Genomic DNA, 115,343 nt, shown 5'->3' with positions numbered 1-115,343 from the left:
AAGATAATACTGCAGATTATGACGTTGCCTATTTCTGGGTAAAAGATCATTTTGAAAAACCAGAAGGAAAAATTTTCTATGCCAGAATTACTGCCAAAGAAGGAAAATCATACAGCGATCTTGAAGTAGCAAGAAATCTTGATGAATTAATTAAAAGTGTTGATGGTGTAAAAGTATCTGAAATGAAAACTCCTTCAGATTCATCCCATACTATTCCAGACAATAACCGTGTAAAATACATGAATGGTTATGGATTTACAGGAAACGCTATTACTACAACTTATTTAATTCGTCGTTCGGATAGAAATATTTGGGTACAGCTTACTCCGGGTGATGATGCTGTTTCTGCAGGATGGATGGTTCTTGAAACAAAACCTTTTAAAATGACCGCTTCACTTATTAAAGCAGATGAAATAAAAAAAGAACTGGATGCAAAAGGGCATATCGCTTTATACATCAACTTTGATACAGATAAAGCAACAATCAAACCTGAATCCTCACCTATTATCGACGAAATACAAAAACTGTTGACCAGCAATACAGGCCTGAAAATTTCTATCGAAGGCCATACCGACAATGTTGGCGTTGCATCGCATAACAAAAAACTTTCTGAAGACAGAGCTAATGCTGTAAAAACTGCATTAACTGCCAAAGGAATAAGTGCTGCAAGATTACAAACAAAAGGTTTGGGCTCCGAAAAACCTATTGCTGATAATTCCAATGAAGATGGCAAAGCAAAAAATCGTCGGGTAGAAATAGTGAAAATATAATGATTGCTAAATTATTGCTCAAATGTTTCTAACCTTGAGCATTTATGTAAAAAAAGAGATCTTGATAAGATCTCTTTTTTTGAAGAAAACCAAAAGCCCACAATTTCATTTTGGAAATTGTGGGCTTTTATTTTACAGTCACTATTTAAGCTTGTCAAGGTTTATATTGCCTAATAATGATTTTATTTGCGTTATGGCAATAGCATTCAATTGTTCTAAACGCTGGCTTTGTGTAATTCCTTTATTTATTAACACGGCATTAATACTTTCAATATTGCTAAGTACAACCAGTTGCTCTATTGTAGCTTCATCTCTTATATTTCCTGTCGCATTTTGGTTCTCAATACGCCATTGTTTTGCTGTTTTTCCAAACAGGGCAACATTTAGTAAATCTGCTTCATCTGCATATATAAAATTTATTTTTTCTTTAGTAAGCAATTGAGGAATCAAATTCTCTTTTATAGCATCAGTATGTATCTTATAATTTACTTTTGCCAAAGTTCGCTGTAAATTCCATGTTAGGTTCAGTCTTTCATTTTCTTCTTCTTTAAGTCTTTGAAATTCTTTCACTAACAACAATTGAAACTTAGGACTAATCCACATTCCAAAATGAAAGGCTATGTCTTTATGTCCATAAGTCCCGCCATATCGTCCAGCGGTTGCAGTAAGTCCTATTGCACCCGTATTCTCAATCCACTGCTTTACTGAAAGCACAAAATTATTACTACCCGCTTCATTTTTAATTATACCGAATTCGGTATAATTAAAATCTGGATTGTACAATGCTTCCCATTCTCCAAGATATTCGATTGTACTTTTAAGACTCAGCCATTTTATAATTACAACTTCTTGCAATTGGCTGCGTGCCATATCGGTTAAGGAAATATATTCATCCTTGCCATCTTTTGATAAAATAGTAATTTGGTTTCCTTCAACATTTATACTTTTTCCTTTTGCCATTCTTTTTTAATAAATCATTCATACTCCTCTAAGCTTAATAATTATAACTTAATGGATTTAACAACTGTAATGTGCAAAATTTGCACATTGCTTTTTTCTTCTAATTTATATTCCTTAAAAACATTTGCAATATGTTTGGTAACATACTGTCTGTCTTTAGCAAAGCTCTGCATTTTAAAATACTGATCTGATAATTAGAGAAAGTTAATAAAAAAACCTCGAAATATACATTTCGAGGTTTGGTATTATTTAAGTTAAAAATTTGCAGAAAGGAAGGGATTCGAACCCTCGATACAGTTACCCATATACTAGCTTTCCAGGCTAGCTCCTTAAACCACTCGGACACCTTTCTATTATTGGTCTGCAAAGAACACAAAAAAAATCGAGTTTCAAAAGTAAAATCTAAGATTACTTTTAAATGCTTTTTTTAAATTCTTCCATGAATATTTTTACTGCTTTTTTTTGATAACCTCCAATTGTTAACATAAAAGATTCTCTTTTCGTTGCAACGCCGGTAATTTGTATCGCTTTGAGCTGATCCCATCCTTTTAAAGCCTTTTCAGCCACGATTGTCGCCCAATCACTGTTCTCTACCATTTGCAATAAAGCGTGTATAGAATGCAGTTCTATTGAGATTTTGGGCTTCATATTAAACTTCTGGAATAACTCTTCTACAAATTCCCTTGAATTTGACCCTTTTCCTGGTAATACTAACGGAATTTCTTCTATTTTCTTAAAAGCTATTTTATCCAAATCTGCTAAAGCGTGGTTTTTGGAAACCGCCAAAACCATGTAAGATGTAAACAAAGGTACTTTTTGAATTGGTAATTCAATTTCATGCGATGAAACAACCAAAACAACATCTAATTGATTATCAATAAGCTTTTGTTCTAAAGCTTCTGTAGTTCCGTATTCGACAACAATTTTCAGATTTTGATATTGCTTAGCAAACGTATTAACGATTGGAAGAATCAATAAACCAAAAACATACGTCACACCAATTCGCAATTCGCCGCCAATCATTTCGTTTAAATCTTCAATTGCCTGCTTTCCGTTTTCTACATTTTCAACCACTTTTTTGGCGTGAATTAAAAAAACAGAACCCGCTTCTGTAAGCTGTACTTTCTTCCCAATCCGCTTAAACAAAGGCAGGCCGAGTTCTTCTTCCAGTTTTTTTATTTGCTGTGAAAGCCCTGATTGCGTTACAAAACACAATTCTGCTGCTTTTGTAAAATGAAGAACCTCAGCTGTTTTAATAAAGTATTCGAGTTGGTAAATTTCCATATGATAAGTTTTAATACTTATTATCAGTAAAATTATTAATTTTTCTAATGAAATCATAATCCCGACCTTTGTATTAAATATTTAAGATCATGTTTAAAGCGTTAAAATCTAAAAACTTCAAGTTATTCTTCTATGGGCAATCCGTTTCAGTTGTTGGAACGTGGATGCAGAAAACTGCCATAAGCTGGATGGTTTACAGCATAACCGGATCTGTATTTTTATTAGGACTGGCTACTTTTTTAAGCATGATTCCGTCTTTGTTTCTCGCTCCATTAGCAGGAAGTATTATTGGGCGTTACGACAGACACAAAGCCATGCTTTTATTGCAGTCTATGGCAATGATGCAGGCTGGAGCTTTGGCGATTTTAATTTATTTTAAAATTTACAATATCAACTTTATTTTGGCTTTGAGCCTTATTCAGGGAATTATAAATGCTTTTGATATGACCTGCCGACAAACGATGATGATTGATATTGTTGATGACAAAGAAGATCTACCAAACGCCGTTGCCCTAAATTCAACTTTAAATAATTTTGCCCGAATTGCAGGTCCTGCACTAGCCGGAATTATTCTGCACAATTATGGTGAAGACATTTGTTTTATTGGAAATTTCCTTAGCTATATTCCGGTTTTAATTTCGCTTTTAATGATGAAAATTACGCCGCACATCAAAGCGTTGGATAAATTTAAAATGCTTGAAGATTTCATTGAAGGTTTTGATTACGTAAAAAAAGAAGCCGAAATGGCAAAAATGCTTTTAATGTTAATGTGCAGCAGTTTATTTGTAATTTCTTTTAATACACTGATGCCGGTTTTTGCCAAAGATATTTTTAGCGGAAATGCACAAACTTTCAGCTGGTTTGAAAGTGCTGCCGGAATTGGTTCGATTTTATCTGCTATTTATTTGGCAAATCTTAAAAAATCAGATCAAATGAGCAAAATAATGATCGCTGCGAGCTTATTATTAGGTTTTAGCATCATTATACTAGCGTATTCAAATAATTTGACTGTGGCGCTTATTTGCATGGCTCTGAGCGGTATAGGCATGATGGCGCAAACTTCATCAATAAACATTTATGTGCAGACACAAAGTGCTGTAAATATGCGATCAAGAAGTATTAGTTATTATTTAATGGCTTATCAGGGAATGATTCCTGTGGGAAGTTTAATTATCGGATATGTTTCGCACATTATCGGAACCAGACATACGGTTGCGATTCAGGGAATTATTTGTATTCTTTCTGTGATTGTTTATGTGTATTATAAAAATCGTACTTCTCAAGAAGATTTAGAGACTTGTCCGGTTCATTATAAAGATTCAGAATTTTAATAAATTCCAATAAAAAAATTCCAAATTCCAATTGTACGTAATCTTGTCATTTCGAGGAACGAGAAATCGCACTAGAAATTCGACAAAGATTGTCACCATTAAGAACGGAGTTACTTGCGAAGATTTCTCGTTCCTCGAAATGACAAACTATGCTTGTTATCCGTTTTGGAATTTGGAATTTAAAATATTGGGATTTTATTTATAAAGAGATTTCCCCGCGCAAAGCAGTTTCAAAAACGTCTTTAAACTGATTTTGTGGAATATTATGTCCTAGTAAATACATCAATTTTGTAATTGCCGCTTCTGTAGTAATATCTTTTCCTGAAATAACGCCAAGAGATTTTAAGGCTGTACTGGTTTCGTATTGTCCCATGTTTACACTTCCGCCGGAACATTGCGTTACGTTTACAATGTGCATTCCGGAATTGATTGCTTTTTCAATTAAATTCAAAAACCACTCTTCGGTTGGAGCATTTCCTGAGCCGTAAGTTTCTAAAACAATTCCGCGCAAATCTGGAGTTGAGAGGATCGAAGCTAAAACTACTTCGCTCATTCCCGGAAACATTTTTATAATCGCTACGTGATTGTCTAAGTTTTTGTGAACAATCAAATCTGCACCTTCTTTTATCGGAAGAAATAAATGTGAGTTTAATTTTAAATGCACACCAGATTCTACCAATTCAGGATAATTTGGTGCAGTAAAAGCTCTAAAATGCTCTGCATTTACTTTTGAAGTTCTGTTTCCTCTGTATAATTTATATTCAAAATATAAAGAAACTTCATTGATAACAGGTTTTCCATTTTCCTGCAATGAAGCGATTTGAATCGCTGTAATAAGATTTTCTTTGGCATCAGTACGCAAATCTCCAATTGGCAACTGCGATCCTGTAAACACGACTGGTTTAGCTAAATTCTCCAGCATAAAACTCAATGCCGAAGCCGAATATGACATCGTATCTGAGCCGTGCAGCACCACAAATCCATCATACAAAGCATAATTTTCCTCGATAATTGTGGCAATTTTTGTCCACATTTTCGGATTCATGTTTGATGAATCTATCGGATTTTCAAATGAAACCGATTCGATCTCACAATCCAATTGTTTAATCTCTGGAATCTTCTGTATTAGTTTACTAAAGTTGAATGCTTTAAGCGCGCCAGTTTCAAAGTCTTTGCTCATACCGATAGTTCCTCCGGTATAAATCAAAAGTATTTTTGCTTTAGATGACATCTTGGTATTTTAATTTATTGACAACCGGATTAGCATACATTGCCAGAAATCCTTGTCTTGTAACAGGATTATCGCTGCCGATACGCATTTCTAAACGACGCTCAAAAAGTGATTTTTCACTTTCTTTATACAAATGAGCGAATCTTGTTGTTTCGTTTAAAATATCGTAAGCAATAAAATTAGTCGGCCACAATTGATAATTTGTTAAGATCGTATCATCAATAACTTGTGCCAAAGCCTGAACTTGTTTGTTTACGTTGTCATTTTCTGCCACGATTTTATCAATTTCAGTATCTAAAACATCGCCAACAGAAATATGTATTCTTTTTTTAGTTCCCATAATACCACTTAAAATGGTCATGAAATCTTCGTTTTTATCTTTAACGTAAACTTCGTTTTTTGATTCTGCCATTAATTGCGGCATTTTCAAAACATCTGTAGGATCGTATTCGTAAGAAATAGAAACCGGAACGATTTTTAATTTCTTAAAATAATCCATTAAGTTTTCTTCGTCAGAACCCATTCCAATCATTTTTAAAACGCCTGGATTGGTTTCATCATTTCCGTCTTTTGTTCTTCCTTCTCTTTGTGCGATCCAAACCGAACGATTTTCGCGAAGCAATAATTGTCCCATATATTCGGCAAGCAATTTAGAACTTTGCAGCATTTCACGAGGCGTTAACCCTCTTAAAACCAAAAAGTTTCTATTTAATTTTGCTAAAGTTGCCAGGAAAGCTTTTTTAACCAAATTGTCTCCAATTGCAGACGCTGTCATCACCAAACCATGTTCGAATAAACAAACATTCAGTAAAGTTGTATCTAATAAAATATCTCTGTGATTGGAGATAAATAGATAAGATGTATTAGGTTCCAGTTTCTCAAATCCCGAAGTTGTTAAGCCTTCAGAACTTTTCTCTAAAACCTTTTGTATGGTATTATAAATAAAATTGCATTGAAAATCGCGAATCGAATGCGTTTTTGTTAATTGATCTTTCCAAACTTCATCTTCTACTTCCGGAAAAGTAAAGTTCATCATGGTTTTCATCATTGGGTGATTTACAACATCATGAAGTGCTTCATTTATTTCGGAATCATAAAACGGTCGAATGGCATCAAATTTCTGCATTATTTATATTGGTTTTAAGTGGGCAAAAGAACAAAAAAAAAATTAAAGTTTTGTAAGGCTTTGGTTAAATCCCAAAAACGTCTTTTGAATTTTGAGTGGTTATTGCTGCAATCTCTTCTTCAGACACATCATATAAGTCTGCCAGCTTCGAAATTACATTGACTAAATAACTGCTCTCGTTTCTTTTTCCTCTGTACGGAATCGGCGCTAAATAAGGCGAATCTGTCTCCAATACAATGTGTTTTAAATCGATTTGATTTAAAAACTGGTCAATTTTTCCGTTCTTAAAAGTTACCACGCCTCCAATTCCTAATTTCATATTGTAAGAAATCGCCTGCTGTGCTTGTACTAAAGTTCCGGAAAAACAATGAAAAATCCCAAATAAATCTTCAGATTTTTCTTCTTCTAAAATTTCAAAGATTTCATCAAAGGCTTCACGACAATGAATTACGATGGGTAATTTATATTGTTTTGCCAGCTGAATTTGTCTTTTAAAAGCTATTTGCTGCTCTTTTAAATGTGTTTTATCCCAATACAAATCGATTCCGATTTCGCCCACAGCATAGAATTTTCGTTTTGATAATTCGGTTTCAACATGTGCTAATTCTTCCTCGTAATTATCTTTTACGTAAGTGGGATGTAAACCCATCATCAGGAAAATATTATCCGGATAGTTTTTTTCTAAATCGTACATAGATTGTGTTGCGGCAGCATCGATGGCAGGAATAAAAAAGCGTGTAATTCCGGCATCAATGGCACGTTGAATCATTTCATCACGATCCTGATCAAATTCTTCAGAATATAAGTGCGTGTGTGTATCGGTAATAATAGGTGTTGAATTCAATGGTCTAATTTTAAAGTTGTCAAAATTACGACAATATTAAAAGAATAGCAATTGCTTGTTGGTACGCGGATTTTACGGATTCACTTCGTGAAAGCGTGGATGAAAAACGGATTTTTTTCTCATTTTTGTCAGACTGAGCGAAGTCTAAGGATGACATATATAACGTAAAAACCTTTGTCAAAGTTTAAAACTTTGACAAAGGTCTGGACTAATAAATTGTTTTATTTCCCTGTTTCTATAAATAATAAAGCTCTATCTAAAACTTCATCTTTTCCTTCCTGAATTCCTTTAATCGTTGGTTTTATTTCGATGTCTGGTACAATTCCTATTCTTTGGGTTTCTCTGCCGTCAGGATAATAAACCCCAATTCCTGTATATCTGGTATGAAACGAGGCAAAATCAAGCTCGATTACATTTCCATCCGCTCCTGCAGTCTGGCTTCCTATAATAGTTGTATTACCAGCTGTTTGAAAACACATTGCTGTCCATTCTGCCTGACTTAAGGATTTTTCGTTAAGCAGCACAATTACTTTTCCTTTATAATTGTCTTTGTTTTCAGATCCGCACATTGACCCTTCTGTCCATTTAAATTTTCCAGGATAACTAAAATCAGGATGCGTATAGATGGCGAATTTTTCTTCATGAGCGTTTAAAAAATTAGCGATATCATTATATGTCCCCTGCGGATAATTTCTCATATCAAAAATAATCGCTCTAGTTGGTCTTAATTTTTCAATCATATCCGGAACATTTGCACTTTTAATTCGCCCCATATCCACGTATCCGATATTATCATCTAAAAGCTTAAACTTTTCCTTTCTCTTTTTAGCTCCTTTTTTAAATTCATTTCTGTGAGAATCATGATAATCGTACCATGTCATTGCTTTTGTTGTATACTTGCCGTCTTTTAAAAACTCAACATCAATTTTTTCTGAATTAGCATTTAAAATTTTTTTAACGAGTTTACTTAAAAGAGTCGGCTCGTTTGAAGCTCCAAATAAATCTCTGTATTCTGAGACGTATGCTGCAATCGTTTTATTATTTACTTTCGTAATTACATCGCCTACTTTTATATCATCGGCTTGCGCCAAACTATCAGCAAGAATTTCAGTAACCACCATTTTATTATCAATTATTTTGCAGTCAGCAGGAAAAAACCTTTTGCTTTCTTCAAATTTAGAATTCTTATATAAAGCAAATTCAACATGGCTGTCATCTAGCTTAGAAGCTGTTTTGCGTACCGTTGTAAAAAAATCCTCTTCATTTTTCGCTTCAAGAACTAAAGGAAGCATCTGCTTAAAAGTTACATCCCATTTCTGATCCATTTTATATTTATAGGGAAAGAAATATTCAACTAAATTCCAATACATAAAATACCATAAGATTCTGGAGTTTTTCTCGTCAAACTTCAGATTAAAATAATTTCCGTTTTTAAGAGGATTGTAACCTGGTCCTATTTCTTCATCTGTTTGAAACCTGTTATCTTCAATAAATTTTAATTTCTTCGAAAGCTTTTTAGAGAATATCTTATCATTAAACCAGCTTAAATCAAAATTCTTATCAAAAACCTTTGTCTCTTTTGATATAATGATTGGCGCAATTTCTTTTATTGGCCCAAGATCATCGATCCAGTTTTCGATAATTAAAGAAAACTCTTCTTTGGTTTGTGCTTTTTCTATTTTAGGTAACTTTTCTAAAAGCTGATTATCCCAATTCACTTCTCCGCCCGCCACTTTTGGATGATAGTATTTTAAGAAACCCCAAACTTTGCATGCTGCGGTAAGTTTTTCAGTTTCGGTGATTTTGGCGGCGCTAAAAATGGTTTGAGAAAATACAATAAAAAGAAATAAAGTAATTTTTTTCATTAATGAAGTTGGTTAGATTTTAGGTTGTTTTTGGGCAGATTCTTATAAAAAGAAAAATCGAATTTAGAACTAAAATTCTAAATTCGATTGAGGTTTCCCGTAAAGGGATGAATATTTTTTTAAAGAAAATCTAATCCAGCTGATGCAATAGTTCTTCAACCTGATCGTAGCCTTCATAATCTTCAGAAATGGTTTCGAGGATTTTTTTACAGCCTTCGTAATCTTTTTGTTTTAATTTAGATAAAGCCAAATACCAGACTGCTTTTTCTTTATAGGCAGATTCTCCTGCTTTCAATTCATTAAAAATAGCTTCGGCTTTTATATAATGACTTTCTTCCAGAAGCGAAACCCCATAAAAGAATTGAATTTCTGCTGTTTTATTTTTTTGCAAAATTGTTTCAAAAAGCGGAATTGCTTTGTTGTATGTTTTATGATTAAATGCTTTTTCTGCCTCTTTTAAAGTTTCATCGGCAGTCGATCTTTCGGTAAAAGAAGCATGTTCTGGATTATTGTAATCTCCATAAACGGGATTTTGGTTGTAATTAAAAAAGAACAATCCGAATAAAACGGCAACCGAAGCCGCAACCGCTAAATACCAAGGTTTTAAGCCAATTACTTTTGGTTTATTATCGAAATGTCTCTCCGAAATTTGACTTAAATTTTCTTTAAAAATTTCTCTTTCCTGCTCAAATCCAAATTTATTGTCCAATTGAAATTGTATGTTTTTGAAAGTCTCAAATTCCGAAGCAAATTCGGGATCTGCAACTAATTGTTTTTCAAAATCATTTTTGGCCTCAATCGTTAATTCGCCTTGAAGATATTCATCAAATAATATGTAACGTTCTTCGTTCATGACTAATCGTTTTTTAAAGAATTAAAGTTTTTTGCTTCCTGAATCCATTGCGTTAACTGGCCAACACACAGCGACTTTTTTTTACGAACATAACCATATGTTACGTTTAGTTTTTCGGCTACTTCTTCCATCGATTTAATTTCAAAACTCAGCTTTAATAACTCTTTGCATTTGTCTCCTAATTTCTGAAACATGGTGTCAAAAAGCTGTTGTTTTTCATCAAATTCTTCGGTTTGTCCAATCAGCTCCAGTGCAGATTCATTAATAGATACTGCATCTTCAATAATTGTTACCCCTTTGTTGGAAGTTTTTTTCAGTTCGTTGAGCCATTTTCTTTTACACAAAAGAAAAAAGTACGCATCAAACGGACAGGTTAATTCCAACGAATTGGCTTTGGCCTGATTAAAAAGCAAAATCAATACTTCCTGAACAACGTCCTGAGCGTGATCTCTATCACCAGAATTGTTCATAATAAACATTACGACTTTAGGAACATACTTTTTATATATGGATTGAATGATCACCGAATCGTTTGCAGCAAGCCCGTCAATATACTTTTGGTCAGGATGCACTTTAGTTTTACTCATAAAAAAACTTTTAATCAGATAAAGTTAAAAAAGAATCTCAAAAAATTTCAAATAAAAGGGTAACAATTAACAATTACAGTTGATATAAGGAAACAAGAATCTTTTAAAAGAGTTAAAATTAAGAGAAAATGGAAACTTATCAATTTACCAACGACAAGACTTTAGATCAATTTTATAAAATGATCTCTGCCAAGACCCGTAATGGCTTTGTAATCGTAGAACATAACGAGAAACTACCCTATGTTGTTTTATGCCGGGAAAAAAAAGTTATCAAACATTTTCTGCACTTATTTCTTACCTGTCTCACTTTCGGACTTTGGTCAATTGTCTGGATCTATTTAATTGTTACGCTTTCGCGGAAGCAGAACATTCTTGTGGCTGTTGATGAAGACGGAAATCTCTTTGAAGACAAATGTCTTTCGGCATAAATCAAAAAAAAAATCAAAACAGGGGTAACAAATAAAACCACAAGTTGATATAAGCCTATAAGCACAATAAAAATATTTTTTGAAAAACAGGGGTAACAATATCAAACCTTAATTGATATAAGATTGTAATTAATAACCAGAATCTGAAAACCACTTGACGATCAAGTCAGATTTATAAAAACTAGAAATTATGAACACAAATTTTAAAACTATCGGACTTTTATTTCTATTATTAGTTTCTTTTGTAAGCTGCGACACCAGCGATGGTGATGACACGAGCAATGTTATTTTGCCTCCAACATCAGCAGCTTTTAAAAGCATCAGCGAAAAAGGAGTAAAAAGAAATACACAAAACTTTACAATTACGGCCGGAGATGGTATGGTAACGCTTACGTCTGCAAAAGGTGTAAAATTACATATCAACGGAAACTGCCTTACTAAAAACGGAAATGCTGTGACGGGAGAAGTTAATATCGAATATATCGAACTTTTTGATAAAGGAAATATGCTGGTTACTAACAAACCAACAATGGGAATTACACCAGACGGAAAGAAAAACCTTTTAATTTCGGGCGGGGAATTCTTTATTAAAGCAACTCAAGGCGGTGTTGAATTACAAACTTCTTGTTATTTAAGTTTGGTGGTTCCAACTGCGCTAACTGACGGTTATGACAATGCCATGACATTGTGGACTGGTGTAATTGAGGAAGACGGTGATTTGGCCTGGAAAGATGCCAGAGGTGCTGACGGAAAAGGCGGCGTTCAAGGTGAAGGAAACAGTTATTATGTAACTTTTGGAAACTTTGGATGGACAAATGTTGACCGTTTTTACAGCGATCCAAGACCTAAAACAACTATTCTGGTTGATGTTCCAGACGGATACAATAACACAAACAGTGCTGTATATCTTTCTTATGATGGTGAAGGTACAAATGCTCTTGCCAAACTGGATACGTATACTGCCGAAGGATTGTTTAGCGAACACTACGGACAAATTCCAATTGGTCTTGCTTGTCATATTATTTTCGCAACAGAAGATAATGGAAACTGGAGATATGCCATAAAAGGAGTGACAACAACTGCAAATGCTGTTTACACCTTTACACTAGCCGAAACAACAGTCGATACCGAAGCTCAACTTGTTGCTGCAATTAATGCCATTCAGTAACTTATAAATGCTTTTTTAAGAGAAAGTGATGATTTGCTCATCACTTTTTTTTACATTTAATCCTGTTTTAAAATTGATTCTGATGATTTTAAGACTAAAAACTGTCTAGTTATGAAACCACAACTGTCTATTTTCTTTATTCTATTTTCAATTTTTTCAATAGGACAAACCAAAGTAAAAGACACCATAACCCGAAGAGCAAATATTGGTTTTATCCAAAACGGAAATGCCGTTTCTTTTAAACCCGAAACGCCGCCGTTGATTCCAATTGCAGGTGCGCCAAAGCCAAGTTATTCTTATTTATGGGAACTCGGCGACGGACATTACAGTAAAGAAGCTGAGCCAAAACATGTTTATAAGAACAAAGGAACTTATACGACAAGACTTGCTGTAACCAACAATTACGACAACGGAAAACCTCCGGCAACGCGCCCGAAAAAAGTGGCCGTAAATGATATTACAGATACTAATTATAAAGACATTGCTTCGATTGCAGATCAAAATGGTTTTGCGATTTTAAAAAACTGCGATCCCATTCCGGAGCAGGAAATGGTAGTCGTAGTAAGTTATCAAAATCTGGAGAATTATGTTTCCAGCGGAAAGCTTTATTTATTTTATAATGAAAAGCAATTCAAACATAATAATTTCGAATTAAGTGATTTTAGAACGTATGCAAACGAACGTGAAGTAAAAGAAAACTTAGTTGCTTCTGTTGACGATCTTGACGATTCGAATAATTTTGTGGCTTCCGCCGAAAACAGTTTCAAACTTAAAAAATACCGAAATACAACTACTGAAGAAGATCTCGATGCTTCGCTTTTAGACGCTCATAAAACCTATCATAATGTTTCGGTTTTAGAATTTGATGATGCCAATCCGGGAGAAACACGCAATGTTTTTTATACGTTTAAAACCACTACCGAAATGATAAAAGATACGAGCGCAACGGTTACGATGCGCGGTATTTTTGTTCCAAATCGGAGTTATAAAAACCATAAGATTAAAAATCTGGAAATGGAAATCGTAACGTCGCACGATCCTAATAAAATGGGTTCTAACGGACGTTTTATGAATTACAGATTGGTGCGTTTTAAAAGGGTAAATTTTAAAACCCGTTTTCAAAATAACGGTGAAGGTCCGGCGAGAAAAATTCGTTTAGAAACTGATATTCCGGATATGTTTGACAAGAAAACTTTTCAAATCGAAAGTATGTATCCAGAATGTCCGATTTGCCCAAAAGGCGAAGAACCAACCGTGAGCTGTCTCGATACGATTATCAAACAAAAACAGATTATTTTTACGTTTAAGAATATTTATCTTCCGGGAACGGAACAAAAAAATGTTCACGAAAAAGACAGTACAAAAGGTTTTGTAAAATATTCGATGAAGTTTGGAGAAGACTTTCATAAGGTAAAAACCAAAAGCCGAACTTCGATTATTTTCGACAAAAACGAACCTATTATTACCAATTATGCCACTACTCGATTCCTTCCGGGGATTTCGATTGGCGTAAAAGCGGGTTACAATTTTTATCCTGATTTAGATAAATCAACAAGTTATTTTGTGGGTGCGACACTTTCGCCTTTTAAATCGTATCGTTTTTACTGGCAGGTTGAATGGGTAAATGCATTAAATCAATATAATAGTGCCGTTACTGTTGTTGATCAAATAAATACGAATGCAAACGGAGTAAGGCAATTGATACGCACGACTACAGCAACCGAAAATAAAAATATTAATTGGGAAGTTCCTGTTTTGATTCGGTACAACATTAATAATTATATCGGAATTGGCGCAGGAATTCAAGCGAATATAAATGTCTCGCAAGAACAAAATCAGAACTTAAAAATTGATACTTATGAAGGTGATAAAGAAAGTTTTTTAATTGATACAAAAACGGAAACCAACAATATGAAAACTTCTTTTACGGATATTAAAACAGGTCTTTTGTTTGATTTAACGGCTGGTTTCGCCAGAATTGGACCGAGCTTGGGCGCGCGTTATGTAATTAATTTTGAACAGAATTTTAATTACTTTCAAGTTTATGGAATATGGAAATTTTAAGGTTATTCCACAAAGACACACAAAGGATACACAGAGATATGCTAAGAGGTTTGCCACAAATTGCACTAATTTTCACGAATTAATGCTGAAATAATTAGTGGAAATTCGTGAAATTCGTGGCGGAAAAAAAATTGAAACACCAATGTCATCCTGAGCGAAGTCGAAGGCTTTATAACGAAAAAGGTCTTCGACTTCGCTCAGACTGACACTCGATGATACAATCAAAATTAATATGAACTTATATAACTTATATGGTTTAATCTTTCTTTTCCTAACTCTGAATGTTTTTGGGCAGAATCAGGAAGATAAAATATATAATGCCGTTGATAGTTTTGTTGCTCATCCTTCCGCGAAAGCGTTACAAAATTTAAACGCCGCAGAAGCTGATTTTTGGAGAAACTCTAAACCTAAAACCAAAGATGAATTCTTGGCAATCGTGGTTTTAAATTGTAATAAAGCGTATTATGAAAACCAATTTGGGCAGACACAAAATGCAATTTCGAGTTATGAAAAAGCCTGGCAAATCTATCAAAAACACAAACTCAGCGATTACGATATTATTGAATTCTGCTTAAAACCTTTAGGGAATTTATATACTGTTTTGGGCGATTATGACAGTGCCGAAAACACCATAAAACAATATTTTTTTATTGTCAATACTTCTAAAAATTATCCTGACGCGCAAAAGCAAAAGTTTGCTGCGATTTTGAATTTATCGAATGTGTATCAGAGTTCCGGGAAAATTTCTTTGGCCATTGAACTTTTAGAAAATACTCTAAAAACAGAGAAATTATCGAATTTGCAAAAGGGAATTTTATGGAATAATTTGGGGAATAATTATTTATTAGATTCTCAAAAGATAGTATGGATTGTGAAATCACCTCCAGATATCGAAAGTGCGTTTAAATCTTCTATTAAATATCTACAAAACGAAAAAAATCAATCGGAGAATTTATCTAATGCTTATCGAAATTTAGCTTCGATGAACAGACAATGGCAACAATATGAAACTGCTAATTCTTATTTAAAAAAAGCGGAGAAATTGTTTTTAGAAACACCGAATATTCAACCAAGAAAAATGGCAAAATTGTATTATGAAAAAGCTTTATTGCTTTTTGCTGAACATAAATATGACGAATGTTCTAAACAAATTAATTCGATTTTTGAAATTTTAATTCCGAATTACAAATCAAAAAGTAATTTACCAAATGAAAATGAATTGTACGCCGAAACGGTTTTAATTGATGCACTAGATTTACAAGCAGAAATTTTTATTCGACAAAATCAGTCAAAAAAAGCGCTTGAAGCTTTTTATCTTTCCTTTCACATTGAAGATATATTGATGAATGTTGTATTTTACGAAAACTCAAAAATCATTTCACAATTACGTTCTCGCAATCGTACCGAAAAATGCATTTCAATTTATGATCTATTATATCAAAAAGAAAACAATATTAAGTATCTGGAAAAAGCTTTTCAACTTGCCGAAAGATCCAAATCGGGGATTTTGCAACGTTATCGTTCAAATATTAAAAATGCTTCGAATGAAGAAAAACAGCTTTTGCAAGAGCTTCAAAACTTAAATAATGCTATTTTAAAGGAACAGCAAAAAGGAGATTCTGCAAACATTTTAGAGATAAATCGTCTTATAAAAAAACAAAACGAATTGATGATTTCTTTGAAGAAGATTCAAGGCAAAAATCCAGATTATATCCCTGAAAATTGTAATATAAAATCTCTTTTATCGCAATTAGAAAATGATAAAGCGGTAATGGTTTACTATTTTATGGGTTCTGAAATTCTATATTATTTCACCTTGAAGAATAAACAAATCCATCTAAACCACATTTATATAACTGATACTGCGATTCCGCAAATTGGAGCGTTTATTGATTATTTTAATAACTCCAATACTATTCTTAACAACATTTCCGGGTATAATAAAAATGGTTATGCTGTTTATAAAATGCTGAAATTACCTCTAAACAAGGTGTATAAAAATCTAATAATTGTTCCTGACGGAATTTTAAATTTTCTTCCTTTCGAGGCGTTAATTACACGAGAATCAAAAACAACTAATTTTGCCAAAATGCATTATTTGTTAAACGATTTCAAAATTGCTTATAATACCTCAGCTAATATTTATCTGAATTCAAAACCTGTTTCAAAATCAGAGAAAACGGTTTTGGGCGTTTTTCCCGTTTTCGAAAAAACGGCTTTTGAATTGAGTTACTCGAAGAAAGAATTAGAATCGATTCGGAGTAATTTTAAAGGGAAATATTTAGAAAATTCCAATGCCAGTTTTTCTAATTTTAAAAATAATGCTCCCAATTATTCTATTTTGCATTTGAGTACACACGCATCATCTGGCGATATTGAAATTCCGGCAAGCATTAAATTTTACGATCAGGAAATTCTGTATTCTGAATTGTATAATCTGCATATAAATCCTGATTTAGTGGTTTTAAGTGCCTGCGAAACGGGAATTGGAAAACTATATAAAGCCGAAGGAGCGATGAGCATTGCAAGAGGTTTTCAGTTTGCGGGAGCGCAGAATTTACTTTTTTCGCTTTGGAAAGTAAACGATTTTACGACTTCGGTTTTTATGTCTGACTTTTATAAAAATATCAAGAATGATGTTTCTTATTTTGAAGCCAATTCAAATGCCAAATTGGAATATTTAAACGATAAATCGATTCCGAATGCTAAGAAGTCGCCTTATTACTGGAGCTCGTTTGTGTATTATGGTTCGATTTCGAAAGAAGAAAAATCTGGAAATTATATCTATTATGTAATTAGCTTTTTGATTGTAATTGGTTTATTTTTGATATTCAATCCCTATCGAAAATGGAAAATCTTCACGAGGTTCTCAAAAAAGAGAAATATAAAAAAATAAAATTCAAGGTTACTAAAACACAGCATCTTTCTATAAAAGCAAAAATAAACGGCGTTTCGGGAAGTTTCATTTTAGATACGGGTGCATCAAACACCTGCATTGGTTTTGAAAGCATCGAACGTTTTGATTTATCTGCAAAAAAGTCCAAAACAAAAGCTTCAGGAGCCGGCGGAACCGGAATGGCAACGCAGATTTCTTCTCAAAATTCATTACAATTAGGAAACTGGAAAAACAAAGGTTTCACTATAGTAATTTTTGATCTTTCACATGTAAATGAGGCTTTACAATCGTACAAAGCAAAACCTGTTCACGGCATTATTGGTGCGGATGTTTTGCTTGAAGGCAAGGCGATTATTGATTATTATAATCATTATTTGTACCTTAAATAAGGAAAATTCAATTTTTTTAAATTCCAAATTCCAATTGGAATCTAAAATCTAAACTCCTAAATCTAAAATTAAAAAATCCCAAACTCCTTTCGGAATCTGGGATTTTTTCGTCTAAAATTAAATCAAAAATTAATGGGTATGTTTAGGGTTAAAACCGTCCTCGCTTAATTCTGTGTGCTCATAATCAGCAACCATTTCAGCTTCGTAATCGATTTTTTCTCCTTTAGATAATCTGCGTATAATACCTTCCATTATTTGGTAGATTACAGGAACTACAATCAAGGTTAGGAATAAAGAAGAAATTAATCCTCCTATAATTACCCAAGCCAGACCGTTTTTCCATTCAGCTCCTGCTCCAGATGCTAATGCAATTGGGAACATACCAAATACCATCGCAATTGTTGTCATCAAAATTGGACGTAAACGAGCGTGATTCGCCTGAATTAACGCATTTCTGATTGACTCTCCGGCTGCTCTTCTTTGGTTGGTGTAATCGACAAGCATGATCGCATTCTTACACACCAGACCAATCAACATGATGATACCTAAAATGGTAAAGATATTTAATGAGTTATTTGTTAAAGCTAATGCTAATAAAGCTCCAATAAATGATAACGGAATAGCAAACAGTACGACAAACGGGTGAACGAAACTGTCATATAAACTCACCATTACAAGGTACACCAAAATAATTGCGGCTAATAATGCGATTCCTAGAGTACCAAATCCTTCAGATTGATTCTCTTGGTCACCACCCCAAATGTAGTTTACTCCAGCTGGTTTGTTTAGTTTGTCTAATTTTGCCTGCCATTGTGTAACAATTGTTCCTGACGGAACTCCAACGTTTTGTCCTTTTACCGTTACAGATGCAGATTTATCTCTACGCTCTAACTGGCTAGGTCCAGAACCTTCTGTAATATCTGCAAACTGAGACAATTTAATTTGTTGTCCTGCTGCGTTTACAAAAATTAAGTTACTTACGTCAGTAATACTTTTTCTGTCAAAAGCATTATATCTAATGTTGATATCGTACTCATATTCTCCAGCTCTGTATTTACCGTCTGTATTTCCACTAAAAGCAGTTTGCATGGTTAAACCAACTGTTTGAAGTGTTAACCCTAAAGCAGCCATTTTATCACGGTCTACTTTTACGTTAATCTCCGGGTTTCCGTCTTCAACCGTTAATTTAATCTCTGTTGTTCCAGGAATTGTACGTAATTGAGCTTCGGCTTGTTTAGCAAAAGCCATTGCCGCTTCTGTTGAAGGACCTGTTACAATTAATCCTAATGTAGCATCTTCTGCTGTACCTAAGATACCAACCGGAACTGTTTTTACTTTTGCTCCAACTAATACTTTTTCAAGTTTACGTTTGATTTTTGCTGCATAAACATTCGCATCATCTGTACGATCTTTTTGTTCGATCATTTTTACGTCGATCTCTGCTTTGTAAGCTGTAGCTTGCGATGCTCCAAAACCTTCACTGGTTTGTCCTACCGTTGTAATTTGGCTGTGAACGTATTCTTGAGATTTTAAGAAAGCTTCTGCTTTTTGCGTCATGAAGTTCGTTTGTTCTAACGAAGCATCTTTTGGCATTTCGATTTGAACTAAGAACTCTCCACTATCAGAAGATGCGAAAAACTCTCCTCCAATAAAGCCTCCAAGTCCAAAAATTGATCCGAAAAATAATATCAATACAAGAATCACTGTTTTACCATAATTATCCAAACACCAGGTTAACAATACAGAAATCCAGTTGGTGAAACGTGTTAAATAATCTTCGAAACCAAGGATAACTCTTCCAAAGAAATTCTTTCCTTCAATATGCTCTAATTTTCCAAAACGAGATGATAACCAAGGAATAATGGTGAAAGAAGCTAAAAGCGATAACATCGTTGAAATAATTACCGTAACACAGAATTGCGTAATAATGTCAGATACTAAACCAGAACTCATCGCGATTGGTAAGAATACAACAACAATTACTAAAGTAATCGAAGTTACAGTTCCACCAATTTCAGCTGTTCCGTCATACGATGCACGAATTCGGCTTTTACCCATTTCCATGTGCCTGTAAATATTCTCCAGTACCACAATCGCATCATCGACCAGAATACCTACAACGAGGGATAATCCTAATAAACTCATCAAGTTTAAAGTATACCCCATTAAATAAATTCCGATGAAAGTTGCAATCAACGATGCTGGAATCGAAACCATTACAATCAATGAGTTTCTAATACTGTGAAGGAAGAACAACATTACAAGTGCCACCAAGATTACCGCAATCAATAAATCGTGAACTACAGAGTCTGCAGCTTCAAGAGTAAAGATTGTACTATCTTTTGCAACTTCAAGTTTTAACTGGTTTCCTTTATAATCTTTTTCAAGAGTTGCAATTGTTTTTAATAACTGCTCACTTACCGCAACGGCATTCGCATCAGATTGTTTTACGATTTGTAAAACAATTGCACTTTTTTGATCTACACGAGAAATTTTCTCAGCAATTTTTTGCGTATCCTGAACGTCGGCGATTTCACCTAAACGAATCTGGATTCCGTTTTGAGAAGAAACTACAAGGTTTCTTAATTCTTCAACACTTTTATATTTACCCGCTAAACGAATTAATATTTTTTGATTACGAGTCTGGATGTTTCCTGTTGGGAAATCTAAGTTGGAAGTCAAAATATTTTGTTGTACCTGAGGAACAGATAAATTGTAACCCTGCATTTTTACAGCATCAAGGTTTACCTGTATTTCACGCTCAGAACCACCGATAATGTTTACCTGAGCAACACCTTGTACACGAGATAAAATAGGCGCAATTTTTTTGTCAATTAAGTCATAAAACTGTGCTTCGTCCATTTTACCATTGGCACCAAGCGTCATAATTGGTAAATCACTCAGCGAGAATTTGGTTAATGCCGGTGTTTTAACATCTTCTGGCAAATCACTAATAATCGCATTGATTTTACGCTGTGCATCATTTAAAGAGAAATCGACTTTTGCATTTGATGTCAGTGTAATCGAAACAATAGATAAACTTTCGTATGATTTCGAATCGATTTTCTTGACATTTTCTAAAGATGCAATCGCATCTTCAATTTTCTTTGTCACTGTATTTTCTACCTCACTTGGAGAAGCTCCAGGATAAATAGTAGAAATTGTAATAACGTTCTGTTCAAATTTTGGGATCAGCTCATAACCTAACTGGCTGTAGCTGAACAATCCACCAAGTGTCAGAATTGTAAACAATACAATTACCAACGACGGACGTTTTATGGATATTTCGGCTAATTTCATATTTTTTTAATGCTATAGGCTTTAGGCTGTAGGCTTTAAGCTTTAAGGTTTAATTCATTATTTTATTTAAGGCTTTAGGCTGTAAGGTTTAGGCTTTTAAAAAAGCTTATTGCCTACAGCTTAAAGCTTAAAGCTTACTTAATAATTTCTACTGTGTTTCCGTCTTGTAAGTTAATCTGACCTGTAACAATTACTTTTTCACCATCAGATAATCCTTTGATAATTTCTACTTTATCACCCAAAATTCTTCCAGCAACTACTTTTCTTAATTTTGCAACACCGTTTTCAGCAACAAAGATTTCGTTACTGTTCACACTTCCTACGAAAGCATTTCTAGGTACAACCATCAGGTTTTGTTTTTGTTGGTTTGATGCAAAGTTTGCAGTTCCGTACATACCTGCTTTTAAGTCGTTGTTTGCATTGTTTGTGATTTCAATTTCAACCGGGAAATTTAAAGACTCATCTGCTTTTGCAGCAATGAAAGTAATTTTTCCAGAGAAATCTTTATCAGGATAAACACTAGCCGTTACATTAATATGGTTTCCTACTTTTAAGCTTGCAACCTGATTTTCGTTTACTGTAACTACTAATTTTAATTTAGAAACGTTTACGATATCAAATAAAGCTGTAGCTGGCATTCCTGTTAAAATAGATCCCGGCTCAATGTATTTTTTATTGATAAAACCGTTGATTGGCGCTTTTACTTTAGTATCTCCAACATTGATGTTAGCTTGTTTTAAATTAGACTCTGCATTTGTCAAAGCTAATTTTGCCTGATCTAATTGTTGTTTTGTAACACCGCCTGTTTTAAATGCATTTTCGTATCTGCTGTAATCTGATTTTGCATTTTGAAAAGCTGCCTGAGCTTGTTGTGCACTAACATTAATAACGTCTCCTCTTACAGTTAATAATGTCTGTCCTACTCTTACGTAGTCCCCTTCTTTAGCTAAAACGCTGATTACTTTTCCAGATTTTTCTGCAGAGAAAGTTAACTCCTGAATTGGCTGAAAGTTTCCGTTTGCAACGAAATCTAATGAAACTTCTTCTGTTTTTACCGGAGATATTTTTACTGAAACTGCTGCATTTTTCTCTGCTACGATATCAGTTTTTGCCTTGTTCTTTTTCTTATTATTATTTAAGACATATCCAATTACACCCAGGGCTGCAATTATGATTACGATTGTTGTAATAGTTTTCTTCATTGTAATTAGTTATTTAATAAGAGATTTTAGTTCGCCTTTTGATTTGATTAAAGATATTTCGGCAATTTTATAATTTAAAACTGCTCTTGTATAATTATTTTGTGCTTCAAGTGATGCATTTTCAGCATCTAACAAATCCGTTAAAGATGCTAACCCCTGAAGGTAATTGTTTTTTGTATTGCTTAAAATTTCAGTTGCCAAACGCATGTTTTCTTTTTGATTCTCTATCGTAACAAGATTGTTATCGATTTGAGCAATTGCATTTCTGTAATCTAAATCAAGAGAAAGTTTAGTGTCTTTGATATCTTCCTGAAGTGATCTGATTTGAACATCTGCCTGTCTAACTTTTGCACGAGTTCCAAAACCTGTAAAGATTGGCACGTGTAAGTTTAATCCAATTGCAGAGTAATCTGACCAATAAACTCCTTTTTCAGGTTTTGCAAACCAAGGAAATTCAGGTCCCTGACCAATATAATTGTAACCAGCCGTTAATGAAAGTGTAGGATAATATCCAGCTTCAACTGCTTTTTTGTTGTACACTAAAAGCTCTTCTTGTTTTTTCAAAAGCAGATATTCTGTTCTGTTTTCAACATTTGGCTGTTCTGTTAAGGCAGCAGGAACAACTTCAAATTCTTCTTTTGGCATATCAATTACAGTTTCAATAGGCATTCCCATATAAAACTTCAATGCATTTTCCTGTAAAGTAATTTGATTTTTAATCTGCTGACGTTCTGTATCGATATTTGACATTTTTACAACGATACGATCTAAGTCAATTTTTTTTGCTAAACCGTTATCAAACTGGCCTTTTACGATATCACGAACCTTTGTTGTGTTTACAAAATTGCTGTCTAATAAAGTCAGTCTTTCTTTTTGTACATAAACAGAATAGTAGTTATTTGCAACTCTTTCGATAACTTGTTCTTCTGTTAACTGATCGTTTATTTGATAAAACTCACGTGTTGATTTTGCAGCTCTTAAACCTGTAAAAACAGATTGATCAAAGATTGCCTGAGTTAATGAAAGACCTGCATTTGATGTCCATTTTTGACCAAATGCTGCCTGGATTGTTGTTCCCGGCGCACCAAATCCTGCTCCGTCGATAACTGTTGTCTGAATAACCGGATTGTATGTTATGTTTCCGTTTGCACTAATTTGAGGTAATGCTCTTGAACGCACTTCCTGAATTTTGTATTCGCTGTTTTCAACCTCCAGTTTTGACTTTTTAGCATCGGCTTTATTTTGAAGCGCGTAGTTTATGGCGTCTTTTAAGGTTAGGGTTGTTACTTGTGCGTTGACCGACAGGCCAATTGTGCACAAAAATATAAGAACTAATCGTTTCATATGCAGTTAAATATTTATTTAGAGATTGATGATTATGATTTAATTTTTTGAAGTTGTTTTTCTAATTCCGCTATACCTTTTGCCGTTGCCATTGCTCTGGTGTGATATTCTAATGCTTCTAATTCTATTTCCTGTGCTTCTCTTTCTGAAACCGTATTTTCATTGATGTGAAAAATTAAAGTGTAATAAAACCTCACATAGATATCGATATTTAAATCCGGACGGTATAATCCGTCTTTGATTCCTTTTAGGATATTTTCTTTAAAATATTGTGTACACTGATCGATTTCGTATGACAATATATTTTGATAGATTTCCGGATAATGTTTTTTTAACTGATAAATTGGGGACGTGTCTGTATTGTTTTTAAACATATCACGAAACATTTCTCTAATTTCAAAATTCTCATGGATCGAGTTGAAATTTTTAGCCACAATACCATCAATTATTTCGTGAACTTGTCTGTGAACTGTCGAAGTACTTTCTTCGATTAAAACTTCTTTATTGCAGAAATATTTGTAGATCGTTTTTTTCGAAATACACATCTCACCCGCAATATCATCCATCGTAACACTTTTAAAACCAAGCTTTAAAAAAAGTTCGCTTGCTTTTGATATTATTTTCTCTTTCATTTTGATTTTTCCAATTGTATCACAAATATAACCAGGAAACTAAAATCTAAAAAATAGTTTCCGCTATTTTTGTAATAATTTTACATTAATTTATTCAATATGTAAGATTTATATACTAAATTCCAGATTAGCGATTAGTTTTATATCTTTTCCAAGAGCTAAACCGCCGTTATGGTTATAAGAATTGTAATCCAAACCAAAATCCTGACGTTTAATATCTCCTTTAATTTCAAAAGCTACTTTTCTTTCTCCGTTATAGGTATTCACTCCAATAAATTCTGCATCAAGCTCTACAACTCTTGTAACATCTTTTATAGTTAAATCGCCTTTGAAAAAATTGATGTTATTATTTACTTTTTGAAATGAAGTTGATTTAAAGCTGATAATAGGATGCTCATCTACATCAAAAAAATCCTGAAGCTGTAAATACGTATCGATTTGCTGGAAACTTTCATTTTTGTTATTTATATCTAGTGAGAATTCAACCGACGCATCTTCAATTTCATTGTCATCAATATTCACATAACCGCCAAATTTATTTGTTGTTCCTCCTAAATAAGCGATTATCGAATGTCTCATTTTAATTAAAACATCTGATTGTGTTGAATCTAAGGTCCATGTTGTTTTCATAAGTATCTGATTTTATTGAGTTTATAAATTACTCAAATTGTTTGCGGAAACTTTTACAGTGTTTTGAGTTTCCATTTCACGGTGCAAATATATACAGGAAACTCTAAACACCAAAAAAGTTTCCACGTTTTTTTCAAAATAATTTTAACTTCTTGAGATTTAGTTGCTTTAATGGCAATTTTAAGTGGAAACTTTCTTTTAATTTTAAGAAAGAAATAATTCATTATGAATCGTATCTTTGGGGCTCATAAATCAGAATTTCATTTTATGCACGATATAAGTCAGTACCAGGATTTTTTTATTGAATATTTAGAAAAACAAGACATACATAAAGAACCTAAAAATCTTTACGAACCTATTGAATACATTTTAGGACTTGGCGGAAAACGCATGCGTCCGGTACTTACTTTAATGGCCGCAGAAGTCTTTAATACTGATTATAAAGTGGCGCTTCCGGCCGCAATGGCGGTTGAAGTTTTCCATAATTTTTCGCTTGTTCATGATGATATTATGGATGATGCGCCTTTGCGAAGAGGACAAGTTACGGTTCATGAAAAATGGAATTTAAATACGGGAATTCTTTCTGGAGACACAATGTTGATTTTGGCATATCAATATTTTGAACAATACGAGCCGGCAGTTTTTAGAGATTTAGCAAAGCTTTTTAGTAAAACAGCTCTTGAAGTTTGCGAAGGACAGCAATGGGACGTTGATTTTGAAACACGCAAAGATGTTACGATTCCTGAATATCTAAAAATGATCGAATATAAAACTGCTGTTTTGGTTGCGGCTGCCATGAAAATGGGTGCAATTGTGGCTAAAACTTCAGAAAAAGAAAGTGATGCCATTTATGATTTTGGATTAAATCTGGGATTGGCATTTCAGCTTCAGGATGATTATTTAGATGCTTTTGGTGACCCGGAAACTTTTGGAAAACAAGTCGGCGGCGATATTATCGAAAACAAAAAAACCTATTTATATTTAAAAGCTTTGGAATTTTCTTCTCCTGAAAAAGCTTCGGAATTACAAAAATTATTCAGCTTACAATTAGAAGATAATTCAGAAAAAATAGAAACTGCAAAAGCTATTTTTAATGAATCAGGAGCTTCAAAAGCAACTCAGGAAGCGATTGAAATGTATACTTTTAAGGCTTTTGATACTTTAGATAAAATGGACATTAACGCTGAGAAGAAAGATATTTTGAGAACTTTTGGCGAGAATTTAATGGGAAGAAAGGTTTAATTTTTTTATTTGCCACTCCCGATAGCTATCGGGATAAACGGATTATATAGATTTTTTTTCTTTGCCACGAATTACACTAATTTCCACGAATTATTCATCATAATTAAATTAGTGAAAATTCGTGTAATTCGTGGCGAAAAACTACATATAGTAAACCCGACAGGTTTTAAAAACCTGTCGGGTTTGTCTTTTTATTTTCGGTATCTAAAGGGCTTCGACTTCGCTCAGCCTGACAATTAGTTCTATAATAACATTTGTCATCCTGAGCGATCCCGAGGCTTCAGGAGAAGGCTTATGAAAACAAATCATCAGGATCAACCAAATCTGATAGTTTTTGTTTTAAATCATCTTCTAAAATGGTTAAACCAAATTGATACGAAGCGTTCATCCATCCAAAACCTTCTTCGGTTATGTAATTAAATTCAGTTCCTACGTTTCCGTATTCGGCGAAAATTTTATGGGAACTTATGGATAAATCAAACTTTTCCGGAATCGTTCCGTTATAATCAACCGCGTTTCTGGTAATCAGCCACAGCCAGCGATAAACCATTTCCTGTGCTTCTTCATTGAAATTATAATTTAATAAACCTTCCCACAAAAGCATTTGATGCGGTGCCCAGCCAAACGGATAATCCCATTGTCTTGTTGGCGAATTATCATCAAAACCTGCGATAGATTCCTTCGTACTTCCGGCAATTCCGCCTTTCATTTTAAACTTTGGAAGTGTTTTTTTAACCAAAATATCGGCTTGTTCTTGTGTGCTTATTTTTGCCCAAAGCGGATAAAAAGTGGTCGCGGCGTCAAAAACATGCTGTTTTTCGTTTACAAAATCATAATCGAAATAAATTCCGTTTTCAGGATTCCATAACAATTTGTTTATTTTTTCTCTTCTTTCAGATGCTTTTAAAATCCAATAATCGCTCGAAAAAGATTTATCTTCAAAATATTGAAATTCGTTTTTAAAATATTTTTGAATCAAAAAAGCAATATCAGTTTCGTATTTATAAAGCAAACTATTAATTGCAACCGTATTTAAATTAGCGCAGACTCCAACCAATCGATGTGTCGTATCGTGTCCGCTTTCGCGCATGCTTCTATCATGTGTAAAATATTTATCGAGTTCAGGATCGACGATTTCTCTTTCGAGATATTTCTTTTCGAATTCACGGGTTGATAGATTATATTTTGGCGCATATTGTTCCAGAATATCATCAAAATGCCCTTCTTCAACTTCAAATGGAAGTCCGATTCCTTCTGCTTTATAGCGGTTTAAACCATTTGCTGTAAGCCTTTTTCCTTCTTCCATCCAAACCGTTAAATATTCTTTTATGGCGGTTTTTAAATGTCTTTCAATCCAAAAAATATCAGGATTTGACTTTTCTAAAACATCCATAATAAGCGATGTATAAAGCGGCGGTTGTGTGCGGGTTAAATAATAACTGCGATTGGCGTTTAAAATTTTTCCGTAATGATCTATTTGATATTTGAAGTTTTCTGCAATGCCCAAAGCAAGATCAATTTTATCATCGATCAAAAGTCCTTTGGCAATAAAATAACTGTCCCAACCGTACATTTCGTTGAATCTTCCGCCGGGAACCACAAACGGAACGCCCGAAATTTCATTGTTTTTTATTTGAAGTGCCAAAGCCAGAATTCCCGGTTTTTTATTTAGCGATAAAACATATTCCGGAGTAATATTTTTAGGCAATTGCACCACTTTTAATTTTGGAGTTGTGGCTTCTAATTTCTTGAAATAATCAAAAACAATTTCGTCGCCAAATGGCACATATAAATAGGCAAATTCGTTTTCGATTTTATCGTCTTCCAGAATTTTCTTTACTCCAGTTGCGTCAATTGTTCTGGTAAGGCCTTTCCAGTACAAGTTTTTTATTTTTCTTGAAATACGTTTTACAGGATCTTCGGTAATTTCATTTAAATCGATTACTGCAAATTCAGTATTGTTTTTTTTAGCCAAAGCCAATTCCTGCAATAAATTCGAAAGCTGATAAGTTCCTTTAATATCTGCGGGATTTCCATCTAGATCGTACAGCAAAAATTTCTTTGGACCGTTATCATCAATCGTAATTTTTTTATCGCCATCAGTATCTTCCTGAGCCAATAATTTTTCGATGGTTTGGGTTATATGTAATTTAAATTTCATCTTTTGCAGTTATTTTTTTAAGAATAAAAAATGAGATCAGTAATAAAGTCATTGGGATTAATGTAAAATAAAAAGCTTTTTCCGGCCCTTCGTTTTTAAACAACCAGCCTGTTATTCTGGACCCTAAAGTGCCGCCTAGAGCAGAAAAAATCACGATTAATCCGGTCATGGAACTTTGTAAATTCTTTGGTAAAGCACTTAATACAATCGAATTTAATAACGGATAAATAGGTGCAATAAATAAACCTATTAAAGGAAATGCAAATCCAATTAATGGAATATCTGAAAGTGTATTTATATTTTTTACTTCTAGCCCAACTGTTTTTGGAAGTACAAAAACAACAATTAACATGGCTGAAATAATACAGACGCTTAAAACCCAAATCCAATTTACTTTTTTGGTCACGATTCCTGCAATCAATCTTCCTATTGCTAGTGAAATTGCCAGAATACTGGCCATCATAATACTAATATTTTCTGGCAGATGAAGCACTTTTGTATTGAATGTGGGCAGCCACGAAAGTATTCCCTGTTCAATCATTACAAATAAAAACACGCTGATCACAAAAATAACAGTCAGCAGTTTTGCCATTAATTTGAACATCTGCAAAAAATCATCTTTTAGGTTTACTCCTGCCGAAACTTCGGCTTCTTCAAATTTTATAAAAAGTAAAAACAGAAAGGAAACAAACGATAATCCCGCTAATAACCAATATACATTTAACCATGAATTAGGATCGTTTTCGTTATTAAACGCCGGAAATAAAAAATAAGCCAGCGCAATTCCTACCATAAAAAAACCTTCAATACTGCTCATTAAAGCGTTGTGTTCTTTTTTGGTTTCGGTTACGGTTCCTATTAACGAATAAACGGAAACTTTTATCAGCGCAAATGAAACTCCAACAGTTGCAAAAAGGATTTTAGCATTATCAAATGAGTTTCCAAAATACATAGAAATACAGGCTAAAGTCACCAAACCCAATCCTATTAACATCGCTTTTCTATAGCCTATTCGGGGCAAAAAAGAGGCTATAAAAAAGGATACAATAGCAATTGGCATGTCTTTAAAAGCCTCTAAAATACTCGCCTGAACTTCATCGACTCCGTAATTTTTCTGCGATTTTAAAATCACAATTCCTACACTGTTTAATAAAATAGCGAAGACAAAATAATTGAGGTAAAGTGAGATTTTAATTCCTATGTTTTTCATTTCCTGTTTTTTTTATGCTGTGTGGTTACTGTGCGGAGACGCACAGCTGTGCGCCTCTACAGTAACTGTACGTGTATTAAATTTAACACATAGAAACATAGCTTAGATTGAACTCAAAAGGCGTTTCACTTGCATTAATTCACATAGATAACTATGTGTGGAAACTAGTTTCTTTTTTGCTCTTTTTTTAGCAATAAAAATCTATGTTTCTATGTGTTTAATATTTTTTACAAACTACATTTATTCATTCGTTGTGGTTACTGTATGGAGACGCACTGCTGTGCGCCTCTACAGTAACTTTGCGTATATTAGATTTAGAAATTAACGGCTACAGAAAATCTGAAGGCGCGTCCTAAAATAGGTCTTGCCATGAACACATCGCTTGCTGCAGATGTTGTTTGTCTTGGATCTCCTTCTGTTAAACCAATTTCGTTGAATAAATTCGAAGCATCGACTGCAAAACGAAGATTCTTGTACGTGTAATTTAAACCTGCTCCAACTTCTTTATAAGCCGGTAAAACTTGTTTGTTATCCTGATTCGTGAATTTTTTATCGTAATACGAAAACTGAACGTAAGCCGTAAAATCTTTTGTAATATCAACTTCTGGTCTTAAGTTACAGAAAAATTTAGGAATTCTTCTTGCTGTATTTCCGTTAAAATCAAAAGTCGAACCGTCGGCATTTGTTCCTGTAAAGTTATCGTACTCTGGTTTTTGAACTGTGAATGTAAAGTTCAGTTTTACGAATTCATATCTTGCATTGGTTTCTACTTCAAGACCAATGTTGTTTACGTCGGCAAATTTATTTTCTGAAGATCCATCAGATAAAATATCCGTAAAAGCAACGTTTTTCAAATTCATGTGAAATAAATTCGCATTTACAGAGAAGAAAGAACTTGAATATTTATAACCCAATTCAAACTGATTTACTTCTGTATTTTCTAATTTACTTAAATCTGCTGCATTATCATAAAATGATTCTTCAATTGGAGATCTAAATCCGTGGCTGTAACGAACGTATGAAGCCATATTGTCGTTGAATTTGTAGTTTCCAGCGGCAGTATACGACCATTCGCTAACATCATATCTCCAATAGGTGTACGGATTTCCTTTTACAGTTGTTACTGCATCATCGGCCGTATTGTTGTCTAAAATTCCTAAGTCTTCAGAGAAAAATCTAGCATTGTCTCTGTATCCGGAATATTTGTCTTTGTTGTATCTTAAACCTGCATTGAAGGTCAAATTATCTGTAGCTTTAATTTCTGCGTCAGCATAAATATCATTCAAAAGTCCTTTTGTCTGCGCATCTCTTTCTAACCAAGTAATTCTTTCAACACCATTCCAGGTATGATCAACTCCGGTTGTATTATCTTTTACGTTTAATAATCTTGGATTGTCTGAAACGCCTACTAAATACGAATTCCAGTTCCAGTATTGATTTGATTTCCAATTAGAATAGTAGTAACCAGCCGTTAATTTCACAGGATCTAAATCAAAAGAAAAAGAGAAATTATTCGCAAAGTTGTTCATTTTCTTTTCAATATGCCAAAGGTCAGCTCTCATGATTAAAGCATTTGGATCAAGAGTAGCTCCGTTATCTACATAGCTATATGTCAAATTACTAGCCGTTGTATTTTGAACGCTTGTTGCATAAGCATCTTGTGTCCAAGGTCCGCCATTAGGGAAAATAGCATTGTAATTTAAATCGATGCTCGTTTGTTTGAATGCATTTTTAAAAGTAACCTTATCTGAAATTTTCTTTTTGAATTCAGCTCCAATTGAGTTGATTACAGGGTGGGAACCATCTTCTAAATCTGCGCTAAAAGTTCCGCCTCCATATTGAGGTACATTTAAATGACTGAAATTTACTGAAGTCAACGTTCCGTAATTTGGATTAAATCCGTCGATACCTTCAATTTTTCCGTTATTGCTTTTTAAAGGAATTGGTAAATAAAATGTGTTTCTGTCGTCAAGATGTTTGAAGTTAACTCTTAAATAATCGTTGTCATCAAATTTATAAGTAATATTTCCTTTGATTTGTCCTCCTTTATTAGCTGTAAAGCCAGTATTTCTTACTCCATTATCAGCTCTGTAAAATCCGCCGACATTAAAAAACAATTTATCCTGAATCAAAGCACCAGATAAATTAAGATCTGTTCTGAACATTCCGTAATCTGAAGTCGTGAATTTTGCTCTTCCCTGAAAATCATTTTGACCTGTTTTAGAAATAAAGTTGATGATTCCCCCAGGTGCATTGTTGGCAAAAATTGAGGCAGAACCTCCACGAACAGCTTCCATTTTGCTTACTGTTTCGTCCAATCTGTAAAAAGTATCGGCGTTTGCAAATTGTAACGCACCATCTTCAAAAACCGGTAAGCCATCTTCCTGAATCTGCACATATTCATAAGCTCCCGCAGAAGGAATACCTCTTGCAAAAAGGTTATTTCCAATTTCTCCTCCAGATGCTTCAACCACAAATCCCGGAATTGTCTGCAATAAAGCCGCCGTACTTGATGGCGCTCTGTCTTCGATTGCTTTGGCTCCCATTGTGGTAATGGCAACGCTTGATTCTAGTTTCGATCTTGGGGCAGATGAACCTGTTACTACTACTTCTTTTAAACTTTGAGATTCCGTTTCTAAAAGTAAATCTGCCACTACAGATTCTCCTTCTTTTACCGAAATTTCTTTACTGTATGTTTTGTAACCCACATTTGTTGCTTCTACAACATAATTTCCGGCAATAACATCAGTAAAAACATAACGTCCATTTTCATCTGTTATCGTATTTTTTCCCGTGTCTTTTAAAGATACATTTGCTCCCGGAATAGATTGTCCGGTTTCGTCTAATACTTTTCCAGACACCGTATTTTTTGCCTGAGCAAATAAATTATTTGGAACAGTAATTAAGCATATTATCAAAAATAATATACCTAAATAAGAGTGTTTCTGTTTCATGATTTTTTTGGTTTAGTTAGTAAATTTTTCATTTATACTGTAAACTTAAAACACTAATTAAACACAATTTAGCAATTCTAAATCGAAAACGTTTTCGAAATCACCTAAAACGTTTTCGGAAATATATTTTTTATCAATGAAGTTTATTTTTTAGTACATTTATTTCATGAATGATACAAAATTAATAGATATAGCCTCGGCCTTAGGAATATCAGTCACAACGGTTTCAAAGGCATTAAAAGGATATACAGACATTAGCAAATCGACGCGCGCCAAAGTTATCGAAATGGCCGAAACGATGAACTATATGCCTAATTCTGTAGCGGTTAATTTAAGAACCAACGAAACCAAAACCATTGGTGTCATTATTCCCGCAACGGTTCATCACTTTTTTTCGAGCGTTTTAAACGGCATTTTAGAAGAGGCTGAAAAAAGAGGTTATTTGGTTATCATTCTGCAATCAAACGAAAAATATGAAATGGAGAAAAAACAACTTGCTTTATTAATTCAAAAGCGGGTTGACGGCGTTTTAATGTCACTTTCAAACGAAACAGATGATTTCTCTCATATTAATGAAGCCATCCGAAAAAATACACCGGTTGTTTTATTTGATAAAATTGCCAAAAGAGTAGAATGTTCTAAAGTGGTTATTAATGATGCCAAAGCAGCTTATGATGCCGTTACGTATCTTATAAATAAAGGCTATAAAAAAATCGCTCATTTTAGAGGTTCTTATGTCCCTCAAAATTCTATTGATCGTTTTTTAGGTTATAAACGCGCGCTCGAAGCTCACGGAATTGAATACGATTCGAAATTGGTTTACGTTTGCGACAATAATACTGATTTTGAAGATGGTTACGAAAATGCCCAAAAAATCATGAACGAACATCCGGATATCGACGCTATTTTTGCGATTACAGATTTGGTCGCTATCGGAATCATAAAATATTTTAATGAAGCAGGAATAAAAACGCCAGATCAGGTAGCGGTTTTTGGCTTTAGTAATTGGTTTATGAGTACGGTAATTTCGCCTAAATTAACCACAATTGATCAGCCTGGATTTGAAATGGGACATACTGCGGTTTCGATTTTAATTGATGAAATTGCCGACATAAAAGAACACAAACCGGTAACGCATCAAATTATAGAACTTCCAACTAGAATCATTGAAAGAGAATCAACGGTTAAATGATTTTTTAGTTTTAACTTTGCCTCAATTCTTAAAGAGCATCAATGTTTCCAATTCCTGAAAATACCGATTTTTTATTGGCTGATGCCGAAAGAGAAAATTTATATTTAAGTCTGATTGAGCAGATTAATAAAGATTTTAATTTGGCGAATGAAGGAATTGATTTTCCGCTTAGTATTTCTCCCGAAGAATTAAAAATTCAGCTTCACGAAAAAATCTACCGAATGATTCAGTACAAATTTGCTGAATATCTGAATCTGCTTTATATTATCGATGTTTCTGAAATCGAAATCAAAAAACTCGATGGTTCTGATTTGGTAATTTTAGCTGAACAAGTTGCCTTTCTAATTTTAAAAAGAGAATGGCAGAAAGTGTGGTTTCGTAATCACTATAAATAGAGGTTCTAAGCTGCTGAGATACTAAGGTTCTGAGATTTTTTTTGATCACGAAAGCTTTTTTTTAAATAGAATTTATATTCCAGTTGTTGTTTATTGCCAACTCTTTAATTTTATTTCTTTCATTCTCATCTAACGATTTTAATTTAAGAACTACATCCGTTTTGGTAATTCCTTTTTCACCAAAATTAATTTTTACCATATCATTGTTAAAATTAATTCTGTCTGGCTTTTTAACATAAGCAAAAGGAAATTTATTTAGAAAATAATCAATATCACGAGTTAAAATTATCGGAAAAGAAAGTTGCTTAAAAAAGCTATCTTTCTTAAATCCCAATATTATAATTGCATTTTTTGTTACATATAAATCACAGTGATTAAATAAGAAATTAGTATTTCTTAATCCTATTGTAAAATTAAAAGTTCTAACCTGCTCACAATAGAAATCTACTTCACCTCTAATGTTTTCAATTAAAAATTCATATTGCTGTTCTCGAGTTTTGTTTAAAGATTTCGTGCCAAAAATTAGCAGAAATAGTAAACTTGAAATCATTATGATTGGAATAAACATATTTATTTTACTTAAAAAAAAACTTAGAATCTTAGCATCTTAGAACCTTAGCAACTTCTAAAAATACACTCTCACAAAAGGCATAAATCCAGATCCGTAAAGACTTTTATCTGGATCATATAACACGTCGTATCGTGCACCGATTGTCACATTTCCGGTTCTGTAACCAGCTCCAAGATATAAAGCGGTATTCCAATAACTATCAGAAAAAGCAGGTCTGTTGATGGTGGCTTCATATCTTGTATCCACTCTTACTTGCTCTAATTCGGCAGATAATTGAACTTCCGGAATTGGGTTTACAAGCGTAATTAAACTTCCGCCATAAACATACGATTCATAATAGTTTTTTGAAGATAAGTAACCAAATTGTAAACCAAGACCAAAGGAAACAATTTCGTTAACATTGTAAATGGCACTTGGCATTACAGAAATATCGGTATAACCGGAACCAATTCCTAAACCAAGTCCGCCTCCAAACTGCACTTTATCCCAGAAATGGTTTTTGTTATCAATAACATACGTTTGCTGCGCATTTGCGTAACATGAGAATAAGACTGTCAAAATCACAAAAAAAGATCTGCAATCGATTGAAAAATGTTTTTTCGTCATAGTTAACGTTTATTTTAACAAATTTTTACGTAAAAGTACGTAAAAAAAAGGTTTAAATAAAGTCGATTGTTGTACTTTTGCCTTTCTATTTAACAAAAAGTATATTCACTAATATTATGGATAGGTTTTCATTTTTAAATGCAGCGCATACCGAGTTCTTTGCACAATTATACGATCAATATTTAGTTAACCCAGACAGCGTTGAGCCTAGCTGGAGAAGTTTCTTTCAAGGTTTTGACTTTGGACAAACGACTTATAATGACGAAAATCCAGTGCAGACGATTGTTGAGTATGTGACTAGCCCAAACACAGATTACAGTCAGGTTTCAGACAAACTGCAAAAAGAATTTAATGTTTTAAAATTAATTGATGGATACCGTACGCGCGGACACTTGTTTACAAAAACAAACCCTGTTCGTGATCGTAGAACTTCTTCTCCTACTTTAGATATTGAGAATTTCGGATTATCAGCAGCTGACCTTTCAACTGTTTTTGATGCTGCACAAACAATCGGAATTCCACCTTCTTCATTAGAGGCTATCGTAAATCGTCTTAAAGCTATTTACTGCCAGCATATTGGTATTGAATATATGTACATCAGAAATCCTGGCGTTGTAAAATGGATTCAGGAAAAACTGGCGGTTAATGTAAACCAACCTAATTTCTCTACAGAAGAAAAGAAAACAATCTTAAATAAATTAAACGAAGCTGTTTCTTTCGAGAACTTCCTTCACACTAAATATGTTGGACAAAAACGTTTTTCACTAGAAGGTGGAGAATCTATTATTCCAGCTTTAGATGCTTTGATCGAGCAAGCTGCCGAAAAAGGTGTTGAACAATTCGTAATGGGAATGGCTCACCGTGGTCGTTTGAACGTTTTGGCAAACATCTTTAATAAATCTACTCAGGATATTTTTGGTGAGTTTGACGGTAAAGATTACGATCAGGAATATTTTGATGGTGACGTAAAATACCACTTAGGTCTTACTGCCGACAAAAAAACAAGATCTGGAAAAAGCATTAACATCAATTTAGCACCAAACCCTTCTCACTTAGAAACTGTTGGAGCTGTAATTGAAGGTATTACAAGAGCAAAACAAGATAAATATTTCCCAGAAGATTTCTCTAAAGTATTGCCAATCGCGGTACACGGAGATGCTGCAATTGCAGGTCAGGGTATTTTGTATGAAATCATTCAGATGGCGCAGCTTGACGGCTACAAAACTGGAGGAACAATTCATATCGTAATTAACAATCAGGTTGGTTTTACAACTAACTATTTAGATGCTCGTTCTTCTACTTATTGTACTGACGTTGCTAAAGTAACACTTTCACCAGTTTTACACGTTAATGCTGATGATGCTGAAGCTGTTGTACACGCAGTATCTTTTGCATTAGATTACAGAATGCAGTTTGGACGTGACGTATTTATCGACTTATTAGGATACAGAAAATACGGTCATAACGAAGGTGACGAACCTCGTTTCACACAGCCGGTTTTATATAAAATCATCGCAAAACATAAAAATCCAAGAGATATTTATGCTGAAAAATTATTGTCTGACGGCGTAATCGATGCATCTTATGTAAATGCTTTAGAAAAAGAATACAAATCTGCTTTAGAGGAAAATTTAGAAGCTTCCCGTAAAAAAGATTTAACAATCATAACTCCATTCATGAAAAACGAATGGGACGGATTTGTTCAGGTAACTGATACGCAAATGCTTCAAAAAGTAGATACTACTTTTGATAAAAAAGGATTGGATTCTATCATCAATACAATCTCAACTTTACCAGCTGATAAAAAATTCATCAGTAAAATAACTAAAATTGTTACAGATAGAAAAACAGGATACGACAATAACACTCTTGATTGGGGAACTGCAGAAGCTCTGGCTTACGGTTCGCTTTTAACAGAAGGATTTGACGTTCGTATTTCTGGTCAGGACGTAGAGCGTGGTACATTCTCTCACCGTCACGCGGTAGTTAAAGTAGAAGATTCTGAAGAAGAAGTAATTCTATTAGACGGAATCGAAAACAAAAAAGGAAAATTCGGCGTATTCAATTCACTTTTATCTGAATACGGAGTTCTTGGTTTTGATTATGGATATGCATTAGCAAATCCAAATGCATTGACAATTTGGGAAGCACAATTTGGAGATTTCTCAAATGGAGCTCAAATTATGATTGACCAATATATTTCATGTGGAGAAGATAAATGGAACAACCAAAACGGTATTGTTTTATTATTACCTCACGGATATGAAGGACAAGGTGCAGAACACTCTTCTGCAAGAATGGAGCGTTATTTACAACTTTGTGCAAGACAAAATATGTATGTTGCTGATTGTACAACGCCAGCCAACTTCTTCCACTTGTTAAGAAGACAGATGAAAACTAATTTCCGTAAACCTCTAGTGGTTTTCTCTCCAAAAAGTTTATTACGTGATCCAAGATGCGTATCAACAGTTGATGAGTTAGCAAACGGAAGTTTCCAGGAAACAATTGATGACAATACAGTAGATAAAAAGAAAGTAAAAACATTAGTTTTTGTTACTGGTAAATTCTACTATGACATCGTTGCAGAAAGAGAAAATAACGGAAGAAATGACGTTGCAGTTGTTCGTATCGAACAATTATTCCCTTTACCTGTTGAGCAGTTAAAAGCAATTATCGCACAATATCCAAACGCTGATGATTATGTTTGGGCTCAGGAAGAACCTAAAAACATGGGAGCTTACAGCTTTATGTTAATGAACTTTGATCTTGTAAAATGGAGATTAGCTTCATTAAAAGCATACGCAGCTCCTGCATCTGGAAGTTACACACGTGCAAAACGTCGTCACGCAGATGCAATTAGAATGGTATTCGATAAAAATTTATTCAGATAAAAAGAAAATGTTTCAAGTTTAAAGTTTCAGGTTTAACAACATGAAACTTTAAACCATAAAAACCTTAAACAAAAACAAAGATGATTTTAGAAATGAAAGTCCCATCACCAGGGGAATCAATAAAAGAAGTTGAAATTGCAACTTGGTTAGTAAAAGACGGAGATTATGTAGAAAAAGATCAGGCTATTGCTGAAGTTGATTCAGATAAAGCTACTCTTGAATTACCTGCTGAAATGAGCGGTGTTATTACACTTAAAGCTGAAGAAGGTGATACAGTAGCTGTAGGCGCTGTAGTTTGTTTAATTGATACTGATGCAGCAAAACCGGCAGGTGACGCAGCAGCTCCAGCGGCTGAGGCTCCTAAAGCGGAAGCACCGAAAGCTGAAGCTCCAAAGGCAGAAGTAAAAGCTGAGGCTCCAAAAGCAGCTCCGGCAGCTACAAGTTATGCAGCTGGAACTCCATCTCCTGCAGCAAGAAAAATATTAGACGAAAAAAATATTGCTCCAGCTACAGTTTCAGGAACTGGTAAAGGTGGAAGAATCACTAAAGATGATGCTGTAAATGCAGTACCATCAATGGGAACTCCAACTGGTGGAAGCCGTGGAACTGAGCGTACAAAATTATCTATGTTACGTCGTAAAGTAGCAGAAAGACTAGTTTCGGCTAAAAATGAAACAGCTATGCTTACTACTTTCAATGAAGTAAACATGACGCCAATTAACCAAATTCGTAATGAATACAAAGATGCTTTCAAAGCTAAACATGGTGGTTTAGGTTTAGGTTTCATGTCATTCTTTACAAAAGCAGTTACAAGAGCTTTACAATTGTATCCAGATGTGAACTCTATGATGGATGGTGATTACAAAATCGCTTACGATTTTGCTGATATCTCAATCGCAGTTTCTGGACCAAAAGGATTAATGGTTCCTGTTGTTCGTAATGCAGAATTATTAACTTTCCGTGGAATTGAAGCTGAAATCAAAAGATTAGCTTTAAGAGCTCGTGATGGTCAAATTACTGTTGATGATATGACAGGTGGAACTTTCACAATCACTAACGGTGGAGTTTTTGGAAGTATGTTAAGTACTCCAATCATCAACCCTCCTCAATCAGGAATTTTAGGAATGCACAACATTATTGAGCGTCCAATTGCTGTAAACGGAAAAGTTGAAATTCACCCAATGATGTACGTTGCACTTTCTTACGATCACAGAATTATCGACGGACGTGAGTCTGTTGGTTTCTTAGTTGCTGTGAAAGAAGCTTTAGAAAACCCATTAGAATTATTAATGAATGGCGATGCTAAACGTGCTTTAGAATTGTAATCAAAATAATTTTCAATTATATACAGAACCTGTTCATTAATTTGAACAGGTTTTTTTATTTATAGTACCGAATTAAATCACTTTATTATTAAAATTTAATTTAGAATAAATAAAAATAACTTGCATTGTTGGCATTCATGACTTAGATTTGCAGAATCAAAAACAATTTTAAAATTATCCTCTTATTAACTGGACGATAATTTAATTCAATCTGTAAAATCATGATAACAATAGCAAGCCTTATCGTTTTTTTAGCTTTTTATACACTTTACTACACTTCAAAAAGAGCCTCTTTATCGTATGATTTTGGTTTTGAAAAATGGATGCAGAAAAATCCAAAACAAACCAAAATCACTGGTTTAGCACTTCTTGTAACTGCTTATGCCATCTGGCTTTTTACACAGTCTTTAGGAAGCGGAACTTTAATGTTTTTTATTCAGCTAATGGCAATTGGGAGTTTAATTATCATTCTTAGACCATTAAAAAAAGTAAACAGTAAAGCACTTTTAACAATCCTGATTCTTGTTGCTTTATTAGAACTTTATTACAATTAAACTTTTTTTGACCAATGCCAGCAAATTCAAAATATTTAACTCCTGCCTTTTGTCCTCGTTTTGCCAAAATTACCGCAGCAATTTTAGGCGGTTACTTTGTTTCTGTCACTTTCCATTTAGCTTTAGCTTCCTGGTTCAATCGCCCAGAGGTTTTAATGACAATGGCTTTTAGCGGATTTATACTTTGGGTTGTTTTGATGGTCTTGGCATTCCTAGCCAAAAGCGGATTAAAAATTTGGGGAATTTACCTTCTTCTTACTTTAGTTTTTTCTGCTCTTATTTACCTTGGTCAAACTTATAATCCCGTTGCGTAATCCTTATGAATAACCGCCATTATAATATTTATTTTCATACACATACCGTTAGCGGAATTGTAATTAGTGTTGTACTTTTTGTGATCTTTTTTGCGGGATCTTTTTCTTTTTTTAGAGATGAAATCATCAACTGGGAAAGAAGTGAATCTACCGCCATTACAAAAGAAATTGAATTAGATTACAATAAAGCTTTAAAAAATCTTGATAAAGAATACGTTTTACACGGAAGAAATATAACCATATCTAAACCTTCTACAGAAAACAGAGTTGCCGTTTATATGGAAGGTACCAAAGATACTTTGGCTCCAGCCAAACAAAAAGAAGGAACTTTCTTTTATCTGGACAACAAAAAATTCAAATCCTACACTTACGAAGAATCTTATTCTCTAGGTGAGTTTTTATATCGTCTGCATTTCCTGGCGCAAATTCCTTACCCGGTTGGATATTATCTTTCGGGATTTACAGCTTTATTTTTCTTATTTGCTATTATAACTGGGCTTTTACTGCATTGGAAAAAGATTGTTTCTAATTTTTATGTTTTCCGTCCAAAGGAAAAATTAAAAACATTGTGGACAGATGCGCACACCGCATTAGGAATGATCGGACTTCCGTTTCAATTTGTTTATGCAGTAACCGGAGCATTTTTCATGATTAAACTTTTAATCGTCGCGCCCGCTGTAATGGCTTTATATAAAGGCGACGAGAACAAATTATATAAAGAATTAGAATACAACGATCCTGATTTTAAATTTGACAATAAAAAATTAGCAACTCCTTTTAACATCAATCAGCTTGTTTCTAAAGCAAAAAGCAATTGGTCTGATTTTGAAATTACCCGAGTTTTTATTCAAAATTATGGCGATGCCAACATGCACATTTTAGTTGAGGGTGAATTATTGAGCGATAAAAAATTTACGGGAATTGGAAAAGTAGTGTACCGCATTGCTGACGGAAAAGAAGTTGCCCGCAAAAATCCTGTTACTCAAAATGGTTATATTGATATTGTAAAGAATGTTTTATATAGAATTCATTTTGGTGATTACGGCGGATATGCACTAAAAATCGTCAGTTTCATTTTGGGAATTATAACCTGTTTTGTCATTATTTCTGGCGTTATGATTTGGTTAGTAGCGAGACAAAAGAATAATTTACCCGAAAAGAAAAGACGTTTCAACGCTGCTGTTGTTCGCATTTATCTGGCCATTTGTTTGAGTATGTACCCCATTACCGCTTTGGCATTTATTGGTTCAAAAATATTTTATCCGTTAAGTCAGTCTAGTTTATTCAGTTTATATTTTGGCGGATGGCTTATATTAACCGTATTTTTTATTATTAAAAAGAATGATGATTTTACGAATAAATTCTGTTTAATTTCAGGAAGTATTTTAGGATTTTTAATCCCAATAACAAATGGAATTGTTTCCGGAGATTGGTTTTGGACTTCGTTTATGGAACACAAAATTCAGATTTTCTTTATTGATGTTTTCTGGATTGCTTTAGCTTCAATATCACTTTATACGGCATATCACTTAAAGCCTAAAAAAGAAGTTGTTGCAGAAACAAAAGCTTAAATTTTTCCGCCACGAATTTCACGAATTTGCACGAATTAAATTTGTGGAAATTCGTGAAATTCGTGGCTGACTTTTTTTACTTTTTGAACAATCGCTTAAAATTAGCATAAATTATTTGCCCTCTATTGATTTTGCGTCTACTTTTACGCTTTTAATCAAAAAATGGGATTCAAAACGCAAATACGTTTTCTACATAAATGGCTCGGATTAATTTCCGGGCTTATTGTTTTTATAGTCTGTATTACGGGTTGTATATTCTGTTTTCATGACGAAATAAAAGACATTACCCGAAAAGAATGGCGTTTGGTTGAACCTCAAAACAAACCATTTTTAATGCCTTCCGTTTTACAGGAAAAAGCAAAAGAAATTCTTCCGAAGAATAAACAGTCGATGGTTTCTTATTATGGAAGAAATCGTTCGGCAATTGTTTTCACATATTCTGATACCGAAAATTTATATCTCTATTTTAATCCTTATACAGGAGAATATTTAAAAACTGAAAATCCAGAAACCGATTTTTTCATTATTGTCGAATATATTCATTTGTATTTGCTTTTGCCAGATTATATTGGAAAACATATTATTGGCGTTTCAACCCTAATTTTTATTCTTTTATTGATTTCGGGAATTATACAATGGTGTCCAAAACGAAAAAGTGACATTAAAAGAAGTTTCACTATAAAATGGTCCGCAAGATGGCGTCGTGTAAATTATGACTGGCACAATACTTCCGGATTTTATATCGCACTAATTGCGCTTATTCTTGCCATAACCGGATTAACATTTACCTACGAATGGGTTGGCGATGGAATTTACAAAACATTCAACTTTGGCGGAGATAAAGTTGCCGAAACAAAAGCGCCTGTAATCGACACAACAAAATTCGATTCGAATTCTATAACAGCTGTCGATCGTGCGTTTATTGAAACCATGAAATTACAGCCAAAAGCAGAAATGCTTTTTGTTATATATCCGCAGCAAAAAGGCGATATCATCAACACCGGAGCATATCCTCATGCCTTAAGATACGATCATCAAAGCAATTATTATTTTCATCCGCAAGACGGAAAATTAATTCAAAGTGATCCGTATCATTCCAAAAGTTTAGGCCTGCAGGTTGTCGAAATGAATTACGGGATCCATACCGGACAAATTTTAGATTTACCCGGAAAAATTATTGCTTTTACGGTAAGCTTAATGGCTTCTGCTTTACCAGTAACCGGTTTTATAATTTGGTTTGGAAGAAGAAAAAAATCTAAAAAACAGGCATAAAAAAACCGCCTATTAAAAGCGGTCTTTTTATAAATCGTCGAAACTTAATTAGTTTCTATTTGCTAAAGCATTTTTCTGTAAGTTTTTAACTGAGGCTACTTTATTGTCAACATAAGCAACTTCGCTTAAGTTGTTATTATCAGTAAAGTAAATCCATTTTCCAGTTTTAACTCCGTCTGTGTATTCTCCAATGGCTTTTTTATTTCCTCTTTCGTCATAAGATACCCAAACACCATCTAATTTACCATCCTTAAAGAAGCCTTCTTGCTGTATTCTGCCATTATCATAATAATAAGTAGCTTTTACTGAGTTTCCAACAGCTTCTAATTCAGGATTTGCTTCTTGTGCAGCTAATATTCCAGAGAACAACAACGCTGCTAAAATTACACTCTTTTTCATATCTTTAGGTATTAATGTTAAGAAATCATTACCAAATATAATCAAATGTTTACATTAAAAAAACTTTTACTTAACAATTTGGTAACACTGAATAAAAACTTAACATTGGAAATTTCCCAAAAACAAAAAAACCAACGCCGAGGCATTGGTTTTACTGGTGTTTTAGCAAAAAACCAAAACTACGATAACGTTATAAATTTAATGCATAAATTAGTTCAATAATGAGTCTAACTGCTTTTCAAGGTCTGGAGAAGAGGGTCTTGATGCATTTGCATCGACAACATTACCTTTTGGATCAATTAAAATGAATCTCGGAATTCCGGTTACATTATAACTTGTTACAAACTCTGATTTCCATTCATTATCAGAAAATAACTGAATACCTCCTAGTTGTTTATCGGTTACAAACTTTTGCCATTTATCATGATCTTTTGGCGTGTCTATCGAAATACTTACGAACTCAATATTTTTTCCATGATATTTTTCTTCCACTTTTTGCAAATATGGAATTTCTCCTCTACAAGGTCCGCACCAAGTTGCCCATAGATCAATATAAACATATTTTCCTTTTAAATCAGAAAGTTTGGTTTTACCGCCTTTATGGTTTTCATAATCAAAACCTGGAGAAGGTCTGTTGTTCATTTTTGCAATATCCTGAGCTTCCTTACGATATTGAGAGATTTCTGCAATTGCGTTAGCTCCATTTTCTGTTTCAATTTTTACAAATTCTGGATCTAGATTTTTATCTTTTAAACGAGCAGCATCGCCGGCTTTTTTTGCATCGACCAACTTATTAAAAGCAGCATCGTCTAGAGAAGCAACACTATTGTCATAAAGTTTTTCATCGGCTAAAATACGCTGCGCTAAAATGTTGTTTTCGGCACTTCCTTTACCAGTGTAAACAATAGATTCATCAAATTGTTTGGCATCCATTTTCAGTTTGATATCGTAACCGTTTTTTAGAAACAATTCTGTCGATTCTACACCATCATATAATCGGCTTCTGCCTCCATCAACGGCCAGAGTATCTTTAAAAATACCATTCTTATCGACATAGATGGTTTTGATTACTCTGCCTTCATTAATAATCTTTATAATGTCAGTATTTCTGTTGGCGATATTTGCTTCAAAAGTTACATACTTTTTAGATTGTGCACTGATATTCAAAGCACTGAAAAGCACTAAACCTGCAATAAGAAGTTTCTTCATAGTATTAAAGTTTGTTTTTAGTACATCAAATCTAAAGAAATTACAAGTTCAAAATTTCAGAATTAACAAAATATTTTAAATTAATAATCATCTAGTTGCACACTTTGTTATATTAATTTGAATTTTGTGTTTACTTTTGCAGTCTAAAATTGAGATTATGTATAGAAGTCATAATTGCGGCGAATTAAACGCTTCAAATATTAATACCGAAGTTACACTTGCGGGCTGGGTTCAAAAATCACGTGATAAAGGATTTATGAATTGGGTCGATTTACGCGACCGTTATGGAATTACACAGCTTATTTTCGACGAAAGTCGTACCGATAAAACCGTTTTTGAATTAGCCAAAACTCTTGGTCGTGAATTTGTAATTCAGGTAAAAGGAACTGTTATTGAGCGTGAAGCTAAAAACAAAAACATTCCGACTGGTGAAATCGAAATTTTAGTTTCTGAATTAACGATTTTAAATGCTGCTTTAACGCCTCCTTTCACAATTGAAGATGAAACTGACGGTGGTGAAGATATCAGAATGAAATACCGTTATTTAGATATTCGTAGAAATCCGGTAAAAAACAGCTTATTGTTCCGTCATAAAGTAGCAATGGAAGTTCGTAAATATCTATCTGATTTAGATTTCTGCGAAGTTGAAACACCTTATTTAATTAAATCAACTCCAGAAGGAGCTAGAGATTTCGTTGTACCTAGCCGTATGAACGAAGGTCAGTTTTATGCATTGCCACAATCTCCGCAGACTTTCAAACAACTTTTGATGGTGGGTGGAATGGATAAATATTTCCAAATTGTGAAATGTTTCCGTGATGAAGATTTACGTGCAGACCGTCAGCCGGAGTTTACACAAATTGACTGCGAAATGGCTTTTGTAGAACAAGAAGACATTTTGAATGTTTTTGAAGGTTTGACAAGACATTTATTAAAAGAAATTAAAGGTATAGAAGTAGATAAATTCCCAAGAATTACTTACGACTATGCTATGAAAACATACGGAAATGACAAACCGGACATTCGTTTCGGGATGAAATTTGGTGAGTTGAACGAATTTGCACAGCATAAAGAATTCCCAGTTTTCAATTCAGCTGAATTAGTGGTGGGGATTGCAGTTCCGGGAGCAGGAAATTATACCCGTAAAGAAATTGACGGATTAATTGACTGGGTAAAACGTCCGCAAGTTGGAGCGTCTGGAATGGTTTATGTAAAATGCAATGAAGATGGAACTTTCAAATCATCTGTAGATAAATTCTACGATAATGATGATTTAGCAAACTGGGCAAAAGCTACAGAAGCAAATTCTGGAGATATGATTTTTGTACTTTCTGGACCTGCAAACAAAACACGTGCGCAGCTTTCTGCACTTCGTATGGAATTGGCAACTCGTTTAGGATTGCGTAATCCTGAAGAATTTGCACCGTTATGGGTTGTAGATTTCCCATTATTGGAACTTGACGAAGAAAGCGGTCGTTATCACGCAATGCACCACCCGTTTACATCTCCAAAACCAGAAGATATGGCTTTATTGGAAACAGAACCGGGAAAAGTTCGTGCCAATGCTTACGATATGGTTTTAAACGGAAACGAAATTGGCGGTGGTTCTATTCGTATTCACGATAAAGCGACGCAGCAGTTAATGTTTAAATATTTAGGATTTACTGAAGAAGAGGCAAAAGCGCAGTTTGGTTTCTTAATGGATGCATTTCAATTTGGAGCGCCTCCTCACGGTGGTTTAGCTTTTGGTTTAGATAGATTGGTTGCCATTTTAGGCGGTCAGGAAACTATTAGAGATTTTATTGCTTTCCCAAAAAACAATTCAGGACGCGATGTTATGATTGATGCTCCATCAACAATTGATGAATCTCAATTGAAAGAATTACACATTAAAATTGATTCTATATAATTAATAGAAATTTAAATATTTAAAAACAGCTGAAAATTCAGCTGTTTTTTTATGCAGTAAAGTCACAAAAAATAATGGGCCGATTTACACTTATTCAAATATTAAATTCCTACAAGTTCATCTTTTTGATATTCTTACAATTAATGATTCTCAAATTATGGTATTTCATATATAATTTGATGCAATAAACTACGTAAAAACACTGGAAATCAATAATTTTTACAAAAAATTAACAGGTAGATGTCTTTTGTATGAATTTATATATTACATTTGCTTTATTATAAATTATTATTACAATTACAATGCGTACAGGTACAGTAAAATTTTTCAATGAATCTAAAGGTTATGGATTCATTACAGACGAAGAAACAGGAAAGGACATCTTCGTTCACGCTTCAGGAATTAACGCGGAAGAATTACGCGAAGGTGACCGTGTAAGCTATGAAGAAGAAGAAGGAAGAAAAGGGAAAGTTGCTGCTAAAGTAGCAGTAATCTAAGAAAAATATAGCAATTTATTTTTTTTGCCTCTGAATGGTTTTAAAAACGTCTCGATGTACATCGGGACGTTTTTTTTTGTCCATTTCTTAAAAAAATATTAAAAAAAGCACGTGTTATTTATAATCAATAAAAATTACATATAAACGCGCTTTCATGGGGTACTTATATCTCCCTTTAGTTTGTGATTTACATAGTTGAAAGTTATCTTTGTGGCTTATTCTTTAAGTAAAAAAGCTAAGCTTATGCAATCTGATCAATACAGTTACATTCCTATCTTAATGCAGTTCGTTCTGGCTGTTGGTTTTGTGGTAGGAACAATCATTATTTCTGGAAAATTAGGCCCAAAAAGAACCTCTGAAGTTAAAGATAAAAACTTCGAGTGCGGTATCGAATCTGTTGGTAATGCCCGTATTCCTTTTTCTGTAAAATATTTTCTGGTAGCGATTTTGTTCGTATTGTTTGACGTAGAGGTAATTTTCCTTTATCCGTGGGCAGTAAACTTTAAAGATCTTGGTATAGAAGGAATGCTCAAAATGGTCGTTTTTATGGCTTTACTTTTAGTTGGTTTTTTCTACATCATCAAAAAGAAAGCATTAGAGTGGGAATAAAAAAGATTTTAGATTTTAGATTTCTGATTTTAGATTATGTCTTGAATTAAAATTTAAAATTTAAACTCAATTGAAATTTAATACTGATTTAAAAAATTGATTTTACTTTTTACGATTTCAACAAATCTAAAATCTAAAATCAGAAATCTAAAATAAAAATGAGCGATTCAAATGTAAATATGGTTGCGCCACCGGAAGGAGTTGTAGGAGAAGGTTTCTTCGCTACAAAACTAAATGACGTTGTTGGTTTGGCACGCGCGAATTCTCTTTGGCCTTTACCTTTTGCAACATCTTGCTGCGGAATTGAGTTTATGGCAACAATGGCTTCACATTACGATTTAGCACGATTTGGTTCTGAACGTGTGAGTTTCTCTCCTCGTCAGGCAGATATGTTATTAGTAATGGGAACTATTTCAAAAAAAATGGCTCCAATTTTAAGACAAGTTTACGAACAAATGTCTGAGCCGCGCTGGGTAATTGCTGTTGGAGCTTGCGCTTCATCAGGAGGTATTTTCGATACTTACTCAGTTTTACAAGGAATTGATAAAGTAATCCCGGTTGACGTTTATGTTCCTGGATGCCCGCCAAGACCAGAGCAAATTGTTGACGGTGTAATGAGATTACAAGAATTGGTAAAAAGCGAATCTGTTAGACGCAGAAGTTCACCAGAATACCAAGAATTATTAGCTTCATATAATATCTCATAAGATGGCTTTAGAAAATACCCTGATTCAAGATAAACTTACAGAAACATTTAATAACGATGTTTTTAACTTTCAGCAAGAAAGAGATATTTTTTCTTTAGAAGCTTCAGCTGATAAAATTACAGCGTTGATTTTATTCCTTAAAAACGATTCTGAACTACGTTTTCACTTTTTAACAGATTTATGCGGGGTACATTACCCGGACAACGATTCAGAACGTCAGTTTGCTGTCGTATATCATTTGCACAACTGGTACGAAAACAAACGTCTTAGAATTAAAGTTTACCTAAATGGCGAAAAACCAGAAATCAAAACTGTTTCAAATATCTTCTTAAGTTCAAACTGGATGGAAAGAGAAACATACGATTTCTACGGAATCAATTTTATTGGCCACCCGCAATTGAAACGTATTTTGAATATGGATGAAATGGTGTCTTTCCCAATGAGAAAAGAATTCCCAATGGAAGACAGCGGAAGAACTGATAAAGACGACAGATTCTTTGGAAGAACAACAACAAATTGCTAAAAAATAAATAATTCAACATTATAAAATGTCAGAACTATTATTACCACCAGAGCATCGTTATGCTAAAATAATTAAGGAGAAACTAAACGAAGACGGAAGCGAGCTTTCAGTATTGAATTTAGGTCCTACCCACCCTGCGACTCACGGTATTTTTCAAAATATCCTATTAATGGATGGTGAAAGAATTCTGGAAGCTGAACCAACTATTGGTTACATCCACAGAGCTTTCGAAAAAATTGCCGAAAATCGTCCGTTTTACCAAATTACTCCTCTTACAGACCGTATGAACTATTGCTCCTCTCCTATTAATAATATGGGATGGTGGATGACATTAGAAAAACTATTAGGTGTTGAAGTTCCAAAAAGAGCACAATATTTAAGAGTTATTGTAATGGAGCTTGCTCGTATTACAGACCACTTAATCTGTAACTCGATTCTTGGAGTAGATACTGGTGCGTATACTGGTTTCTTATACGTTTTTCAATTTAGAGAAAAAGTTTACGAGATTTACGAAGAAATTTGTGGAGCTCGTTTAACAACAAATATGGGAAGAATTGGTGGTTTCGAAAGAGATTGGTCACCAGAAGCTTTCCGCAAACTAGATGTGTTTTTACAAGATTTTCCTGTCGCTTGGCAAGAATTTGTAAACTTATTCGAAAGAAATAGAATTTTCCTTGACAGAACTGTAAACGTAGGAGCAATTACTGCTGAACAAGCAATGGCTTACGGATTTACAGGTCCAAACTTACGTGCTGCCGGAGTTGATTACGACGTACGTGTTGCACAACCATACTCATCTTACGAAGATTTTGATTTTGTTGTTCCTGTTGGAAAATCAGGTGACACTTATGATCGTTTCTGTGTTCGTAACGCTGAAGTTTGGGAAAGTTTAAGCATTATTCGTCAGGCTTTGGAAAAAATGCCGGAAGGAAACGAATACCATGCTCAGGTTCCTGATTATTATCTTCCTCCAAAAGAAGACGTATATAATTCGATGGAATCTTTAATCTATCACTTTAAAATCGTAATGGGAGAAGTTCCTGTTCCGGTTGCCGAAATTTACCACCCTGTTGAAGGAGGAAATGGAGAGTTAGGTTTTTATTTAGTTACAGACGGAAGCAGAACTCCATATAGATTACATTTCAGAAGACCTTGCTTTATTTATTATCAAGCATATCCTGACATGATTAAAGGCGCGTTACTTTCTGATGCAATTGTTATCCTTTCAAGTTTAAACGTAATTGCAGGAGAATTAGACGCCTAAAAAGATTGCAGATTTTAGAATTTAGATTGCAGATTGGAAAGATCTAAAATTTAAAATCAGAAATCTAAAATTTAAAAAGAATGCCGATTATAGATCCCGATTGAAAAAATCTAAAATCTAAAATCTAAAATCCAAAATAAAAAATGGAACGTAAACATTACAAACAAGAAATAAATATGACTGAGGCATTGATCGCACGTATCAATGAATTGATTAGTCATTATCCGGAAGGCAAACAAAAATCGGCTTTACTGCCTGTTTTGCATGAAGTGCAGGACGCGCATAACAATTGGCTTAGCACTGAACTGCAGGACAAGGTTGCCGAAATTCTTCAGATAAAACCAATTGAGGTTTATGAAGTGGTTACTTTTTATACCATGTTCAACCAAAAGCCAATTGGAAAATACATGTTTGAATTTTGCCAGACATCTTGTTGTTGTTTAAACGGTGCCGAAAATTTAATGGATTATACTTCTGAAAAATTAGGCATTAAAATGGGTGAAACAACTCCAGACGGAATGTTTACCATTGCTGGTGTAGAATGTTTAGGTGCCTGCGGATACGCTCCAATGATGCAGTTAGGCGATTTCTACAAAGAAAAATTGACAGAAGAAAAAATCGATCAGTTAATCGCTGATTGTAAAGATGATAAAATAATATTACACGATAAATAAGATGTCACAAAAAATATTATTAGATAAAATCAATATTCCTGGAATTAAAACCTATGAAGTGTATCGCCAAAACGGTGGATACGCTTCTGTAGAAAAAGCTTTAAAAACACTTACACCAGATGAAGTTACAGAAGAAGTAAAAAAATCAGGTCTTCGTGGTCGTGGCGGTGCGGGTTTCCCTGCCGGAATGAAATGGAGCTTTATCGATAAAAAATCAGGAAAACCAAGACATTTAGTTTGTAACGCCGACGAATCGGAGCCGGGAACGTTCAAAGATCGTTATTTGATGGAATTTATTCCTCACTTATTGATTGAAGGAATGATTACTTCTAGTTACGCTTTAGGCGCCAACCTTTCGTATATCTACATTCGTGGAGAATATATGTGGGTCTACAAAATTTTAGAAAGAGCAATCGCCGAAGCAAAAGCTGCCGGATGGTTAGGAAAAAATATATTAGGTACAGGTTACGATTTAGAGTTACACGTTCACTGTGGAGCCGGAGCTTATATCTGTGGAGAAGAAACTGCACTTATTGAGTCTTTGGAAGGTAAAAGAGGAAATCCTCGTATTAAACCGCCATTCCCTGCAGTTTCAGGACTTTGGGCAAATCCAACAGTGGTAAACAATGTTGAAACTATTGCAACGGTGCCATGGATTGTAAACAATTCTGGTGACGATTACGCAAAAATCGGAATTGGGCGTTCTACAGGAACCAAATTAATCTCTGCTTCTGGGCACATCAAAAATCCAGGGGTTTATGAAATTGAATTAGGTTTAAGTGTAGATGAATTCATGAACTCTGATGAATATTTAGGAGGAATGTCTTCAAGTCGTCCATTAAAAGCATTTGTACCGGGAGGTTCATCTGTGCCGATTTTACCAGCTGAATTGATTTTCAAAACGGCAAACGGTGAAGATCGTTTAATGACTTACGAATCTTTAAGTGATGGTGGTTTTGCTACCGGATCGATGTTAGGTTCTGGAGGATTTATTGTTTACAACGATACTGCTTGTGTTGTTAGAAACACTTGGAACTTTGCTCGTTTTTATCACCACGAATCTTGCGGACAATGTACTCCTTGCCGTGAAGGAACAGGATGGTTAGAAAAAATCTTATGGAGAATTGAAAACGGTCAAGGCCGTGAAGAAGATATCGAATTATTGTGGAGTATTCAGAGTAAAATTGAAGGAAACACAATTTGTCCGCTTGGTGACGCCGCTTCTTGGCCAGTAGCAGCTGCGATTCGCCACTTTAGAGATGAATTTGAATATCACGTTCGTTTCCCTGAAAAAATTAAAAATAGAGATCACTTTGTTGCTGAACCTTTTTCGCAAGTAAAGCATTTAGTAGGCGGTAAAGTAATCGTATAAAAATAAAAAGCAGAAAGTTATAAAGTTCATAATATTAAAAAGGACAGCAATTCTTTAAAATATTCCGACTTTCAACAAAAAAGTTTAAAATAGTTTCAAGTTTCAAGTTTTTTTAGTTTTAGGTTAAAACCTAAAACGTGAAACCTGAAACTAAAAAAACAAAAGTAAGAGATGAAAGTAACCATAGACGGTCAAAGTATAGACGTAGAGCCAGGAACAACAATCCTGCAGGCTGCACGTATGATTGGTGGAGATTTGGTTCCGCCAGCCATGTGCTATTACTCAAAATTAAAAGGCAGCGGCGGTAAATGTCGTTGTTGTTTAGTTGAAGTTTCTAAAGGTAGTGAAGCCGATCCAAGACCAATGCCAAAATTGATGGCATCTTGTGTAACAGGATGTATGGACGGAATGGAAGTAAACAGTAAATCTTCTGCCAGAGTTACCGAAGCGCGTAAATCTGTAACAGAATTTTTATTGATCAACCACCCGTTAGACTGTCCTATTTGTGATCAGGCTGGTGAATGTGATCTTCAAAATTTAAGTTTTGAGCACGGAAACCCTAAATCACGTTTTATTGAAGAAAAAAGAACATTTGAACCAGAAGATATTGGTCCAAATATTCAACTGCATATGAACCGTTGTATTTTATGCCAAAGATGTGTACAAGTTGCAGATCAATTGACAGACAACAGAGTTCACGGAGTATTAGATCGTGGTGACCACGCTAATATTTCTACCGGAATTTCTAAAGCAATCGACAATGAGTTTTCTGGAAACATGATTGACGTTTGTCCGGTTGGAGCTTTAACTGACAAAACTTTCCGTTTTAAATCAAGAGTTTGGTTTAATAAACCTTATAACGCACACAGAGAATGTACTACTCCTGGATGCTGCGGTAAAACTACAGTTTGGATGTTTGGTGGAGAAATTCAACGTGTGACTGGTCGTAAAGATGAGTACCATGAAGTAGAAGAATTCATTTGCAACAGTTGTCGTTTTGATCACAAAGATGTAAATGACTGGGTTATTGAAGGACCAAGAGAATTTGAAAAAGATTCTGTTATCAACCAAAATAACTACACTCAGAAATTAGAGAAAGTAGAAATTGATACCGAAAAGAATATTCTATTAGGCCGCGATATCGACCGTAAAAAAATTAGTATGGCTGAAATTCCATTAAACACTAACAACAAAATTTCTTAACAATGGTTGATGGTGCATTTATTATAGAAAAAAGTGTTGTAATTGTTGTCGTTTTTGCGGTAACAATGATTATGGCAATGTATTCTACCTGGGCAGAACGTAAAGTTGCCGCTTTTCTTCAGGATCGTGTTGGGCCAAACCGTGCAGGTTGGGGAGGTTTATTACAACCGCTTGCCGATGGTATGAAATTATTCTCGAAAGAAGAATTTTTCCCAAACACACCAAATAGATTTTTATTCGTTGTAGGTCCGGCAATTGCCATGAGTACAGCTTTGATGACAAGTGCTGTAATTCCGTGGGGAGACAGACTTCATCTTTTTGGAAGAGATATTATTCTTCAGGCAACTGATGTAAATATTGCTTTATTATACATTTTTGGAGTCCTTTCTGTTGGAGTTTACGGCATCATGATTGGTGGATGGGCTTCTAACAATAAATTCTCATTAATGGGGGCTGTTCGTGCAGCTTCGCAAATGGTTTCTTATGAAGTTGCTATGGGATTATCGATGATTGCATTATTGATGATGACCGGAACAATGAGCTTAAAAGAAATTTCATTACAGCAGCAAGGAATGAACTGGAATGTTTTTTATCAGCCTTTATCCTTTTTAATTTTCTTAATTTGCTCATTTGCAGAAACTAACAGAACTCCTTTTGATTTGGCTGAATGTGAATCTGAATTAATTGGAGGTTACCATACTGAATATTCTTCTATGAAAATGGGATTCTATTTATTTGCTGAATACGCTAGTATGTTTACTTCTGCAACTATCATTTCTGTATTGTTCTTTGGAGGTTACAACTATCCGGGAATGCAGTGGATGGTAGAAAATGTTGGTGTAAATACGGCTAACTTATTAGGAATTGCTGTATTATTTGTAAAAATATGTTTCTTCATATTCTTTTACATGTGGGTACGCTGGACAATTCCAAGATTTAGATATGACCAATTAATGAACTTAGGCTGGAGAATTTTGATTCCGCTTTCGATTATTAATATTATGATTACGGGCGCTGTTATTTTAAGACACGATATCGCAGCAGCTTTAGGATTCTAAGAACCGTAATGCCCTAGCCCTGATAGAAGCGGCATCCTTTTATGGTGGGGTTCACCATAAAAGATACAGCGGATAGCAGGATTAAGCTTCAAATAAAAATAAAATAGATTTTGAATTTGATTGACCTCAAATTGTAAATCATAAATCATAGATTAAAAAATGTCAATAGAAACTATATCATTATCGGGTAGAAAAAAAGTGGTGTCAAATAAGGACATGACTTTTATTGAACGATTGTATCTTGTGGCGATTGTAAAAGGTTTGGCGATTACGCTTAAACACCTTTTTAGAAAAAAAGTTACGATTCATTATCCGGAGCAAGTTCGTGAGATGAGCCCGGTTTATCGCGGTCAGCACATGTTGAAACGTGATGAACAAGGTCGTGAAAATTGTACTGCCTGCGGATTATGTGCTTTATCATGCCCTGCAGAAGCGATTACAATGAAAGCTGCGGAGCGTAAGCCAGACGAGAAACATTTATACAGAGAAGAAAAATATGCTTCGATTTATGAAATAAATATGCTTCGTTGTATTTTCTGTGGTTTATGTGAGGAGGCTTGTCCAAAAGATGCTATTTATTTGACAACTTCTAAGGTTTTAGTTCCTGCAAGTTATGAAAGAGAAGATTTCATCTTTGGAAAAGACAAATTAGTGATGCCTTTAGAAATGGCTATTAAAAATTCACAACTTAATAACGCTAACTAATGATACATATTCCTGATTTCGCAAACGCAACTCCTGTATGTGTTATATTTTGTATTTTAGCGTTTATTACGGTAATAACTGCATTTTTAACCATTTTTAGCCGAAACCCAATTCACTCTGCTATTTATTTAGTGATTTGTTTTTTCTCTATTGCTGGTCATTATTTATTATTGAACTCTCAATTTTTAGCTGTTGTACATATAATAGTCTACTCTGGAGCGATTATGATTTTGTTCCTGTTTACGATTATGTTGATGAATCTTAATGAACAAAAAGATGTTCACCGACCAAGGATTACACGTTTGGGAGCTGTTGTTTCTTTCTGTTTAATTGTTATTGTTTTAATTGCAATTTTCATCAATTCTAAACCAATTGTTGGAGATTATGATTCGACTGGAGAAGATTTCCAATCTATTAAAGTATTGGGTAAAATATTGTTGAACGAATATATGGTGCCTTTTGAATTTGCTTCGATTTTACTTTTGGTTGCGATGATTGGAACTGTATTATTGTCTAAAAAAGAAAAATTAAATAAATAATGGGTAATATATTAAATCAAATAGGTATTGAAAATTACATCTTTTTAAGTGTTGTACTTTTTTGTATTGGTGTTTTTGGTGTATTGTACAGACGAAATTCAATTATCGTTTTCATGTCTATCGAGATCATGCTAAATGCAGTAAACCTTTTATTTGTGGCTTTTTCAACTTACCATCAGGATGCACAAGGACAAGTTTTTGTATTCTTTTCGATGGCGGTTGCTGCTGCTGAAGTTGCGGTAGGATTGGCGATTTTAGTTTCTATTTTCAGAAACATCGGTTCAATTAGTATCGATAATTTAAAAAATTTAAAAGGATAAAATAGAAATGGATACCAATTTAGCTTTAGTTTTAGTTTTAGCTCCTTTTTTAGGATTTTTAATCAATGTTTTCTTTGGAAAAAGCTTAGGAAAAACAGTTTCCGGAATTATCGGAACTGCTGCCGTGGCTGTTTCTTTTATAGTAACTCTTGTTCTTTTTAATCAAATAACTTCAACCGGAAAAGGAATTGAAGTTACTTTATTTGACTGGATTCAAATTAGTAATCTAAAAATCAATCTTGGATTTTTATTAGATCAATTATCTGTCCTGTGGTTATTATTCGTAACCGGAATTGGATCTTTGATTCACTTATACTCTATCAGTTACATGCACGACGATGAGAATATGCACAAGTTTTTCGCATATTTAAATCTGTTCGTATTCTTTATGATTACGCTTGTAATTGGAAGCAACTTATTAGTATTATTTATTGGTTGGGAAGGTGTTGGACTTTGCTCTTATTTACTAATCGGATTCTGGCATAAAAACCAGGATTATAACGATGCAGCAAAAAAGGCTTTCATTATGAACAGAATTGGAGATTTAGGTCTTTTAATTGGAATGTTCATTATTGGTTCAATGTTCTCAACATTAGATTATGCAACTTTAAAAACTGCAATCGCTGGAGCAACAAATTTAAATTTACCATTACTTTCTTTAGCAGCCTTATGCTTGTTTATTGGAGCTTGTGGTAAATCTGCTCAAATTCCGTTGTACACTTGGTTACCAGATGCGATGGCGGGACCAACTCCTGTTTCTGCATTAATTCACGCTGCTACGATGGTAACGGCTGGTATTTTTATGGTAACGAGACTTAACTTTGTTTTTGATCTTGCTACAGATGTACAAACGGTAATTGCAATTGTTGGAGCGATAACCTCGTTAGTTGCGGCTACAATTGGTTTAGTACAGACTGATATTAAAAAAGTATTAGCTTACTCTACAGTTTCTCAATTAGGATTAATGTTTTTGGCATTAGGATTTGGGGCTTATGAAGTAGCTGTTTTCCACGTAATCACACACGCTTTCTTTAAAGCTTGTTTATTCTTAGGATCTGGTTCCGTAATTCACGGTTTACACGGTGAGCAGGATATGCGCAAAATGGGTGGATTGCGTAAAGCAATGCCAATTACTTTCTGGACCATGTTGATTTCTTCATTGGCAATTTCAGGAGTTCCGTTTTTCTCAGGTTTCTTTTCAAAAGATGAAATTTTATTGACTGCTTTCCACCACAGTATTCCATTATATGTTGTTGGATCTGTAGCTTCAATCATGACAGCTTTCTATATGTTTAGATTGATGTTCTTAACTTTCTTTAAAGATTTTAGAGGAACTGAAGAGCAAAAACATCATTTACATGAAAGTGACGGTTTAATTACGTTCCCTTTAATGATTTTAGCTCTTTTAGCAACTTTTGGAGGATTAATTAGTTTACCTGGAAACAGCTGGTTAAATGAATATTTAGCGCCTCTTTTCACAAAAGTAGCTGGTGAAGAACATCATTTAGGCGCAACTGAATATACTTTAATGGGAGTTGCTGTTTTAGGCGGATTATTAGGAATTTTAATTGCTTACATCAAATACTTCAAACAAGATAATGTTCCTGAAGCAGACGAAAATATTACAGGCTTAACAAAAGTGTTGTATAACAAATATTATGTAGATGAAATTTACGATGCGATTTTTGTTCGTTCTATAAATGCATTATCAAGATTTTTTAGAGACTATATCGAAACCGGATTATCTGCAGTTGTTTTTGGATTAGGAAAAGCAGCAAACGAATTAGCGTTTCAGGGTAAAAAGCTTCAAACAGGAAGTATCGGATTATATCTTTTTGCTTTTGTTTTAGGTCTTTGCGCGATTGTTTCTTATATATTTTTAGCTCAATAATTTTATAACTATGAACGTTTCTCTTATATTAATTATTCTTTTAGTTGGTGCATTTATCACCTATTTTGCTGGTGACAAACTCGCTTCAAAAGTAGCTTTGTTCTTTAGTTTAGCAGCTTTAGGCTGTTCGGTTGTATTGTTAAACCATTTTAATGCTGGAGAAAATATCAGCCTTATCAATGCGTGGATCAATCAGCCTAAAATTTCATTTGCGCTAAATGCTGACGGTTTAGGTCTTGCCATGCTTTTATTGACAACGGCTTTAACTCCAATTATTATATTCTCATCTTTCGGGAATGAATATAAAAATGCTAAAGCTTTTTATGCTTTGATTTTATTTATGGCATTTGCAATGACAGGAACTTTCCTTGCTGCAGATGGTCTTTTATATTATATTTTCTGGGAGTTGGCTCTTATTCCTATTTACTTTATTGCTCTTATTTGGGGTAACGGTGATGCTGAAGAACGCAGAAAAGCAGTGGTTAAATTCTTTATTTACACACTTGCAGGTTCCTTATTTATGTTAACTGCTTTTATCTATTTATACCAAAAAGCAGGTTCTTTCTTAATTGAAGATTTATACAAAGTACAATTATCTGCTTGCGAACAGCTTTGGATTTTCCTTGCTTTCTTCTTAGCTTATGCAATTAAAATTCCTATTATTCCTTTCCATACATGGCAGGCAAATGTGTACCAAAAAGCACCAACTGTTGGAACAATGCTTTTATCTGGTATCATGTTGAAAATGGGATTATATAGTGTTATTCGCTGGCAATTGCCAATTGCACCTCTTGCTGCAAAAGAATACATGAATATTTTTATTGCTTTAGGAATTGCAGGTGTTATCTATGGTTCAATCGTAGCTTTGAGACAAAAAGATTTAAAGAAATTATTAGCTTATTCTTCTCTTGCTCACGTTGGATTAATTGCAGCAGGATCTTACACTTTAACTCTTGATGGTTTCCGCGGAGCAGTTTTACAAATGATCGCTCACGGTTTTGTGGTAGTTGGTTTATTCTATGCTGCAGAAATTATCTACAGAAGATTTGAAACTAGAAATATTAGCGAATTAGGCGGAATCCGTACACAATCTCCAAAATTCACATCTATGTTTTTAATTTTGGTATTGGCATCTGTTGCTTTACCAACTACGTTTAACTTTGTTGGAGAGTTTACTGTACTATACAGCCTTTCTCAAATAAACATTTGGTTTGCTGTTTTAGGCGGAACAACGATTATTTTAGGAGCTTACTATATGTTGAAAATGTTCCAAAACGTAATGTTGGGCGAAACAAATTCAAAAACTTTTGCAGATGTTTCTGTTAACGAAGGAATTTCTTTAGTTGCGATTATTGCTGTTTTAATTTTCTTTGGATTTTATCCAAAACCAATTACAGATTTGATCACTCCAAGTTTAGAAACGATTTTAAACGTTATCAATAAGAATTAATATTTTAAATAAAATAAATTAGGGCGTTTTAGATTTCCTAAATCAAAAAAACAAAAATGAATACATTAATAGCTATAACAGGATTGGGTATTTTCTGCCTATTGTTTGAAATTCTAAATTTTAGAAAAGGCATCGTTCCGTTTACCATTTTAGGTTTATTGGGAGTTTTGGCACTAAACTTTTACGAATTTGGAACAACAGCAAGTTATTACAATAACATGATTACAGTGAGTAAATTCTCGACTGCTTTTTCATCATTGTTTATTATTTTAACTATTTTCCTTGTAGCATTAAGCCATAATTTTTACGAAAATCATCAGACAAAAATCTCTGATTTCATTGCTATAAAAATATTTTTATTAGCCGGAGGTGTTGCCATGGTTTCTTTTGGAAACTTAGCCATGTTTTTCCTTGGAATCGAAATTTTATCTATTGCATTATATGTTCTTGCAGCGAGCGACCGTTTGAATATTAAAAGTAATGAAGCAGGTATGAAATATTTCTTGATGGGATCTTTCGCATCTGGAATTATCTTATTCGGAATTTGTTTGATTTATGGAGCTATGGGAACTTTTGATATTGCAGAAATTCACGAAAGTTCTTTATCTGCTGAGTTACCAATCTGGTTTCCTATCGGAATGATTTTAATGACTATTGGAATGTTCTTTAAAATTGCTGCTGTACCTTTTCACTTTTGGGCACCGGACGTTTACGAAGGTTCTCCAGCTTTAACAACTGCTTTAATGAGTACGTTAGCAAAAGTAATAGCGATTGCAACATTATTTAAATTAGTTTCAGGATTGAATTTAATTCCTTCTTTAGAAAATCAAGATCTTTTAGGAACATTTGAAAATATCATTCTTGTAATTTCAATTGCTTCTATGACCGTTGGAAATATTATGGCTTTGCGTCAGGTAAATGTAAAACGTATGCTGGCATTCTCTGGAATCTCTCACGCAGGTTTCATGTTAATTACATTCTTAACTATTGCAACTTCTGCAGGAGTTTTATTGTATTACACTGCTGCTTACGCTTTAGCCGGTATTGCTGCATTCAGCGTTATTTTATATGTATGTAAAAATCAGGATAACGAAGACATCACAAACTTTCACGGTTTAGGAAAAACAAATCCGTTATTGGCTGCAATCTTGACAGGTTCATTATTGTCTATGGCAGGTATTCCGATTTTCTCAGGATTCTTTGCAAAATTATTCTTGTTTGATCAGGCACTTCATGCTGGTTATGTAGCTATTGTAATTGTTGCAGTAATCAACTCTATTATAAGTGTTGGATATTATTTCAAATTAATCTTGGCAATGTATTCTAAAGAACCAAACGAAGAACGCACAGGAAAACCATTCCTTATTTATGCTGTTGCAATTATTTCTATCGGTTTAAATATTGCTTTAGGTTTATTCCCTTCATTAGTTTTAGATTTATTGAACTAAAAATTCAGATTAAAAAATATACAAATCCATCAAGAGTTTCTTTTGGTGGATTTTTTGTTTTACAGCAGTTTTCAAAAGAAAATTTCATGTTAAAAATTTAAAGTTAAATTACAGACTTCAAAAAAACTCCATATATTTGGGTTCACTAAAAGCATAAAAACTATGGCCTTCAATTCAAAAAATCCTTTTTTAAGTAACAAGCGTTTTTCATCAAATGCTGTTTCAAGAGCTGAAGAAGTACACGAAGCAAAGATTATTGATTACAATCAGGAAATGACTTTGTCTGGTACGATTAATAAAACAGCTATTTTATTTTTAATATTATGCGGCGCTGCTATGGTAACATGGTGGATGGCATTTAACGGGATTAACATTATGCTTCCTGCTATTGGAGGTGCAATTGTTGGATTTGTTCTTGTTTTAATTTCTGCATTCAAACCACAATTATCACCATATCTTGCTCCGGGTTATGCCTTATTTGAAGGGTTATTCATTGGAGGTATCTCGGCTATTTTTGAAGCTATGTATCCTGGAATCGTAATAAACGCAGTTGGAGCCACATTGGTTACCTTTTTAGTTTGTTTAGGTTTATATAAATTTAAAATCGTAAAAGTTACAGAACAATTCAAATCAGTTGTAATTGCTGCTACTTTGGCAATCGCTACTTATTATCTAATTTCATGGATTGCTTCTTTAATTTTTAATTTTACCCCTGTTCATTATGGAAATGGAATGATGAGCATAGGAATTAGCGTTTTTGTAATTATAGTTGCAGCCCTAAATTTATTTTTAGATTTCGATCTTATTGAAAAAGGTGTTCAGGAAAAAATGCCAAAATTTATGGAATGGTATGGAGCAATGGGATTAATGATTACATTAGTTTGGTTGTATATCGAATTTTTAAGATTATTATCTAAACTAGCAAGTAACAAATAAGAACTAAAAAATCTTCTTTGTCCACATAATTAAAAAGCCTTTTTGAAATTCAAAAAGGCTTTTTTTTATGCTTTATATTTTAATAATTAGTTTGCAAGTTCAAAATAGAAATAGACATAAAAGAAATCTTTTTCTTACTAAAAATAAATTTTAACAAAAATAGATTTAAAAGTTATAAAAAATAAATTTTAAAAACACGTCCGCTTTTCCTTCTCTAAAATATCAATAAAATCAGGCGCTAGCTTAAAATATTTTAACATGTAATAAATTACAATTAATGCAATAAATTACATTTTAACTAAAATATTATTGATTATTTGTTCATATATGTTTTTTTAAGACAAAATAAATAAGAATATCAAAATTTTGTATAATTTAGTGTAATCGATTACAATTTCGCTTGTAGTCGAGAATCACAAAAACCACAAAAAACTTTTATTAATGTCTAACTTAAACAATTATGAAAAAAAACCTACTTTTTTTAGCTATGTTTTTTATTGCTGCCCAAACTTGGTCACAGCAAATTAATGAAGCCAGCGGATGGCTTGAATCCGTTTTTGTAAAATGGCAGCCTGTAAGCAACGCCCAAACGTATAATGTATATTATACAGGCGAAGGAATTGTTGACAGAAAAATTGACAACCAGCTTATAAGAAGCTATGGAAGTTATTTTCGTGCCGATATTCCGGGTTTAAAAGCCGGATCTTATACTGTAAAAATCAAACCGGTTATTTCTGGTGTTGAAGGAACTGGTACTGCAACAAGTTCATTAACAGTTAAAGCACACGATCGATCTGGATTTGCTTTTGCTAATTCACGCGTTCCCGGTGCCTATAATGCAGACGGAACTCCAAAAAGTAATGCTGTAATTATTTACGTAACTGAGCAGACTAAAAATACCGTTTCGCTTGATGTAACTGGTGCGACAGCAAATCCTTGTGTTGGATTGCAAACTATTCTTGACGGTTACAAAAAAGGTAAAGAATTAAAACCTATAATTATTCGTATGATTGGTCAAATTACCGATTTATCTTATATGATGAGCGGTGACATTGTTATTGAAAACAGCAAAAATGCTTCGGCTTATCTTACTCTGGAAGGAATAGGAAATGATGCTGTTGCAGATGGCTGGGGAATAAGAGTTAAAAATGCATCAAACATAGAAATTCGAAATATTGGAACAATGAACTGCGACAGCGGCGAAGGCGACAATATAGGCTTACAGCAAGATAATGATTATGTTTGGGTACATAATTGTGATTTCTTTTATGGAAATGCCGGAAGCGATGCAGACCAGGTTAAAGGAGACGGAGCTTTAGACTGTAAAAAATCTACTTATATTACCTTTTCATACAATCACTTTTGGGATTCAGGAAAAAGTAATCTTTTAGGTTTAAGCGAAGGAACAACAGCTGGTTTATATATTACATATCACCACAACTGGTACGATCACTCTGATTCTCGTCATCCGCGTGTGCGTTATTATTCTGCTCACGTCTATAACAATTATTATGATGGAAATTCGAAATACGGTGTTGGATCAACTTTAGGTTCTTCTGTTTTTGTAGAAGCCAATTATTTTAGAAATTGTAAATATCCAATGCTGACTTCCATGCAGGGAACAGATGTTTACAATGGTGCAGAGGGAACTTTTTCGAGCGAAGACGGCGGAACTATTAAAGCTTTCAACAACACCATGAGCGGACAAAATCGTTTTGTAGGGTACAATGCATCAACTTATCCTGTTGAATTTGATGCTTATGTAGCATCAACCAGAAATGAAACCATCAGCAGTAGTATTACATCAAAAAAAGGCGCTAAAACGTATAATAATTTTGACACGAATTCAAGTGTAATGTATTCTTATACGCCTGACAGCCCGGAAACTGCAAGAACAAATGTTATGCAATATGCAGGTCGTGTGTCTGGCGGAGATTCACAATGGACCTTTAACAATGCCGTTGATGATACTGCCGATGCAGTAAATACAGGATTGAAATCGGCTTTGACAAATTATCAGACTAATTTAGTTTATGTTCAGGATGGAACAAATCCTCCGGCCGGAAATCAAACTTTAACTTCAACCTCTAATAACAATCAAACTGTTACTAGCGGAACTGCTATCGGCGCAATTGTTTTTACTTGGGGAGGAGACGCAACTGATGCTTCTGTGACTGGTTTACCAGCTTCTGGATTGACTTTTGTAAAAAATACTTCGGCTAAAACAATCACAATTTCTGGAACTCCAACTGCAACTGTAAATTATTCAATTGCTACAACAGGAACTGCAGGAACTCCTGCAACTGGTTCTGGAACTATTACTGTAAATGCGACAGGAACTCAAACCCTAACATCAACAAATAATAACAGCCAAACCGTAACCAGCGGAACTGCTATTAACTCAATCGTATTTACCTGGGGAGGAACTGCAACTGATGCCACTGTAACTGGTTTGCCGGCATCTGGATTAACTTTTGTAAAAAACACATCAACCAAAACAATAACTATTTCAGGAACTCCAACTGCAACAGTTTCGTATTCAATTGCAACTACCGGAACGGGAACTCCTGCAACAGGAACTGGAACAATTACTGTAAATACAGGTTCATCTGGAAGTGAAATTCACAATTTTACAACTTCAGGAAAAACAAGTACATTCTACGCAATTACAGGAAATCTTTCTACTACTAAAGGAACGGTTACTTATAATGGTTTGACATTAACGCAATGTTTAAAAATTGAATCTTCTACCAATATTTCATTTACTACAAGTCAGGCTAGTACTTTAACACTTGTTTTTGTAGAAGCATCGGCAACAATAAAAGTTGACAATGTTGACAAAGTAGCTTCAAACGGAATTGTAACAGTTTCATTGGCCGCAGGAAGTCATACAATAACTAAAAAAGATACCTCAAACTTATTTTATATGAGTACGGTTTACAACGGTGGAACGCTTCGTATGGTAAAAATAGAAACTTCTGCTGAAATAGAAAATGAGAAAATATTCGTGTATCCTAATCCTGTTTCAAACATTTTATACGTATCAGATCCAAATCAAAAAATAGAAAAAGTTTTGATCTATAATATTTCAGGTTTATTAGTAAAAACTGTCCAAAAAGGAGCTGAAACAATTGATATCAGTCAGCTTTCAACAGGAACTTATTTAGCAAAAATTTATACTGCCGAAGATTCATTTAATCAAACTATTATTAAAAAATAAACCCTGATAATAATTTATAAAACTAAAGGCTTCCATAATTTGGAAGCCTTTTTTTCTAATATTTAAAAGAGATTTAATTACAAATCAAATTTAATTCCTTGTGCCAAAGGAAGATTCGTTGTATAATTAATCGTATTTGTTTGACGTCTCATGTAGATTTTCCAGGCATCAGAACCAGATTCACGTCCGCCTCCAGTTTCTTTTTCACCACCAAAAGCACCGCCAATTTCAGCTCCCGAAGTTCCGATGTTTACATTCGCAATTCCGCAGTCAGAACCTGTTACAGATAAAAATCTTTCGGCTTCACGTAAATTGTTTGTCATAATTGCAGAAGATAATCCTTGTGCTACTCCATTTTGAAGTTCAATAGCATTATCAACATCACCAGAATATTTAATCAAATATAAGACCGGAGCAAAAGTTTCGTGCTGTACAATAGCAAAAGAGTTTTCAGCTTCAGCAATCGCAGGTTTTACGTAACAGCCGCTTTCGTAACCTTCGCCAGAAAGAACTCCGCCTTCAACCAGAATTTTTCCACCTTCGGCAACTACTTTATTTAAAGCTACAGCATATTGCTCAACAGCATGCGTATCGATAAGCGGTCCAACATGATTATTTTCGTCAAGCGGATTTCCGATACGTAATTGTTTATAAGCCGCTACAATAGCCTCTTTTACTTTATCATAAATACTTTCGTGAATAATCAATCTTCGAGTTGATGTACAACGCTGTCCTGCAGTTCCCACAGCTCCAAAAACAGCTCCAATCACGGTCATTTTAATATCAGCATCCGGAGTTACAATAATTGAATTATTTCCTCCTAATTCTAATAACGATTTTCCTAATCTTCCGGCAACTGTTTGTGCAACAATTTTTCCCATTCTGGTAGAACCTGTTGCAGAAATTAACGGAATACGAGTATCTTTTGTCAATAGTTCGCCTATTTTATAATCGCCGTTTATCAAACAAGAAATTCCTTCTGGAAGATTATTTTCTTTGATAACCTGAGCAATAATATTTTGACAGGCAATTCCGCAAAGAGGTGTTTTTTCAGAAGGTTTCCAAACGCAGACATCTCCTGAAATCCAAGCCAAAGCTGTGTTCCAAGACCAAACAGCAACCGGGAAGTTAAACGCAGAAATGATTCCAACAACTCCTAATGAATGATATTGCTCATACATTCTATGTCCTGGTCTTTCAGAATGCATTGTCAACCCGTGCAACTGACGAGATAAACCAACGGCAAAATCACAGATATCGATCATTTCCTGAACTTCTCCGTAACCTTCCTGCAATGATTTTCCCATTTCATAAGAAACCAATTTACCAAGAGCTTCTTTATTTTGACGTAATTTTTCTCCAAACTGACGCACGATTTCTCCACGCTGTGGCGCAGGAATTAATCTAAAAGTTTTGAATGCCTCAGTTGCTGAACGCATTACTTTTTCGTAATCTTCAAGAGTTGAAGTTTTTACAGATGCAATTAATTTTCCGTCTACAGGTGAAAAACTATCTAAAATTTCTCCTGATGAAAAGTTTTCTACTCCAGTTGAAGTTCCTTCGTTAACTAGTTTAATTCCTAGTTTTTCCAAAGCTTCATTCATGCCAAATTGTGATGCTATTGTTGTCATTGTAACTTTTTTAGTTAAAATTGTTATATTTTTATGTAAAGATATTATTTTAGAATTAATTTCAAATGATATTGAACTATTAAAGACAAAGTAAATTTAGCGTTATTTTACAAGTATTAACGCAAAGCGATCCTGATATATTCGGTAAATTTGATGAAATTTGCATTTCTAAAATTATAAATATGACCAGTTTCAGTCGGCTTTTGCTTTGTTTTGTTTTAATTTCATCTAATGCTTTTTCTCAAAAAGAACAAAAATCTTCTTTTCAAATTGTTCCTTTAGGAATAAAAGGCGGAATCGACGAGAAAAATCTTTCGGCTTATTTAATTGCACCAGCAAACACAAAAGATTTTGTTTGTCTGGATGCTGGAACGGTAAATGCCGGAATTGAAAAAGCAATTGAAAACAAAGTCTTCAAAGTTTCAACCAGCGAAGTTTTACGAAAATATATAAAAGGATATTTGATTTCGCATGCCCATTTAGATCACGTTTCTGGCTTAATTATAAATTCTCCTGCCGATTCTTCTAAAACAGTTTACGCAACTGAAAAATGTATGGAAATGATGGAAAACCATTATTTCAACGATCAAACCTGGGCAAATTTTGGAGATAAGGGAGTTGGTTTTCCGTTGAAAAAATATCACTTTCAAACTTTAAATATAAATAAAGAAACGCCGCTTTCGAATACAACAATGACAGTTAAAGCTTTTCCTTTAAGTCATGTTAATCCGTTTGAGAGTACTGCTTTTTTAATTAAAAATGAAGATAATTATGTTTTGTATTTAGGAGACACAGGCCCTGATTCTGTAGAAAAAAGCGATAAATTAAAAGCTTTGTGGACAGCGGTTGCACCTTTGGTTCAAAGCAAACAATTGAAAGGTATTTTAATTGAAGTTTCTTTCCCAAATGAACAGCCGGACAAATTTTTATTTGGACACTTAACTCCAAATCACTTAATGACTGAACTTCTTGTTTTGGAAGAATTAGCTGGAAAAGGTTCTTTGAATAATTTCAAAATCATTATTACGCATTTAAAACCGCCTGCTAAAAATATTGCTAAAATTAAAGAGCAGTTGAAAAGCCAAAATGATTTAGGATTGAAGATTATTTATCCTGAACAAGGGAAAAAAATTGAGTTGTAGTCTAAATAAGTTTTTTTCTTTTCAACTCTAATAACATCTCCTCATGAGTAATAAAATTACCGTTTCTAAGGTCTTCTTTTCCTTGTTCAATTTCTGCCTTTAAGTGTGACAAGAAATCCTCTTCTGAGTTAGTAATTATATTTGTATTTGAGTCCTCTAACTTTTTTGAATCCTTCATTTTAATATTTTAAATTATTTCTTACATTAATAATACCTAACAAATTTTCAGAAATTTATTAGGGGCTTAACTTACTTAATCTAAACCCGACAGGTTTTAAAAACCTGTCGGGTTTAATATTCGTTCCTCGAGATCAATAAATTACTTCTTAGCTGTAAATCTAGGATCAGTTTCCATTACGGTTCCGCATTTATCGCAAGTTCTTAATTCTTCTGAATTGTAGAAATGTTCGAAATGAGGAAGAAAATCTTTTTCGATATTATGCAGTTCAAAATACACTTCGTAAAGTTTGTGATTGCAATTATCACAATGCCAAAGTAAACCGTCAGTATATCCTTTTCCGGCACGTTTACGCTCAATTACTAATCCTATGGAACCTTCTGAACGAACTGGAGAATGCGGAATTTTAGCGGGATGTAAATACATGTCTCCGGCATTTAATTCCATTTCCTTGCGTTCTCCATCTTCCTCAATTACAACTTTTATACTTCCTTCTAATTGATAAAAAAGTTCTTCGGTTTCGTTATAATGATAATCTTTTCGTGCATTTGGTCCGGCAACAATCATTACAATATAATCGCCTGAGTCAACATATAGATTTTTATTTCCAACTGGTGGTTTTAGTAAGTGTCGGTTATCTTCAATCCATTTTGTTAGATTGAATGGTTTTGTTATAGCCATTTTTTTTCAGAATTTATGAAAAGCTAAGGTAATGAATTTGTAGAGACGCACCGCAGTGCGTCTTAACGGTTTTGACTATAGGAACGTAGACGCACTGCAGTGCGTCTCTACAATTTCTCTCGTATTAAATAAATATAAACCGGAAAATGATCGCTAAAACCAGCTTCGGTTAAAGTATTTCTTAACGGATATCCTTTGTATTTTCCGGAAGTTTGAATTAGATAAGGTCGATTAAAAATCCCTGCTTTCCAGAATTTAAAACTTGAAAAATCATGCTCAATAAAAGATTTCGTCATTATGATTTGGTCAAAAATATCCCAGGAATCTCTAAAGGCTAAAGTTCCCGTTCCTTTTTCTGCCATTTCTTCAAATGGATTATAAACCCCTAATTCTGGAACGTCTGCTTTTTTTGCTTTTGCACCTAATTCGGTTTTTATGCTTTTATTAAAAGGTCCGTCATTTAAATCTCCCATTGTAATAACTTTTGCCATTGGATTTATCTGCTGAAGGGAATCGATAATTTTTCGATTTAGTCTTCCTGCTGCTTCACGAAACGGACTACTGGCTTTTTCTCCGCCAGATCTCGATGGCCAGTGATTGACAATAATATGAATTTCTTCATTATCTAAAAAACCAGTCACTAAAAGCTGATCTCTGGTAAAAACTCGATTTTTAGTATCTATTTTGACTTCAACATCACCTAAATCTTCATTTTTATCTCCCTGAAGAATCGGTTTGTTTTTATAGATCAATAATGGAATATTAGCATAAGAAGTCGGCCTGAAATATTTCTTTTGATACAAAAGCGCCACATCAATTCCGCGCTGATCGGGAGAATCAAAATGGATAATTCCGTAATCGTAAGATGCTATTTTTTCTTGTTTGATTAAATCTTCCAAAACGCCGCGGTTTTCAACTTCAGAACAGCCAATTAAAGTAGGTGCATTAGAATTTTCAGGAGTTCCAATTTCAGAAATAACTTTGGAAAGATTTTTTAGTTTTTGTTCGTATTTTTCTTTTGTCCAATGCTGAGCCCCATCTGGTGTCCATTCATCATCATTTGTACTGGCATCATCATAAATATCAAAGAGATTTTCGAAATTGTAAAAGGCTGCGGTGTGAATTACATATCTTTTAGATTGTGCATTTGCAATAGAAATAAAAAAAAGAATCAAATAAAAATTAAAAATATGGCGCATAGCTTTAGTAAATTAAAAAATATCGAATTTATAAAATTTAATTAATTTGTAAGAAATTTCTAAATGTTTAATTTTGTTTTTACTTTTTTATATTCAATTTGTCATGTAACTTGCTGACTCAATTTATTGTCTTAAAAAATGAAAAAAAATCTTTTATTTCTAATTCTATTTGTACTTTCTAATTTTTGCTTTGCTCAAAAAAACAACAGGTTTATTGATAGTATTAGAGTAAAATATAGGATTCCAGAAGTAAGTTACGCAGTGGTTTCTTCTGATTCTATTTTAGAAATAGCTGCTTTGGGAAATAAAAGAATTAATACAAATCTTAAAGCTGATTTATCAGATAGATTTCGCTTAGGTTCGATTACAAAAACAGTAACGAGTTATATTGCAGCGATTTTAGTGAAAGAAGGAAAAATAAAATGGGATACTAAATTTTTCGATTTATATCCTGAATTAAAACCAAATAGTAATCCTCTAACCTATAATTTTACACTAAAAGACTTCCTGACATTTCGTGCCAATCTTGGTGTTTGGTCTTACGGAAACGAAACTCCAACTCAAAAAGAAATAAAAGGAAATGATCAGCAGCAGCGTTATGAATTTATTAAATGGTTTTTTAAACAAAATACTGTTTTAGAAAAGCAGGATATTTATTGGTCAAATCCAAGTTATGTGGCAGCAGGACTTATGTTGGAGAAAACATCTGGAAAAAGTTATGAAACCCTGGTTAAAGAATTAGGCAGTGATTTGAAAATTGATTTTGATTTTGGTCAGCCAAATTTAAAAGATCAAAATCAGCCTTGGGGACATGATGAAAATTTAAAACCAGAAAAACCTGCGTTGAATTATAAATTAAACTGGCTTTCATCTGCAGGAAATATAAATGTTAATTTGCCTGATTATTGTAAATTTACACAAATGCAGCTTCAGGGTTTATTAGGAAAATCAAAAGTATTAACTGCCGAAGATTTTAATTTAATGCATTATGGTTTACCTGAATTTTCTTTTGGATGGAACTCAGAAATAAATGAAAAAAGTCATTTACGATATTCATTTCACAACGGAAGTCCGGGAACTTTTTTAACCAAAGTGTATATTTGTGAATCTATAGACAAAGCATTTATTATTTTTTCGAATGTACAATCCGAAGAAACAGATAAAGGCTTAATGCTTATCTTAGATGAACTTCAAAGAAAATATGGAGGCTAAACTATTTAATAAAACATATAATTAAGCAAAAGAAATTATGAAACTACAACCATTACAATACATAAAGAAATACTTTACAATTTGTAAACTGGCATTTCTTATTTTTGCTTTACAATCATTTACCTGTCAATCCCAACAAATCATGATAACACCACCTTATTTACAAAAAGGAGATACCGTAGCACTTTTGGCAACAGCCAGAAAAAATATCGACGACAATTTAAAACCAACTATAGATTTACTTAAAAGCTGGGGTCTGGAAGCTGTTGTTGGAAGTTCAATTGGATTAGATTACCACCAATTAGCCGGAACTGATGAACAGCGTGCTGCCGATTTTCAAAAGCAATTAGATAATCCTAATATAAAAGCTATTTGGTGTGTGCGAGGCGGTTACGGAACTGTGAGAATGTTGGATTTGCTGGATTTTACAAAATTCAAACAACATCCAAAATGGGTGATTGGGTTTAGTGATGTTACGGTTTTGCACAATCATTTAAACACGATGGGTTATAAATCAATTCATGGTGTTATGCCGGTGACGATTCCGCGTGCTACTCCGGCAGCGATTAGTTCAATGAAATCGAGTTTGTTTGGTGAGCCTCTTTCCTATTCTATTGAACCAAGCAGCATGAACCGTTTTGGTAAAGCAACTGGTGAATTAGTTGGCGGAAACCTTTCTATATTATATAGTTTATTAGGTTCTCCTTCTGCAATTGACTGCAAAGATAAAATCTTGTTTATTGAAGATTTAGATGAATATCTGTATCATATTGATCGTATGATGATGAATTTAAGACGTAACGGCTGTATCGAAAATCTTAAAGGAATTATCATTGGCGGAATGACAAAAATGAAAGATAACGAAGTTCCGTGGGGGAAAAATGCATTAGAAATTATAGATGATGTAACTAAAAAATACAACATTCCGGTAATCTTTAATTTCCCGGCCGGACATATTCAGGATAATCGCGCTTTAGTTATGGGAAGTACAATTTCTATTGATGTTAATGCATCTGGAAGTACGGTTACTTTTCAGAAATAATATTATTTCTTAAGCCAAGAAAAAATACCACGCATAAAAAATCTCGCAAAGACGCGAAGTCGCAAAGTTTGAATTTACTTTGCGACTTCGCGTCTTTGCGTGCAAAAAACTTTATCATTAAAATTCAAACCTGAAACAAAAAAGCATGGCAGAACACAATGAACTTGGCAAAAAAGGAGAAGAACTAGCGGTAGAATATCTTGAGCAAAATGGTTATGAAATTTTAGACCGAAACTGGGTTTTTCAAAAAGCCGAAATAGATATTATTGCTCAACAAAATGATGTTTTGGCAATCGTCGAAGTGAAGACAAGATCGAGTTTAGATTTTGGTTCTCCGCAAGATTTTGTGAAGCCAAAAAAAATTCAACTTCTAATAAAAGCAGTAAATGCCTACATAAACTATAGGGAAAAGGATTTTAATGAAGATTTAAATATCCGTTTTGACATCGTTGCGATCCATAAAAACGGGGAATCATTTGCAATTGAACATCTTACTGATGCATTTTATCATTTTTAACATAATTTTTTCTTGTTATAATTGTAACAAATTGTTTTTTTATTTATATTTGCATAGATTTATAACATCAAATTAACTAAACCACACCAATTAAGTTACAAAAAAAAAGAAAAAAAAATTATGAAAACCGTTTCTTCCATCGTCGAAAATTACATCAAAACGAAACCATTTCTCTTAAACGCTTTATCTCTTGGGATTATTAACCTGACTTCTCTTTCTCGGAACATTATGACTGAGTTAGAAAATGAATTTGGCAAAGAAGTAAAACAAGGCGCCGTTGTAATGTCGCTGAAGCGATTGACTGAAGAATTAGATTTTAAATTAAACCATAAAATCAATAAGGTAATCAAGAATATTGGCGAAATCACAGTTAGATCTGAGTTGACAGATTACACTTTTGCAGCTTCTGAAACTGTGTTAAACAAACAAGCTGATTTAATTTCTGATATCAATGCTTTATCTGATATTTTCTATACCTCATCCCGTGGTGTAAACGAAACGAATATTGTAGTAAGCAGCAGTGTAAATCATTTAGTTGAGAAACACTTTATGAGAGAAAAACTAATTCAAAAATTAGATAACCTTGCTTCTATTACGGTAAAATTACCAAAAGAAAACATCGTTGTTCCTGGTATTTATTACTTCATTTTCCAGCGTTTGGCTTGGGAAGGAATTATCATAAATGAGGTAATTTCGACTTCAAATGAATTTACAATTCTTGTTGGAGAAGATCAGGTTGACGTTGCTTTTAAAGTAATTAAAGATTTGAAAAACTAATCGCACAAAATTTAATTTTACATCTTAGAATAAATTCAATTTTCAATAATCCTTTTGTCTTTCTCAAAAAAAGATAAAAGGATTTTTTTACAAATAAGTCTTTTCATTTTTTCAAGCACTTTTATTCCAAATAAGAATATTCTCAAAAAATACATCTCATTATAGTTAATTTTTAAAATTTTAGCCAAAAAGTTATCAACTTGATAAAAAGGGTTTTACTACCGTATTTACTGAGATTTCATTGAAAATAAATCACAAAAAACCGAATTAAGTTTATTTTACCATTATTTGCTGCGAATAATATTTTTATATATTTGCTAACCACTCAACGCATTAGAGTATCGATTTTGATAGTATCGTAATATAATTAGATTTAAATACAAACTAATTAATTTAATGTTGGAAGCCAAAGACTATAGCGACAAATTATTGGTAAGCGAATTAAAAAATGGCAGCGAAAAAGCTTTTCGTTCTCTTTTTGATTTGTATTACCAAGACATTTATGGCTACAGCATTAGCTTATTAAAATCAAAAGAAGCTGCCGAAGAAAATGTACAGGATGTTTTTATGAAAGTCTGGCAGCATCGGGAAAACCTAAACTTAGAACAATCTTTTAAAGCTTATATTTTTACCATTGCCAGAAATCAGGCTTTTAATACCTTGAATAAAGCAGCAAATGATTTGGTATTGAAAGAAGCTGTTTTTTATGAAAGTCAAAAATCGCATGAATACGGAGATTACTCTATTCGCGAGGAAGACTGCAAAAAACTGCGAAAACAGGCAATGAAACAATTACCGCCAAAGCGGAAACAAATTTTTAAAATGTCACGAAAGAAAGGCATGAGTTACGAAGAAATTAGTCAGGAACTCGGCATCTCTATAAATACTGTCCGGAATCAAATGAGTAAAGCATTAGAATCAATGCGAGTCTTTTTTCAGGTTCATGACGAGATTATCTAACCAAAACCAATTTTTAACCAACTAAATCACTCTTTTCGAGTGATTTTTTTTGTTTTAATGAAATTGCCCGCGGGTTTTACGGATGAAACGGGTTTGCGCAGGTTTTATTTATTTTTAGCGTTAGTCATCTTAATGAGGAAAAACTTCTCAAAAAACACGTAATCATTATCAAACATTGCCCGCGGTTTCAACCGCGGGGACGCAATATATAGACAATGTATAATCACGATACGTTTCCCGTGGTTGAAACCACGGGCTATATTTTAAATAAAAAACTCTGCGCAAACCCGTTTCATCCGTAAAATCTGTGGGCAAAAACCGCATTCCTTTTAATTTTTATAAAAAAACTTCTTTTTAAAATCACTTATAAATCAATACTTTACGGTAAATTTTATCTTTTTAAATGTTAAAATTTAAAAATTTACAACGTTTGAGTAGTACTGAAATCGTTTTCGGCTGTATTATATTCAGAACACCCTCTAAAAACAATTCGTAATGAATTCAAATTCTGAAATAAAAAGTCTTTTACAAAAGTTTGTTTTAAACCAATGCACGCCCGAAGAAATAAATGAGGTAGTTGCTTATTATAAAAAAAATCAACTTACTGACGATTTTCCAACGGTAAAAGACATTCAAAATCTTCTTGGCGAAATGCCGAAAATGGATAAACAAACTGCTGATGATATTTTCATGAATATTTTATCAGCTTCAAAAGAAGAAGAATCTGTAATTGAAATGCCAGAGAGAAGATCAAACTTCAGAAAATATATTTCGATTGCTGCTTCTGTAATTGTTTTACTTGGAATTGGTTTCTTCTATAAACAAAATCTTTCAGACAAACCTGCTGAACCAAAATTCGACTTTAAAAGTTCTGATATCGTACTACAATTAGAAAATGGCGAAACACAGATTTTGTCTGAACATAATTCGGCACAAATAAAAGATGCTAAAGGAAATATTGTTGGAAATCAAAGCGGAGATAAAATTGCATACGAAAACAGTTTAGATCCGGAAAAACTAGTTTACAACACGATTAAAATTCCATACGGAAAAAAATTCCGTCTTCAATTATCAGATGGAACTATGGTTCACTTAAATGCAGGAACTACTTTAAAATATCCTGTAAAATTTATCGCTGGTGAAAACAGACAAGTATTTCTGGATGGAGAAGCTTTTTTTGATGTTGCAAAGGATAAGAAACATCCATTCATAGTAAATGCTGACGAATTGAACGTTCGAGTTTTGGGAACGCATTTCAATGTTTCAAATTATCCTGAAGATGCTGCGACAGATGTTGTTTTGGTTGAAGGTTCAGTTGGAATGTATCAGTCAAACGAAGAATTTGATGCTTTAAAAAATACTATTCTAAAACCAGGATTTAAAGGAAGTTTCAACAAAGAAAATGCTAAAATTTCGACTAAAGCGGTTATTACAGATATCTATACTTCATGGATAAACGGCGGACTGACGTTTAGAAATATGACTTTCAAAAATATTATTACAAAATTGGAAAGACGCTACAATGTTACTATTGTAAATAAAAATGAAAAACTGGCCAACGAGAAATTCAATGCAAGTTTCAGCGATGAATCAATTGATAAAGTGATGAGTTATTTCAACGACATTCACGGTATTAATTACACCATAAAAAACGATCAAATACTAATTAAATAACCACTAAAACCAATGAAAATTTATGAAGAACTAAAATTACAGGAATAAAAAAATCGGAAAGAGCTGCGAACAATTTCCGATTAACTAAGTGATTGAATATAACGAATTAACTACAATCAATTAACAAAATTATGAAAAAAAAATCTAAGAATAATGGGTTCCTATACTCATTGTTCCAAAATGACCTAAAATTGAAACTAACTACACTACTTATTTTGGTCGCCATGTTTAATATTAGAGGGAATACTTATGCCCAAAAAACAAAAGTTACCCTTGAATTAAACAATTCAACAATCGAGAAGGTTATTGAGACCATTGAACAAAAAACAGATTTCAGATTTATTTATAAACTGAACGATATCGACTTAGATCGTACGGTTTCTATTTCTGTAAAAGATCAGTCGATATATGTGGTTTTAGATAGAATTTTTAAAGGAACTCCAACTGAATTTAAAATCAGAGATACGCAGATTATCCTTAAAAAACCAGAGCTTAGAACACAGGTAATCGAATTTCAAAAACAAACTGTTTCGGGTGTAATTACCGATGAAAATGGCCTGCCTTTACCCGGAGCTTCTGTTCTTGAAGAAGGTACAAAAAACGGAATGGTTACTGATTTTGATGGTAAATATAAAATTACTGTTGAAAGCACTCAATCTGTAATTATTGTATCATTTGTAGGATATAAAGAGAAAAAAGTAACAGCAAACCAAAATGTAATAAACATTCAGCTTTTTCCAGATGCTACTGACTTACAGGAAATTGTTGTAGTTGGATATGGAACTGCTATAAAAAAAGATGTAACCGGAGCAGTTTCTTCAATTGCTGCAAAAGACATGAATCAGGGAGCGATTGTTAATCCTTTACAATTAATTGCAGGAAAAGCTGCGGGTGTAAATATCACTCAAATTGGAAGTGAACCGGGTTCAGGCCCAAGTGTTCGTATCCGTGGAATTTCTTCTTTAATTGGAGGAAATGATCCTTTGGTTGTTGTGGATGGAATTCAGGGAAACATGGATTTATTAAACCAAGTTCCTCCAAGTGAAATTGAAAGTATCGATGTTTTAAAAGATGCTTCGGCTACGGCTGTTTATGGTTCTAGAGGAGCGCCTGGAGTTATCATTGTAACAACTAAGAAAAACAAAGCCGGAAAAACTACGATTGAATACATCGGGTCAACATCTGTTGATTTTATTCCGAAAAAATTAGACATGCTTGATGCTAACCAATGGTGGGAAACTGCTCAAAAGTATGGCGTTCCTGCATCTTCAAATCACGGATCAAATACAAATTGGTACGGTCTTTTGACAGAAACTGGAATTACACAGACTCATACATTATCATTTGGCGGCGGAACTGATAAATTCAATTACAGAGCTTCTATAACGGCTATTATGCAAGATGGAGTTGTAATTAATTCTAGCAACCAAAAATATATTGGACGCATTCAGGCAACACAATTGGCTCTTGATGACAAATTAAAATTGACTTTTAACTTAAACTCAGGAATAAATAATACAACAAGCAGTATTGGAAGTATTGGTACAGTTGCTTATACATCAAACTTAATCACAAATGCATTATTGGCAAGACCAACAGATCCTGTTTATAATACTGATGGAACTTATTTTACAGATGGAACTGTTTTTCATTATTTAAATCCTTATGCTGCTGCACAAACGGTTACAAATGAAAGACAAGATGATAATTTATTTGGAAGCTTAAAAGCAGATTTAGAATTAGGCAAAGGTTTTACCGCAAACTGGTTTGGAAGCTGGAGAAAAACCAATAGTTCAATAGGATATTACATGCCTGCAGAATCTACAGAAGCGTATGCAGTGGAGCAGCATGGTTTTGCTAATATTAAAAATGATAGACAAAACGAGAAATTAACGAATGTTAGTCTTAGCTATAAAAAGACATTAGGAATCCACACTTTTAATGCATTGGCTTTATACGAATGGCAAAGTCAGACTTATCAGGGTAATTATACTCAGGCAAGAGGTTTTATAAGTGATGAAGCTACTTACAATGCACTTCAGTTTGGTGATTTATCTAAAGTTAGAGCCGGAGACATCAGATCTTATAAAAATGACAGATCGTTAGTTTCTTATTTAGGAAGATTAAACTATTCTCTATTAGATCGTTATTTACTTACAGCAAGTATCAGACGTGATGGTTCATCTGTATTTGGTGCCAACAATAAATGGGGAAATTTCCCGTCAGCATCTGTTGCATGGCAAATTAACAAAGAGTCTTTCATGCAGAATCAAAACCTATTTAGCGAATTAAAATTACGCGTAGGTTATGGTGAAACTGGTAATCAGCAAGGTCTTTATCCGCAAACGTCATTACCATTAGTGGACAGCGCAGGAAATATTTATTTTGGAGGTTCTATCATTACCAATTTTGGTATAGCTCAAAATGCAAATGCTGACTTGAAATGGGAAACGAAAAGACAAACTAATATTGGACTTGATTTTGCTCTTTTAGACAATAGATTAAGAGGTAGTGTCGATGTTTACGATTCTACAACAGATAATCTTTTATTTGATTATACTGTACCTCAGCCTCCATATCCTTACAATAAAATTAAAGCAAACGTAGGAAGCATTTCTAACAAAGGTTTAGAAGCTGCACTTGCATATGATGTTATCAGAACTAATAACAGTACACTTACATTAGCAGGAAACGTTTCTTTTATGAAAAACGAAGTACTTAATTTAAGCGGCAGTATTAATGGTATTCCTTTAAATACAGACTTTGTAAATTGGGGAGCACCGAACTCTTTATTGGTAAAAGGAAAACCAATTGGTTCATTCTATATTTTAGAAAGTACCGGTACAAATTCAAATGGTGTCGAAACAGTAAAGGATCAAAATGGAGATGGTAAAATTGATCAGGGCGTTACAAGTCCGGATCGTTACTATGCAGGTTCAGCATTGCCAACTTACACTTTTGCATTTAATCCGTCTTACAGATACAAAAACTTTGACGCTTCTATGTTGTGGAGAGGTTCTGGAGGAAACAAAATTTACAACAATCTTAATCAAAGGCTAAGTATGCTGGAAAACACTGGTAGTTCAAATGTTTTGGAAAGCGCTCGAGATAAAGGAATTTTTTCTTCTCCATACGGATCTGATGCATGGTTAGAAGATGGTTCATTCGTTCGTTTAGAGAACGTTACTGCAGGATATACTTTCCGTTTTACAGATAAATATGTAGACTCTGTTCGACTTTCACTTACAGGAAGCAATTTACTGCTAATTACAGATTACACAGGTGTTGATCCCGAATTGAATGTAAGCGGAAGTGGTGACCCTAATGATAATTTTGGAGGTGATAAAGGAATTTATCCTCGTACCAGAAGTGTTGCATTTGGTTTGACTGTAAAATTTAAATAGTAAAAAGAGATGAAAATTAAAAATATAGTAGCAGCAAGCGTTTGTTTCTTAACACTTTTTAGCTGTACAGATATCAACGAAAATATATACGATAAATATCAACCGGACACCTTTTATGGAACTCCGGAAGGAGCTAATATTGCTCTTGCCAGCGTTTACGCAGAAATTCCGGGGGACTTTGAACGTAAAGGCGTACCCGGCGTAGGTTATGCAGGAGCTGATAACGGCTGGTACGACATGAACTGTATGTCATCAGATGAGCAGGTAATTCCGCATAGAACAGATGGTAACTGGCAGCAGGACTTTGCCCGTTTGCACAAACACGAATGGCTTCCTTCTGAATTCATTATCAACAATACTTGGAACTGGTTATACAAATCTATTTTTAATGCCAATTTAGCTGTTGAATTATTAGAAAAATCAGGCGCAGATCCTTCAAAAATTGCTGAAGCAAAAGTATTACGAGCTTTCTTTTATTATTTATTGATTGATGATTTTGGTGATGTTCCATTTTATACCAACAACAACATTACTGTTGATAAAATCCCGCAGTCAAGCCGTAAAGAAGTTTTTGATTTTATAGTAAAAGAACTAACCGAAAACGTAGAACTTCTTTCTGTAACTAAAGGCGGAAATTATTATGGAAGGTTCAACAAATGGGCTGGTTATACATTGCTTGCAAAAGTGTACTTAAACGCTGAAGTTTATACTGGAACTCCAAAATGGACAGAATGTTTAGCTGCTTGTAATAAAGTTTCTGAAGGCGGGTTTACACTTCATTCTGGCGCTGCAGATGTTGCGAATCCTTTAGGAAATAAATATTTTGAATTATTTGGAGACGTACTTCCTGATGATGAAACTATTTTGCCTATTTATGCAACTCTGGATGTTGTTTCCCGTAATGTTTATGCTGTTCGTAGTGTATACGGTCCGCAGGGCGTAAATTTATTTGGATTAAGCGGTTGGAACGGAACTATTGTTCCTAAAGATTTCTTCCTGAAATACGACGTAAATGATATTCGTAGAAAACAGTTTTTAGTAGGCGAACAGCCTGGCGGATTCAATTATACACTTGAAGTTGGATCTTTAGATAATCCGGGAGCGCTTCCTCAGGCTGGAGTTCGTAATGTGAAATTTTATCCTGCAGGAGTAAAATCAGGAGGAGGAGCTTCTAATGACTTTCCAATTTTCAGATATGCTGACGTAATTTTAATGATGGCAGAATGTAATGCTCGTTTAGGGAATGCAGCTGCAGCAAAACCTTTTGTAGATCAAATTAGACAACGTGCAGGCTTAGATGGTTTAGACCACAATCCAACTCTTGATGATATTTATAATGAAAGAGGTTTCGAATTAAGCTGGGAAGGTCACAGAAGACAAGACATGATTCGTTTTGATAAATTTTTATTAGCAAACGAATTTAGACCTGCATCACCTGCTTATAGAAAATTGTTCCCAATTCCAACATCTGCTTTAGATGCTAATCGCGGACTTAAACAAAACCCAGGTTACTAAAAACAAAACTATCATGAAAAAATATATCAATAAATTATTATTACTTGGAAGTTTGGTTTTTTTAGCCGCTTCCTGTGAAACTGAAGGAACAGTAACGACACTAAAATCAGTAAATTTTCCTTCTGCAATTGAGGTATCATCTAGTACAATAGTACTTAAAGAAGAGACTTCGGACCAAGCCGCTTTACTGGTTTCTTATCCAAAGGTAACTTTCCCAATTGCGGCGCCAGTGAGCTATGCCGTACAATTAGATTTGCCTACTGACATCAAAGGAAGCGAGGCATGGTCAAAAGCGAAACGCGTTGAAGCCGGAGAAGATGTTTTAAGTAAATCATTTACCGGATTAGAATTAAATAAAATTGCTTTGGATTTAGGGATGAAACCTAATGTTCCGGGAGAATTAGTAATTCGTGTAGAAGCTTCAATGGATCATAGAACGTATTCTAATCCTGTTACAATAACGGTAACACCTTATTTGAAAACGGTTGTTTTTGGAGAAATCTATATGCCGGGAAGCTATCAGGGATGGGATGTAGGAACAGCTGCTGCATTAACCGAAATTCAATTAGGAGTTTATCAGGGTTACATGACTGTAGCAGAAGGCGCAGGTCCTGGATTTAAATTAAATAAAGGAAGAAACTGGGCACAATTTTACGGTGCAGGAGCTTCAAATAATGATTTGAAAAACATGAGCGATACTGATTTTGTGCTTCCGGGTGCAGGTTCATATCAAATTAAAGTAAACACAAATACTTTAAAATGGTCTCAGACACCTTATGCTTGGGGAATTGTTGGGCCAGCATCTGCAACAGCAGAACAAACAGCCGGAGATCCAAATTACGGATGGAATCATTCTGTACCAATGTCTTACGATCACGTAACAAAAACATGGAAAATAACGGCAAATTTATTAGCTGGTGCTTTAAAATTCAGATTGAATGATGCATGGACTGTGAATTATGGACCAGCAGATGCTTCAACAAACATTGTTAATCTTGATAATGGCGGCGCTTACACCATTGGCGAAGCCGGAACTTATGAAGTTACGTTTAAAATTGTTGAAACAGATCCGGCAAGTACGGGTTATCCGGCAACTGCAATAACTTCTATCGTTAAAAAATAACAAAAATTAAGTTTAGTTTGGTTTGAGTTTACCTGTCTTTTTACTTCGAAAGGCAGGTTACTTCTCAATCATTTAAAATATAAAAATTATGAAATTTAATATAAAATTTGTTTACGCATTACTGTTGGCCGTAGCATTTGTTTCGTGCAGTTCTTCTGACGATGATTCAGAAAAAACTCCCGAATCTCCATATACACAATATGGCGCTCCATTTGAAAAAATGCCAAAAAAAGAAGATGCAATAATTTATCAGGTAAACATTCGTGCCTTTAGTCAGGCAGGAACATTAAAAGGAGTTCAGGACAGACTTTCTCAAATTCAGGAATTGGGAGCAAATGTTATTTATTTAATGCCTGTTTTCCCTGTTGGAAAAGAAAGAGCTTCTGGCGAATTAGGTTCTCCTTATGCTGTAAAAGATTATAAAGCCATAAATCCGGATTTTGGAACTTTACAAGATCTTCAAACATTAGTTGAAGAAGCACACAAGAAAAACATGGCCGTTGTTTTAGACTGGGTTGCCAATCATACCGCTTGGGACAATGCTTGGATTACACAGCATAAAAACTGGTACCAGCAAGATGCTGCCGGAAATATTATAATTCCGCCGGGAACAAATTATAATGATGTAGCGCAGTTAAATTTTGAAAATACCGAAATGAAAGATGCCATGATCGATGCCATGTCTTACTGGGTTTACAACGCAAACATAGACGGTTTTAGATGTGATTATGCTGATTTTGTACCGAATAATTTCTGGGCAGATGCCATTACAAAATTGAGAAAAATCAAGAAAAACCAATCTATTTTAATGCTTGCCGAAGGTTCAAAATATAACCACTTCGCTTCTGGTTTTGATTATACATTTGGTTTTAATTTCTTCAGTACTTTAGAAAAACTTTTCAAAGAAAACAAACCAGCAACTACAATTCAGGATTCGAATGCAACAGAATATGCAAACAATTATAATCCTGAAAATAGAGTTGTTAGATACACAAGCAATCATGACGTTAACCTTTCAGACGGAACTCCGTTGGAACTTTTTGGAGGCAAAAAAGGATCAATTGCTACTTTTGTTATCGCTGCTTATTTAAAATCTGTTCCAATGATTTATAACGGACAGGAAATTGGATATGCACAAAGATTAAATTACTTCGCAAAAACGCCAATTGACTGGTCAACTGCAGATAATGAAATGCTTACTGAATACAAAAAAATCATTGCCTTTAGAAATACAAGCAACGCTATTAAAACAGGAACTTTTACAGGATACAGCACCAATTCAGTAAGTGCATTTACAATGGTAAAAGACAGCGAAAAAGTTTTTGTACTTTCTAATTTAACAGATGCAACAGTAAAACATCTTGTTCCATCGACTTTAAAAGGAAACTGGAAAGACGCTTTTACCGGAGCAGCCGTTACAGTTGGTGCAGAAATAACATTACAGCCTTTTCAATATATAGTATTGAAAAATTAATTCGAAAAAGCATCTTTAAATAAAATTAGATTTGCCAAAAACTAAATAACATGAATTTTCAATCCCAAAAATCATTGCTTCAAATTCGTTTGAGCAAAAAAACAGCGCTTTTATTTTTTGCAATTGTAAGCACAATTTGGCTTCACGCACAAGAAATAACTTCGCCAGACAAAAATCTTTCTTTAAAATTTGAATTAAAAGAAGGCGGAATTCCGTCTTACCAATTATCATACAAACAAAAAGCAGTTATAAAACCAAGTTCTTTGGGTTTAGAACTTCAAAATATGCCTTCGTTTTTGGATGGTTTTACCATTACAAACACAGCACAATCTTCTGTTGATGAAAATTGGAATCCGGTTTTAGGTGAAGAAAAAACAATTCGTAATCATTACAACGAATTGGTTGTCACATTAGCTCAAGCAAAAAACAACAATAGATTTATTCGCATTCGTTTCCGTTTATTCAACGACGGATTGGGATTTAGATATGAATTTCCAAAACAAAATGATCTAAGCTATTTTGTAATAAAAGAAGAACGTTCTCAATTTAATTTAGCTGGAAATCATAAAATTTTCTGGATTCCGGGAGATTATGATACCAACGAATATGCGTATACAACATCAAAAATTTCAGAGATTCCTTCGCTGATGAAAAAAGCTACTATCGATATTAATTCGCAGTGGCCAATAAAAGAATTAGCAGTACAAACGCCGTCAATGATGAAATCAGATGATGGTTTATACATCAACATTCACGAAGCAGGATTAATCAATTATCCGGCAATGTATCTTGAAGTTGATGCTGTAAACAACAAAATGATGAGTCATTTGGCGCCAGATGCAGTTGGAGCAAAAGGTTATATGCAGACCGATGCACAATCACCTTGGAGAACCATTGTAGTAAGCGATAAAGCAACAGATATTTTAGCTTCAAAATTAATTCTGAATCTTAACGAACCAACAAGTTATAAAGATGTGTCGTGGATTAAACCTGTAAAATTCATCGGAATTTGGTGGGAATATTTTGTGGCAGGAAGAAGTACCTGGGCTTTTGGAAAAGAAAATAATGTGAAATTAACAGATGATTTTACAAAACTTACTCCAAACGGAAAACACGGAGCCACAACAGAACGTGCAAAAGAATATATTGATTTTGCCTCTAAAAATGGTTTCGATGCCATCCTTATCGAAGGCTGGAACATTGGCTGGGAAGACTGGATCAACAACTGGAAAGAAGAAGTTTTTGATTATGTAACAGCGTATCCCGATTTTGATGTAAAAGCAGTTCATGAATATGCTGCCTCAAAAGGGGTAAAAATTATCATGCACCACGAAACATCAGGATCTGCAACTAATTACGAACGTCGTTTAGATCGTGCTTTTCAATTTATGAACGACAATGGTTACGATGCTGTAAAAACAGGTTATGTAGGGAAAATTATTCCGCGTGGCGAACATCATGACGGACAATGGATGGTGAACCATTACATTAACGTAGCCAAGCGTGCTGCCGATTATAAAATTATGATTGACAGTCACGAAGCAGTTCGCCCAACTGGTTTAAACAGAACTTTTCCAAACTGGATTGCTCAGGAGTCAGCGCGCGGCACCGAGTTTGAATCTATGGGAGGATTAGCTCCTGATCATACTACGATTTTACCTTTTACGCGTTTAATGGGAGGTCCAATGGATTATACTCCGGGAATTTTCCAAACAGATCTTTCGTATTATGGAACCGGAAGTTCACAACGAGTAAATACCACTTTGATAAAACAATTGGCTTATTATGTAACGATGTACAGTCCGCTGCAAATGGCTGCTGATATTCCTGGGAATTATGAGCGTTTTCCAGATGCATTTCAGTTCATTAAAGATGTTGCTGTAGATTGGGATAACAGTTACATTTTGGAAGCTGAACCTGGAGATTACATTACAATTGCTCGTAAAGCAAAAGGCAAAAATGAATGGTTTATTGGCGGAATTACAGATGAAAATGCAAGAACAGCAAACATTTCATTTGACTATTTACCTGCTGGAAAAAATTTCATCGCTACTATTTATGCCGATGCCAAAGAAGCTAATTGGAATCAAAATCCACAAAAGTATACCGTTACCAAAGTTGTTGTAAACTCAAAAAGCAAATTAAAGCAGTATTTAGCTCCGGGAGGAGGTACTGCAATCAGCATCAAAGAAGCAAATGCTGAAGAATTAAAGGGATTGAAAAAGTTATAATTCTTCGTTGAGCATAATTATTTTAACACATAGAAACATAGATTTTGTAAACTCCAAAAAAAGGCATTTCATTTATTTAAAACACACATAGCTATCTATGTGTGAAGAAATTTGTTTCTTTTTTTGAACTCTTTTTACGCCATAATATCTATGTTTCTATGTGTTAGATAAAATCGTTATGCACTATACTCAACGATTATAATTAGATTAAAAATTTTACTACTTGAAAACTATTAACCACAAAATGTTTGTCAAATTTAAAAACAATGCGAGTGAGAATGAATTTTAGTTAAGAAATGCTGACAAGCATGCAAAAAAACTACTATTATGAAAATCAAAATTACCACTAGATTATTTCATATTACGAAAACACTAGTCTGTTTTCTATTATTATTTGCAAGTTCAGTTTATGCACAAGATCCGCCTCAATACGGAACGCCATTTGCAGGCGTACCCGATACACGAGATGTAAACATGTATCAGGTTCATATACGTCCGTTTAGTGCCAACGGAAATTTAGCCGGAGTAACCGCCCGATTAGATAATATAAAAGCACTTGGTACTAATGTTATTTATTTAATGCCAATTTATCCGCACGGTACAGATTCCCGAAGTTCAGCTTCGCCTTATTGTATTAAAGATTTTAAAGCCGTAGGATCAGAATATGGTTCTCTTGCCGATTTAAGAACTTTAGTTGATGGAGCTCACAGCCGCGGAATGGCCGTTATTTTAGATATTGCCATAAACGGAACTTCTTGGGATAATGTCTGGACAGTTTCACATCCGGAATATTATAAGCGAACCGGAACAACAATTCAGCAATTAGGAAATTTCTCTGATATTGCAGCACTTGATCTTAATAATTCTGCTACACGAGCAGCTATCAAAGATGCAATGCGCTATTGGATTTTCGCTGCAAATGTTGACGGTTATCGCTGCGATTATGCTAATAATCCACCTTTAGATTTTTGGTCAGAAGTGAATTCAAACCTTAGAGGCATTTCTTCTCATAATTTATTAATGTTAGCCGAAGGAGACAGACAAGAGAACTTTCAGGTTGGTTTCGACATGAATTATGGTGACAGATGGTTTCACAGCGGTTTATATGACATTGCTAATGGAGGGCCTGTTTCTCAAAGGCTTCAGGACCAGTCTACATATGAGTATGCTAAAGCGACTGGAAATCAGCAAATCGTTAGATACACTGGAAACCACGATACTTACACAAATGATGATGGCGTAAGAAGACCAATTATTCCATTCAAAAGTCACAACGGAATTGTTGCTAATTTCTTAGTTTCGGCTTATATGAAAGGGGTTCCTTTTTTAATGAGCGGACAAGAAATCGACTACGAACCAAAAACAGACTGGCCTTGGACAAACTTTAAATTCAACTGGTCTCAAAATCCAACTGCCGCTGCAGATTTCGCCAAAATCTTAAATTTCAGAACCACAAGTGCAGCCATCAGACGCGGTGATTTAACCACGTATGCGAATGATGATATCAGCATTTTTACCAAGACATTAGGTACAGAAAAAGTTATTGTAATGTCGAATTTGAGAAATGCCTCAAAATCGTATGTAATTCCGGCAGCTTTAGCAGGAACTTACGTAAATCCGTATAATAACAATGCTTCGGTAACTTTAACAACAGGCGCAACAAGAACATTTGCTGCTTACGAATATTTGGTTTTAACCAATACAAATGCTCCGGTTGTAGCCGTTACAGGAGTTTCTGTGAGTCCAACAACAGTAACTGTTGGTTTAGGGTCTACACAACAATTAAATGCTACAATTGCTCCGGCAAATGCAACAAACCAAAACTTAACATGGACATCAAGCAATACAGCGGTTGCAACTGTAAATGCAGCTGGTTTAGTTACGGCCGTTGCGGCAGGAACAACAACTATTACGGTAAAAACGGTTGATGGAAACAAAACAGCAACTTCGGCTGTAACTATCGCTGCGATTCCTGTTTCTTCTGTAGCGGTTTCACCAACTTCAGCAAGTTTGTATGCAGGAAATACGCAACAGCTTTCTGCAACAATTTCGCCAGCAAATGCAACTAACAAAAATATAAGCTGGAGTTCAAGTAATACTGCAATTGCAACTGTGAATTCAAGCGGACTTGTAACCGCAGTTTCTGCTGGAACAGCAACGATTACAGCCACTACACAAGACGGAAATAAAACGGCTTCGGCTACAATTACGGTAAATCCAAATACTAATTTTACGGTTTATTTCTATAAACCATCAAACTGGGGAACAGGAATCAAAATTTATTACTGGAGTGCTTTACCAGCAGGAGTTTTGGCTAATGCTACATGGCCGGGCGTAAACATGACCGATGCCGGAAATGGATGGTACAGCTATACATTTACGAATGTAACCTCAACTAATTTAATTTTTAACGACGGAACCAACCAAACTGCTGATTTAAGCCGAAACAAAACTGGCTGGTACATGAACAATACTTGGTATGATTCAAATCCGGGAACTGTTGTTGCCGTTACAAGTGTAACTTTATCGCCAACAACTGCAACATTATTGGTTGGCGCAACACAGCAATTAACTCCAACTGTTAATCCTTCAAATGCAACGAATAAAGCAGTAACTTATAGTTCAAGTAATACAGCTGTTGCAACGGTAAACAGTTCAGGTTTGGTAACTGCTGTCGCTGCAGGTTCTGCAACGATTACGGTTACAACTCAGGATGGAGCAAAAACTGCGACTTGTGCCGTTACCGTAAATGCATCAAATGTTGCGGTTACGAGCGTGAGTTTGAGTCCAAATTCAGTATCATTAGCTGTTGGTGGAACACAGCAATTAACGCCAACAATTCTTCCTGCAAACGCAACAAACAAATCTGTAAATTATAGTTCAAGCAACACAGCTGTGGCAACTGTAAATAGTTCAGGATTGGTAACTGCTGTTACAAATGGAACAGCAACGATCACCGTTACAACAGTTGACGGAAATAAAACGAGTACAGCTTCGGTAACTGTTTCAACTGCAACGGGAACTTATTACACGATTAAAAACAGATGGACTGGTGCCTATTTATCTGATGCCGGAGCAAATGTTGGTTACGGAACTACGGTTTCTGGCAACAGCTACAAATGGCAGAAAATTGCAATAGATGCAACTTATTTCGTTCTTAAAAATGTAGCTACAGGTGAATTAATGAATATTGAAAGCCAAACCGGAACAGTTCAATCTAATATAACAGATACTACTTTCTGGAGCGCGCAATGGTCTAGTGATTATATCGACGGAACTTGGGTTCGCCTAAGAAACAGATGGCAGACTGGAAATATTATTCATGTTGAAAACCAAACGGGTTCTGCACAATACGGAAATTCGCAAGACGGCTGGTACAGCGCACAATGGCAATTAGAGCCAACAACAGTTGGAACAGGAAAATCTACAGTATCAATTAACGAAGTTTCAGAAACTGAAAAAGTAATTGGTATTTATCCGAATCCGGCAACGAATAATGAATTTCATGTTTTATTACCAGAATTAGAAAACGGAGATTCTGCTGCAATTTCAGTTTCAGACATGAACGGAAGAACGGTTTTAACTGAAAGACTTTCAACATCAGGAAAAATAGATCATCGTTTAGCTTCGGGAATTTATATTGTAAATATTGTTTCTAAAGATTTTAAAGTGACTAAAAAACTGATCGTTAAATAATTCTTTTTTGGATCAAAAATTAAAAGGCGTATGAGATTTTCATACGCCTTTTTTATTCTATTTTATTTTGCCACGAATTTCACGAATTCACACTAATTCTTTTTTTTGCCACAGATTAAAAGGATTTAAATGATTTTTTTAATCCTCATAATCCTTTTAATCTGTGGCAAAAATTTTTAAAATAAATTCGTGAAATTCGTGGCAAACTTTATATTTACTCTCCCAACAATTCCATCAATTCCAAAGCTCTTTTTGTAGATTTTACATTCTCAAAAGTCAATAAAAGACGTAAACCGTTTGGAGTTTGTTTTTCTTTCATTGTGCAAAGATTACTGTGTGTTTGCACAAATTTTATCATTTTATGAAAACGCTTGGATTGGTAATAATCTGATTGTTGATCTGAAACGAAATAGCCAATCATTTTACCTTTTTTCATCACCAGTTTTTCAATACCAACGGCTGTTGCAATCCATTTGATGCGAATACTATTCATCAATGCATTGGCTCGAGGAGGCATTGGCCCAAAACGGTCAATTAATTTATTTTGGAAAACAACCAGTTCTGCTTCATTTTTTACAGAACCTAATTCGTTATATAAACTTAAACGCTCGGTGACATTATTGATATATTCATCAGAAAACAACAATTCAAAATCAGTGTCAATTTGTAAATCTTTTACGTATTCTTTTGTTTCAATATCGTTCTCTTCCGGATATAAATCTTTAAATTCGTTTTCCTTCAATTCCTCAATCGCTTCGTTCATGATTTTTTGGTACGTATCAAAACCAATTTCATTAATGAAACCGCTTTGCTCGCCGCCTAATAAATCTCCTGCACCACGAATTTCAAGATCTTTCATCGCAATATTGAAACCGCTGCCCAGTTCGCTGAATTGTTCCAAAGCCTGAATACGTTTTCTGGCATCTTCGGTCATGGATGAATACGGCGGACAGATGAAATAACAGAATGCTTTTTTATTGCTACGTCCTACACGTCCACGCATTTGGTGTAAATCTGATAATCCGAAATTATTGGCGTTGTTGATGAAAATCGTGTTGGCATTTGGAACGTCCAATCCGCTTTCAATGATGGTTGTTGCTACCAAAACGTCGAAATCTCCGTTCATGAAACCTAACATCAAATCTTCCAGTTTCGCACCGTCCATTTGTCCGTGGCCAATTCCGACTCTTGCATTTGGAACTAAACGCTGAATCATTCCGGCCACTTCTTTTATATTTTCGATTCTATTATTGATAAAGAAAACCTGCCCGTTTCGCTGAATTTCATACGAAATCGCGTCACGAATTATCTCTTCATTAAAACCAACGACATTCGTTTCAATAGGATAACGGTTTGGCGGAGGCGTTGTAATTACCGATAAATCGCGCGCCGCCATTAACGAAAACTGAAGCGTTCTCGGAATTGGCGTTGCCGTTAAGGTCAATGTATCAACATTGGCTGCAATGGTTTTGAGTTTATCTTTTACGTTAACTCCAAACTTTTGTTCCTCATCAACAATCAATAAACCTAAGTCTTTAAAAACTACATTTTTATTTACTAATTGATGTGTTCCAATTACGATATCGAGTTTCCCTTCTGCTAAATCTTTTAAAGTCTGCGTTTTTTGTTTTGCCGTTCTAAATCGGTTTAAATAACCTATTGTTACCGGCATATCTTTTAAACGTTCTGTAAAAGTTCTGTAATGCTGATAAGCCAGAATAGTTGTTGGAACTAAAACGGCAACTTGTTTACTGTTGTCAACTGCTTTAAACGCAGCACGAATAGCAACTTCAGTTTTTCCGAAACCTACGTCACCACAAACCAAACGATCCATTGGGCGATCGCTTTCCATATCGGCTTTTACTTCTTGCGTTGATTTAGTTTGATCCGGTGTATCTTCATAAATAAATGAACTTTCTAATTCGTTTTGAAGATAACTATCTGGTGCAAACTGAAAACCTTTCTCTAAACGACGTTTTGCATATAACTGAATTAAGTTGAAGGCAATATGTTTGACACGCGCTTTGGTTTTTTGTTTTAAAATTTTCCAGGCGTTCGATCCTAATTTGTAGATTTTCGGCGGCGTTCCGTCTTTTCCGTTGTATTTGGAGATTTTATGAAGCGAATGAATACTTACATACACAATATCATTATCGGCATAAACTAACTTAATAGCTTCCTGTGTTTTGCCTTCCACCTGAATTTTCTGCAAACCGCCAAACTTTCCAATTCCGTGATCGATATGTGTTACATAATCACCAACTGAAAGTGCGGTCAATTCTTTTAAAGTGATATTCTGTTTTTTCGAATATCCGTTTTTGATATTAAATTTATGATAGCGCTCAAAAATCTGGTGATCAGTATAAGCTGTTATTTGATTTTCTTCATCAATAAAACCTTGATATAAAGGCAATACAATAGTATTATATTGTTTTCTGATATTCTCTGAATTGGCTTCATCTAAAGATTCAAAAATATCATGAAAACGTTTTGCCTGCGTTTCATTCGAACAAAACAGATAATTTTTATAACCGTTAAAATGGTTCTCACTCAAATTATTCAGCAATAAATCAAACTGTTTGTTGAAAGATGGCTGAGGCTGAATATGAAATTCGAATTTTTTAGTGGTTTTAAAAATTGGTTTTGAAGCCAATTCTACAATCGAAAAATCTAAAGCGCGTTTGATAAACGAACTTTGATTTAAAAATAATTGTTCCGGTGTGGCGTGTTTTATTTCACCTGAAAGTTTTTCGAAAGCTTCTTCTGCCCTTGCAAATTGTTTATCTAACTGACTAAAAAGTCCGTCAGTATTTTGAATGAAGAGTACTGTTTTTTCTGAAATATAATCTAAAAAACTTGCGCGGTTTTCCTGAAATATCTTGTTTTCAACATTCGGGATAATCGTAATTTTTTTGTGTGTTTCGACAGATAATTGGGTTTCTACATCAAAACTTCTGATGCTGTCTACTTCATTTCCAAAAAACTCTATTCGATACGGATGATCGTTTGAAAAAGAAAACACATCGACAATTCCTCCACGAACCGAAAATTCTCCTGGTTCTGTAATAAAATCGACTCTTTTAAATTCGTATTCAAACAAAACTTCGTTGATAAAATCAATTGAAATTTTATCGTTTAAAGCGACTTTTAATGTGTTTTTATCTAATTGCTGACGTGTAACGACTTTTTCAAAAAGTGCTTCGGGATACGTAACAATTATGGCTGGTTTTTTTCTTGAATTTATTCGGTTTAAAACCTCCGCGCGAAGCAAAACATTGGCATTGTCTGTTTCGTCAACTTGATAAGGACGACGAAATGAAGCGGGATAAAACAAAACGTCTTGTTCGCCAATCATTTGTTCCAAATCGTTTAGGTAATACGCCGCTTCTTCTTTGTTGTCTAAAACAATCAAAAAAGGCAGTTCTATTTTCTTAAAAACAGAGCGTATTATAAAGGAAACTGCAGATCCCAGCAAACCCTGAAGGTGCATTTTTATCTGATTTCCTTCCAGTAAATTGGCTGCAATTTGCTGTGCTTTTGGCAAATTGTCGTATATCGTATATAAGGCGTTTTTACTCAACTCTTGGTAAATTTTGATCTATTGGAGGCGCAGAACTTGGAATTGCGCGGGTTGTGTCTAACATTTTAAGGAAATCAGCTTCTCCTTCTTCTTTTGGAATTTTGGCTTTCTCTACAATTTTATCCATTTGTCTTTCTAACGAAACTAACTCCTTGTTTATTTCACCAATTAAAAAAGCAACTTTATCGTCTGGAATCTGATTTAAATGAATAAATAAATCCATCATTTTGATTTTGGTAATCAAAATAGCAATTCTGGCTTTTATTTGCGGTTGATTAAATTGCGATGGAATGTTATTATTTAAAGCTATCGCTTTTTTAGAAATCGCAGTTGATTTTTTTTGAAAAGCTCCAATAGTTTTTCTCGGCTTGTCTCCTATTTCTTTTAGGAAATCACGCCACTCTGTCCAGCCTTTTACATTTTGTTCAGAAACCTCATTTATTGGTTCGTCTATAAAAATCCAGGCTTTATTGATATTGTTAAAGATTTTTTCTTTCTTTTTAGCTTCTTTCGCATTTTCGGCAAGACGCTTTTCATTCTCATTTTGACATGATTGAAGTACAAAAATCAAGAGTAAAAACAGCGCTATTTTATATTTCATTTGATAAAATGTTAGGGTGCAAAGTTACGAAGTAAATTTACAATTACGAATTGTGTTTTTTGCTAAAGATTCTATAAATCAAGGTTATTTTTTTGCCACAGATTAAAATGATTTAATGGATTATTTTTCTTCAAATTAATTAAAAAATCATTTTAATCTGTGTAATCTGTGGCTAAACCTCATCTAGTTTAACGTTTTGAATAGTGAATAATCTAAAAAACGATCTTTATCATTGTTAATTTTATAATTTAATGTTTGAAAAAACGTTGATATTTGCGAAAACGTTATATTTGCAACACTAAATCTAAACAAATGAATCCAAAAATATTAATCATTGGCGCCTGCGGTCAGATTGGAACTGAACTGACGCAAAAACTGCGTAAATTATACGGAACCGAAAATGTGATCGCTTCTGATATTCGAAAATTAAATACTGATGTTGTTAATTCAGGACCTTTTGAAGTGGTTAATGCTTTAGATTTTAATCAAATTGAACATTTGGTAGAAGTTCATAAAATTACTGATGTTTATTTAATGGCTGCGCTTTTGTCTGCAACGGCAGAAAAAAATCCGGCTTTTGCGTGGGATTTGAATATGAATTCGCTTTTTCATGTTTTGAATTTGGCGAAAGCTAAAAAAATCCAAAAGATTTTCTGGCCTTCAAGTATTGCTGTTTTTGGACCGACAACTCCAAAAGAAAATACGCCACAATATACGATTATGGAACCTTCAACGGTTTACGGAATTAGCAAACAAGCGGGAGAAAGATGGTGCGAATACTATCATAATATTTATGGTGTTGATGTTCGTAGTATTCGTTATCCGGGCTTAATAAGCTGGTCTACGCCTCCGGGCGGCGGAACTACAGATTATGCGGTTGATATTTTTTATAAGGCTATTGCCGATAAAAAATACGAGTGCTTTTTATCATCTGAAACAAAAATGCCGATGATGTATATGGATGATGCAATTGAAGCAACTATCAATATTATGAAAGCTCCGGCAGAAGAAGTTAAAATACATTCTTCATACAATTTAGCGGCAATGAGTTTTACGCCAACTGAAATTGCTGCCGAAATTAAAAAACATATTCCTGAATTTGAAATTACTTATAATCCTGATTTCCGTCAGAAAATTGCGGACAGCTGGCCGGCAAGTATTGACGATACTTCTGCAAGAGAAGACTGGAACTGGAATCATAAATTTGATTTGGAATCAATGACTAAAGATATGATTGAACATTTGAGTTAATCTCAATATACTAAATACTAAGCGTGCTATTTTAAAAATATTTTTAGAATAGCACGCTTTTTTTATGATGGGATTTTGTTAACTGCTTAATTTTCTTACTTTTGATTATATTAGAATAATTTTGAAATTATCTAAAATCATCAATCAAATCACAACAAAAAGCGTTAATCAAATGACAAATTCTTATCATCCTGTCGAGCAAGGCAAAAGAACTGCTATTCTGGATATTCTTCGTGGCTGGGCTTTATTAGGTGTTGCTATTGGCAATTATTCCGGTTATATCCGCATCGGTATTCCACACGAAACCAAGAATAATCTTGTATCTGATATACTATCCTATTTTGATGAGTATTTTTTAGCTGGAAAATCCTGGACTTTACTAACTGTTTTATTTGGTTATGGCTTTGGCATCTTAATTAATAACGTTGCTGCAAAAGGCAAAAACCCTGTTACCTTTTTTACATGGCGAATGTTATTGCTTTTTGGTTTAGCTTTTATTGATTCTAGTTTTTGGTTTGGCGACATCCTTAAAGATTATGCCTTTTTAGGACTTATATTATTGTTGTTTCATAAAAGTTCAGCAAAAACACTGGGTTATATTTCTGCCGTTCTTATTCTTGCTGTGCCTTTTATAATGGCTTATATCAAAGGCTTAAACATTGAAAGAATATCCATTATTACCAATCCGGAATATTTAAAACTATATCATTCTGGAAACTGGCTGGAGTTCTTTAAATTTAATCTCTTGGCTAATTTTTACCAGCAAATCATTGCTCCCGGTTATGCTATTGTAGCACATACTGTAATGCTGGCGTGCATGCTTTTTGGTGCTATGCTCCAAAAATTAGATTTTTTTAATCGTTTAAAAGAAATGAAAAAACTTTTAATCTATGTGCTTATAAGCAGCTTGTTTATTGCTGTTATATTGGGTGTTGTTTTTTACTTTACTACTGAAAATAAAGCTGAATTTCTTAATTTCTTTCATCCTTATTTCTGGTTTATAATAAGTACAATGATTTTTATTGTATCGGGAATTATTCTGCTTTACGATTCTAAGAAACTAAAAACGATATTCGATTATTTTAGTGCCGGCGGAAAAATGACATTAACCAATTATATAACTCAAAATATTTTAGGCGCCTTTATCTTCTCCGGAATTGGTTTCGGAATCGCTGACACTATGCCTTATTGGTTTTACTTTTCGCTAGCGGTTTTTGTGTTTATTATTCAATTATTTATAAGCAAATGGTGGCTTTCAAAATACAATTACGGCCCAATTGAATGGTTATGGAGATCTGCCAGTTATCGAAAATTATTTCCGCTTAAGAAGAAAATTCAATCGGATATTATTTCGGAAGTAAGAACGGTGTAAAACAAGAAATCCCGAATTTATTTCGAGATTTTTTAACATCTTATTTTATTTCACATAATGTTATAAAAATTGATTTTCTGATTATTTTCTTACATTTGAATACCTTAAACCAAAAACATTTTATACCAAAAACCATTTTAATTTATGACAAATTCATTTCAGCCCATTCAGGAAGATAAAAGAACCGCTATTGTAGATATTTTACGAGGCTGGGCTTTATTGGGAGTTGCAATAGGAAATTATGTCGATTTCCGTTACATCGGATTAGAACGTTTTATCATGAAAAAAGGGATTTTTTCTGAGATTGTCAGCTATTTCAATCTCTACTTTTTCTCTGCTAAATCCTGGACTTTGTTAAGCATTTTATTTGGTTACGGATTTGCTGTTCTTATTAATAATGTTGCCGAAAAAGGTAAAAATCCTGTTTCCTTTTTTTGCTGGAGAATGTTTATCCTGTTCATTTTTGCTTTTATAAATTCTGCTTTTTGGCTCGGAGATATCTTAAAAGATTATGCTTTTTTAGGGTTGCTGCTTTTGTTCTTTTACAGAAGTTCTCCAAAAACAATTTTAATAACGTCTGGAATTCTTCTTTTATCTGTTCCGTTTCTTAGCGCTTATATTAATTCGATAAAACAAACATTACCCGATGTGCAGTCTACTGCCAAATATTTAAAATTATTTTATTCTGATAATTGGCTGGATGTATTTCAATTTAATTTACTTGGAACTTATTATCAGGAAATGATTAGTCTTGGTTATGCTGTTACGGTTCATGTTGTAATGTTTGCGCTTATGCTTTTAGGTTTTTATGCTCAAAAAATTAACTTTTTTAATCGTTTACCCGAATTTAAAAAACAATTAAAAAAGACTTTTTTCATTACATTGATTATGGCCATAATTGCAGGTGTTCTTTTTCAAATTGCGATTAATCAGAAAGTAACTTTCCCAATTTTTCATCCTGTTTTTTGGATCATAATAAATACAATGATATGTATTGCGTCTGGAATTTGTTTGTTGTATACTAACGGAAAACTGAAAACAATTTTTAGCTATTTTAGAGTGAGCGGTAAAATGACGCTAACCAATTATTTGATGCAAAATATTATTGCGTGTTTTCTTTTCTCGGGAATTGGTTTCAAAATTTACAATACGCTGCCGTATTGGTTTTACTTTTTCTTAGCCATTTTTGTTTTTACAATTCAGTTGTTTATAAGCAAATGGTGGCTTTCAAAATTCAATTATGGCCCGGTTGAATGGTTATGGAGAGTTTTAAGTTATAGAAAAATGTTTCCTTTAAAAAAGACGGTACAAAACGATATTGTAACAGATATAAAACCTGTTTTATAGATTTATTACTAAATAAAAAAGCCCTTAAAAAATTAATTTTAAGGGCTTTTATTATTTTATCAAAGTTGATTATTTCACTTCAAAAACATTATTTGCAGGTTTTACATCAGCCATTAATCCGCTTGGATCAATAGTGATTTTTTTGATTGCTGTTTTGTTCTTGTCAATTGTAAAACTGTAGTTCGACATTGCCCAAGCCCAATCCTCTACAACTGTTCTTTTCTCATTCGGGTTTGGATTTGGTTTAATGAAATTCATCATTCTTAACGGAATGTAGAAGTTTTCAGAAGTTCCGTCTGTATAATCCACTTTTAAATCGATTGGCATTGGCATTCTTCCAATTCTTTCTAAAGTAATTGTTGTTTTTCCTGAATTATCAGCAACATCTTTAATTCCGTAATCAATTGTATTGGCCGTTTGTGCCCAGTCAATTAAATACCAATCTAATTCTGCTCCAGAAACTCTTTCTGCAGTTCTTTTAATGTCGTTTGGAGTTGGATGTTTGAATTTAAAATCGTTGAAATATCTTTTTAAAGTTGCATCCAGACTTTCTTTTCCAATTACATATTCTAATTGTGCTAAAAAGATACATCCTTTTACATAAGATGAAATACTGTATGGACGATTTTCATCGTAACGATCTCCGTGCGTTGTCTGTGGCTGTTCTTTTCCAGAATTTACTAAACTGTAATAAGCAGCATAAGTTCCTTTGAACGGATTTGCTTCTTTTTTATCTCCTTTTAATTCATTCAAAGCACTGTCTTCAATGTAAGTTGTAAAACCTTCGTCCATCCAAGGGTGTTTTGATTCGTTTGAAGCTAAAATATGCTGGAACCAAGAGTGCCCTAATTCGTGAGTTGCAGTTCCCAGAATTCCTTCAAGAGTTCCATTTCCTAACATCAAAGTACACATTGCATATTCCATTCCGCCGTCGCCGCCCTGAATAAATGAATATTGTTTGTACGGATATGCTCCAACTCTATGGTTGTAATAATCCATCACTTTTACCATTAAAGGTTCTAACTGTTTCCAGTTTGCAGTCGTTTTTTCATTGTTTTTGTAGAAGAAATGCAAATCGACATCGTTTGGTCCTTTTACAATATCATGCGTGTATTCTTTGTCTGCTGCCCAGGTAAAATCGTGAACGTTTGGTGCAATAAAATGCCATGTTAATGTTTTTGCTTTTTTAGGATAAACAACTGTTACTCCAGCATCTTCATAACCGTGACCAATTGTGTTTTTGTCTTGTAAATATCCAGAACCTCCAATTGTGTAGTCTTTATCGATTGTAATTTTTACATCAAAATTCCCCCAAACACCGTGAAATTCTCTTGCGATGTATGGATCTGCGTGCCATCCTTCAAAATCAAATTCGGCTAATTTTGGATACCATTGTGACATTGAAAGTTCAACGCCTTCAGAATTGTTTCTTCCAGAACGACGAATCTGCACTGGAACTTGTCCATCAAAACCTAAAGTAAAAGTGGTTTTTGAATTTGGCAAAATTGGTTTAGGCAAAATCACTTCTAAAATAGTTCCCGAAACTCTTGTTTGAGCTGAAATTCCGTCTTGTTTGAAATCAGAAATTTTTAAATACCCAATTTCATTTGGTTTCAAAGATTCAATACGGCTTTGTTTTACCTCTTTTCCGTCGGCAGTTTTTACTTTATTTACCATTCTTCCGTCTGGATCTTTGATAAAATGAAGACGAGCGTCCATTTCACTTCCCGGCTGAAAAGCATTTGGGAATAAATGATAAAACACTTTTCTTAATGTATCAGGAGAATTATTGGTATAAACCAATTCTTGTTTTCCTTTGTACTGATAGTTTTTTACATCCATTGAAACCTCCATTTTATAGTCGGCGTGCTGCTGCCAATATGGGGTACTTTGGGCAAAAGAAGCGTTTAAACCTAAGCTCAAAAAAGAAAGTAAAATAATTTTTCGCATGTTAATTTAATAATGAAAATGGAAGAGCTGCGGCTCTTCCATTGGATTAGTATTCTATATATTGTTTATTTCTTCGACATTTTTTCAGCCATTAATAAAGCGTTATAAGCATTTACCATTTTTGCTGTTTTTGATGATTCTGCAGAAGAAACTGCAACTGGTTTTTCATTTGGATTTTTGCTTTCGCCAAGAACAACTGTTGCTGGAAGTGCAACACCAGAATCCATTAAAATTTTCTTAACCTGAGAAGCTTTTAATTTTGGATAATAAGAACGAATCAATGCTGCAACACCCGCTGCATTTGGAGACGCCATTGAAGTTCCCTGCAAGTATTTGTATTTGTTGTTTGGAACAGTTGCATAGATTTCTTCACCCGGAGCAAAAACGTCTACATTTATTTTTCCGAAGTTTGAAAATCCTGCCACAACAGTTTCTCCATATTGTTTATTAATTGCTCCAATTGTGATTACGTTATCAGCAAATTCTTTGATATTGTCCTGAGAATCGTTTGGATAATTGATGTTTTTTGTTTCGTCAATATTGTAACCATCGTTACCTGCTGCGTGAACAATTAAAACATCTTTTTTTGCTGCATATTTAATAGCATCGTAAACCCATTGTTTATGCGGAGAAAAACTTTTTCCGAAACTTCCGTTGATTACTTTTGCACCGTTATCAACGGCATAACGAATTGCCAGAGCGATATCTTTATCGTATTCATCTCCATCAGGAACTGCTCTTACCGTTAAAATTTCTACATTGTTTGCTACTCCGTCTCCACCTAAATTATTGCCGCGAACTTGTGCAATGATTCCGGCAACGTGAGTTCCATGAAGTGCTTTTTCTTTATCCGGACCAAAAACAATATTATTTCCATAATGGTTGTTTTTAATGTCTTCCGGATTATCGCCTACTACTTTTCTTCCGTCAAATTCTTTGTTTAAGTTGTAGTTTAATTGATCGTAAACTTGTTCTCTGTATTCTTCAAAATCAGCTTCAGGATCAAAAGTTGGACCTGCGTTTGTGAAAATGCGAGTCATTATTTCTTTATCTCTCAAGACTTTTGAATCTGTAGAAGTAATTGCTGCTAAATCTTCAACTTTATATGTTGTTTTATTAAGCTCTTTTTTGATTGTTGAATGAACATCAAGTAAAAAATCTACTTGTTCTTTGTCTTTTAAAGCTTCTTCATATTTTTTTGTATATTGTTCTAAAGCTTGTTTGTATTCTGCAGAACCGTCATCTTTCTTTTTAATGATACGGGTCATTTCAAGATTTTCGGCAACAGCATTTCCAAGGAAATTCCATCCGTGAACATCATCAATAAATCCGTTTTTATCATCGTCGATTCCGTTTCCTGGAATTTCTTTTGGATTAGTCCAAATCATTCCTTTAAGATCTTCGTGCTCAATATCAACACCAGAATCTACAATTCCTACAATAACTTTTTTTCCTGTTTTACCCTGAAGTAATTCGGCGTAAGCCTTATCAACACTCATTCCCGGGATAGAATCTTTTATTAAATCAAGATGACTCCATCTTTTTAATTCATTTTCACTAACCGGAGCTTTTTTTACAACTGATAAAGGCGCTGTAATAAATTCTTTAGAAGTTGAAACTTGCGCTTGTAAAGTTGCGCTGCAACCTGCTAAAACAAGTAATGCAAAAGCAGATAATTTGAGAGGTTTTATATGACTCATGTATCTAGAATATAATTGTAAAGTTAAAAGATGCGCCTAAATTATGCTTTTTTGTTACAATATGCCAACCATTAACACCTATTTGTGAATATTCAGATAAAAATTATAAAAAAAAACCGAGTTTTTAAACTCGGCTTTAACTAAAGAATTAAAATCATCCTCTGACTTCTTGATAATATAATATAAGATATGCGTCTTCAGGACTAACATCATATGTTATTCTCTTTTGTGCTGGTCCTCCAATTCCTCCATTAACTTCTTTTAGTTGATTTTGTTCAAGTGTTACTACACCTAATTCATTTGCATTTTCGATAAAATCATTTAAATTCATAATAATCAATTTTTATTTTCACCTACTCATTAGCTTTTCGGTTTCCGCTATTTCGCTAATATATAAAATAAAACCTACAAAAAATATAATTATATACGATTTTTTCTACAATTATTAAGTTTAAGCAAAAAAATATTTTTGTTTAATACGGTTTCCCGTAATAAAATCTAAAATGATTATTGTATCATTGTGCTATCAAACATTTAGCTATGCCTATGAAAACAAAACTACTTTTACTACTATTCTTTTCTTACTTATCAATAAATGCACAATGCTGGAAAACAGCAGCTGCAGGATACAGTCATACCGTTGGCGTAAGAACAGACGGTACATTGTGGATATGGGGAGCTAATGATCAAGGACAATTAGGTAACAGCACACCTGCAAGCGTAAATATTCCCACAAAGATGGGAACGGCTAGTGATTGGAAAACAGTAGCTGCGGGCTGGGCTCATACCGTTGCCCTAAAAACAGATGGCTCTTTATGGGCCTGGGGATATGGTGGTTTAGGACAAATAGGAAATGGCTCATTTACTACCAATTTTAACGCTCCACAACAAATAGGGACATTAAAAAATTGGCAAACAATAGTAGCAGGACATGGTCATACAGTTGCTTTAAAAACGGATGGTACTTTATGGGCTTGGGGAAATAATTTTTCCGGGCAATTAGGAAATGGCAGCACTCTTGATAAAAACATTCCGACGCAAGTAGGAACAGATAACAATTGGCAAAATGTAGCAGCAGGAATGCTTCATACCGTTGCCTTGAAAAAAGATGGTACTCTATGGACGTGGGGGAAAAATACTTTAGGAGCATTAGGAGATGGTACTACAACAAACAGCCGTGTACCAAAACAAATAGGAACAGCAACCAATTGGAAAACAATAGCTGCGGGAAGTGATCATACAATTGCTATAAAAACAGATGGTAGTTTATGGATTTGGGGTGATAATACCTATGGTGCATTAGGAGATGGTACTACAATAACTAAAAATGTTCCAACACAAATTGGTACATCAACAGATTGGAAAACTGTAAACGGAGGAGTAAAATATACAATTGCTGTAAAAACAGATGGGTCTTTATGGGCTTGGGGTTATAATGCTGATGGCGAATTCGGAAATGGTACAAAAATCAATAGTCTTATTCCGGTGCAAATAGGTACGGAAAAAAATTGGCAAATGATTGATGGAGGTTCTATTCATACAATTGCCATGAAAACAGATGAAAGCTTATGGGTTTGGGGAGGCAATTCCTTAGGTCAACTGGGTGACGGTACATCTACGGATAAAAATATTCCGACTCTTTTAAATTGTGTGGGTTCATTGACTGTAAAGACATCTCAAATTAACATAACCTGTTCAGGCGATGTAGGTGGTTCAGCTTCGATAACTGATGTTTCAGGCGGTACAGCACCATATACATATCTTTGGTCTAATGGAAAAACAACCAGCTCGATTACAGGATTGACCGCTGGAAATTACACATGTAAGATAACAGATGCTGCTTCATTATCCATCACAAAAAGTATAGATATTACACAGACATCATCTCTTATTTTATTAGCTACAATCACAAATACATGTAACAGCAATAATGGAACTCTGACCTTGACGGCGAATGGAGGAACACTACCATATCAATATTCTATTTCATCTTCTACTTATCAATCTTCAAATGTATTTACTGGTTTATCAGCAGGAATCTACCAGGTTATAGTAAGGGACAGTAACGGGTGTTTAGTTACAAATACTGTAAATATCAGCGAAGAAAGTACACCGCCACCAACCGCAAGTGCACAAATATTTGATGAAGGGGCAACCGTTGCCGATTTAGTCGCCAGCGGCACAAACATTAAGTGGTATGCTGATCCTGTATCTTCTAATGTGTTAAGTTTATCAACTGTTTTACAAACAGGTACATATTATGCATCGCAAACAATTAACGGATGTGAAAGCTCTTCAAGATTAGCAATATCTATAACTATTAAGCCAATTCAGATTGATGATAAAATACCTACAAATGGTCTGATCGCTTATTATCCTTTTAGTGGTAACGCAAATGATGTGAGCGGTAATAAATCACACGGAGGTGTTTATAATGCCGCTTTAACAACAGATAGATTTGGAAATATCAATAGTGCTTACAACTTTAATGGTCTCACCGACTATATCGGTGCAACTATACCGAATATTCCTCAAGGCAATTCTCCAAGAACGATTTCTGGTTGGTTTAAAACAGATAATGCTTTCGCTGATCCAAATAAATCTGAAACTTGTATTTTTAATTATGGTGCATTAGAAAATTTACAACGACTTTCTCTCTCAATTTACAGTAAAGGTTATCTTAATATTACTACGGGACCAAATTTTTCAAGTAATGATTTTTACCTAAATAATTTTAATTATTCTGATGATAGTTGGTACTTTTTTACTCTTACTTATGATGGAACTAAACTTTCGATATATGTAAATGGGAAATTTGTAGATCAAAAAGCTGTTAATTTAAATAATGTTGGGAATATCTTTAGAATAGGACAAAGGATACCTGATACCGTAAACCAAGCATTTAAAGGAAAAATTGATGATGTTGGTATTTGGAATCGTGTTTTGAGTCAGGAAGAAATTTCAGCTATGTATAACCCTGGTGAACAGCTTGCTTATACTTTAATTCCAGATCCGAGTTTTGAACAAAAATTGATCAATTTGAAATTAGATCGTTTTCCAATTGATGGAAAAGTTCTTACTTCTAATATTAACACCATAACTTCCTTAGACGTTAGTAAAAGTAGTATTTCAGATTTAACAGGAATACAAGACTTCGTATCATTAACTAATTTGAATTGCAGTCAAAATAGTCTGAAAGCATTAAACGTAAGTAAAAATACTGCTTTGACTGTTTTAGATTGTAACAACAACCAGATTACATATTTAGATGTAAGTAATAATCTTGCCTTAACTGACTTAGTTTGCTACTCAAATAAATTAACCTCTTTGGATGTTAAAAAAAATACAGCTTTAACAAAATTAGATTCTGGTTCAAACCAATATACTGCTTTGGATGTAAGCAATAATACTGCGTTAACATTTTTGGGATGTAATACCAGTCAATTAACCAGTTTAGATGTAAGTAAGAATACCGCTTTAAATCTTCTGGATTGTCGTGAAAATAAAATAACCACCTTGGATGTTTCTAAAATCACTGCATTAACAGAGTTGTATTGTCAGTCTAATCAATTAACAAATTTGGATATAAGCAAAAATAAAGTTTTAGAATTTTTAAATTGTTCAAAAAATCAGCTAACTACTTTGGATGTTAGCGTAAATACTGCTTTAGTCGGTTTATATTCTAATTCTAATCAATTAACGAGTCTAAATTTGAAGAATGCAAACAATGATAAATTTGCATATCTAAATCTTACAAACAATCCTAATTTAACTTGTATTCAGGTTGATGATATTGCTTATTCAAATGCAAACTGGGCAGCTAAAAAAGATGCCGGCGCAAGCTTCAATACGAATTGTGCGCAAAAATATACATTAATACCAGACCCTAATTTTGAAAAAGCATTAATATTAAATGGTTTGGACTCTGGTGCTGTTGATGGAAAAGTGCTTACTTCAAATATTTCTAACGTAACTGATTTGTTTATTAGCTCAAAATCAATTAGTAATTTGTCAGGAATTCAGGATTTTACATCTCTGGTAAATTTAGATGTTGATAATAACCAATTAACGAATATTGATGTTTCTAAAAATACAAGTTTAAACTTTTTATCTGTTGGCGATAATCAGATAACAACTTTGGATGTTTCTAACAATACAAATTTAACAGACTTGTATTTTCATAATAACCAAGTTTCAAGTATAGATCTTTCTAAAAATATAACATTACAAATGTTGAATTTTACTGGAAATAATGTTACAGATCTTGATGTGTCTAAAAATATTTATTTATCACACTTATATTGTGGCTCTAATCAATTAAGCTCTTTAGATATTTCTAAAAATACATTTTTAACCAATTTATCATGTGAGCATAATCAAATAACCAGTTTAGATCTTTCAAAAAACATATTATTAAACGGTTTATATTGCAACAGCAACCAGTTAACAAGTCTGAATGTTTCTAAAAATACTGATTTAGTAAGAATAGAATGTGACTCTAATAAATTAAAAGCGTTAGATACTTCTAAAAACCTTAATTTGAGCGGCTTGAATTGTAGTTCTAATTTATTGACAAATCTTGATATTTCTAAAAATACGGTTTTAAATTATCTAAGATGTTCTTCTAATCAATTAACAAGTCTTAATTTAAAAAATGGCAACAATGCCAACTTTACAAAGATGGACAATAATTTGAAAAACAACCCTAATTTAACTTGTATCCAGGTTGACAATATTAATTTTTCAAATACAAATTGGTCAGTTGCAAAAGATAATACTGCATCTTTTAATACCTTATGCGAAACACCCGAAATTATCTTAATACCTGATTCTAAATTTGAACAAAAATTAATAGATTTAGGAATTGATACAGATGGTCTTAATGGTAAAATATTTGTTACAGACATAAGCGCTGTTACTTCTTTAGACCTTTCAAATAGTAATATAACTGATTTGACCGGAATTGAAGCTTTTACCAATTTAACATTTTTAGACTGCAGTAACAACAACTTAACTCTTTTAGATTTAAGTAAAAACTTGAAATTAGAGATTTTAAATGCCTCTATAAATCAAATTAGTAATTTAGATTTCTCTAACAATATAAATCTTAAGGTAATATATCTTGTTTCAAATCCTTTAACTTCTTTAAATGTCAAAAATGGAAATAACACAAACTTTATTCTTGCTTCAGACACTGGTAAAAAAGCAGGCAGTTTGGGCACAAGCTTTTTAGGAATTTCATCTTTAAGCTGTATCAAAGTTGACAATGCTGCGTATGCAAATGCAAATTGGTCTAAGATTAAGGAAACCACTACCGTTTATTCTGAAACTTGTACATTAGGGCTTGAAGATTCTGTATTTAGCAAAGCAGTAATTTATCCAAACCCAACAAAAGGGGAAGTGAATATTAAAAATGTAAACTTAGAAAAAGCGAATGTTTACAATTCACTAGGTCAATTAGTAAGATCGTTTAACTTAAATGCTGCCGATGTAAATCATTCAATCAATCTAAGTGGCTTACCAAAAGGTGTTTACTATGTTTATTTAATCAATCAAGACGCTACTTCGGCTAAAAAAGTAATCGTCGAATAATATTTCACTTTAGTTAAACTAAAAATCCCATTTTCAATTTAATGAAAATGGGATTTTATTTTATTAAAGATATATGGTGCTTTTACGGAAAGACGTAAAGAAATCTCGCTTATATTTTATACCCTTGTACTATAATAATTAATCAGCCTATGAAAACAAAACTACTTTTACTGCTATTTTTAGCAAATTTTTCTATTTATGCACAAACCAATTTAGTCCCAAACGGGGGATTTGAAAACTGGACCGGAGGAACGCCTGATAACTGGGCCATTTCTAATACTGTTGCTTCAAGCCCTGATGCTGCAACTGGACAGTATAGTGCAAAATTATCTTTTACCACTGCTTCTGCAAAAATTATTGCCCAGGTACCAATGAAAGCCGGCATTACCTATACTGTAAAATATAAGTACAAATACCTTAGCAGTAATTACGGTGGTGATCATCCTATTTCGCTAAAAATTTCTAAAGATGGAAGTGCGACAAGTATGTCAGGCAGCTCTTTTGCATCTAACAATTCATGGACACAAAAAGAAACAACTTTTACACCTGATTCGGATCTTTCTTATGACCTGTCAATTTCCATGTTTAGTTTTGACAGTGCTGTTTTTGATATTTTAATTGATGATGTTGAGGTCTACACAGATGCTGTTCCTGAAAAATACACCCAAATTCCGGACCTTGCTTTTGAAAACAAATTAATCAGTCTGGGTATTGATTCGGGTGCTCCAGATGGTCAGGTTTTGACTTCAAAAGTGGCTTCTTTAACTTCTTTGAATGTTAGTAACAGTTCTATTACCAACCTTACCGGAATTGAAGATTTTATTGCTTTAGATTATTTGTATTGTTACGACAATCGATTAACTCAATTAAACATATCTAAAAACAGCAAACTAACCATTTTATCTTGTGGCAATAATCTATTAACAACATTGAATCTTGCTAATAATCCGCTCTTAATTACTCTGCAATGTGCAAATAATAAATTAGCCGCGCTTGATCTTTCTAACAATACTGCACTTAAAACTATTGATTGCAACCACAATGAGCTTACAAGCATAGATGTTTCTAAACAATTAATGTTGGAAAGTCTAAACTGCACCCATAATAGTCTTAAAACTCTAGAATTATTCTCTAATTTGAAATTAGATCTTTTATGGTGTAGTAACAATTTGTTAAAAAGTCTCGATCTGAGTAAAAACAATAAATTGACTGTAATGACCGCCCATACTAATTTGTTAACTTATTTGAATATACAAAACGGAGCAAACTATTTATTTAATCCGAATGCCAATTACGCAACCTTTTACGGTAATTACCTAGAATGCATTCAGGTAGATAATGTAGAAGATGCAAATAAACGTTGGTCTCAAGTAAAAGATCCGATGGCGAGTTTTAGCACAGATTGCAAAGCATATACTTTAATTCCTGATGTCAATTTTGAAAAAAAACTGTATGCTCTTGGAATTGACAGAGATGGTATAAATGGAAAAGTTCTAACTTCAAATATTTCTTCTTTAACAACCTTAAATATCTATGCGAGTTCTATTGCTGATTTGACAGGAATTCAGGATTTTATCGCTTTGAAGAGTTTAGATTGTTCTGATAATCAAATTACTACTTTAGATCTTTCAAAGAATACAAAATTAACTAGTTTAAGATGCAACCAGAATAAATTAACCGCTCTTGACGTATCCAATAATTTAGATCTACAAGATTTGACTTTATCTTATAATAAATTGACAACTATTGATATTTCTAAAAATTTAGCACTTACTACTTTATGGGCATACAACAATAACTTTACGAATTTGGATGTTTCGAGCAATTTGGCGTTGAAATACTTATATTGTAATGAAAATCAAATAACAACAATTAATTTATCTAAAAATATAGCATTAAACTCATTATCTATTTCCTCTAATCAATTGACAAATTTAGATCTATCAGCTAATATAAATTTAAATACATTGGCCTGCGATCGTAATTTATTAACTGGTTTAGATCTTAAGAAAAATACCGCATTAACTTTATTAAACTGTATTTACAATAAGCTGACTTGTATTCTGGTTGCTGATGTAGATTATGCCTTTAAAAACTGGAGTATTACAAGAGACAAAACGGCAAGTCTTACTACAGATTGTAATGCAACAACATCAATTCCGGACGTTAACTTTGAAACTAAATTAATCAGTTTAGGAATCGACTCTGGAACTCCTGACGGAAAAGTTTTAACCATAAATATTGCTCCTTTAACTTCTTTAGACGTTACAGATTCTTCTATCAAAGACTTAACAGGAATTGAAGCATTTAGAGAATTAACAGTACTGACTGCAAGTAAGAATCAATTAACAACATTAAATCTTTCTTCAAATAAAAGCTTGTTTTCAGTAAACTTACGCGAAAACAAATTGAAAAATATAAACATTCAGTCAAATGTTTCATTACGCGGTCTAGGTGTAAGCAAAAACGAATTAACAACTTTAGATGTAAGTCAAAACATCAATTTAACTAGTTTAAATGCAGATAATAATCAATTAACTTCATTAGATTTATCCAAAAACCTACAACTAAATAATGCAGTAGTTTTCAATAATCAATTAACCACATTAGATTTATCTAAAAATAATGCCCTGGTTTTTGTTCTCTGTAGCGGTAATAAACTAACGAGTTTAAATCTAAAAAATGCTCCTAATCTAACTAATTTAAGTTGTCATGAAAACCTATTGACTTCGTTAGATGTTTCAGCCAACATTAATTTAACAGACTTTACTTGTTATAGAAATGCTTTAACAAGTCTGGATGTTACAAAGAATACTAAATTAGGTTTTATAGATTGTTCTTATAACAAAATTACGGCTCTTGATATTTCAAAAAATATAAATTTGTATACCTTTTATTCTGATACAAATCAATTGACATCTTTAGATGTATCAAAAAACACATTGCTTAACAACTTAAGTATTGCCGATAATTCTTTGACCACCATTGATGTTTCAAAAAATACGGAATTGAATATTTTTTACTGTTATTCCAATTCGTTAACAAGCGTTGATATTTCTAACAATACGAAAATAACTCGTTTACAGGTCGATCTAAATAAACTAACTTCATTGAATCTAAAAAACGGAAATAACACTATTTTCGATCGCAAGTATACAAATTTCAACAATAATCCAAATTTAACTTGCATCATAGTTGATGACGTTGCTTATTCTAATGCAAATTGGAAAAACCTAAAAGATGCTACTGCATTTTATGCTGCAAATTCAAATTGTACTTTAGGTCTTGAAACTTCGATTTTTGATAAAGTCGCTGTTTATCCAAATCCAACAAAAGGTGTTTTAAACATTCAAAATGTTAGTTTAGAAAAAGCAGACGTTTATAATGTATTAGGACAACTTGTAAAATCAGTTAAATTAAATTCTGGTAATACAGACAATACAATTAATTTATCTGGTCTGCCAAAAGGAGTTTACTACGTTTACTTAATTAATCAGGACGCTGCTTCTGCTAAAAAAGTAATCCTCGAATAATTTCACTTTAGTTAATAAAAAATCCCATTTTCATTAAGTTGAAAATGGGATTTTTTTATGTTTTTAGAAGATATCTTCGCAAGTAAAAACCTCTTTTAGTCTCACGCCTTTTTCTGTATGTTCGACTGTTATAATTTGATTGTGAGCATCGTGTTCCAAAAAAAGATAATAATTATTATCTGCCGCAGCATTTAAAAATTTAGCTTTTTCCGGCATTGTCAACAAAGGTCTTGTATCGTAACCCATAACATATGGAAGCGGAAGATGTCCGGCTGTTGCCAATAAATCGGCACAAAAAACTATCGTTTTATCCTGATATTGAATATGCGGAATCATTTGTTTTTCGGTATGACCATCTGCATAGAAAATTCCGAAACCTAATTCATTTGAAAAACCAAAATCACTTTCCGGTCTTTCAACAAAATTCAATTGTCCGCTTTCCTGCATTGGGATAATATTTTCTGTTAAGAAAGAAGCTTTTTCACGAGGATTAGGTTTTGTTGCCCAATTCCAATGATTTTCATTTGTCCAGAATTTTGCATTTTTAAAAGCCGGCTCATAAAAAGTTTTATCAGAATTCCATTGAACACTTCCTCCGCAATGATCAAAATGTAAATGTGTCATAAAAACGTCCGTAACATCATCTCGGTGAAAACCATATTTTGACAAAGATTTATCAATAGAATGTGATCCCCAAAGTGAATAATATCCAAAGAATTTCTCTGATTGCTTATCTCCCATTCCGGTATCAATCAAAATCAGGCGTTTTCCATCTTCAATAAGTAAACAGCGCGCTGCGATATCAATAAGGTTATTTTCGTCGGCCGGATTGGTTTTATTCCAAATAGTTTTAGGAACAACGCCAAACATAGCGCCGCCATCTAATTTAAAATTTCCGGATTCTATAGGGTAAAGTTTCATAAGAGTACATTTCTAATATTGAAAACAAAGCTAGGAAATCCAATCTCCTTTTGCTAATAATGTTTCTCCTATAGATGTAATTTGACCACGGATTTTACAGATGTAACTGATTTCCGCTGTATTTTTATTCCTGACAAAAAGTAACCTTGTCGAGTTTCGATCAATAAAATTCTGTGTAAACCCGTTAAATCAGTAAAATTCGTGGGCTAAAAAAATACTTTTATTCCAAAGTAATTGAAGCACTTCCCATTATTTCCTGCTTGTCGAAGAAGTTGACAAAGTAAGTTCCTTTTTTAAACGGATTTTCATCAGAATTTAAAATTCCGTAAAGGTTTAAAGATTTTCCCTGAAAATCTGCTGCCACAATAAAACTGTAAACCAAAGCTTTATCGTTGCCAAATTCTATTAATTTATTTTCGCCCAAAACAGTATTTTTTTGGTCTAAAACCTGAATATAAAATACTCTTTTTCCTGTTTTAGCAACCGCATTTCCGTTAACCGAAAAACTTACTTTTAGTTTATTCGTGCTTTTTGCCCTATCTGTTTCCTGCTCTTTTCCCGATTTTTTTTCACGAAGAGCAATTACTTTAAAATTACTTAAAGCCAGTTTAGAAGCATCTTTTATAGTTGATTCTAACTTTTTCTGTTTTAAAATTAAAGTATCATTTTCTGCCTTTTGTTTGTACATAACAACATTCTGAGACTCAATTTCAGTAAGCAGGCTTTTATTTTGCGATTTAAGGCTTTTTATTTCTGCAATTTTAGAGGCTAATGCTGTCTGCATATCTGAAAGCTGTTTTCTAAAAATTTGAATTTGATTATTCGAAGGATTTTCAGATGCTTTTATAATTTCCATTAAATTTTCGACATTCTTCTTTTCAAATGCCAATTGCTGCGAAAGAGCCGTTTTTTCTAAAATTGCAACATCATATTCTAATTTCAAAACATTTAAAGAATCAAGAATACTTTTTTGGGCAATATATTCCTTATTGTTATTGACAAGTTTAATTTTTTTATTGCTTGCTTCTTCCTTGTCTGCCTCGTCTTTTAGTTCTTTACTGAATATATAAAAAGTAGCACCTATTCCAAAAATAAAGAATATTGCTAAAAGTGCCCTGATCCATTCGTTTGTGTAATTTTTCTTCATCATTCATCACAATTTATTGCAAAAATACCATTATTTTATTCGACTAAACAAGTAGAAATACGGTTTTTTCGCTTATTTACAATAACTTAAAACACAGTAAACCAGTATTTTACAGAATCATCTGACTTTTCGTTCAAAAACAAAATCCCTTGTAAAATAAAAGTCACTCAATAAAGAGCTTTTATGCCAAAATAACTTCTGTCTATTTTAACATTTGTTATAATAATGTGAACCGTTATGGAAAAAGGTTTTTAAGTCGTATCTTTGCAGACAATTTCATTTGAACGTTGAAATTGGCATTTAAATTTTATGTAATAAATTGATTACTATTTAAATGCAGATTAAAATGATCTTTTAAAAACAAATACCATAAACAATGATAAAGGTTTCTGATACAGCCAAAAAGAAAATCATCGACTTGATGACAGATGATGGTTTTGACGCCGCAAGCGACTACGTAAGAGTAGGCGTAAAAAGTGGTGGATGCTCTGGTTTGTCTTATGATTTAAAGTTTGACAAAACAAAGGGCGAAGATGACAAAATATTCGTAGACAATGATATACAAATTGCAGTTGAAAAAAAATCATTCCTATACCTTGCCGGTACAATTTTAGAATTTTCTGGCGGATTAAACGGAAAAGGATTCGTTTTCAATAATCCAAATGCAAGCAGAACTTGTGGCTGCGGCGAATCATTCTCTCTTTAGTCAAAAGCCGAAAGTCGTAAAGTCATAAAGACTAAATTGACTTCAAACTTTAGACTTTAAAACTATTAGACAACAAAAAAATAATGAGCAAATACACAGAAGACGATTTAAAAATCGAACTCGAAACCAAAGAATATGAATACGGATTTTATACTAATATAGAATCTGAGACTTTCCCTATTGGCTTAAACGAAGAAATTGTAAGAGCTATTTCGCTTAAAAAAGAAGAACCAGAATGGATGACCGAATGGCGCATCGAGGCTTTTCGCGCATGGAAAGAAATGATTGAACCAGAATGGGCAAACGTACGTTACGAAAAACCAGATTTTCAGGCAATTTCTTATTATTCAGCTCCAAAACAAGTAGATCCTAACAAAACTTTGGATGATGTTGATCCAGAATTATTAGAGATGTACAAAAAACTTGGAATTTCTGTTGATGAACAAAAAATGATGAACAATGTCGCAATGGATATTGTTGTCGATTCTGTTTCTGTAGCAACGACTTTCAAGAAAACATTGGCCGAAAAAGGAATTATTTTCTGTCCAATTTCTGAAGCTATCAAAGAACATCCTGAATTAGTAAAAAAATATTTAGGAACTGTTGTACCTCAAAAAGACAACTTCTACGCAGCATTAAACTCAGCGGTTTTCTCTGATGGAAGTTTCTGTTATATTCCAAAAGGCGTTCGCTGCCCAATGGAACTTTCAACTTATTTCAGAATCAATCAAGCAGGAACCGGACAATTCGAAAGAACTTTGGTTATTGCAGATGCTGGAAGTTACGTTTCTTATCTTGAAGGATGTACAGCTCCAAGTCGTGACGAAAATCAATTACACGCCGCTGTAGTTGAATTAATTGCTCTTGACGATGCTGAAATTAAATATTCTACCGTTCAAAACTGGTTTCCTGGAAACAAAGAAGGAAAAGGCGGAGTTTACAACTTCGTAACCAAAAGAGGTTTATGCGAAACAAACGCTAAAATTTCTTGGACACAGGTTGAAACTGGTTCTGCTGTAACTTGGAAATATCCTTCTTGTGTACTTAAAGGAGATAATTCGGTTGGAGAATTTTATTCAATCGCTGTTACTAATAATTACCAACAAGCTGATACTGGAACTAAAATGATCCATTTAGGAAAAAACACTAAATCGACTATTATTTCTAAAGGTATTTCGGCTGGTAAATCACAAAACAGTTACCGTGGATTAGTGCAAATTAGCCCAAGAGCTGAGAATGCAAGAAACTTTTCGCAATGTGATTCTCTTTTAATGGGGAACAATTGTGGAGCACATACTTTCCCTTATATCGAAAGTAAAAATCCATCAGCTAAAATAGAGCATGAAGCAACTACAAGTAAAATTGGAGAAGATCAGGTTTTTTATTGTAACCAAAGAGGTATCCCAACTGAAAAAGCGATTGCCTTAATTGTAAATGGTTTCAGTAAAGATGTATTGAACAAACTTCCAATGGAATTTGCGGTTGAAGCTCAAAAATTATTAGAGATTTCTTTAGAAGGTTCTGTAGGATAATTACAAAATGGAAGGTAGAAAAGTAATCATTTTAGGTTCGTCCAGAAAAAACGGAAACACAACCAAAATTGTGGATGAAATTTCTAAAGATACCGGAATAGATGTAATTGATTTAAGTGATTATAATATTTCCTATTATGATTACGAAAGCAAAAACAGAGAAGATGATTTTCTTCCTTTAATAAGAAGAATACTCGAACAATACGACACTTTAATTTTTGCAACGCCAATATATTGGTATAATATGAGTGGAATAATGAAGGTTTTCTTTGATCGTTTTTCGGATTTAATCCGAATTGAAAAAGAAACCGGACGAAAATTGAGAGGAAAGAAAATTGGTGTGATATCCAATTCACACGACGATGAAATTGAAGACAGTTTTTACATTCCGTTCAAAAAATCAGCCGATTATTTAGGCATGGAATATTTAGGACACGCGCATTTTAATGCCAACATTCTAAACCAAACAACAAAAATAGAATTGACATTTATATAAAATAAAAAAAAACAATGTTATCAATAAAAAACCTTCACGCCTCAATTGGTGATAAAGAAATCCT

At 33.7% G+C, this 115,343-nt stretch carries 87 protein-coding genes and 1 tRNA gene (1 of these 88 running past the window's edge); 56 read left to right on the top strand and 32 right to left on the bottom strand.

Annotated features, from left to right (window positions below):
* Positions 1-770, top strand: the 3' portion of a protein-coding gene (locus B3C18_RS20650) for an OmpA family protein (protein WP_291151171.1). 241 nt of this gene lie to the left of the window's left edge; 770 of the gene's 1,011 nt are visible here — the last part of the coding sequence; its start codon lies off the left edge, out of view; it ends in the stop codon at positions 768-770.
* Positions 771-911: 141 nt separating this feature from the next.
* Here B3C18_RS20650 and B3C18_RS20645 read toward each other — a convergent pair whose 3' ends face one another.
* The 3 genes from B3C18_RS20645 to B3C18_RS20635 all read right to left on the bottom strand — a co-directional run bounded on the left by B3C18_RS20645 (position 912) and on the right by B3C18_RS20635 (position 3,014).
* The gene (locus B3C18_RS20645; RefSeq protein ID WP_291151168.1) at positions 912-1,730 is read right to left on the bottom strand and encodes a KilA-N domain-containing protein; all 819 of its coding nucleotides are present in this window, start codon (positions 1,728-1,730) and stop codon (positions 912-914) included.
* Between the two features lie 265 nt (positions 1,731-1,995).
* A tRNA-Ser gene (locus tag B3C18_RS20640) sits at positions 1,996-2,082 on the bottom strand.
* A 62-nt stretch (positions 2,083-2,144) separates the two neighbouring features.
* Positions 2,145-3,014 carry a LysR substrate-binding domain-containing protein gene (locus B3C18_RS20635; RefSeq protein WP_291151165.1) on the bottom strand — a complete coding sequence of 290 codons (870 nt, stop codon included), beginning with the start codon at positions 3,012-3,014 and terminating at the stop codon, positions 2,145-2,147.
* An 89-nt stretch (positions 3,015-3,103) separates the two neighbouring features.
* Between B3C18_RS20635 and B3C18_RS20630 the strand changes: the two genes are divergently transcribed.
* Entirely contained in the window at positions 3,104-4,345 is a 1,242-nt protein-coding gene (locus tag B3C18_RS20630; RefSeq protein WP_291151162.1) for an MFS transporter, read from the top strand.
* Positions 4,346-4,544: 199 nt separating this feature from the next.
* Here the strand turns inward: B3C18_RS20630 and B3C18_RS20625 are convergent, their stop codons facing one another.
* The 6 genes from B3C18_RS20625 to B3C18_RS20600 form a co-directional block, all read right to left on the bottom strand.
* Positions 4,545-5,576, bottom strand: a complete 1,032-nt coding sequence (locus B3C18_RS20625; protein WP_291151160.1) for an asparaginase — start codon at positions 5,574-5,576, stop codon at positions 4,545-4,547.
* Positions 5,566-6,702, bottom strand: coding sequence for a 1-acyl-sn-glycerol-3-phosphate acyltransferase (locus tag B3C18_RS20620; RefSeq protein WP_291151158.1), 1,137 nt, complete (start codon positions 6,700-6,702; stop codon positions 5,566-5,568). Before B3C18_RS20620 ends, B3C18_RS20625 begins: the two co-directional genes overlap by 11 nt.
* 64 nt (positions 6,703-6,766) lie before the next feature.
* Entirely contained in the window at positions 6,767-7,546 is a 780-nt protein-coding gene (locus B3C18_RS20615) for a TatD family hydrolase (protein WP_291151155.1), read from the bottom strand.
* A gap of 221 nt (positions 7,547-7,767) precedes the next feature.
* Positions 7,768-9,411, bottom strand: coding sequence for a S41 family peptidase (locus B3C18_RS20610; RefSeq protein ID WP_291151152.1), 1,644 nt, complete (start codon positions 9,409-9,411; stop codon positions 7,768-7,770).
* 130 nt (positions 9,412-9,541) lie between these two features.
* A complete protein-coding gene (locus B3C18_RS20605) occupies positions 9,542-10,264 on the bottom strand; it encodes a tetratricopeptide repeat protein (RefSeq protein WP_291151149.1) in 723 nt (240 codons plus the stop codon).
* Positions 10,265-10,266: 2 nt separating this feature from the next.
* The gene (locus B3C18_RS20600; protein ID WP_291151147.1) at positions 10,267-10,851 is read right to left on the bottom strand and encodes an RNA polymerase sigma factor; all 585 of its coding nucleotides are present in this window, start codon (positions 10,849-10,851) and stop codon (positions 10,267-10,269) included.
* 128 nt (positions 10,852-10,979) lie between these two features.
* On the opposite strand from B3C18_RS20600, the gene B3C18_RS20595 reads away from it, so the two are divergent.
* The 5 genes from B3C18_RS20595 to B3C18_RS20575 all read left to right on the top strand — a co-directional run bounded on the left by B3C18_RS20595 (position 10,980) and on the right by B3C18_RS20575 (position 17,796).
* Entirely contained in the window at positions 10,980-11,279 is a 300-nt protein-coding gene (locus B3C18_RS20595; protein WP_291151145.1) for a hypothetical protein, read from the top strand.
* A gap of 190 nt (positions 11,280-11,469) precedes the next feature.
* The gene (locus B3C18_RS20590) at positions 11,470-12,447 is read left to right on the top strand and encodes a hypothetical protein (RefSeq protein ID WP_291151143.1); all 978 of its coding nucleotides are present in this window, start codon (positions 11,470-11,472) and stop codon (positions 12,445-12,447) included.
* Between the two features lie 111 nt (positions 12,448-12,558).
* The gene (locus B3C18_RS20585; RefSeq protein ID WP_291151141.1) at positions 12,559-14,511 is read left to right on the top strand and encodes a PKD domain-containing protein; all 1,953 of its coding nucleotides are present in this window, start codon (positions 12,559-12,561) and stop codon (positions 14,509-14,511) included.
* Between the two features lie 232 nt (positions 14,512-14,743).
* Positions 14,744-17,407 carry a CHAT domain-containing protein gene (locus B3C18_RS20580; protein ID WP_291151139.1) on the top strand — a complete coding sequence of 888 codons (2,664 nt, stop codon included), beginning with the start codon at positions 14,744-14,746 and terminating at the stop codon, positions 17,405-17,407.
* Positions 17,359-17,796, top strand: coding sequence for a retropepsin-like aspartic protease (locus B3C18_RS20575; protein ID WP_291151137.1), 438 nt, complete (start codon positions 17,359-17,361; stop codon positions 17,794-17,796). The genes B3C18_RS20580 and B3C18_RS20575 overlap by 49 nt, the downstream gene beginning before the upstream one ends.
* Before the next feature lie 129 nt (positions 17,797-17,925).
* On the opposite strand, the gene B3C18_RS20570 is transcribed toward B3C18_RS20575, so the two are convergent.
* The 5 genes from B3C18_RS20570 to B3C18_RS20550 form a co-directional block, all read right to left on the bottom strand.
* Positions 17,926-21,096 carry an efflux RND transporter permease subunit gene (locus B3C18_RS20570; protein ID WP_291151135.1) on the bottom strand — a complete coding sequence of 1,057 codons (3,171 nt, stop codon included), beginning with the start codon at positions 21,094-21,096 and terminating at the stop codon, positions 17,926-17,928.
* A gap of 134 nt (positions 21,097-21,230) precedes the next feature.
* Entirely contained in the window at positions 21,231-22,298 is a 1,068-nt protein-coding gene (locus B3C18_RS20565; protein WP_291151134.1) for an efflux RND transporter periplasmic adaptor subunit, read from the bottom strand.
* A gap of 9 nt (positions 22,299-22,307) precedes the next feature.
* A complete protein-coding gene (locus tag B3C18_RS20560) occupies positions 22,308-23,642 on the bottom strand; it encodes a TolC family protein (protein ID WP_291151133.1) in 1,335 nt (444 codons plus the stop codon).
* 32 nt (positions 23,643-23,674) lie between these two features.
* Positions 23,675-24,274, bottom strand: a complete 600-nt coding sequence (locus tag B3C18_RS20555; protein ID WP_291151132.1) for a TetR/AcrR family transcriptional regulator — start codon at positions 24,272-24,274, stop codon at positions 23,675-23,677.
* Between the two features lie 108 nt (positions 24,275-24,382).
* Positions 24,383-24,904, bottom strand: coding sequence for a YceI family protein (locus B3C18_RS20550; RefSeq protein ID WP_056206754.1), 522 nt, complete (start codon positions 24,902-24,904; stop codon positions 24,383-24,385).
* 267 nt (positions 24,905-25,171) lie between these two features.
* Between B3C18_RS20550 and B3C18_RS20545 the strand changes: the two genes are divergently transcribed.
* Entirely contained in the window at positions 25,172-26,146 is a 975-nt protein-coding gene (locus tag B3C18_RS20545; RefSeq protein WP_291151698.1) for a polyprenyl synthetase family protein, read from the top strand.
* 292 nt (positions 26,147-26,438) lie between these two features.
* On the opposite strand, the gene B3C18_RS20540 is transcribed toward B3C18_RS20545, so the two are convergent.
* From B3C18_RS20540 to B3C18_RS20530, 3 genes are all read right to left on the bottom strand, one after another.
* The gene (locus tag B3C18_RS20540) at positions 26,439-28,307 is read right to left on the bottom strand and encodes an alpha,alpha-trehalase (protein WP_291151126.1); all 1,869 of its coding nucleotides are present in this window, start codon (positions 28,305-28,307) and stop codon (positions 26,439-26,441) included.
* Complete coding sequence (locus tag B3C18_RS20535) at positions 28,297-29,517, bottom strand: MFS transporter (RefSeq protein WP_291151125.1); 1,221 nt, start codon at positions 29,515-29,517, stop codon at positions 28,297-28,299. Before B3C18_RS20535 ends, B3C18_RS20540 begins: the two co-directional genes overlap by 11 nt.
* Before the next feature lie 314 nt (positions 29,518-29,831).
* Positions 29,832-32,471: a TonB-dependent receptor gene (locus tag B3C18_RS20530; RefSeq protein WP_291151122.1), complete on the bottom strand. Its 2,640-nt coding sequence runs from the start codon at positions 32,469-32,471 to the stop codon at positions 29,832-29,834.
* A gap of 166 nt (positions 32,472-32,637) precedes the next feature.
* Here B3C18_RS20530 and B3C18_RS20525 point away from each other — a divergent pair, with 166 nt between their 5' ends.
* On the top strand, positions 32,638-33,663 hold the full coding sequence (locus B3C18_RS20525) for a LacI family DNA-binding transcriptional regulator (protein WP_291151119.1): 1,026 nt from the start codon (positions 32,638-32,640) through the stop codon (positions 33,661-33,663).
* Positions 33,664-33,704: 41 nt separating this feature from the next.
* Complete coding sequence (locus B3C18_RS20520) at positions 33,705-34,058, top strand: hypothetical protein (RefSeq protein WP_053471534.1); 354 nt, start codon at positions 33,705-33,707, stop codon at positions 34,056-34,058.
* A 61-nt stretch (positions 34,059-34,119) separates the two neighbouring features.
* Here the strand turns inward: B3C18_RS20520 and B3C18_RS20515 are convergent, their stop codons facing one another.
* Positions 34,120-34,626 (bottom strand): hypothetical protein, encoded by a 507-nt coding sequence (locus B3C18_RS20515; RefSeq protein WP_291151116.1) that lies wholly within the window; start codon positions 34,624-34,626, stop codon positions 34,120-34,122.
* A gap of 57 nt (positions 34,627-34,683) precedes the next feature.
* Positions 34,684-35,235 carry a hypothetical protein gene (locus B3C18_RS20510; RefSeq protein ID WP_291151114.1) on the bottom strand — a complete coding sequence of 184 codons (552 nt, stop codon included), beginning with the start codon at positions 35,233-35,235 and terminating at the stop codon, positions 34,684-34,686.
* A 116-nt stretch (positions 35,236-35,351) separates the two neighbouring features.
* Between B3C18_RS20510 and B3C18_RS20505 the strand changes: the two genes are divergently transcribed.
* The 6 genes from B3C18_RS20505 (at position 35,352) to B3C18_RS20480 (ending at position 43,162) form a co-directional block, all read left to right on the top strand.
* Positions 35,352-38,126, top strand: coding sequence for a 2-oxoglutarate dehydrogenase E1 component (locus tag B3C18_RS20505; RefSeq protein ID WP_291151110.1), 2,775 nt, complete (start codon positions 35,352-35,354; stop codon positions 38,124-38,126).
* Positions 38,127-38,206: 80 nt separating this feature from the next.
* Positions 38,207-39,451 carry a 2-oxoglutarate dehydrogenase complex dihydrolipoyllysine-residue succinyltransferase gene (gene odhB / locus B3C18_RS20500; protein ID WP_291151107.1) on the top strand — a complete coding sequence of 415 codons (1,245 nt, stop codon included), beginning with the start codon at positions 38,207-38,209 and terminating at the stop codon, positions 39,449-39,451.
* A gap of 221 nt (positions 39,452-39,672) precedes the next feature.
* On the top strand, positions 39,673-40,005 hold the full coding sequence (locus B3C18_RS20495) for a hypothetical protein (protein WP_291151104.1): 333 nt from the start codon (positions 39,673-39,675) through the stop codon (positions 40,003-40,005).
* Between the two features lie 14 nt (positions 40,006-40,019).
* Complete coding sequence (locus B3C18_RS20490) at positions 40,020-40,319, top strand: hypothetical protein (RefSeq protein ID WP_291151102.1); 300 nt, start codon at positions 40,020-40,022, stop codon at positions 40,317-40,319.
* Positions 40,320-40,324: 5 nt separating this feature from the next.
* The gene (locus tag B3C18_RS20485; protein ID WP_291151099.1) at positions 40,325-41,890 is read left to right on the top strand and encodes a PepSY-associated TM helix domain-containing protein; all 1,566 of its coding nucleotides are present in this window, start codon (positions 40,325-40,327) and stop codon (positions 41,888-41,890) included.
* Between the two features lie 162 nt (positions 41,891-42,052).
* Complete coding sequence (locus tag B3C18_RS20480) at positions 42,053-43,162, top strand: PepSY-associated TM helix domain-containing protein (protein ID WP_291151095.1); 1,110 nt, start codon at positions 42,053-42,055, stop codon at positions 43,160-43,162.
* A gap of 48 nt (positions 43,163-43,210) precedes the next feature.
* On the opposite strand, the gene B3C18_RS20475 is transcribed toward B3C18_RS20480, so the two are convergent.
* Positions 43,211-43,561 carry a toxin-antitoxin system YwqK family antitoxin gene (locus B3C18_RS20475; protein WP_291151092.1) on the bottom strand — a complete coding sequence of 117 codons (351 nt, stop codon included), beginning with the start codon at positions 43,559-43,561 and terminating at the stop codon, positions 43,211-43,213.
* 45 nt (positions 43,562-43,606) lie between these two features.
* Here B3C18_RS20475 and B3C18_RS20470 point away from each other — a divergent pair, with 45 nt between their 5' ends.
* Positions 43,607-43,783 carry a hypothetical protein gene (locus B3C18_RS20470; RefSeq protein WP_291151089.1) on the top strand — a complete coding sequence of 59 codons (177 nt, stop codon included), beginning with the start codon at positions 43,607-43,609 and terminating at the stop codon, positions 43,781-43,783.
* On the opposite strand, the gene B3C18_RS20465 is transcribed toward B3C18_RS20470, so the two are convergent.
* Positions 43,772-44,770 carry a TlpA family protein disulfide reductase gene (locus tag B3C18_RS20465; RefSeq protein ID WP_291151086.1) on the bottom strand — a complete coding sequence of 333 codons (999 nt, stop codon included), beginning with the start codon at positions 44,768-44,770 and terminating at the stop codon, positions 43,772-43,774. The two genes, B3C18_RS20470 and B3C18_RS20465, sit on opposite strands and share 12 nt — an antisense overlap.
* Before the next feature lie 157 nt (positions 44,771-44,927).
* Between B3C18_RS20465 and aspS the strand changes: the two genes are divergently transcribed.
* The 18 genes from aspS to B3C18_RS20375 all read left to right on the top strand — a co-directional run bounded on the left by aspS (position 44,928) and on the right by B3C18_RS20375 (position 65,095).
* On the top strand, positions 44,928-46,679 hold the full coding sequence (aspS, locus tag B3C18_RS20460) for an aspartate--tRNA ligase (RefSeq protein WP_291151083.1): 1,752 nt from the start codon (positions 44,928-44,930) through the stop codon (positions 46,677-46,679).
* A gap of 302 nt (positions 46,680-46,981) precedes the next feature.
* Positions 46,982-47,176, top strand: a complete 195-nt coding sequence (locus B3C18_RS20455; protein ID WP_007137066.1) for a cold-shock protein — start codon at positions 46,982-46,984, stop codon at positions 47,174-47,176.
* 243 nt (positions 47,177-47,419) lie between these two features.
* A complete protein-coding gene (locus tag B3C18_RS20450; protein WP_291151080.1) occupies positions 47,420-47,785 on the top strand; it encodes an NADH-quinone oxidoreductase subunit A in 366 nt (121 codons plus the stop codon).
* Between the two features lie 158 nt (positions 47,786-47,943).
* Positions 47,944-48,492: an NADH-quinone oxidoreductase subunit B gene (locus B3C18_RS20445; RefSeq protein ID WP_053471545.1), complete on the top strand. Its 549-nt coding sequence runs from the start codon at positions 47,944-47,946 to the stop codon at positions 48,490-48,492.
* A 1-nt stretch (position 48,493) separates the two neighbouring features.
* On the top strand, positions 48,494-49,015 hold the full coding sequence (locus tag B3C18_RS20440) for an NADH-quinone oxidoreductase subunit C (RefSeq protein ID WP_291151076.1): 522 nt from the start codon (positions 48,494-48,496) through the stop codon (positions 49,013-49,015).
* Positions 49,016-49,040: 25 nt separating this feature from the next.
* Positions 49,041-50,279, top strand: a complete 1,239-nt coding sequence (locus B3C18_RS20435; protein ID WP_291151074.1) for an NADH-quinone oxidoreductase subunit D — start codon at positions 49,041-49,043, stop codon at positions 50,277-50,279.
* Between the two features lie 143 nt (positions 50,280-50,422).
* On the top strand, positions 50,423-50,953 hold the full coding sequence (locus tag B3C18_RS20430; protein ID WP_291151072.1) for a complex I 24 kDa subunit family protein: 531 nt from the start codon (positions 50,423-50,425) through the stop codon (positions 50,951-50,953).
* Between the two features lies 1 nt (position 50,954).
* On the top strand, positions 50,955-52,325 hold the full coding sequence (gene nuoF, locus B3C18_RS20425) for an NADH-quinone oxidoreductase subunit NuoF (RefSeq protein WP_291151069.1): 1,371 nt from the start codon (positions 50,955-50,957) through the stop codon (positions 52,323-52,325).
* 171 nt (positions 52,326-52,496) lie between these two features.
* Positions 52,497-53,528 (top strand): 2Fe-2S iron-sulfur cluster-binding protein, encoded by a 1,032-nt coding sequence (locus B3C18_RS20420; protein ID WP_291151066.1) that lies wholly within the window; start codon positions 52,497-52,499, stop codon positions 53,526-53,528.
* Between the two features lie 2 nt (positions 53,529-53,530).
* Positions 53,531-54,586 carry an NADH-quinone oxidoreductase subunit NuoH gene (gene nuoH / locus B3C18_RS20415; RefSeq protein ID WP_291151063.1) on the top strand — a complete coding sequence of 352 codons (1,056 nt, stop codon included), beginning with the start codon at positions 53,531-53,533 and terminating at the stop codon, positions 54,584-54,586.
* A gap of 159 nt (positions 54,587-54,745) precedes the next feature.
* Positions 54,746-55,291 carry a NuoI/complex I 23 kDa subunit family protein gene (locus B3C18_RS20410; protein WP_291151060.1) on the top strand — a complete coding sequence of 182 codons (546 nt, stop codon included), beginning with the start codon at positions 54,746-54,748 and terminating at the stop codon, positions 55,289-55,291.
* Positions 55,291-55,830, top strand: a complete 540-nt coding sequence (locus tag B3C18_RS20405) for an NADH-quinone oxidoreductase subunit J (protein WP_291151057.1) — start codon at positions 55,291-55,293, stop codon at positions 55,828-55,830. The genes B3C18_RS20410 and B3C18_RS20405 overlap by 1 nt, the downstream gene beginning before the upstream one ends.
* Positions 55,830-56,150, top strand: coding sequence for an NADH-quinone oxidoreductase subunit NuoK (nuoK, locus tag B3C18_RS20400; protein ID WP_012023318.1), 321 nt, complete (start codon positions 55,830-55,832; stop codon positions 56,148-56,150). The genes B3C18_RS20405 and nuoK overlap by 1 nt, the downstream gene beginning before the upstream one ends.
* A gap of 7 nt (positions 56,151-56,157) precedes the next feature.
* Positions 56,158-58,041 (top strand): NADH-quinone oxidoreductase subunit L, encoded by a 1,884-nt coding sequence (gene nuoL, locus B3C18_RS20395; protein ID WP_291151051.1) that lies wholly within the window; start codon positions 56,158-56,160, stop codon positions 58,039-58,041.
* Positions 58,042-58,051: 10 nt separating this feature from the next.
* Positions 58,052-59,491, top strand: a complete 1,440-nt coding sequence (locus B3C18_RS20390) for a complex I subunit 4 family protein (RefSeq protein ID WP_291151048.1) — start codon at positions 58,052-58,054, stop codon at positions 59,489-59,491.
* Positions 59,492-59,547: 56 nt separating this feature from the next.
* On the top strand, positions 59,548-60,939 hold the full coding sequence (locus B3C18_RS20385; protein ID WP_291151044.1) for an NADH-quinone oxidoreductase subunit N: 1,392 nt from the start codon (positions 59,548-59,550) through the stop codon (positions 60,937-60,939).
* A gap of 162 nt (positions 60,940-61,101) precedes the next feature.
* Positions 61,102-61,875: a Bax inhibitor-1/YccA family protein gene (locus tag B3C18_RS20380; RefSeq protein WP_291151041.1), complete on the top strand. Its 774-nt coding sequence runs from the start codon at positions 61,102-61,104 to the stop codon at positions 61,873-61,875.
* A gap of 460 nt (positions 61,876-62,335) precedes the next feature.
* The gene (locus B3C18_RS20375; protein WP_291151038.1) at positions 62,336-65,095 is read left to right on the top strand and encodes a T9SS type A sorting domain-containing protein; all 2,760 of its coding nucleotides are present in this window, start codon (positions 62,336-62,338) and stop codon (positions 65,093-65,095) included.
* Between the two features lie 77 nt (positions 65,096-65,172).
* Here B3C18_RS20375 and B3C18_RS20370 read toward each other — a convergent pair whose 3' ends face one another.
* On the bottom strand, positions 65,173-66,726 hold the full coding sequence (locus B3C18_RS20370; RefSeq protein ID WP_291151035.1) for an aldehyde dehydrogenase family protein: 1,554 nt from the start codon (positions 66,724-66,726) through the stop codon (positions 65,173-65,175).
* Between the two features lie 182 nt (positions 66,727-66,908).
* Between B3C18_RS20370 and B3C18_RS20365 the strand changes: the two genes are divergently transcribed.
* On the top strand, positions 66,909-67,868 hold the full coding sequence (locus tag B3C18_RS20365; protein ID WP_291151032.1) for an MBL fold metallo-hydrolase: 960 nt from the start codon (positions 66,909-66,911) through the stop codon (positions 67,866-67,868).
* 1 nt (position 67,869) lies between these two features.
* Here the strand turns inward: B3C18_RS20365 and B3C18_RS20360 are convergent, their stop codons facing one another.
* The 3 genes from B3C18_RS20360 to B3C18_RS20350 all read right to left on the bottom strand — a co-directional run bounded on the left by B3C18_RS20360 (position 67,870) and on the right by B3C18_RS20350 (position 69,926).
* Positions 67,870-68,046 carry a hypothetical protein gene (locus B3C18_RS20360; protein ID WP_291151029.1) on the bottom strand — a complete coding sequence of 59 codons (177 nt, stop codon included), beginning with the start codon at positions 68,044-68,046 and terminating at the stop codon, positions 67,870-67,872.
* 141 nt (positions 68,047-68,187) lie between these two features.
* Entirely contained in the window at positions 68,188-68,727 is a 540-nt protein-coding gene (locus tag B3C18_RS20355; RefSeq protein WP_291151026.1) for a 3-hydroxyanthranilate 3,4-dioxygenase, read from the bottom strand.
* Positions 68,728-68,834: 107 nt separating this feature from the next.
* Positions 68,835-69,926, bottom strand: a complete 1,092-nt coding sequence (locus tag B3C18_RS20350; protein ID WP_291151023.1) for an endonuclease/exonuclease/phosphatase family protein — start codon at positions 69,924-69,926, stop codon at positions 68,835-68,837.
* A 138-nt stretch (positions 69,927-70,064) separates the two neighbouring features.
* On the opposite strand from B3C18_RS20350, the gene B3C18_RS20345 reads away from it, so the two are divergent.
* The 12 genes from B3C18_RS20345 to B3C18_RS20290 all read left to right on the top strand — a co-directional run bounded on the left by B3C18_RS20345 (position 70,065) and on the right by B3C18_RS20290 (position 89,551).
* Complete coding sequence (locus B3C18_RS20345) at positions 70,065-71,138, top strand: serine hydrolase domain-containing protein (RefSeq protein WP_291151020.1); 1,074 nt, start codon at positions 70,065-70,067, stop codon at positions 71,136-71,138.
* Between the two features lie 142 nt (positions 71,139-71,280).
* Positions 71,281-72,180 carry a S66 peptidase family protein gene (locus tag B3C18_RS20340; RefSeq protein ID WP_256637460.1) on the top strand — a complete coding sequence of 300 codons (900 nt, stop codon included), beginning with the start codon at positions 71,281-71,283 and terminating at the stop codon, positions 72,178-72,180.
* Between the two features lie 145 nt (positions 72,181-72,325).
* Positions 72,326-72,697, top strand: coding sequence for a YraN family protein (locus B3C18_RS20335; RefSeq protein ID WP_291151010.1), 372 nt, complete (start codon positions 72,326-72,328; stop codon positions 72,695-72,697).
* 120 nt (positions 72,698-72,817) lie between these two features.
* The gene (locus B3C18_RS20330; protein WP_012023298.1) at positions 72,818-73,474 is read left to right on the top strand and encodes a hypothetical protein; all 657 of its coding nucleotides are present in this window, start codon (positions 72,818-72,820) and stop codon (positions 73,472-73,474) included.
* 396 nt (positions 73,475-73,870) lie between these two features.
* Positions 73,871-74,434, top strand: a complete 564-nt coding sequence (locus B3C18_RS20325; protein ID WP_291151003.1) for an RNA polymerase sigma factor — start codon at positions 73,871-73,873, stop codon at positions 74,432-74,434.
* A 495-nt stretch (positions 74,435-74,929) separates the two neighbouring features.
* The gene (locus tag B3C18_RS20320) at positions 74,930-76,108 is read left to right on the top strand and encodes a FecR family protein (RefSeq protein WP_291151000.1); all 1,179 of its coding nucleotides are present in this window, start codon (positions 74,930-74,932) and stop codon (positions 76,106-76,108) included.
* 191 nt (positions 76,109-76,299) lie between these two features.
* Positions 76,300-79,512 (top strand): TonB-dependent receptor, encoded by a 3,213-nt coding sequence (locus B3C18_RS20315; RefSeq protein ID WP_291150997.1) that lies wholly within the window; start codon positions 76,300-76,302, stop codon positions 79,510-79,512.
* Positions 79,513-79,521: 9 nt separating this feature from the next.
* Positions 79,522-81,027, top strand: coding sequence for a RagB/SusD family nutrient uptake outer membrane protein (locus B3C18_RS20310; RefSeq protein WP_291150994.1), 1,506 nt, complete (start codon positions 79,522-79,524; stop codon positions 81,025-81,027).
* Positions 81,028-81,040: 13 nt separating this feature from the next.
* On the top strand, positions 81,041-82,150 hold the full coding sequence (locus tag B3C18_RS20305) for a SusE domain-containing protein (protein WP_291150991.1): 1,110 nt from the start codon (positions 81,041-81,043) through the stop codon (positions 82,148-82,150).
* Between the two features lie 88 nt (positions 82,151-82,238).
* Positions 82,239-83,624 (top strand): alpha-amylase family glycosyl hydrolase, encoded by a 1,386-nt coding sequence (locus B3C18_RS20300; protein WP_291150988.1) that lies wholly within the window; start codon positions 82,239-82,241, stop codon positions 83,622-83,624.
* Between the two features lie 50 nt (positions 83,625-83,674).
* The gene (locus B3C18_RS20295; protein WP_291150985.1) at positions 83,675-85,855 is read left to right on the top strand and encodes a glycoside hydrolase family 97 protein; all 2,181 of its coding nucleotides are present in this window, start codon (positions 83,675-83,677) and stop codon (positions 85,853-85,855) included.
* Positions 85,856-86,182: 327 nt separating this feature from the next.
* Positions 86,183-89,551, top strand: a complete 3,369-nt coding sequence (locus B3C18_RS20290; protein WP_291150982.1) for an Ig-like domain-containing protein — start codon at positions 86,183-86,185, stop codon at positions 89,549-89,551.
* Positions 89,552-89,765: 214 nt separating this feature from the next.
* On the opposite strand, the gene mfd is transcribed toward B3C18_RS20290, so the two are convergent.
* Both mfd and B3C18_RS20280 read right to left on the bottom strand, forming a co-directional pair.
* Entirely contained in the window at positions 89,766-93,131 is a 3,366-nt protein-coding gene (mfd, locus tag B3C18_RS20285; protein WP_291150979.1) for a transcription-repair coupling factor, read from the bottom strand.
* Positions 93,124-93,732, bottom strand: coding sequence for a hypothetical protein (locus tag B3C18_RS20280; RefSeq protein ID WP_291150976.1), 609 nt, complete (start codon positions 93,730-93,732; stop codon positions 93,124-93,126). Before B3C18_RS20280 ends, mfd begins: the two co-directional genes overlap by 8 nt.
* Before the next feature lie 312 nt (positions 93,733-94,044).
* On the opposite strand from B3C18_RS20280, the gene B3C18_RS20275 reads away from it, so the two are divergent.
* The 3 genes from B3C18_RS20275 (at position 94,045) to B3C18_RS20265 (ending at position 97,702) form a co-directional block, all read left to right on the top strand.
* Entirely contained in the window at positions 94,045-94,983 is a 939-nt protein-coding gene (locus B3C18_RS20275) for an L-threonine 3-dehydrogenase (RefSeq protein ID WP_291150972.1), read from the top strand.
* A 172-nt stretch (positions 94,984-95,155) separates the two neighbouring features.
* Positions 95,156-96,355: a DUF418 domain-containing protein gene (locus B3C18_RS20270; protein ID WP_291150969.1), complete on the top strand. Its 1,200-nt coding sequence runs from the start codon at positions 95,156-95,158 to the stop codon at positions 96,353-96,355.
* A gap of 144 nt (positions 96,356-96,499) precedes the next feature.
* Positions 96,500-97,702 (top strand): DUF418 domain-containing protein, encoded by a 1,203-nt coding sequence (locus B3C18_RS20265; RefSeq protein ID WP_291150962.1) that lies wholly within the window; start codon positions 96,500-96,502, stop codon positions 97,700-97,702.
* 69 nt (positions 97,703-97,771) lie between these two features.
* Here B3C18_RS20265 and B3C18_RS20260 read toward each other — a convergent pair whose 3' ends face one another.
* The 3 genes from B3C18_RS20260 to B3C18_RS20250 all read right to left on the bottom strand — a co-directional run bounded on the left by B3C18_RS20260 (position 97,772) and on the right by B3C18_RS20250 (position 101,683).
* On the bottom strand, positions 97,772-99,652 hold the full coding sequence (locus tag B3C18_RS20260) for a M1 family metallopeptidase (RefSeq protein WP_291150959.1): 1,881 nt from the start codon (positions 99,650-99,652) through the stop codon (positions 97,772-97,774).
* Positions 99,653-99,717: 65 nt separating this feature from the next.
* Complete coding sequence (locus B3C18_RS20255; RefSeq protein ID WP_291150956.1) at positions 99,718-101,352, bottom strand: S8 family peptidase; 1,635 nt, start codon at positions 101,350-101,352, stop codon at positions 99,718-99,720.
* 154 nt (positions 101,353-101,506) lie between these two features.
* Positions 101,507-101,683, bottom strand: a complete 177-nt coding sequence (locus tag B3C18_RS20250) for a hypothetical protein (protein ID WP_291150953.1) — start codon at positions 101,681-101,683, stop codon at positions 101,507-101,509.
* Between the two features lie 215 nt (positions 101,684-101,898).
* Between B3C18_RS20250 and B3C18_RS20245 the strand changes: the two genes are divergently transcribed.
* Complete coding sequence (locus tag B3C18_RS20245) at positions 101,899-106,944, top strand: LamG-like jellyroll fold domain-containing protein (RefSeq protein ID WP_291150950.1); 5,046 nt, start codon at positions 101,899-101,901, stop codon at positions 106,942-106,944.
* A gap of 149 nt (positions 106,945-107,093) precedes the next feature.
* Positions 107,094-110,477, top strand: coding sequence for a T9SS type A sorting domain-containing protein (locus tag B3C18_RS20240; RefSeq protein ID WP_291150947.1), 3,384 nt, complete (start codon positions 107,094-107,096; stop codon positions 110,475-110,477).
* 63 nt (positions 110,478-110,540) lie between these two features.
* On the opposite strand, the gene B3C18_RS20235 is transcribed toward B3C18_RS20240, so the two are convergent.
* Positions 110,541-111,398 carry an MBL fold metallo-hydrolase gene (locus B3C18_RS20235; protein ID WP_291150944.1) on the bottom strand — a complete coding sequence of 286 codons (858 nt, stop codon included), beginning with the start codon at positions 111,396-111,398 and terminating at the stop codon, positions 110,541-110,543.
* 220 nt (positions 111,399-111,618) lie between these two features.
* Entirely contained in the window at positions 111,619-112,548 is a 930-nt protein-coding gene (locus B3C18_RS20230; RefSeq protein WP_291150942.1) for a hypothetical protein, read from the bottom strand.
* A gap of 373 nt (positions 112,549-112,921) precedes the next feature.
* On the opposite strand from B3C18_RS20230, the gene B3C18_RS20225 reads away from it, so the two are divergent.
* From B3C18_RS20225 to B3C18_RS20215, 3 genes are all read left to right on the top strand, one after another.
* Positions 112,922-113,251 carry a HesB/IscA family protein gene (locus tag B3C18_RS20225; protein ID WP_012023267.1) on the top strand — a complete coding sequence of 110 codons (330 nt, stop codon included), beginning with the start codon at positions 112,922-112,924 and terminating at the stop codon, positions 113,249-113,251.
* 83 nt (positions 113,252-113,334) lie between these two features.
* Positions 113,335-114,783, top strand: coding sequence for a Fe-S cluster assembly protein SufB (gene sufB / locus B3C18_RS20220; RefSeq protein ID WP_129052787.1), 1,449 nt, complete (start codon positions 113,335-113,337; stop codon positions 114,781-114,783).
* Positions 114,784-114,790: 7 nt separating this feature from the next.
* Positions 114,791-115,279: a flavodoxin family protein gene (locus B3C18_RS20215; protein ID WP_291150936.1), complete on the top strand. Its 489-nt coding sequence runs from the start codon at positions 114,791-114,793 to the stop codon at positions 115,277-115,279.
* The last annotated feature ends 64 nt before the right edge of the window (positions 115,280-115,343 follow it).

The organism is Flavobacterium sp. UBA7680 (assembly GCF_002482975.1).
Taxonomy (GTDB): domain Bacteria; phylum Bacteroidota; class Bacteroidia; order Flavobacteriales; family Flavobacteriaceae; genus Flavobacterium.
Note: the sequence above shows the minus strand (reverse complement) of the source record. Positions and strands in the feature narration are given on the sequence as shown.

Bases quoted from the DNA above. Each gene is read 5' to 3' on its own strand.
- B3C18_RS20645 (WP_291151168.1), bottom strand. From the start codon at position 1,730: ATGGCAAAAGGAAAAAGTATAAATGTTGAAGGAAACCAAATTACTATT.
- B3C18_RS20635 (WP_291151165.1), bottom strand. From the start codon at position 3,014: ATGGAAATTTACCAACTCGAATACTTTATTAAAACAGCTGAGGTTCTT.
- B3C18_RS20630 (WP_291151162.1), top strand. From the start codon at position 3,104: ATGTTTAAAGCGTTAAAATCTAAAAACTTCAAGTTATTCTTCTATGGG.
- B3C18_RS20625 (WP_291151160.1), bottom strand. From the start codon at position 5,576: ATGTCATCTAAAGCAAAAATACTTTTGATTTATACCGGAGGAACTATC.
- B3C18_RS20620 (WP_291151158.1), bottom strand. From the start codon at position 6,702: ATGCAGAAATTTGATGCCATTCGACCGTTTTATGATTCCGAAATAAAT.
- B3C18_RS20610 (WP_291151152.1), bottom strand. From the start codon at position 9,411: ATGAAAAAAATTACTTTATTTCTTTTTATTGTATTTTCTCAAACCATT.
- B3C18_RS20605 (WP_291151149.1), bottom strand. From the start codon at position 10,264: ATGAACGAAGAACGTTACATATTATTTGATGAATATCTTCAAGGCGAA.
- B3C18_RS20600 (WP_291151147.1), bottom strand. From the start codon at position 10,851: ATGAGTAAAACTAAAGTGCATCCTGACCAAAAGTATATTGACGGGCTT.
- B3C18_RS20595 (WP_291151145.1), top strand. From the start codon at position 10,980: ATGGAAACTTATCAATTTACCAACGACAAGACTTTAGATCAATTTTAT.
- B3C18_RS20590 (WP_291151143.1), top strand. From the start codon at position 11,470: ATGAACACAAATTTTAAAACTATCGGACTTTTATTTCTATTATTAGTT.
- B3C18_RS20585 (WP_291151141.1), top strand. From the start codon at position 12,559: ATGAAACCACAACTGTCTATTTTCTTTATTCTATTTTCAATTTTTTCA.
- B3C18_RS20580 (WP_291151139.1), top strand. From the start codon at position 14,744: ATGAACTTATATAACTTATATGGTTTAATCTTTCTTTTCCTAACTCTG.
- B3C18_RS20575 (WP_291151137.1), top strand. From the start codon at position 17,359: ATGGAAAATCTTCACGAGGTTCTCAAAAAAGAGAAATATAAAAAAATA.
- B3C18_RS20570 (WP_291151135.1), bottom strand. From the start codon at position 21,096: ATGAAATTAGCCGAAATATCCATAAAACGTCCGTCGTTGGTAATTGTA.
- B3C18_RS20565 (WP_291151134.1), bottom strand. From the start codon at position 22,298: ATGAAGAAAACTATTACAACAATCGTAATCATAATTGCAGCCCTGGGT.
- B3C18_RS20560 (WP_291151133.1), bottom strand. From the start codon at position 23,642: ATGAAACGATTAGTTCTTATATTTTTGTGCACAATTGGCCTGTCGGTC.
- B3C18_RS20555 (WP_291151132.1), bottom strand. From the start codon at position 24,274: ATGAAAGAGAAAATAATATCAAAAGCAAGCGAACTTTTTTTAAAGCTT.
- B3C18_RS20550 (WP_056206754.1), bottom strand. From the start codon at position 24,904: ATGAAAACAACATGGACCTTAGATTCAACACAATCAGATGTTTTAATT.
- B3C18_RS20545 (WP_291151698.1), top strand. From the start codon at position 25,172: ATGCACGATATAAGTCAGTACCAGGATTTTTTTATTGAATATTTAGAA.
- B3C18_RS20540 (WP_291151126.1), bottom strand. From the start codon at position 28,307: ATGAAATTTAAATTACATATAACCCAAACCATCGAAAAATTATTGGCT.
- B3C18_RS20535 (WP_291151125.1), bottom strand. From the start codon at position 29,517: ATGAAAAACATAGGAATTAAAATCTCACTTTACCTCAATTATTTTGTC.
- B3C18_RS20530 (WP_291151122.1), bottom strand. From the start codon at position 32,471: ATGAAACAGAAACACTCTTATTTAGGTATATTATTTTTGATAATATGC.
- B3C18_RS20525 (WP_291151119.1), top strand. From the start codon at position 32,638: ATGAATGATACAAAATTAATAGATATAGCCTCGGCCTTAGGAATATCA.
- B3C18_RS20520 (WP_053471534.1), top strand. From the start codon at position 33,705: ATGTTTCCAATTCCTGAAAATACCGATTTTTTATTGGCTGATGCCGAA.
- B3C18_RS20515 (WP_291151116.1), bottom strand. From the start codon at position 34,626: ATGTTTATTCCAATCATAATGATTTCAAGTTTACTATTTCTGCTAATT.
- B3C18_RS20510 (WP_291151114.1), bottom strand. From the start codon at position 35,235: ATGACGAAAAAACATTTTTCAATCGATTGCAGATCTTTTTTTGTGATT.
- B3C18_RS20505 (WP_291151110.1), top strand. From the start codon at position 35,352: ATGGATAGGTTTTCATTTTTAAATGCAGCGCATACCGAGTTCTTTGCA.
- odhB (WP_291151107.1), top strand. From the start codon at position 38,207: ATGATTTTAGAAATGAAAGTCCCATCACCAGGGGAATCAATAAAAGAA.
- B3C18_RS20495 (WP_291151104.1), top strand. From the start codon at position 39,673: ATGATAACAATAGCAAGCCTTATCGTTTTTTTAGCTTTTTATACACTT.
- B3C18_RS20490 (WP_291151102.1), top strand. From the start codon at position 40,020: ATGCCAGCAAATTCAAAATATTTAACTCCTGCCTTTTGTCCTCGTTTT.
- B3C18_RS20485 (WP_291151099.1), top strand. From the start codon at position 40,325: ATGAATAACCGCCATTATAATATTTATTTTCATACACATACCGTTAGC.
- B3C18_RS20480 (WP_291151095.1), top strand. From the start codon at position 42,053: ATGGGATTCAAAACGCAAATACGTTTTCTACATAAATGGCTCGGATTA.
- B3C18_RS20475 (WP_291151092.1), bottom strand. From the start codon at position 43,561: ATGAAAAAGAGTGTAATTTTAGCAGCGTTGTTGTTCTCTGGAATATTA.
- B3C18_RS20470 (WP_291151089.1), top strand. From the start codon at position 43,607: ATGTTTACATTAAAAAAACTTTTACTTAACAATTTGGTAACACTGAAT.
- B3C18_RS20465 (WP_291151086.1), bottom strand. From the start codon at position 44,770: ATGAAGAAACTTCTTATTGCAGGTTTAGTGCTTTTCAGTGCTTTGAAT.
- aspS (WP_291151083.1), top strand. From the start codon at position 44,928: ATGTATAGAAGTCATAATTGCGGCGAATTAAACGCTTCAAATATTAAT.
- B3C18_RS20455 (WP_007137066.1), top strand. From the start codon at position 46,982: ATGCGTACAGGTACAGTAAAATTTTTCAATGAATCTAAAGGTTATGGA.
- B3C18_RS20450 (WP_291151080.1), top strand. From the start codon at position 47,420: ATGCAATCTGATCAATACAGTTACATTCCTATCTTAATGCAGTTCGTT.
- B3C18_RS20445 (WP_053471545.1), top strand. From the start codon at position 47,944: ATGAGCGATTCAAATGTAAATATGGTTGCGCCACCGGAAGGAGTTGTA.
- B3C18_RS20440 (WP_291151076.1), top strand. From the start codon at position 48,494: ATGGCTTTAGAAAATACCCTGATTCAAGATAAACTTACAGAAACATTT.
- B3C18_RS20435 (WP_291151074.1), top strand. From the start codon at position 49,041: ATGTCAGAACTATTATTACCACCAGAGCATCGTTATGCTAAAATAATT.
- B3C18_RS20430 (WP_291151072.1), top strand. From the start codon at position 50,423: ATGGAACGTAAACATTACAAACAAGAAATAAATATGACTGAGGCATTG.
- nuoF (WP_291151069.1), top strand. From the start codon at position 50,955: ATGTCACAAAAAATATTATTAGATAAAATCAATATTCCTGGAATTAAA.
- B3C18_RS20420 (WP_291151066.1), top strand. From the start codon at position 52,497: ATGAAAGTAACCATAGACGGTCAAAGTATAGACGTAGAGCCAGGAACA.
- nuoH (WP_291151063.1), top strand. From the start codon at position 53,531: ATGGTTGATGGTGCATTTATTATAGAAAAAAGTGTTGTAATTGTTGTC.
- B3C18_RS20410 (WP_291151060.1), top strand. From the start codon at position 54,746: ATGTCAATAGAAACTATATCATTATCGGGTAGAAAAAAAGTGGTGTCA.
- B3C18_RS20405 (WP_291151057.1), top strand. From the start codon at position 55,291: ATGATACATATTCCTGATTTCGCAAACGCAACTCCTGTATGTGTTATA.
- nuoK (WP_012023318.1), top strand. From the start codon at position 55,830: ATGGGTAATATATTAAATCAAATAGGTATTGAAAATTACATCTTTTTA.
- nuoL (WP_291151051.1), top strand. From the start codon at position 56,158: ATGGATACCAATTTAGCTTTAGTTTTAGTTTTAGCTCCTTTTTTAGGA.
- B3C18_RS20390 (WP_291151048.1), top strand. From the start codon at position 58,052: ATGAACGTTTCTCTTATATTAATTATTCTTTTAGTTGGTGCATTTATC.
- B3C18_RS20385 (WP_291151044.1), top strand. From the start codon at position 59,548: ATGAATACATTAATAGCTATAACAGGATTGGGTATTTTCTGCCTATTG.
- B3C18_RS20380 (WP_291151041.1), top strand. From the start codon at position 61,102: ATGGCCTTCAATTCAAAAAATCCTTTTTTAAGTAACAAGCGTTTTTCA.
- B3C18_RS20375 (WP_291151038.1), top strand. From the start codon at position 62,336: ATGAAAAAAAACCTACTTTTTTTAGCTATGTTTTTTATTGCTGCCCAA.
- B3C18_RS20370 (WP_291151035.1), bottom strand. From the start codon at position 66,726: ATGACAACAATAGCATCACAATTTGGCATGAATGAAGCTTTGGAAAAA.
- B3C18_RS20365 (WP_291151032.1), top strand. From the start codon at position 66,909: ATGACCAGTTTCAGTCGGCTTTTGCTTTGTTTTGTTTTAATTTCATCT.
- B3C18_RS20360 (WP_291151029.1), bottom strand. From the start codon at position 68,046: ATGAAGGATTCAAAAAAGTTAGAGGACTCAAATACAAATATAATTACT.
- B3C18_RS20355 (WP_291151026.1), bottom strand. From the start codon at position 68,727: ATGGCTATAACAAAACCATTCAATCTAACAAAATGGATTGAAGATAAC.
- B3C18_RS20350 (WP_291151023.1), bottom strand. From the start codon at position 69,926: ATGCGCCATATTTTTAATTTTTATTTGATTCTTTTTTTTATTTCTATT.
- B3C18_RS20345 (WP_291151020.1), top strand. From the start codon at position 70,065: ATGAAAAAAAATCTTTTATTTCTAATTCTATTTGTACTTTCTAATTTT.
- B3C18_RS20340 (WP_256637460.1), top strand. From the start codon at position 71,281: ATGATAACACCACCTTATTTACAAAAAGGAGATACCGTAGCACTTTTG.
- B3C18_RS20335 (WP_291151010.1), top strand. From the start codon at position 72,326: ATGGCAGAACACAATGAACTTGGCAAAAAAGGAGAAGAACTAGCGGTA.
- B3C18_RS20330 (WP_012023298.1), top strand. From the start codon at position 72,818: ATGAAAACCGTTTCTTCCATCGTCGAAAATTACATCAAAACGAAACCA.
- B3C18_RS20325 (WP_291151003.1), top strand. From the start codon at position 73,871: ATGTTGGAAGCCAAAGACTATAGCGACAAATTATTGGTAAGCGAATTA.
- B3C18_RS20320 (WP_291151000.1), top strand. From the start codon at position 74,930: ATGAATTCAAATTCTGAAATAAAAAGTCTTTTACAAAAGTTTGTTTTA.
- B3C18_RS20310 (WP_291150994.1), top strand. From the start codon at position 79,522: ATGAAAATTAAAAATATAGTAGCAGCAAGCGTTTGTTTCTTAACACTT.
- B3C18_RS20305 (WP_291150991.1), top strand. From the start codon at position 81,041: ATGAAAAAATATATCAATAAATTATTATTACTTGGAAGTTTGGTTTTT.
- B3C18_RS20300 (WP_291150988.1), top strand. From the start codon at position 82,239: ATGAAATTTAATATAAAATTTGTTTACGCATTACTGTTGGCCGTAGCA.
- B3C18_RS20295 (WP_291150985.1), top strand. From the start codon at position 83,675: ATGAATTTTCAATCCCAAAAATCATTGCTTCAAATTCGTTTGAGCAAA.
- B3C18_RS20290 (WP_291150982.1), top strand. From the start codon at position 86,183: ATGAAAATCAAAATTACCACTAGATTATTTCATATTACGAAAACACTA.
- B3C18_RS20280 (WP_291150976.1), bottom strand. From the start codon at position 93,732: ATGAAATATAAAATAGCGCTGTTTTTACTCTTGATTTTTGTACTTCAA.
- B3C18_RS20275 (WP_291150972.1), top strand. From the start codon at position 94,045: ATGAATCCAAAAATATTAATCATTGGCGCCTGCGGTCAGATTGGAACT.
- B3C18_RS20270 (WP_291150969.1), top strand. From the start codon at position 95,156: ATGACAAATTCTTATCATCCTGTCGAGCAAGGCAAAAGAACTGCTATT.
- B3C18_RS20265 (WP_291150962.1), top strand. From the start codon at position 96,500: ATGACAAATTCATTTCAGCCCATTCAGGAAGATAAAAGAACCGCTATT.
- B3C18_RS20260 (WP_291150959.1), bottom strand. From the start codon at position 99,652: ATGCGAAAAATTATTTTACTTTCTTTTTTGAGCTTAGGTTTAAACGCT.
- B3C18_RS20255 (WP_291150956.1), bottom strand. From the start codon at position 101,352: ATGAGTCATATAAAACCTCTCAAATTATCTGCTTTTGCATTACTTGTT.
- B3C18_RS20250 (WP_291150953.1), bottom strand. From the start codon at position 101,683: ATGAATTTAAATGATTTTATCGAAAATGCAAATGAATTAGGTGTAGTA.
- B3C18_RS20245 (WP_291150950.1), top strand. From the start codon at position 101,899: ATGAAAACAAAACTACTTTTACTACTATTCTTTTCTTACTTATCAATA.
- B3C18_RS20240 (WP_291150947.1), top strand. From the start codon at position 107,094: ATGAAAACAAAACTACTTTTACTGCTATTTTTAGCAAATTTTTCTATT.
- B3C18_RS20235 (WP_291150944.1), bottom strand. From the start codon at position 111,398: ATGAAACTTTACCCTATAGAATCCGGAAATTTTAAATTAGATGGCGGC.
- B3C18_RS20230 (WP_291150942.1), bottom strand. From the start codon at position 112,548: ATGATGAAGAAAAATTACACAAACGAATGGATCAGGGCACTTTTAGCA.
- B3C18_RS20225 (WP_012023267.1), top strand. From the start codon at position 112,922: ATGATAAAGGTTTCTGATACAGCCAAAAAGAAAATCATCGACTTGATG.
- sufB (WP_129052787.1), top strand. From the start codon at position 113,335: ATGAGCAAATACACAGAAGACGATTTAAAAATCGAACTCGAAACCAAA.
- B3C18_RS20215 (WP_291150936.1), top strand. From the start codon at position 114,791: ATGGAAGGTAGAAAAGTAATCATTTTAGGTTCGTCCAGAAAAAACGGA.